At 69.3% G+C, this 96,010-nt stretch carries 84 protein-coding genes, 2 pseudogenes and 1 riboswitch; of the genes and pseudogenes, 54 read left to right on the top strand and 32 right to left on the bottom strand.

Features of this window, described 5'->3' with window-relative positions; translation table 11 throughout:
- The first annotated feature begins 416 nt into the window (after nt 1–416).
- The 16 genes from ABZ412_RS31405 (at nt 417) to ileS (ending at nt 21,366) form a co-directional block, all read left to right on the top strand.
- Nucleotides 417–2,174, top strand: a complete 1,758-nt coding sequence (locus tag ABZ412_RS31405; protein ID WP_357287473.1) for a penicillin-binding protein 2 — start codon at nt 417–419, stop codon at nt 2,172–2,174.
- Nucleotides 2,175–2,314: 140 nt separating this feature from the next.
- Entirely contained in the window at nt 2,315–4,000 is a 1,686-nt protein-coding gene (locus ABZ412_RS31400; RefSeq protein ID WP_357287442.1) for a UDP-N-acetylmuramoyl-L-alanyl-D-glutamate--2,6-diaminopimelate ligase, read from the top strand.
- A complete protein-coding gene (gene murF / locus ABZ412_RS31395; RefSeq protein WP_357287440.1) occupies nt 3,997–5,481 on the top strand; it encodes a UDP-N-acetylmuramoyl-tripeptide--D-alanyl-D-alanine ligase in 1,485 nt (494 codons plus the stop codon). Before ABZ412_RS31400 ends, murF begins: the two co-directional genes overlap by 4 nt.
- Nucleotides 5,478–6,554 (top strand): phospho-N-acetylmuramoyl-pentapeptide-transferase, encoded by a 1,077-nt coding sequence (gene mraY, locus ABZ412_RS31390; RefSeq protein ID WP_357287437.1) that lies wholly within the window; start codon nt 5,478–5,480, stop codon nt 6,552–6,554. The genes murF and mraY overlap by 4 nt, the downstream gene beginning before the upstream one ends.
- Nucleotides 6,555–6,603: 49 nt before the next feature.
- Nucleotides 6,604–8,046 carry a UDP-N-acetylmuramoyl-L-alanine--D-glutamate ligase gene (gene murD / locus ABZ412_RS31385; protein ID WP_357287470.1) on the top strand — a complete coding sequence of 481 codons (1,443 nt, stop codon included), beginning with the start codon at nt 6,604–6,606 and terminating at the stop codon, nt 8,044–8,046.
- 68 nt (nt 8,047–8,114) lie between these two features.
- A complete protein-coding gene (gene ftsW / locus ABZ412_RS31380; protein ID WP_357287467.1) occupies nt 8,115–9,614 on the top strand; it encodes a putative lipid II flippase FtsW in 1,500 nt (499 codons plus the stop codon).
- Between the two features lie 77 nt (nt 9,615–9,691).
- Nucleotides 9,692–11,137, top strand: a complete 1,446-nt coding sequence (murC, locus tag ABZ412_RS31375; RefSeq protein ID WP_357287464.1) for a UDP-N-acetylmuramate--L-alanine ligase — start codon at nt 9,692–9,694, stop codon at nt 11,135–11,137.
- 6 nt (nt 11,138–11,143) lie between these two features.
- Nucleotides 11,144–12,007, top strand: a complete 864-nt coding sequence (locus tag ABZ412_RS31370) for an FtsQ-type POTRA domain-containing protein (protein ID WP_357287434.1) — start codon at nt 11,144–11,146, stop codon at nt 12,005–12,007.
- 322 nt (nt 12,008–12,329) lie between these two features.
- Nucleotides 12,330–13,589, top strand: coding sequence for a cell division protein FtsZ (gene ftsZ / locus ABZ412_RS31365; RefSeq protein WP_357287431.1), 1,260 nt, complete (start codon nt 12,330–12,332; stop codon nt 13,587–13,589).
- A 125-nt stretch (nt 13,590–13,714) separates the two neighbouring features.
- Nucleotides 13,715–14,455 (top strand): peptidoglycan editing factor PgeF, encoded by a 741-nt coding sequence (gene pgeF / locus ABZ412_RS31360; protein ID WP_357287428.1) that lies wholly within the window; start codon nt 13,715–13,717, stop codon nt 14,453–14,455.
- Nucleotides 14,452–15,225, top strand: coding sequence for a YggS family pyridoxal phosphate-dependent enzyme (locus tag ABZ412_RS31355; protein ID WP_357287425.1), 774 nt, complete (start codon nt 14,452–14,454; stop codon nt 15,223–15,225). The genes pgeF and ABZ412_RS31355 overlap by 4 nt, the downstream gene beginning before the upstream one ends.
- Nucleotides 15,226–15,329: 104 nt before the next feature.
- On the top strand, nt 15,330–16,124 hold the full coding sequence (sepF, locus tag ABZ412_RS31350) for a cell division protein SepF (RefSeq protein WP_357287422.1): 795 nt from the start codon (nt 15,330–15,332) through the stop codon (nt 16,122–16,124).
- Between the two features lie 227 nt (nt 16,125–16,351).
- The gene (locus tag ABZ412_RS31345) at nt 16,352–16,654 is read left to right on the top strand and encodes a YggT family protein (protein WP_213560475.1); all 303 of its coding nucleotides are present in this window, start codon (nt 16,352–16,354) and stop codon (nt 16,652–16,654) included.
- Nucleotides 16,655–16,726: 72 nt separating this feature from the next.
- Nucleotides 16,727–17,557, top strand: coding sequence for a DivIVA domain-containing protein (locus ABZ412_RS31340; RefSeq protein ID WP_357287420.1), 831 nt, complete (start codon nt 16,727–16,729; stop codon nt 17,555–17,557).
- A gap of 126 nt (nt 17,558–17,683) precedes the next feature.
- Nucleotides 17,684–17,890: a hypothetical protein gene (locus ABZ412_RS31335; RefSeq protein WP_357287461.1), complete on the top strand. Its 207-nt coding sequence runs from the start codon at nt 17,684–17,686 to the stop codon at nt 17,888–17,890.
- A 320-nt stretch (nt 17,891–18,210) separates the two neighbouring features.
- Nucleotides 18,211–21,366, top strand: coding sequence for an isoleucine--tRNA ligase (gene ileS / locus ABZ412_RS31330; RefSeq protein ID WP_357287417.1), 3,156 nt, complete (start codon nt 18,211–18,213; stop codon nt 21,364–21,366).
- Nucleotides 21,367–21,660: 294 nt separating this feature from the next.
- Here the strand turns inward: ileS and ABZ412_RS31325 are convergent, their stop codons facing one another.
- Nucleotides 21,661–22,257, bottom strand: a complete 597-nt coding sequence (locus tag ABZ412_RS31325) for a TetR/AcrR family transcriptional regulator (protein ID WP_357287414.1) — start codon at nt 22,255–22,257, stop codon at nt 21,661–21,663.
- Between the two features lie 114 nt (nt 22,258–22,371).
- Here ABZ412_RS31325 and ABZ412_RS31320 point away from each other — a divergent pair, with 114 nt between their 5' ends.
- Together ABZ412_RS31320 and ABZ412_RS31315 are read left to right on the top strand one after the other, a co-directional pair.
- Nucleotides 22,372–22,635 (top strand): hypothetical protein, encoded by a 264-nt coding sequence (locus ABZ412_RS31320; RefSeq protein ID WP_357287411.1) that lies wholly within the window; start codon nt 22,372–22,374, stop codon nt 22,633–22,635.
- Between the two features lie 318 nt (nt 22,636–22,953).
- A complete protein-coding gene (locus ABZ412_RS31315; protein ID WP_357287458.1) occupies nt 22,954–23,433 on the top strand; it encodes an NlpC/P60 family protein in 480 nt (159 codons plus the stop codon).
- A 6-nt stretch (nt 23,434–23,439) separates the two neighbouring features.
- Here the strand turns inward: ABZ412_RS31315 and ABZ412_RS31310 are convergent, their stop codons facing one another.
- Nucleotides 23,440–23,853, bottom strand: coding sequence for an organic hydroperoxide resistance protein (locus ABZ412_RS31310; RefSeq protein ID WP_357287408.1), 414 nt, complete (start codon nt 23,851–23,853; stop codon nt 23,440–23,442).
- Between the two features lie 112 nt (nt 23,854–23,965).
- Here ABZ412_RS31310 and ABZ412_RS31305 point away from each other — a divergent pair, with 112 nt between their 5' ends.
- A complete protein-coding gene (locus ABZ412_RS31305) occupies nt 23,966–24,505 on the top strand; it encodes a TetR/AcrR family transcriptional regulator (protein WP_357287405.1) in 540 nt (179 codons plus the stop codon).
- On the opposite strand, the gene ABZ412_RS31300 is transcribed toward ABZ412_RS31305, so the two are convergent.
- Nucleotides 24,502–25,536, bottom strand: a complete 1,035-nt coding sequence (locus ABZ412_RS31300; protein ID WP_357287402.1) for a hypothetical protein — start codon at nt 25,534–25,536, stop codon at nt 24,502–24,504. The genes ABZ412_RS31305 and ABZ412_RS31300 overlap by 4 nt on opposite strands.
- A gap of 55 nt (nt 25,537–25,591) precedes the next feature.
- Between ABZ412_RS31300 and ABZ412_RS31295 the strand changes: the two genes are divergently transcribed.
- A complete protein-coding gene (locus ABZ412_RS31295; RefSeq protein WP_357287400.1) occupies nt 25,592–26,038 on the top strand; it encodes a MarR family transcriptional regulator in 447 nt (148 codons plus the stop codon).
- Nucleotides 26,039–26,056: 18 nt separating this feature from the next.
- Here the strand turns inward: ABZ412_RS31295 and ABZ412_RS31290 are convergent, their stop codons facing one another.
- Both ABZ412_RS31290 and ABZ412_RS31285 read right to left on the bottom strand, forming a co-directional pair.
- Complete coding sequence (locus ABZ412_RS31290; protein ID WP_357287397.1) at nt 26,057–27,094, bottom strand: alpha/beta hydrolase family protein; 1,038 nt, start codon at nt 27,092–27,094, stop codon at nt 26,057–26,059.
- A gap of 244 nt (nt 27,095–27,338) precedes the next feature.
- Complete coding sequence (locus ABZ412_RS31285) at nt 27,339–28,217, bottom strand: UTP--glucose-1-phosphate uridylyltransferase (RefSeq protein WP_357287395.1); 879 nt, start codon at nt 28,215–28,217, stop codon at nt 27,339–27,341.
- A gap of 158 nt (nt 28,218–28,375) precedes the next feature.
- On the opposite strand from ABZ412_RS31285, the gene ABZ412_RS31280 reads away from it, so the two are divergent.
- The 3 genes from ABZ412_RS31280 to ABZ412_RS31270 all read left to right on the top strand — a co-directional run bounded on the left by ABZ412_RS31280 (nt 28,376) and on the right by ABZ412_RS31270 (nt 33,841).
- Entirely contained in the window at nt 28,376–29,770 is a 1,395-nt protein-coding gene (locus ABZ412_RS31280; protein WP_357287456.1) for a DNA polymerase IV, read from the top strand.
- Between the two features lie 175 nt (nt 29,771–29,945).
- Entirely contained in the window at nt 29,946–30,446 is a 501-nt protein-coding gene (locus tag ABZ412_RS31275; protein WP_357287392.1) for a hypothetical protein, read from the top strand.
- Between the two features lie 92 nt (nt 30,447–30,538).
- Nucleotides 30,539–33,841, top strand: coding sequence for an arabinosyltransferase domain-containing protein (locus tag ABZ412_RS31270; protein ID WP_357287389.1), 3,303 nt, complete (start codon nt 30,539–30,541; stop codon nt 33,839–33,841).
- Between the two features lie 100 nt (nt 33,842–33,941).
- Here ABZ412_RS31270 and ABZ412_RS31265 read toward each other — a convergent pair whose 3' ends face one another.
- From ABZ412_RS31265 to ABZ412_RS31255, 3 genes and pseudogenes are all read right to left on the bottom strand, one after another.
- Nucleotides 33,942–34,403 (bottom strand): VOC family protein, encoded by a 462-nt coding sequence (locus ABZ412_RS31265; protein WP_357287386.1) that lies wholly within the window; start codon nt 34,401–34,403, stop codon nt 33,942–33,944.
- Between the two features lie 64 nt (nt 34,404–34,467).
- Nucleotides 34,468–35,181 carry a hypothetical protein gene (locus ABZ412_RS31260; protein ID WP_357287383.1) on the bottom strand — a complete coding sequence of 238 codons (714 nt, stop codon included), beginning with the start codon at nt 35,179–35,181 and terminating at the stop codon, nt 34,468–34,470.
- Nucleotides 35,182–35,320: 139 nt separating this feature from the next.
- Nucleotides 35,321–35,377 (bottom strand): annotated as a pseudogene (locus tag ABZ412_RS31255) (hypothetical protein); the annotation flags it as partial.
- 957 nt (nt 35,378–36,334) lie between these two features.
- Between ABZ412_RS31255 and lspA the strand changes: the two are divergent.
- Genes lspA through ABZ412_RS31240 form a run of 3 tightly spaced genes read left to right on the top strand, consistent with a single transcriptional unit; the run spans nt 36,335 to nt 38,616 of the window.
- On the top strand, nt 36,335–36,994 hold the full coding sequence (gene lspA / locus ABZ412_RS31250) for a signal peptidase II (RefSeq protein ID WP_357287380.1): 660 nt from the start codon (nt 36,335–36,337) through the stop codon (nt 36,992–36,994).
- Nucleotides 36,991–37,917 carry an RluA family pseudouridine synthase gene (locus tag ABZ412_RS31245; protein ID WP_357287377.1) on the top strand — a complete coding sequence of 309 codons (927 nt, stop codon included), beginning with the start codon at nt 36,991–36,993 and terminating at the stop codon, nt 37,915–37,917. Before lspA ends, ABZ412_RS31245 begins: the two co-directional genes overlap by 4 nt.
- A 12-nt stretch (nt 37,918–37,929) precedes the next feature.
- Entirely contained in the window at nt 37,930–38,616 is a 687-nt protein-coding gene (locus ABZ412_RS31240; RefSeq protein ID WP_357287374.1) for a hypothetical protein, read from the top strand.
- A 305-nt stretch (nt 38,617–38,921) separates the two neighbouring features.
- Here the strand turns inward: ABZ412_RS31240 and ABZ412_RS31235 are convergent, their stop codons facing one another.
- The 3 genes from ABZ412_RS31235 to ABZ412_RS31225 are packed head-to-tail and all read right to left on the bottom strand — an operon-like array spanning nt 38,922 to nt 40,481.
- Nucleotides 38,922–39,113, bottom strand: a complete 192-nt coding sequence (locus ABZ412_RS31235) for a hypothetical protein (RefSeq protein ID WP_357287371.1) — start codon at nt 39,111–39,113, stop codon at nt 38,922–38,924.
- Entirely contained in the window at nt 39,094–39,687 is a 594-nt protein-coding gene (locus ABZ412_RS31230; protein WP_357287368.1) for a pyridoxamine 5'-phosphate oxidase family protein, read from the bottom strand. Before ABZ412_RS31230 ends, ABZ412_RS31235 begins: the two co-directional genes overlap by 20 nt.
- Nucleotides 39,687–40,481, bottom strand: coding sequence for an acyl-ACP thioesterase domain-containing protein (locus ABZ412_RS31225; RefSeq protein ID WP_357287366.1), 795 nt, complete (start codon nt 40,479–40,481; stop codon nt 39,687–39,689). Before ABZ412_RS31225 ends, ABZ412_RS31230 begins: the two co-directional genes overlap by 1 nt.
- Before the next feature lie 215 nt (nt 40,482–40,696).
- Between ABZ412_RS31225 and ABZ412_RS31220 the strand changes: the two genes are divergently transcribed.
- Nucleotides 40,697–41,608 carry an ADP-ribosylglycohydrolase family protein gene (locus ABZ412_RS31220; RefSeq protein ID WP_357287363.1) on the top strand — a complete coding sequence of 304 codons (912 nt, stop codon included), beginning with the start codon at nt 40,697–40,699 and terminating at the stop codon, nt 41,606–41,608.
- A 153-nt stretch (nt 41,609–41,761) separates the two neighbouring features.
- On the opposite strand, the gene ABZ412_RS31215 is transcribed toward ABZ412_RS31220, so the two are convergent.
- Nucleotides 41,762–42,589 (bottom strand): PhzF family phenazine biosynthesis protein, encoded by an 828-nt coding sequence (locus ABZ412_RS31215; protein WP_357287360.1) that lies wholly within the window; start codon nt 42,587–42,589, stop codon nt 41,762–41,764.
- 138 nt (nt 42,590–42,727) lie between these two features.
- Entirely contained in the window at nt 42,728–45,199 is a 2,472-nt protein-coding gene (locus ABZ412_RS31210) for a cation-translocating P-type ATPase (RefSeq protein ID WP_357287358.1), read from the bottom strand.
- A gap of 331 nt (nt 45,200–45,530) precedes the next feature.
- Between ABZ412_RS31210 and rarD the strand changes: the two genes are divergently transcribed.
- A complete protein-coding gene (gene rarD, locus ABZ412_RS31205; protein WP_357287453.1) occupies nt 45,531–46,457 on the top strand; it encodes an EamA family transporter RarD in 927 nt (308 codons plus the stop codon).
- Nucleotides 46,458–46,511: 54 nt separating this feature from the next.
- Here the strand turns inward: rarD and ABZ412_RS31200 are convergent, their stop codons facing one another.
- Genes ABZ412_RS31200 through ABZ412_RS31190 form a run of 3 tightly spaced genes read right to left on the bottom strand, consistent with a single transcriptional unit; the run spans nt 46,512 to nt 49,317 of the window.
- A complete protein-coding gene (locus ABZ412_RS31200; RefSeq protein WP_357287355.1) occupies nt 46,512–47,558 on the bottom strand; it encodes an ABC transporter substrate-binding protein in 1,047 nt (348 codons plus the stop codon).
- A 3-nt stretch (nt 47,559–47,561) separates the two neighbouring features.
- Nucleotides 47,562–48,449 (bottom strand): ABC transporter permease, encoded by an 888-nt coding sequence (locus tag ABZ412_RS31195; RefSeq protein WP_357287352.1) that lies wholly within the window; start codon nt 48,447–48,449, stop codon nt 47,562–47,564.
- Nucleotides 48,439–49,317, bottom strand: coding sequence for an ABC transporter ATP-binding protein (locus ABZ412_RS31190; RefSeq protein ID WP_357287349.1), 879 nt, complete (start codon nt 49,315–49,317; stop codon nt 48,439–48,441). Before ABZ412_RS31190 ends, ABZ412_RS31195 begins: the two co-directional genes overlap by 11 nt.
- A 158-nt stretch (nt 49,318–49,475) precedes the next feature.
- Here ABZ412_RS31190 and ABZ412_RS31185 point away from each other — a divergent pair, with 158 nt between their 5' ends.
- From ABZ412_RS31185 to ABZ412_RS31175, 3 genes are all read left to right on the top strand, one after another.
- Nucleotides 49,476–51,209, top strand: a complete 1,734-nt coding sequence (locus ABZ412_RS31185) for a sensor histidine kinase (protein WP_357287346.1) — start codon at nt 49,476–49,478, stop codon at nt 51,207–51,209.
- On the top strand, nt 51,191–51,871 hold the full coding sequence (locus ABZ412_RS31180; protein WP_357287343.1) for a response regulator: 681 nt from the start codon (nt 51,191–51,193) through the stop codon (nt 51,869–51,871). The genes ABZ412_RS31185 and ABZ412_RS31180 overlap by 19 nt, the downstream gene beginning before the upstream one ends.
- Before the next feature lie 152 nt (nt 51,872–52,023).
- Entirely contained in the window at nt 52,024–52,428 is a 405-nt protein-coding gene (locus ABZ412_RS31175; RefSeq protein ID WP_357287451.1) for a VOC family protein, read from the top strand.
- 3 nt (nt 52,429–52,431) lie between these two features.
- Here the strand turns inward: ABZ412_RS31175 and ABZ412_RS31170 are convergent, their stop codons facing one another.
- Together ABZ412_RS31170 and ABZ412_RS31165 are read right to left on the bottom strand one after the other, a co-directional pair.
- The gene (locus ABZ412_RS31170) at nt 52,432–53,046 is read right to left on the bottom strand and encodes a class I SAM-dependent methyltransferase (RefSeq protein WP_357287340.1); all 615 of its coding nucleotides are present in this window, start codon (nt 53,044–53,046) and stop codon (nt 52,432–52,434) included.
- Nucleotides 53,047–53,117: 71 nt separating this feature from the next.
- Nucleotides 53,118–54,512 carry an alpha/beta fold hydrolase gene (locus tag ABZ412_RS31165; protein ID WP_357287337.1) on the bottom strand — a complete coding sequence of 465 codons (1,395 nt, stop codon included), beginning with the start codon at nt 54,510–54,512 and terminating at the stop codon, nt 53,118–53,120.
- A 169-nt stretch (nt 54,513–54,681) separates the two neighbouring features.
- Between ABZ412_RS31165 and ABZ412_RS31160 the strand changes: the two genes are divergently transcribed.
- Together ABZ412_RS31160 and dnaE are read left to right on the top strand one after the other, a co-directional pair.
- Nucleotides 54,682–55,926 carry a serine hydrolase domain-containing protein gene (locus tag ABZ412_RS31160; RefSeq protein WP_357287335.1) on the top strand — a complete coding sequence of 415 codons (1,245 nt, stop codon included), beginning with the start codon at nt 54,682–54,684 and terminating at the stop codon, nt 55,924–55,926.
- A 124-nt stretch (nt 55,927–56,050) separates the two neighbouring features.
- Nucleotides 56,051–59,602 carry a DNA polymerase III subunit alpha gene (dnaE, locus tag ABZ412_RS31155; protein WP_357287332.1) on the top strand — a complete coding sequence of 1,184 codons (3,552 nt, stop codon included), beginning with the start codon at nt 56,051–56,053 and terminating at the stop codon, nt 59,600–59,602.
- A 49-nt stretch (nt 59,603–59,651) separates the two neighbouring features.
- Here dnaE and ABZ412_RS31150 read toward each other — a convergent pair whose 3' ends face one another.
- Both ABZ412_RS31150 and ABZ412_RS31145 read right to left on the bottom strand, forming a co-directional pair.
- Nucleotides 59,652–59,891: an MspA family porin gene (locus ABZ412_RS31150; RefSeq protein ID WP_357287329.1), complete on the bottom strand. Its 240-nt coding sequence runs from the start codon at nt 59,889–59,891 to the stop codon at nt 59,652–59,654.
- 167 nt (nt 59,892–60,058) lie between these two features.
- A complete protein-coding gene (locus tag ABZ412_RS31145; RefSeq protein ID WP_357287327.1) occupies nt 60,059–60,280 on the bottom strand; it encodes a hypothetical protein in 222 nt (73 codons plus the stop codon).
- Nucleotides 60,281–60,367: 87 nt separating this feature from the next.
- Between ABZ412_RS31145 and ABZ412_RS31140 the strand changes: the two genes are divergently transcribed.
- Together ABZ412_RS31140 and ilvA are read left to right on the top strand one after the other, a co-directional pair.
- The gene (locus ABZ412_RS31140; protein WP_357287324.1) at nt 60,368–60,805 is read left to right on the top strand and encodes a nitroreductase family deazaflavin-dependent oxidoreductase; all 438 of its coding nucleotides are present in this window, start codon (nt 60,368–60,370) and stop codon (nt 60,803–60,805) included.
- Nucleotides 60,806–60,885: 80 nt separating this feature from the next.
- On the top strand, nt 60,886–62,241 hold the full coding sequence (gene ilvA, locus ABZ412_RS31135) for a threonine ammonia-lyase IlvA (RefSeq protein ID WP_357287322.1): 1,356 nt from the start codon (nt 60,886–60,888) through the stop codon (nt 62,239–62,241).
- 66 nt (nt 62,242–62,307) lie between these two features.
- On the opposite strand, the gene ABZ412_RS31130 is transcribed toward ilvA, so the two are convergent.
- Nucleotides 62,308–62,613, bottom strand: a complete 306-nt coding sequence (locus ABZ412_RS31130) for a hypothetical protein (RefSeq protein ID WP_357287319.1) — start codon at nt 62,611–62,613, stop codon at nt 62,308–62,310.
- Between the two features lie 188 nt (nt 62,614–62,801).
- On the opposite strand from ABZ412_RS31130, the gene ABZ412_RS31125 reads away from it, so the two are divergent.
- Both ABZ412_RS31125 and ABZ412_RS31120 read left to right on the top strand, forming a co-directional pair.
- Nucleotides 62,802–63,986, top strand: a complete 1,185-nt coding sequence (locus ABZ412_RS31125) for a DUF2235 domain-containing protein (protein WP_357287316.1) — start codon at nt 62,802–62,804, stop codon at nt 63,984–63,986.
- A complete protein-coding gene (locus tag ABZ412_RS31120) occupies nt 63,937–64,752 on the top strand; it encodes a protein kinase (RefSeq protein ID WP_357287448.1) in 816 nt (271 codons plus the stop codon). The genes ABZ412_RS31125 and ABZ412_RS31120 overlap by 50 nt, the downstream gene beginning before the upstream one ends.
- Here ABZ412_RS31120 and treY read toward each other — a convergent pair.
- Together treY and glgX are read right to left on the bottom strand one after the other, a co-directional pair.
- Nucleotides 64,673–67,036: a malto-oligosyltrehalose synthase gene (treY, locus tag ABZ412_RS31115; RefSeq protein WP_357287445.1), complete on the bottom strand. Its 2,364-nt coding sequence runs from the start codon at nt 67,034–67,036 to the stop codon at nt 64,673–64,675. The two genes, ABZ412_RS31120 and treY, sit on opposite strands and share 80 nt — an antisense overlap.
- Before the next feature lie 56 nt (nt 67,037–67,092).
- Nucleotides 67,093–69,204, bottom strand: a complete 2,112-nt coding sequence (gene glgX, locus ABZ412_RS31110; RefSeq protein ID WP_357287313.1) for a glycogen debranching protein GlgX — start codon at nt 69,202–69,204, stop codon at nt 67,093–67,095.
- A gap of 91 nt (nt 69,205–69,295) precedes the next feature.
- Between glgX and ABZ412_RS31105 the strand changes: the two genes are divergently transcribed.
- Nucleotides 69,296–70,594 (top strand): adenosylmethionine--8-amino-7-oxononanoate transaminase, encoded by a 1,299-nt coding sequence (locus ABZ412_RS31105; protein ID WP_357287310.1) that lies wholly within the window; start codon nt 69,296–69,298, stop codon nt 70,592–70,594.
- A 29-nt stretch (nt 70,595–70,623) separates the two neighbouring features.
- Here ABZ412_RS31105 and ABZ412_RS31100 read toward each other — a convergent pair whose 3' ends face one another.
- Nucleotides 70,624–70,917: a hypothetical protein gene (locus ABZ412_RS31100; RefSeq protein WP_357095160.1), complete on the bottom strand. Its 294-nt coding sequence runs from the start codon at nt 70,915–70,917 to the stop codon at nt 70,624–70,626.
- Nucleotides 70,918–71,022: 105 nt separating this feature from the next.
- On the opposite strand from ABZ412_RS31100, the gene ABZ412_RS31095 reads away from it, so the two are divergent.
- The 6 genes from ABZ412_RS31095 (at nt 71,023) to ABZ412_RS31070 (ending at nt 77,063) form a co-directional block, all read left to right on the top strand.
- Nucleotides 71,023–72,177 (top strand): 8-amino-7-oxononanoate synthase, encoded by a 1,155-nt coding sequence (locus ABZ412_RS31095; protein ID WP_357287307.1) that lies wholly within the window; start codon nt 71,023–71,025, stop codon nt 72,175–72,177.
- Complete coding sequence (gene bioD, locus ABZ412_RS31090; protein ID WP_357287304.1) at nt 72,174–72,863, top strand: dethiobiotin synthase; 690 nt, start codon at nt 72,174–72,176, stop codon at nt 72,861–72,863. The genes ABZ412_RS31095 and bioD overlap by 4 nt, the downstream gene beginning before the upstream one ends.
- A 321-nt stretch (nt 72,864–73,184) precedes the next feature.
- Nucleotides 73,185–73,865 carry a response regulator transcription factor gene (locus ABZ412_RS31085; RefSeq protein WP_357287302.1) on the top strand — a complete coding sequence of 227 codons (681 nt, stop codon included), beginning with the start codon at nt 73,185–73,187 and terminating at the stop codon, nt 73,863–73,865.
- On the top strand, nt 73,862–75,316 hold the full coding sequence (locus tag ABZ412_RS31080; RefSeq protein WP_357287299.1) for a HAMP domain-containing sensor histidine kinase: 1,455 nt from the start codon (nt 73,862–73,864) through the stop codon (nt 75,314–75,316). The genes ABZ412_RS31085 and ABZ412_RS31080 overlap by 4 nt, the downstream gene beginning before the upstream one ends.
- A gap of 31 nt (nt 75,317–75,347) precedes the next feature.
- The gene (locus ABZ412_RS31075; RefSeq protein ID WP_357287296.1) at nt 75,348–75,815 is read left to right on the top strand and encodes an SRPBCC family protein; all 468 of its coding nucleotides are present in this window, start codon (nt 75,348–75,350) and stop codon (nt 75,813–75,815) included.
- Nucleotides 75,816–75,911: 96 nt separating this feature from the next.
- Nucleotides 75,912–77,063: an alpha/beta hydrolase gene (locus ABZ412_RS31070; RefSeq protein ID WP_357287293.1), complete on the top strand. Its 1,152-nt coding sequence runs from the start codon at nt 75,912–75,914 to the stop codon at nt 77,061–77,063.
- Nucleotides 77,064–77,119: 56 nt separating this feature from the next.
- Here ABZ412_RS31070 and ABZ412_RS31065 read toward each other — a convergent pair whose 3' ends face one another.
- The 4 genes from ABZ412_RS31065 to ABZ412_RS31050 all read right to left on the bottom strand — a co-directional run bounded on the left by ABZ412_RS31065 (nt 77,120) and on the right by ABZ412_RS31050 (nt 81,083).
- Nucleotides 77,120–78,250 (bottom strand): ABC transporter substrate-binding protein, encoded by a 1,131-nt coding sequence (locus tag ABZ412_RS31065; protein WP_357287290.1) that lies wholly within the window; start codon nt 78,248–78,250, stop codon nt 77,120–77,122.
- Entirely contained in the window at nt 78,247–79,056 is an 810-nt protein-coding gene (locus tag ABZ412_RS31060; protein ID WP_357287287.1) for an ABC transporter ATP-binding protein, read from the bottom strand. The genes ABZ412_RS31065 and ABZ412_RS31060 overlap by 4 nt, the downstream gene beginning before the upstream one ends.
- Before the next feature lie 161 nt (nt 79,057–79,217).
- Nucleotides 79,218–80,249: an iron ABC transporter permease gene (locus ABZ412_RS31055; protein ID WP_357287284.1), complete on the bottom strand. Its 1,032-nt coding sequence runs from the start codon at nt 80,247–80,249 to the stop codon at nt 79,218–79,220.
- Nucleotides 80,250–80,282: 33 nt separating this feature from the next.
- Nucleotides 80,283–80,415, bottom strand: a riboswitch (cobalamin riboswitch).
- A gap of 83 nt (nt 80,416–80,498) precedes the next feature.
- Entirely contained in the window at nt 80,499–81,083 is a 585-nt protein-coding gene (locus ABZ412_RS31050; RefSeq protein ID WP_357095181.1) for a TetR/AcrR family transcriptional regulator C-terminal domain-containing protein, read from the bottom strand.
- Nucleotides 81,084–81,193: 110 nt separating this feature from the next.
- Here ABZ412_RS31050 and bioB point away from each other — a divergent pair, with 110 nt between their 5' ends.
- From bioB to ABZ412_RS31035, 3 genes are all read left to right on the top strand, one after another.
- Entirely contained in the window at nt 81,194–82,231 is a 1,038-nt protein-coding gene (gene bioB / locus ABZ412_RS31045) for a biotin synthase BioB (RefSeq protein WP_357287282.1), read from the top strand.
- A gap of 141 nt (nt 82,232–82,372) precedes the next feature.
- Complete coding sequence (locus ABZ412_RS31040; RefSeq protein WP_213561023.1) at nt 82,373–82,588, top strand: hypothetical protein; 216 nt, start codon at nt 82,373–82,375, stop codon at nt 82,586–82,588.
- Nucleotides 82,588–83,298, top strand: a complete 711-nt coding sequence (locus ABZ412_RS31035; protein ID WP_357287279.1) for a DUF2567 domain-containing protein — start codon at nt 82,588–82,590, stop codon at nt 83,296–83,298. Before ABZ412_RS31040 ends, ABZ412_RS31035 begins: the two co-directional genes overlap by 1 nt.
- Nucleotides 83,299–83,319: 21 nt before the next feature.
- Here ABZ412_RS31035 and hypF read toward each other — a convergent pair whose 3' ends face one another.
- Genes hypF through ABZ412_RS31015 form a run of 4 tightly spaced genes read right to left on the bottom strand, consistent with a single transcriptional unit; the run spans nt 83,320 to nt 88,234 of the window.
- The gene (gene hypF / locus ABZ412_RS31030; RefSeq protein WP_357287276.1) at nt 83,320–85,641 is read right to left on the bottom strand and encodes a carbamoyltransferase HypF; all 2,322 of its coding nucleotides are present in this window, start codon (nt 85,639–85,641) and stop codon (nt 83,320–83,322) included.
- Between the two features lie 6 nt (nt 85,642–85,647).
- A complete protein-coding gene (hypE, locus tag ABZ412_RS31025) occupies nt 85,648–86,664 on the bottom strand; it encodes a hydrogenase expression/formation protein HypE (protein ID WP_357287273.1) in 1,017 nt (338 codons plus the stop codon).
- Entirely contained in the window at nt 86,661–87,245 is a 585-nt protein-coding gene (locus ABZ412_RS31020; protein WP_357287270.1) for a cysteine hydrolase, read from the bottom strand. The genes hypE and ABZ412_RS31020 overlap by 4 nt, the downstream gene beginning before the upstream one ends.
- 5 nt (nt 87,246–87,250) lie before the next feature.
- On the bottom strand, nt 87,251–88,234 hold the full coding sequence (locus ABZ412_RS31015) for a ParB/RepB/Spo0J family partition protein (RefSeq protein ID WP_357287267.1): 984 nt from the start codon (nt 88,232–88,234) through the stop codon (nt 87,251–87,253).
- Between the two features lie 466 nt (nt 88,235–88,700).
- Here ABZ412_RS31015 and ABZ412_RS31010 point away from each other — a divergent pair, with 466 nt between their 5' ends.
- The 7 genes and pseudogenes from ABZ412_RS31010 to ABZ412_RS30980 form a co-directional block, all read left to right on the top strand.
- Nucleotides 88,701–89,744, top strand: coding sequence for a hydroxymethylglutaryl-CoA reductase (locus ABZ412_RS31010; protein WP_357287264.1), 1,044 nt, complete (start codon nt 88,701–88,703; stop codon nt 89,742–89,744).
- Nucleotide 89,745: 1 nt separating this feature from the next.
- The gene (locus ABZ412_RS31005) at nt 89,746–90,930 is read left to right on the top strand and encodes a hydroxymethylglutaryl-CoA synthase (protein WP_357287261.1); all 1,185 of its coding nucleotides are present in this window, start codon (nt 89,746–89,748) and stop codon (nt 90,928–90,930) included.
- A gap of 2 nt (nt 90,931–90,932) precedes the next feature.
- Nucleotides 90,933–91,859, top strand: a complete 927-nt coding sequence (gene mvk / locus ABZ412_RS31000; RefSeq protein WP_357287260.1) for a mevalonate kinase — start codon at nt 90,933–90,935, stop codon at nt 91,857–91,859.
- On the top strand, nt 91,856–92,857 hold the full coding sequence (gene mvaD, locus ABZ412_RS30995) for a diphosphomevalonate decarboxylase (protein WP_357287257.1): 1,002 nt from the start codon (nt 91,856–91,858) through the stop codon (nt 92,855–92,857). Before mvk ends, mvaD begins: the two co-directional genes overlap by 4 nt.
- On the top strand, nt 92,854–93,966 hold the full coding sequence (locus ABZ412_RS30990) for a phosphomevalonate kinase (protein WP_357287254.1): 1,113 nt from the start codon (nt 92,854–92,856) through the stop codon (nt 93,964–93,966). The genes mvaD and ABZ412_RS30990 overlap by 4 nt, the downstream gene beginning before the upstream one ends.
- A complete protein-coding gene (fni, locus tag ABZ412_RS30985) occupies nt 93,963–95,051 on the top strand; it encodes a type 2 isopentenyl-diphosphate Delta-isomerase (RefSeq protein WP_357287252.1) in 1,089 nt (362 codons plus the stop codon). Before ABZ412_RS30990 ends, fni begins: the two co-directional genes overlap by 4 nt.
- Before the next feature lie 99 nt (nt 95,052–95,150).
- Nucleotides 95,151–96,010, top strand: a pseudogene (locus ABZ412_RS30980) (Fe-S oxidoreductase); the annotation flags it as partial.

The raw sequence follows: 96,010 nt of genomic DNA, 5'->3' as shown, positions 1-96,010 counted from the left end.
TACCCCCCCCCCCCCCCTAACCCTCTTCCCCCCCCCCCCGACCTCCCTATCCCCCCCGGGCCTCGTCGGCCGGCCGCGCGCCCAGCGCGCGCCGCGGAACGACTCCGGTCGAGTCGGTCCGCGGCGCGGCCGTGTCCGGCCCCGACGGGTACCGGGCCGGTGTGGCCCTGCCCGGAGGTCGCTGGGAGTCGGGCGACGCGAACGATCGGGGCTGGTCGATGAGCCCTACCCGCGCGGGGCGCGGGCGTGAGTCCGGCCGGGGGCGTTCCGATTCCGGCCGGGGGCGCGCCGCCGTCGCACGGGCGAAGTCCGGGTCGGGCCGCGCGGGCTCGGGGCCGGGCCGGCAGTTCAGACCGCGGCCGGCTCCGGGACTGGATTCGAGTACGCGGTTCCGGTTCGGAGTGGGCCGGCTGGTGATGCTGGTGGCGATTGTCGTGGCCGCCATCCAATTGCTGTGGGTACAGAGCATTTCCGCGCCGAAGCTCTCCGCGGAGGCGGCCAGTCAGCGGACCGTGAAGCTGGCCGATCCCGCCACCCGGGGGCCGATCACCGACCGCTACGGGAAGTCGCTGGCGTTCACCATCGCCGCCAAGGCGTTGACCTTCCAGCCGGTGCGGGTCCGCAAGGATCTGGCCGACGAGCGCGAGAAGCAGCCGAAGACCGCTCCGGATCCGGACGACCGGCTCGCCGCCATCGCCAAATACCTGCACGAGAAGCTGGGTAAGGAAGCTCCCCAGAAGGACATCCTGGCCAAGCTGAAGAGCGACGAGCCGTTCGTCTATCTGGTGCGCAATGTGGATCCGCGGATCGCCGCCGACATCACGCTGAAGTTCCCGGAGGTCGGGCTCGAACGCCAGGACATGCGTGAGTACCCGGGTGGCGCGCTGGCCGCCAATGTGATCGGCGCGACCGGCTGGGACGGGCACGGGCAGATCGGCCTGGAGTCCTCGATGGACGCCCTGCTGGCCGGTTCGGACGGCTCGATGACCTACGACCGCGGCTCCGACGGCGCGGTGATCCCTGGGTCCTGGCGTGACCGCCAGCCCGCGGTGAACGGTTTCGGCGTGGAGCTGACCCTGGACTCGGATCTGCAGTACTACGTGCAGCAGCAGGTGCAGCAGGCCAAGGAGTTGTCGGGCGCGGGCGCGGCCTCGGCGGTGGTGCTGGACGTGCACACCGGCCAGGTGCTGGCCATGGCCAATGACAACACCTTCAATCCCGCGATGGGACCGCGCTTCTGGTCCACCACCGATCTGGGCAATCCGTCGGTGCAGGAGGTGTTCGAGCCCGGCTCGGTGAACAAGATCGTCACCGCGGCCTCGGCCATCGAGTACGGCCTCACCAACCCCGATGAGGTGCTCCAGGTTCCGGGCAGCATCTTCATGGGCGGGGTCACCGTGCACGACGCCTGGGAGCACGGCGTCGCCCCCTATACGACCACCGGCGTCTTCGGGAAGTCCTCGAACGTGGGCACGCTGATGCTGGCGCAGCGGGTCGGTGAGGACCGCTACTTCGACATGCTCAAGAAGTTCGGCCTGGGTCAGCGCACCGGCGTCGGTCTGCCCGGCGAGAGCAGCGGCGTGGTGCCCGCGCGTGACCAGTGGTCGGGCTCCACCTTCGCCAACCTGCCCATCGGCCAGGGTCTTTCGATGACGACCCTGCAGATGACCGGCATGTATCAGGCCATCGCCAACAACGGCGTGCGGATTCCGCCGCGCATCGTGAAGGCCAAGATCGCCCCGGACGGCGCGCGCACCGAGGAGGAGCCGCCGGAGGGCGTGAAGGTGGTGAGCCCGCAGACCGCCAAGACCCTGCAGCAGATGTTCCAGGCCGTGGTGCAGAAGGATCCGCGCGGCACCCAGTCCGGCACCGGCGGCCCGGCCTCGATCGAGGGCTATCAGATCGCCGGCAAGACCGGCACCGCGCAGCAGATCGATCCCAAGTGCCGCTGCTACTCCAGCGACCGCTACTGGATCACCTTCGCGGGCATGGCCCCCGCCGACAATCCGCGCTACGTGATCGGCATGATGCTCGACGCGCCCATGCGCAGCTCGGACGGCAGCGGCGGCGGGTCGGCCGCGCCCCTGTTCCACAGCATCGCGTCGTGGCTGCTGCAGCGGGACCGGATCCCGCCGTCACCGCCCGCCAAACAGCTGATTCTGCAGGCGAGTTAGAGCAGGGAACGGATGGTCCTGACGCACGCCGCCGCCGATACCACTACCGGCGGGTGACCGAACTGCGCCGTGCCGATCGCACGGCAATCGAACACAGGTAACCTGACACGTCGATCCGGTCGTCCGGATCTTTTCTACATATGAAACCCGCCCGTGAGAGGAGCTTCGTGCCCGCGCAGTCCAGCCCGCAGGTGTTCCGGCCCGCCGCACCGGCGGCGACCAGCTTGCGCACGGTCTCGGAGCTGACGGGCGCGACGCCCGCCGGGTCCGCGGCAGGTTTGCAGGACATCCAGGTCACGGGTATCGAGCAGCGGTCGAACGCGGTGCTGCCGGGAGATCTGTTCGCCGGTCTGGCCGGTGGGCATTCCCATGGCGCGCGCTACGCCGCCGACGCGGTGGCGCGCGGCGCGGTCGCGGTCCTCACCGATCCGGCGGGCGCGGAGCTGATCGGCGAGATCGCCGTCCCCGTGCTGGTGCACGACGCGCCGCGCACGATTCTCGGCGAGTTGTCCTCGGCCCTTTACGGTGATCCGTCTCGCAAACTGCGCATCATCGGTATCACCGGCACCTCCGGCAAGACCACCACCTCCTATCTGGTGGAGGCCGGGCTCGCCGCGTCGGGGCTGCGCACCGCGCTGATCGGCACCATCGAGACCCGCGTCGGCGGGGTCCGGGTGCCCTCGGCGCTCACCACCCCCGAGGCCCCGCAGCTGCACGCCATGTTCGCGGTCATGGTCGAGCAGGGCGTGGACGCCGTGGTGATGGAGGTGTCGAGCCACGCGCTGGCGCTGGGCCGGGTGGACGGGGTGAGCTTCGCGGTCGGCGCGTTCACCAACCTGTCCCAGGACCATCTCGACTTCCACGCCGACTTCGAGGACTACTTCGCGGCCAAGCGCCGCCTGTTCCTTCCCGACGGCCCGGACACCGCCGCCGCGTCGCGCCCCTCGGTGGCCGCGCGCACCGCGGTGATCTGCGTGGACGACGAGTGGGGGCAGCGCCTGGCGGGCGACGTATCGGACTGCCTGGCAGCCGAATCCGGTGATACCACCGGCCGCTTGCGCACGGTGGCGACCCGCGCGGGCGCGCCCGCCGACTGGACCGCGGGCGCGGCGACCGCCGGGACCGGCGGCACCCAGGAATTCACCGCGTCGGGGCCGGGCGTCGATGTGGATGTGCGGCTGCGGCTTCCGGGCGCGTACAACATCGCCAACGGGCTGCTGGCGGTCGCGGTCTGCGCGGCGGCGGGCGCCGATATCGAGACTTCCGCAGCGGCGCTCGGCGAGGTCGACGTGCCGGGCCGCATGCAGCGGGTGGATAGGGGTCAGGAGTTTCTGGCCGTGGTGGACTACGCGCACAAGCCCGCCGCGATCGAATCGGTCGTGGCCACCCTGCGCACGTGGTTGGCCGACCGCCCCCGCCTCCCCGGGGCTGGGACGGGACGTCTGGCCGTAGTGGTGGGCGCGGGCGGTGATCGCGATGCCGGCAAGCGGCCCCTCATGGGTGCGGCGGCGGCGCGCGGCAGCGACCTGGCCATCATTACCGACGACAATCCGCGCAGCGAGGACCCGGCCGCCATCCGCGCCGCGGTGCTCGCCGGGGCCGAACAGGTGCCGGACGCGGAACGCGGTGAGGTCCGGGAAGTCGGGGACCGGGCGGCCGCGATCCAAGCCGCCGTGAACTGGGCGCGGCCCGGGGACGCGGTGCTGGTCGCGGGCAAGGGACATGAGACAGGGCAGGAGATTGCAGGCGTGAAGCAGCCGTTCGACGACCGTGAGGTACTCGCGGCCGCCCTGTCGGAAAAGACGAGGGACCTGACGCATTCATGATCGAGATGACTTTGCGGGAGATCGCGGAGGTCGTGGGCGGCACGCTGCACGACGTCGCGGATCCCGAGGCGAAGGTCACCGGCTCGGCCGAATTCGACTCGCGCCGAATCGGTTCCGGTGACCTGTTCCTGGCGCTGCCGGGTGAGCGCTCCGACGGCCACGACTTCGCGGCGCGGGCCGTCGCGCAGGGCGCGGTCGCGGTGCTGGCCGCCCGGCCGGTCGGGGTGCCCGCCATCGTGGTGGAGCCCCGCCCCGGGAACACCCGTGCCATCGCACTGGCCCACGACACCGACGGCTCCGGCGCGGCGGTGCTGGACGCGCTGGCCGCGCTGGCCCGCGCCAGCGTGGACCGGCTGGTGCAGGCCGGGAGCCTGACCGTGGTCGGGGTGACCGGCTCGTCCGGCAAGACCTCCACCAAGGATCTGATCGCGGCCGTGCTCGCGCCGCTGGGATCCGTTGTGGCCCCGCCCGGTTCGTTCAACAACGAGCTCGGCCACCCGTGGACGGCGCTGCGCGCCGACGCGCGGACCCGGTTCCTGGTGCTGGAGCTGTCGGCTCGCGGCCCGGGACACATCAAGGCGCTCACCGAGATCGCTCCGCCCGGTGTCGGCGTGGTGCTGAATGTCGGCACCGCGCACCTGGGTGAGTTCGGCAGCCGAGAGGTGATCGCGCAGACCAAGGGCGAACTGGTCGAGGCGCTTCCGGCCTCCGGGCTGGCGGTGCTGAACGCCGACGACCACCTGGTCGCGAAGATGGCCGGCCGCACCGCCGCCCGGGTGGTGACCGTGGGCCTGGCGTCCTCGGCCGACGTGCGCGCCGCCGACGTCGTGCTCGACGAGCAGGCGCGCGCCCGATTCACGCTGCACGCCAACGGCGAATCGGTCGATGTTCAGCTGGCCGTGTCCGGCGAGCACCAGGTCGGCAACGCCCTGTCCGCCGCCGCGGTCGCCCTCGACCAGGGCGCGGATCTCGCGACCGTCGCGGCGGCGCTGGCCGGCGCGGCCGCCGTCTCGGCCCGCCGCATGGACGTGCGCACCCGCGCCGACGGCGTCACCGTCGTCAACGACTCCTACAACGCCAACCCGGATTCGGTCCGTGCCGCGCTCAAGGCGCTGGTCACCATGTCCCGTGCCGGGGCCGAGCCGCGGCCCAGCTGGGCGGTGCTCGGCGAAATGGGTGAACTGGGCGAGGAATCCGTTCTCGAACACGATAAGATCGGCCGCCTGGTGGTGCGCCTGGACGTGGACCGGCTGATCGTGGTCGGTCAGGGTCGTCCGGTGCGCGCCATGTTCCAGGGCGCCGTGCAGGAGGGCTCGTGGGGTGAGGAAGCCATCCACGTGCCCGATATCGACTCGGCCATCGCGCTGCTCGACGAAGAACTCGAGCCGGGCGCGGTGGTGCTGGTGAAGGCATCCAAGTCCGTCGGTCTGTGGACCGTCGCCGAACACCTGATCGGTGCGGAGCAGGAGGCCGCTCGATGACCCAGATTCTCTTGTCGGCCGCGATCGCGCTGGCCGTTTCGATTCTGCTCACCCCCGTGGTGATCCGCTATTTCGCCAAACAGGGCTTCGGCCAGGAGATCCGGGTCGACGGCCCGGAGAGCCACAAGGCCAAGCGCGGCACCCCGACCATGGGTGGCGTCGCCATCATCATCGGCATGTGGGCCGGTTACCTGGGCTCGCACCTGATCTCCATGACCTACGGCGAGCCGGGCCCCTCGGCCTCGGGCCTGCTGGTCATGGGCCTGGCCACCGCGCTGGGTTTCGTCGGCTTCACCGACGACCTGATCAAGCTGCGCAAGCAGCGCAACCTGGGTCTGACCGCCGCCGGGAAGTACATCGGCCAGCTCACCTCGGCGGTGGTGTTCGGTGTCCTGGCCTTGCAGTTCAAGAACATTCACGGCCTGACCCCCGGCGACAAGCGGCTGTCCTACACCCGCGACATCAACACGCTGTCGATGAGCGTGGTGGTGTTCCTGGCGTTCGTCTGCCTCATCGTGGTGGCCTGGTCCAACGCGGTGAACCTGACCGACGGCCTGGACGGTCTGGCCGCGGGCTCGATGAGCCTGGTGCTGGGCGCGTACATGATCATCACCTTCTGGCAGTGGCGTAACTCCTGCTCCGCGCACGCGGTGGCGGGCTGCTACCAGGTGCGTGATCCGCTCGACCTGGCGCTGGTGTGCGCGGCGGGCGGTGCGGCGTGTATCGGCTTCCTGTGGTGGAACGCCGCGCCCGCCAAGATCTTCATGGGCGACACCGGTTCGCTGATGCTGGGCGGCCTGCTCGCGGGCCTGTCCATCACCACCCGCACCGAGCTGCTGATGGTCGTCATCGGCGCGCTGTTCGTGGCCGAGACCACCTCGGTGGTGCTGCAGGTGGCGGTGTTCCGCGCGACCCGCAATCGCCTGTTCAAGATGGCACCGTTCCATCACCATTTCGAGCTGAGCGGGTGGGCCGAGACCTCGGTGATCATCCGGTTCTGGTTGCTGGCCGGTATGGCCTCGGCGATCGGACTGGGCCTGTTCTACAGCGAATACCTCTCTGCGGCAGGGTGAGACAGCAATGGCCGAACATTCTCCGAGGGTCCTGCGGTCGCCGGGGCCCATGCTCGAATTCCTGCGTGGCCGTGAGGTTCTGGTCGCCGGGTGGGGTGTCTCCGGGCGGTCGCTGATCGAACCGCTGCGCGATATCGGTGCGCGGCCGGTAGTCACCGACAGCGGCGCCAAGGCGCTGGCCGAGGCCGCCGAACTGGGTCTGGGCACCGCCACCAGCGCGGATCTGCTGGAACCGGATGCGCTGCGCCGCTTCGCGCTGGTCATCACCAGCCCGGGCTGGCGGCCGGATTCGCCGGTGCTGGCGTCCGCGGTGACCGAGGGCATCCCGGTGTGGGGCGACGTCGAGTTCGCGTGGTGGGTGGATCAGGCCCGGATCTACGGTCCGGTCCGCAAGTGGCTGGTGATCACCGGCACCAACGGCAAGACCACCACCACCCAGATGACGCACTCGATCCTGCGCGCCGCCGGCATCCCGTCGGTGGCCTGCGGCAATATCGGGCTGCCCATCCTGGACGCGCTGCGCCGCAATCCCGGCCCGCAGATCCTGGCCGTGGAACTGTCCTCGTTCCAGCTGCACTGGGCTCCGTCGGTCCGCCCCGAGGCCGGGGTGGTGCTGAATGTGGCCGAGGATCACCTGGATTGGCACGGCGGCCTGGACGCCTACGCCGCCGCCAAGGCGCGCGCGCTGACCGGCCGGGTCGGCGTGGTCGGCCTCGACGATCAGGTGGCCGCGGCGCTGGCCCGGAAGTCCAAGGCGCGCCGCACCGTCGGCTTCCGCATCGGCGTGCCCGCCGACGGCGAGCTGGGCGTGGTGGACGGCAAACTGCTCGACCGCGCCTTCACCAAGGCCGCCATCCTGGCCGAGACCGGCGACATCAGCCCGCAGGGTCCGGCGGGCGTGGCCGACGCGCTGGCCGCGGCCGCGCTCACCCGGTCCATCGACGTGGCCCCGCAGTTCGTCAAGGAGGGCCTGCAGGAGCATCGGGTCGGCCCGCACCGGGCGGCCTTCGTGCGCGAGTTGTCGGGCGTGGAGTTCGTCGACGACTCCAAGGCCACCAACCCGCATGCCGCGCGTTCGTCGATCCTGGCCCACCCCAACGTGATCTGGGTGGCCGGCGGTCAGCTGAAGGGCGCGGGCGTGGAGGACCTCATCGAGGAGTGCCGCGAACACCTGGTCGCGGCCGTGCTGTTCGGGCAGGACGCGGCCGTGATCGCGGCCGCACTCGCGCGACACGCCCCCGATGTCCCGGTGGTGGAGCTGAATTCGGGGGACGATGCTCGAATGGGTGACCCCTTCACCGAGATCGAGCCCGAAGCGGTGATGGCGCGCGCGGTCCGTGTGGCGGCCGGTTTCGCCCATCGCGGCGATACCGTGCTGCTGGCTCCGGCCGCGGCATCCCTGGACATGTTCGCCGACTACACGCACCGCGGTCGCAGTTTCGCGGCCGCCGTGCAGGCCCTGGACGAGAAGGACATCGGGAGAACAGAGTGACAGCGGCGACACCGCGGCGGGCCGCGCCAGGAGGTGAGCGGCGGGTCGGGAACAAGGGCCCACAGCGTCTGCGAACCGGATGGTTCGTTGCGTGGCTGGCCCGCCCGCTGGCGTCGTTCCACCTGGTGGTGGCGATCGCGGTACTGCTCACCGTGCTCGGCCTGGTCATGGTGCTCTCGGCCTCCAGCGTGGAGTCCTACGCCGGTGGCGGCTCGGCCTATTCGCTGTTCTTCACCCAGGCGGTGCTGGCCGCGGTCGGCGCGGTGCTGTTCTATATCGCGCTGCGCATCCCCATGCGGGTGATGCGGCAGCTGTCGTTCCCGGTGTTCGCGCTGTCGGTGGTGATGCTGGTGCTGGTGCTGATTCCCGGCGTCGGCACCAAGGTGCAGGGCTCGCAGCGCTGGTTCGACCTGGGCGTGGTGTCGGTGCAGCCCTCGGAGATCGCGAAAGTGACGCTGGTGGTGTGGGGTTCGCACCTGCTGGCGTCGCGGCAGTCCGAGAAGGCCGGGTACAAGGACATTCTCATGCCGCTGGTGCCGGCCGGACTGCTGGTCTGTCTGCTGGTGGTGCTCGAACCGAACCTGTCCACCACCATCGCGCTGGGCATCGTGCTGACCTCGCTGCTGTGGTTCGGTGGGCTGCCGCTGCGCATGTTCGTCACCATCGCGGTGTCGGGTGTGGTGGCGGCCACCATCCTCGCGCTGTCGGCCGGGTATCGCTCGGACCGCATGCGCGCCTTCTTCAATCCGGGCGACGATCCGCAGGGCATCGGCTACCAGGCCCGCCAGGCCATGTATTCCCTTGCCGACGGCGGCATCTGGGGGCGCGGCCTGGGCCAGTCGCGCGCCAAGTGGAGCTATCTGCCCAACGCGCACAACGACTTCATCTTCGCCATCATCGGCGAGGAACTCGGCTTCCTCGGCTGCGCGCTGGTGCTCGGGCTGTTCGCGCTGTTCGTGTACACGGGCCTGCGGATCGCCTCGCGGTCGGTGGATCCGTTCATCCGGCTGCTGACCGCCTCGGCCACCACCTGGATCACCGGGCAGGCGCTGATCAATGTCGGCTACGTGGTGGGTTTGCTGCCGGTGACCGGTCTGCAGCTGCCGCTGGTCTCCGCGGGCGGCTCCTCGCTGGCGATCACCCTGTTCATGTTCGGCATCATCGCCAATGCCGCCCGGCACGAGCCGGAGGCGGTGGCGGCGCTGCACGCCGGGCAGGACGGCCGGTTCAGCCGTCTGTTGCGGCTGCCCAAACCCGATATCTACTCGCCCGCCCGGGCCGCGCGCGCCCGCGCCAAGTCCAAGGCGACCGGTAAATCCAAGGCGACCGGTAAGCCCAAACCGACCGGTAAGCCCAAAGCGAACGCGAAGGTGAAGTCCGCGCCGCAGAAACGCGCGCTACCCTCGGGGCGGGGCCGGGGCGGCTCGGCGGAATCATCCTCGCGGCGGTCGGTAGATTCGGATTCGGCCCGGCGCACCAGCCGCTCCACGGAATCGTGGCGCAGCACCCGGGCCTGGGAGCCCAACTATCCGATGAAACACGCCAGGGAACGGGGTAATTCGAGGTGACAGTGGAGCGGCCGGACAGTGATGTGGGTACCGCGGAAGCTCACACCGATCTACCCGAGCATCTGCGGCGCGTGCACATGATCGGCATCGGTGGTGCCGGTATGTCCGGTATCGCCCGAATTCTCCTGTCGCGCGGCGGCATGGTGTCCGGTTCCGACGCCAAGGAGAGCCGCGGCGTGCTGGCCCTGCGGGCGCGCGGCGCGCAGGTGCGCATCGGCCACGACGCCTCGGCGCTGGACCTGCTGCCCGGCGGGCCCACCGCGGTGGTGACCACCTACGCCGCCATCCCCAAGACCAATCCCGAGCTGGTGGAAGCCCATAAGCGCGGGGTGCCGGTGCTGCTGCGCCCGGCGGTGCTGGCCTCGCTCATGCAGGGGCACAAGACGCTGCTGGTGTCGGGCACCCACGGCAAGACCTCCACCACCTCCATGCTGGTGGTGGCATTGCAGCACTGCGGACTCGACCCGTCCTTCGCGGTCGGCGGCGAGCTCAACGAGGCGGGCACCAACGCCCACCACGGCACCGGCGGCATCTTTGTGGCCGAGGCCGACGAGAGCGACGGCTCGCTGCTGCAGTACGCCCCCGACGTCGCGGTGGTCACCAATATCGAATCCGACCACCTGGACTACTTCGGCACCGACGAGGCCTACGTGCAGGTCTTCGACGACTTCGTGGACCGGCTCGAACCGGGCGGCCGCCTGGTGGTGTGCCTGGACGATCCGGGTTCGCTCGGCTTGGCGCAGCGCTCGGCGGCCCGGCTGGCCGAGGACCCGCGCGGGATTCAGGTGATCGGTTACGGCTCCGGCGATTTCGCCGAGCTCGGGCTGACGGTCGGCGCGCGGTTGCTCTCGTGGGAGCCGCGCGACGTCGGCGGCGTCGTGGTGTTCCAGCTCTCCGACGAGTCCGCGCCGCGCACCCTGCGGCTGTCGGTGCCGGGCCGGCACATGGCGCTCAACGCGCTCGGCGCGCTGCTGGCCGCCCGTGCCACCGGCGCCGATCTGGGCGAAATCATCCAGGGGCTGGAGGGTTTCGGCGGTGTGCACCGCCGCTTCCAGCTCACCGGGCGCGAGAACGGCGTGCGCGTCTTCGACGACTACGCCCACCACCCGACCGAGGTGCGCGCGGTGCTCTCCGCGGCGGCCGAACTGGTCGCGCAGGAGGCGCGCGACGGCGCGCGGTCGCGGCCGGGGAGGGTGATCGTGGTGTTCCAGCCCCACTTGTACAGCCGCACCGCCACTTTCGCGACCGAGTTCGGGGCGGCGCTGTCGCTGGCCGACGAGGTCGTGGTGCTCGACGTGTACGGCGCGCGGGAGGAGCCGCTGCCGGGTGTGAACGGCGCGCTGGTCGCGAGCGCGGTCACCAAACCCGTGCACTATCAGCCGGATATGTCGCGGGTCGGCAAGCAGGTGGGCGCGCTGGCGCGGCCCGGCGACGTGGTGATCACCATGGGCGCGGGCGATGTGACCATGCTGGGCAGCCAGATTCTGGACGGGCTGCGCGCACGACCCTCGCACGGGCGGTGAGCGCCGATGGGCTCGGGTGGGGGAGAGCTGGAGCGGCCGGTTCCGGCCGTGGACGACGCCTACGACACGGCCGCGGCCGATAGCGGTACGCGCGGTACCGATTCCGCCGAACCGGCCACCGACGACCCCGGGTCCGCCGAACGCGCGGCGGCTCGCCGGGCCCGGCTCAGACGCGGCCGGGAGTCGCGGATCGCCATCGCCTGGCGGTCGCGTGGGGTACGGATCGGGTTACTCGCGGGTGTGGTGGCCCTGATCGCGCTCGGACTGGTCGCCTGGTTCACTCCCATGCTGTCGGTGCGCACGGTCGAGGTCGACGGACTGGCCGCGGTGCCGGAAGAGCAGGTGCGGCAAGCCTTGCAGGTGCCCGACGGCCTGTCCATCCTGCGGCTCGACACCGACACCCTGGCCGAACAGGTGTCCCGGCTGCCCAAGGTCCGCTCGGTCCGGGTGCAGCGGGTATTCCCGTCCACGGTCCGGGTGACGGTCACCGAGCGAACCCCGGTGTTGTATTTCGACAGTCCCGACGGCGCCCATCTGCTCGATTGCGACAGCGTGGAATTCGCCATCGAGCCGCCGGGCCTCGGGGTGCCCAAACTGGTGACCGAGCATCCGGGCGGAACGGACCCGGTGACCAAGGCGGCGGTGGCCGTGATGGCCGCCATTCCGATTCCGCTGCGCGATCAGGTCGGCGTGGGAGCGGTTGTGGCCCGCTCGGTTTCGGATATTGCCCTGGAGTTGCGTGACGGTCGCACGGTGCTGTGGGGCGGAACCGTGGATTCCTCGCGCAAGGCCGCGGTGGTCGGACCCCTGCTTTCCCAGCCGGGCAAGGTATTCGATGTTTCGAGTCCGAATCTGGTCACGGTAAAGTGAGCGATACCCATTGGGCCGCCGAAATTTTCGGTGGTTTGCCGGAAGGGCACCGTCGGTTCCGATCCAGGACCGAAGGGCAACCGTCCACGATACGATGCTCGGGTGGGTCGGACGAGGCGAATCACACAAGATTCTGACTCTCGTTTCGGCGCGCCTGCGCCCGTAACGCGGTGGCTGCGAATACCGTTCGGCACCAGTCGGATACTTGACATAACGCTGAAGCTATGGTTGAGGGTTTATCGGACCGAGACCATTGCGTCGTTATATGTCGAGTAACCGAAGACGACACAAGCTGTTTCAGATCGAAGGAAGGCGAGAGCCCATGACGCCCCCGCACAACTACCTTGCTGTGATCAAGGTCGTCGGTATCGGCGGCGGCGGCGTGAACGCCGTCAACCGGATGATCGAGCAGGGACTCAAGGGAGTCGAGTTCATCGCGGTCAACACCGACGCGCAGGCGTTGTTGATGTCGGACGCCGATGTGAAACTCGATGTCGGCCGTGAACTCACCCGCGGTCTCGGCGCCGGCGCCGATCCGGAGGTCGGCCGCAAGGCCGCCGAGGACCACAAGGACGAGATCGAGGAAGTCCTCAAGGGCGCCGACATGGTCTTCGTGACCGCCGGCGAGGGCGGCGGCACGGGCACCGGCGGCGCGCCCGTGGTGGCCTCCATCGCCCGCAAGCTCGGCGCGCTCACCATCGGTGTCGTCACCCGGCCGTTCTCGTTCGAGGGCAAGCGCCGCAGCAACCAGGCCGAGGCGGGCATCCAGGCCCTGCGCGAGTCCTGCGACACCCTCATCGTCATCCCCAACGACCGCCTGCTGCAGCTCGGCGACGCCGCGGTGAGCCTGATGGACGCGTTCCGCTCCGCGGACGAGGTGCTGCTCAACGGTGTTCAGGGCATCACCGACCTGATCACCACCCCGGGTCTGATCAATGTCGACTTCGCCGACGTCAAGTCGGTCATGTCCGGCGCGGGCTCGGCGCTCATGGGCATCGGCTCCGCGCGCGGCGAGGGCCGCTCGGTGAAGGCGGCCGAGGCGGCGATCAACTCGCCGCTGCTGGAAGCCAGCATGGACGGCGCGCACGGCGTGCTGCTCTCCATCGCGGGCGGTTCGGATCTGGGCCTGTTCGAGATCAACGAGGCGGCCTCGCTGGTGCAGGAGGCCGCGCACATCGAGGCCAACATCATCTTCGGAACGGTGATCGACGACTCGCTCGGCGACGAGGTCCGGGTCACGGTGATCGCCGCGGGCTTCGACGGCAGCGGGCCCGCGCGCCGCATCGAACCCGCGGTCAGCCGGTTCCCCGGCACCCAGTCGAGCACCGCGAGCGCGAGCGCCGGAAGCGTCAGCCGCAGTTCCGAATACACCCCGGCCCGCGCGGTCGAGCCCGCCCCGGCCGCGCGCCCGGAGCCCGCGCCCGTCGCGCAGCCGATCGCCGAACGCGGTCCGGCCCCGTCCTACAGCGCGCCCCGGCCCGTGGTGGACCCGACGGTGGCGAGCAACAACCGCGGCCACATCCAGCCGCCGGACACCGACGAGTACGAGGTCGACGTGCCGGACTTCATGCGCCGCGGCTGACCCCGGCCGCTGTCACGGAACGCGATTCGAACGCGCCCGCCCGAGAGGGTGGGCGCGTTCGTGTTTCCGGCCGCGATAGCTGTCTGATTCCGGGTTGCCCCGCAGTGGCTACTACCCTCGGTGGCATGACTTCAGCGGCACCTGTTTTCCGGACCAGACGGGTTGTGACGACGCGGGCGGGCGGATTCTCGCAAGCGCCCTACGACTCGTTCAATCTGGGCGACCACGTCGGTGATGATCCGGAGGCGGTGCGGCGCAATCGGGTTCGGCTCGCGGAGAGCATCGGGCTGACGCCGGACCGGCTGGTGTGGATGGAGCAGATCCACGGCCGCACTGTCGAGATCGTGGACGGTCCGCGCACCGAGCCGGTGCCCGCCACGGACGCTCTGGTCACCACCCAGCGAAACCTGGCGCTGGTGGTGCTCACCGCCGACTGCGTGCCGATCCTGTTGTCCGACGACGAGGCCGGGGTGATCGCGGCCGTGCACGCGGGCCGGATCGGCGCCCGCATCGGGATCGTGCCGCGGGTGCTCGAGGCCATGGTGTCGGTCGGCGCGAAGCCGGAGCGGATCGGGGCCTTCCTCGGCCCGGCCGCCAGCGGCCGCCAGTACGAGGTGCCCGCGGCCATGCGCGCCGATGTCGAGGCGCATCTGCCGGGCAGCGCGACCACCACCGTCAAGGGCACGCCCGGCCTGGACCTGCGCGCCGGCATCCGGCGGCAGCTCGAGGCCGCCGGCGTCGGCGCCGTCGCGATGGACCCGCGGTGCACCATCGAGGACAAGACCTTGTTCTCCCACCGCCGCGGCGCGCCGACGGGCCGACTCGCCGGTGTGATTTGGATGTCACCCGAGGGGGTTTCAGAATGACCGAAAGTTTCACCGCCGCAGCGGGATCCGATGCGGCGCACGTCACGTCCGGCGGAGGTCGCGTCGCCGAGCTCGACACGGCTCTGTCGGCACTCATCGAGCGAATCGACGCAGCGTGCGCGGCCGCGGGCCGCGAACCCGGGTCGGTGCGGCTGCTACCGGTGACCAAGTTCTTCCCCGCCTCGGATATCGAGATCCTCTATGACCTGGGCCGCCGGGAGTTCGGGGAATCCCGCGAACAGGAGGCCGCGGGCAAGGTGGCGCAGCTCGGACACCTGTCGCAGATACGTTGGGAGTTCATCGGACGGCTCCAGCGCAACAAGGCGAAAGCCGTTGCACGCTGGGCGGATACGGTCTACTCGGTGGACAGCGAGCGGCTCGCGAGCGCACTCGGGGCCGGTGCGCGGGCCGCGCTGGACGAGGGCGCGCGTTCGGCCCCCTTGCGCGTGCTGTTGCAGGTGTCCCTGGACGCCGATCCGGCCCGCGGCGGCGTTCGCGACGACACGCTGCGCGCGCTCGCCGATCAGGTCGCGGCGTCGGAATCGCTGCAGCTCGCGGGCCTGATGGCGATCCCGCCGCTGGATGTGGAGCCCGACGCGGCCTTCGAGCAACTGGCCCGCATCCACTCGGTACTAACGATTGTTCATCCCGATGCGACAGAACTGTCGGCGGGCATGTCCGGCGACTTGGAGTCGGCCATCCGCCATGGCAGTACGTGCGTGCGTGTCGGTACTGCGCTTATGGGCGCGCGACCGATAACCTCGGCGTAGCAAAGAAACCTCACCAGTCACATTTGAAACATATGCTTGGTGACAGACGAGGACTGAGCAGGACAACACCCCAGGCCAACCGGGGCCGAAGGAAGGTCGACCAGATGAGCACGCTGCACAAGTTCAAGGCGTACTTCGGGATGGTTCCGCTCGAGGATTACGAAGACGATTACGTCGACGACCGCGGAGCCGCCCGGAGCGCCGATGAGCGTGGCCAGCGTCGTCCCCGGCCCTACGCCGAACGCGAGCGTGACTACGACCGATACGGCGAGGACCGTTACGACGACGAGCCGGCTTACGAGCCGTCGTACAAGGCCCCCTACAAGCCCGCCTACAGCACCTCCCGTCGCGACGACTACGCCGACGAGCTGCGTGAGCGCGAGCGCGATCACCGCGAGCGGGACCGCTACGACGCCGACGCCCGCTACGACGCCCCGCGTCGCCCCACCCGCATCGACACCGCGCCGTCCAGCCGCACCCGGTCCATGGGCGGCGGTGCGAGCACCCGCGGCGCGCTGGCGATGGACACCGACGCCGAGCGGCGCATCGAGGAGCTGCGGGAGCAGGAGCGCCGCATCGAGGCGGCCCGCCGTCCCCAGATCTTCGAGGACGGAGGCACCTTGTCCAAGATCACCACGCTGCGCCCGCGCACCTACGCCGAGGCCGCCATCATCGGTGAGCGCTTCCGGGACGGCACCCCGGTGATCATGGACCTGGTCGAGATGAGCAACTCCGACGCCCGCCGCCTGGTGGACTTCGCCGCCGGTCTGGCCTTCGCCCTGCGTGGCTCGTTCGACAAGGTGGCCACCAAGGTGTTCCTGCTCTCGCCCGCCGACGTCGACGTCTCCGCCGAGGAACGCCGCCGCATCGCCGAGAACGGCTTCTACAACCAGAAGTAGCCAGCTGCCGCTGCCGTGGGGAACGGCGGCGTCAGCCGGTGCCGGCGCACACCGCGCCGAACACGCACGGCGGCAGCGCAACGCGCCGCGTCCAGGGGGATGCGACCTAGGGTCGCGGGGGAGTCATGGGGGAGAGTCTTGCGGCCATGCCGTGTCAGCGCCGGATGTGACCGGCACGATCCGTGTTTCTGTTTTGCCGATGACGGTTTGTCGGGCAGAGTGGTGCGGTGGCCTTGTTCCAGGTGTTGAACCTCCTGCTGTTCCTCTTCTGGCTGCTGCTGATCAGCCGAGTCATCGTCGAGTTCATCCGCAGCTTCGCGCGCGACTGGCGGCCGACCGGCTTCGTCGTGGTCATCCTCGAGGTGATCTTCACGATCACCGACCCCCCGGTGAAACTTCTGAGGCGTTTGATACCCCCAGTGAATCTTGGGGGAATTCGGCTCGATCTGTCGATTATGGTCTTGCTGTTTATCGTGTTCATCCTCATGTCGATCACGGGCCAGATAGGGCAGTCGGTAGCTCAGGTGTGACAGAATGAGCCGAAAGAATGCTTGCCCAGATCTACCGCTAGATCTCCATACGAAGCGTGAAGGGATCGTTCCATGCCGCTGACCCCCGCCGATGTTCATAACGTCGCGTTCAGCAAACCGCCGATCGGGAAGCGCGGCTACAACGAGGATGAAGTCGACGCCTTCCTCGACCTGGTCGAGCAGGAGCTCTCACGCCTCATCGAGGAGAACGCGGATCTTCGCCAGCGCGTTGCCGAGCTGGACGCGGAACTGTCCGACGCCAAGAAGAACCGCGGCCCCGCGGTCCAGCCGGTGAAGGCCCCGGTCGCGCCGGAGCCCATCAAGGCCGCCCCGCCGGTGCCCCCGGCCCCGATGCCGGCCCCGGTCCCGGTCGCCGCCGTCAAGGCCGAGGCCCCCTCCGCGGACGCGAATCTGCAGGCCGCCAAGGTGCTTTCGCTGGCCCAGGAGATGGCCGACCGCCTCACCTCGGACGCCAAGACCGAGGCCGAGTCGCTGCTGGCCAACGCCCGGGGCAACTCCGAGCGCCTGGTCAGCGATGCTCGCACCCGCTCGGAGGCGATGATCGCCGACGCGCGCCAGAAGGCCGAGGCCATGCTGTCCGACGCGCAGACCCGCTCGGATTCCCAGCTGCGCCAGGCCAAGGAGAAGGCCGACGCCCTGCAGGCCGACGCCGAGCGCAAGCACACCGAGATCATGGCCACCATCACCCAGCAGCGCAGCGTGCTGGAGAGCCGCATCGAGCAGCTCAAGACCTTCGAGCGCGAGTACCGTGTGCGCCTGAAGTCCTACCTGGAATCGCAGCTGGAGGAGCTGGAGAACCGTGGTTCGGCGGTCCCGGTCGACGGTGGCGAATTCGGTCAGGATGCCTCCGGCAACGGCGCACTCCTCAAGGGCAGCAAGTAAAGTCGTAACTACGGCCAGCGTTGCCGGGCCGCTCCGGGTGACCGTCCGGGCGATCCGGCCTCGCCGCCAACCTTTCGAGTCCTCCGATGGCCATCGCCGTCGAAGCCCAACGAGGGGGTGGTGCACTTGCTCGCAGTGACGCTCGGGCTAGCCGCTGTCGGTTTCGGCCTGCTGGTGACCGCACTGACCACCGGTTCGGTGATCTGGGCATGGGGCTGCATCATCGTGTGCGTGATCGGCGCGGTGCTGCTGCTCGTCAGTGCGTTGTCCCTGCGGTCCGATGACGAGGACGCGTCCTCGCCGCCACCGGGCGGACGGCACGCCAGGCATTAGCGGCTCACACGAATCGCTTCGGGGCGGGTCCGGGGAATAACCCCTGGACCCGCCCCGCTAGTATGTAGACAGCAGTACGGCGTCGATCCGGCCATCACCGGGGAGCCTTCGGAAGAACGGCGGGACCTGCTCCGAGCGGGTATCGCTCACTAGAACCGAACGGGTGAGCCCGTCACAGCTCGCAACGAGAGGCTCGGTCTCGCAAGGGTTTTCACAGACCCGCGGTCCGGGCAAGCGGGGTGGTACCGCGGTTACGGCGCGCCGAGCGCCGGGATCGTCCCCGTGCCCACGACGCAGGCACGAGGAGACGAGAGGCCGCCATGGCGGACGACAGCAGCACCCGAAGCGCATACCCCCGCGCGGACCTGAGCCGAACCACCGGGCAGGTCTCCTTCCCCGAGCTGGAGCAGCGGGTCCTGGACTACTGGGCCGCCGACGACACCTTCCGTGCCAGCATCGAGAACCGTTCCGAGGCAGAGGAATTCGTCTTCTACGACGGCCCGCCCTTCGCCAATGGGTTGCCGCACTACGGTCATCTGCTGACCGGATACGTGAAGGATTTGATCCCGCGTTTCCAAACCATGCGCGGTAAGAAGGTCGAACGGCGTTTCGGCTGGGATACTCACGGCCTGCCCGCGGAAATCGAAGCGGAGAAGCAGCTCGGTATCACGGACAAATCACAGATCGATGCCATGGGCCTCGCGGAATTCAATGCCGCGTGTAAATCCTCGGTCTTGCGCTACACGAACGAATGGCGTAACTACGTGACCCGCCAGGCGCGCTGGGTCGACTTCGACAACGACTACAAAACCCTCGACCTCGACTTCATGGAGTCGGTCATGTGGGCGTTCAAGTCGCTGTACGACAAGGGCCTGGTCTATCAGGGCTTCCGGGTGCTGCCCTACAGCTGGTACGAGCAGACCCCGCTGTCCAACCAGGAGGCGCGCCTCGACGACTCCTACCGGATGCGCCAGGACCCGGCGGTCACCGTCGACATGGTGCTGCGGGTTCCGGCCGACCATCCGCTGCACGGCCTGGACGGCGCCAACGCGCTGATCTGGACCACCACGCCGTGGACGCTGCCGTCCAACCTCGCCATCGCCGTGCATCCGGACGTCACCTACGCGCACGTGCAGGGCAAGGACGGCAAGCGGTATGTGGTTGCCGCCGAGCGGGTGTCGCACTACACCCGTGAGTTCGGTGAGGAGCCGCAGGTGCTGTCCGAGCACTCGGGCGCCGCGCTCGAGGGCCTGAACTACCTGCCGCCCTTCGACTTCTTCCTCGGCCACCCGCGCGCGCACCGCGTGCTCAACGCCGACTACGTCACCACCGACTCCGGCACCGGCATCGTGCACCTGGCTCCCGCCTTCGGTGAGGAGGACATGGATGTCGCCTCCGCCAACGGGATCGACATCGTGCAGCCGCTCGACGCGGGCGGCAAGTTCACCTCCATGGTGCCGCCGTACGAGGGCCTGATGGTCTTCGACGCCAACCCGGTCATCATCAAGGACCTCAAGGCTGCCGGAAAGCTGTTGCGGCACGAGACCATCGAGCACTCCTACCCGCACAGCTGGCGCTCGGGCCAGCCGCTGATCTACATGGCGGTGCCGTCCTGGTTCGTGGCGGTCACCAAGTTCCGCGACCGCATGGTGGAGCTCAACAAGGAGATCACCTGGGTCCCGGAGCACATCCGCGACGGCCAGTTCGGCAAGTGGCTGGAGAACGCGCGCGACTGGAACATCAGCCGTAACCGCTACTGGGGCGCGCCGATCCCGGTATGGATCTCCGACGACCCGGCGTACCCGCGCGTGGACGTGTACGGCTCGCTCGACGCGCTCGAGCGGGACTTCGGCGTGCGCCCGGACGACCTGCACCGACCCATGATCGACGAGCTGGTGCGGCCGAATCCCGATGACCCGACCGGGAAGTCGATGATGCGGCGCACCCCCGAGGTCCTCGACTGCTGGTTCGAGTCCGGGTCCATGCCCTACGCCCAGGTGCACTACCCGTTCGAGAACAAGGAGTGGTTCGAGGGCACCTCCGAGGCCTCCCCGCACAGCCCCGGCGACTTCATCGTCGAGTACAACGGCCAGACCCGCGGCTGGTTCTACAACCTGCACGTGCTCTCGACCGCGCTGTTCGACCGCCCCGCGTTCAAGTCGGTTGTGGCGCACGGCATCGTGCTCGGCGACGACGGCCTCAAGATGTCGAAGTCCAAGGGCAACTACCCCGACGTCAACGAGGTCTTCGACCGCGACGGCTCCGACGCCATGCGCTGGTTCCTCATGGCGTCCCCGGTGCTGCGCGGCGGCAACCTGATCGTCACCGAGCGCGGCATCCGCGAGGGCGTCAGCCAGGCGCTGCGCCCGCTGTGGAACGCGTGGACCTTCCTGCAGCTGTACGCCTCGCAGCCCGGCACCTGGCGCACCGACTCGGAGAACGTGCTCGACCGGTACATCCTGGCCAAGCTGGCGGCGACCCGCGACGTCATGACCGACGCGCTCGAGGTCTACGACATCGCCACCGCCTGCGACGAGCTGCGCACCTTCGCCGACGCGCTCACCAATTGGTATGTGCGCCGGTCGCGTTCGCGCTTCTGGGAGGAGGACCGCGACGCCATCGATACCCTGCACACCGTGCTCGAGGTGACGACCCGGCTCGCGGCCCCGCTGCTGCCGCTCATCTCCGAGGTGATCTACCGCGGTCTCACCGGGGAGCGTTCGGTGCACCTGGCCGACTGGCCCGCGGCCGACGTCCTGCCGCACGACGCCGAACTGGTGTCGGCCATGGACGAGGTCCGCACCGCCTGCTCCACGGTGCTGAGCCTGCGCAAGGCCCAGAACCTGCGGGTGCGACTGCCGCTCTCGGAGGTCACCGTGGCCGCCGCCGACGCGGAACGCCTGCGCCCCTTCGTGGATCTGATCGCCGACGAGGTCAATGTCAAGAAGGTCGACCTCACCGCCGACGTGGCCGCCCACGGCCGCTTCGAACTGGTCGTCAACGCCCGCGCCGCCGGTCCGCGCATCGGCAAGGACGTCCAGACGGTGATCAAGGCCGTGAAGGCGGGGGAGTGGACCGAGGCCGCCGACGGCACCGTGACCGCCGCCGGAATCGCCCTGCTCCCCGAGGAATACACCCAGCGCCTGGTCGCCGCCGAGCCCGAATCCACCGCCGCCCTGCCCGGCAATGCCGGTCTGGTGGTGCTGAATTCGCTGGTCACCGAGGAACTCGAGGCCGAGGGCTGGGCCCGCGACCTCATCCGCGACCTCCAGGAAACCCGCAAGTCCCTCGGCCTGGACGTCTCCGACCGCATCACCGTGGTCCTCGACGTCCCGGCGGACCGCCTTGCCTGGGCCGAAACCCACCGCGACCTGATCGCGGGCGAGATCCTCGCCACCACACTGACTTTCGGCGCGACCCCCGCGGACGCGTCCGAGATCGTCGGCGGCGTCAAGGTCTCGATCACCAAGGCCTGACCGAGTTCACCCGATTGCGGCGCGGACCTTCGGGTCCGCGCCGCTGTCGTATCGGTGCGCTGTCGTGTCGCGCCGATCCGCGTCCCGGCGGCGCCCGAATGACCAAACATGGAGGGCGCGAACAGATACCGCCTCGACGATCCGCGGAACCGGCTCGAGGTGATCGTGCGCGCTGTGGCAGCCTCCGGTGAGGAAGCGGTCATCACTGACGGCGGCAGCGCGATGTCGGTCATCATCACGGTCGCCGATGACGGGCGACCGCACGAGCATGCCGACAGGGTTGATGCCCTGCGCCTAATCTCGGGGACGCAGGCCCTCGAGGACGGGCTCGACCAGGGTCGGGACGTCGAGTAGCTCGCCCGCGCCGAGGAGGAAGCGCAGATACACCGGGCCGTAGAGCATGTTGGTCATGGTCAGCAGCGGGAGATCGTCGCGAATCTGCCCGGCGCGCATGGCGGTTTCGAGTCGGCGGCCGGCCATGCGGGCGCGGGGCTCGATGAAGGTCTCACGGACCATCTGGAGGAGCTTCGGGTCGTTCTGGGCCTCGGCGATGACACCGCGGTAGACGCAGCCCGCGTCGCCGGCGAGCATGCGTGACAGGGCGGTGATCTGGGTGGTCAGGTCGGCGGCGATGTCGCCGGTGTCGGGAAAGTCGGTGGCGGAACCGACCTGGTCGTTGATGGCCTCGAGAGCGATCGCGCCCTTGGAGGGCCACCAGCGGTAGATGGTCTGTTTGCCGACGCCCGCGTGGGAGGCGATGGCCTCGATGGTGAGCTTGCCGTAGCCGTTGCGCACGGCGAGTTCGAAGGTGGCGTCGAGGATCGCCTGATGGGACTTGGCGCTGCGCAGTTCCGGGTTGGGCGGCGGGGGCATGGGTCCAGCATACCCCATGAACGAGACGGTACGTCTCGTCTTGACAGGGTCCGGGCGGCGGATTACCTTGCTGAATGAGACGAGACGGACCGTCTCGCCTGAGAATGGGAACACGGTCGCTAGGAGCGAACAATGACCACCATCACCACCCCCGCCGCTGTCACCGCCACCCCCGCCGCCATGCCGTCGGTGCACCGGCGCGCGCTGATCACCTGGCTGGCCGTGTACCCGACCATCACACTCGCGCTGGCCCTGCTCGGCCCTGAGATGGGCGGGCTGCCGGTCTTCGTGAAGACGCTGATCCTGACCGTGATCGTGGTTCCGGTCTCGGCGTACCTGCTGGTTCCGCTGCTGATGAAGGCCAACCAGCGGCTGACGGTGTGGGCGCGGCGCTGACTCGGCCGTGTCGCGGGACTTCAGCAAACATGGAGCGCCTCCCCGATCGGGGAGGCGCTCTTTTTGTTATGTGGGGTCTGAATCGATTGACCAGGAGTTTCTTCGGGAAGAGTGCCTACGGCTCGAGACACGCCAGCCGTGGTTCCCTTGTGGCTGCTGTGGCGGGTGCGATAGAACGGCTATCAGCTAGCTAACCGATCGTCTTCACAGCTGTTCCCGCGGAACCACCGATGAAGGGGCGCCCCTATGGCTCGCAAGCGGCTCGGCAGGCTCAGAACCTTGGCCACGACGGTGGCCGCGATGGCGATGACAGGGGCGATGTGGGCGGGCGCCGCGCACGCCGACACCGGGTCGGGGGGCTCGGGCTCCGCGTCCGGATCCTCCTCCGGCAGCGGGACCGGATCGTTCTCCGGAAGTGCCAGCGGCTCGGCGCAATTGCCGATCGCGAGTCCGCGGGCCATGGCCGCGCTCGCGCTGGCCGGCACCCAGACCGGCAAGCCCTACGAGTGGGGCGGTACCGGTCCGGACGCCTGGGACTGCTCGGGATTGGTGCAGTGGGCCTTCCGCAGCGTCGGCATCAATCTGCCGCGCACCACCTGGCAGCAGGCCGAGGTCGGCCTCGAGGTGCCGTTCGGGGCGCTGCAGCCCGGGGATGTGCTGATTCTCAACGATGACGCCTCCCACGAAGGGATCTACGCGGGCGGCGGCAACGTCTTGAACGCGTACAACTGGGGTGTGCCCGTCGGATTGACGCCCTTGAGCGAGTTCGACATCTACACCATTCGCCGATTCTTCTGAATCGCCTTACTCGACAACCAGTTCCACGGGGATGTTGCCCCGGGTGGCCTTGGAGTACGGGCACACCTGGTGAGCGGCCTCGACCAGCGCGTGGCCCTGCTCGTTCTGGAGGTCCTCGGGCAGTTCCACGTGCAGCACCACGGAGATGCCGAAGCCGGTCTCGTCGTCCTTGTTCAGGGTGATGTCGGCGGTCACCGAGGTGTCGCCGAGCTTCACGCCCTGGTTGCGGGCCACCGCCTGCAGCGCGCCGGCGAAGCAGGCCGAGTAGCCCATGGCGAAGAGCTGCTCGGGGTTGGTGCCGTCACCGCTGCCGCCCGCCTCCTTGGGCTGGGCGAGCTTGAGGTCGAGGTAGCCGTCGGAGCTGACCGAGCGGCCCTCGCGGCCGACGGAGGTGGCGGATGAGGTGAAGAGTGCGGGCATTGATATCTCCTAGACAGACTTGTCTGTTCACGTCCGGGTCCCAGAGTAGACAGATCTGTCTGCTATCGTCAATACATAGCCCCGATCAGGGAGAAGGAGAGCAGGTCAAGCCATGAGCGAAGCCCGCGAGCGCCTGCTGGACACCGCGACCCGGCTGTTCTACGCCGAGGGGATCCACACGGTCGGCATCGACCGGATCATCGCCGAGGCCGGGATCGCGAAGGCCACCTTCTACCGGCACTTCAAGACCAAGGAAGATCTGGTCGTCGCCTATCTGGTCCGCGAATACGGCCGCCAGCGCGAGACCTTGGAGGCCATCCCCGGTTCGGGCGCGGAGTCCATCGTCGGGATCTTCGAGCGGCTCGGCGAGCTCAGCCGCGGCCCGGGGTTCCGGGGCTGCCCGTTTCTCAACGCCGCCGTGGAGTTCCCGAACTCCGACCACGCCGTGCGCAAGATCGTCGACGAATACCGCGCCTGGTTCCGCGACCTGATGGCCCAGCGCCTGCGCGCCGCCGGTCACCCGCAGGTCGAGGACGCCGCCCGCGCCCTGCTGCTGACCCGCGACGGCGTGACCATCAGCGGGGGAGTGGGCGACGCGGAGACGGTCCGGGTGGGCATCCGGACCGCCTTGTCGCAGTGGGGTATTCGCTAGACCCCGACCGCCTCCTCCATCTCCTCCTCGGCGGCTTCCGCCACGGCGGTCTCGGGCGCGGCGTGCTTCGGCGCGGCCTGCCGCTTCTCGGCGAGGCCCGCGACCGCCATGAGCGCCACGCCCGCGGCCAGCCACAGCACCAGGCTCGCCATCCGGCTGCCCAGTCCGATGCCGTCGAAGTAGAGCAGACTGCGCGCGCCCTCCACGAATCCCGCGCCGTTCCAGAACCGGTGCAGCGTGCCGAAGAAGTCGTTCTGCAGCCACGGGCTGTAGACGCCGCCGGAGCTGGTGAAGTTCAGCATCACGAACAGCACCATCATGGCCAGGGTGGTCCAGCGCCTCAGGAAGGTGTGCAGACCGATGCCGATGCTCAGGATGCCCGCCGCGTACAGCCACGACATGCCCCAGATCGCGCCCAGGTCGTGGTCGACGATGTGGAAGACCGGGCCCGCGAGCGCCAGGCCGATCAGGCTCACCAGCAGCGAGGTGATCAGGCCGATGATCCCGCGCTGCCACAATGGCAGGCCCGCGCCCGCGGCGCTGATGGCGGCCACGCTGCCGTAGGAGCCGATACTCAGCGCGACCAGCAGGAAGAAGATGCCCTGCGCGGTGGGGTCGCCGGAGCTGGGGGTGGTGACGTCGGTGACCGTGAGCGGCGTGTTCTGCAGGCCGGCGACCTGCCCGAACACGGCCTCGGCGGCCATGGCGGTGGTGTCGGATCCGGCCTTGGCGACGAGCAGTTCGGGCTTCTCCAGGTCGGGCACGTACGCCCCGGCCAGATCGCGGTGGCGCAACTTGTCGACGGCGTCGTCGCGGGTGGGCACGGTGATCACGTCGAGGGCGTTGCCGCCCTTGTCCTTCAGTGATTGGGCCAGCACCTTGACCTGCGCGTTGTCGCCGACCACGGCCACCGCCAGGTGGTTGGGCTCGGGCTGGTGGAACGCGCCCAGGTAGGCCAGGCCCATGCCGAGGCACATGAGCAGCGGGGTGAGCAGGTGGACGGCGACGTGCCGGATCTGTTGGGTGGCCATGAAGTCTTCTCCAATAGTTGGTAAATACAACCAATCGAGGTTGTAGTCTACAACTATGAAGAGCGAATCCGCATTCCCCGGCCGCGCCGATGCGATCGAGGTCATACAGCGCGAGCTCACCGCCTTCGCCCGCCGCGCCCGCGGCCGGGCCGGTGAACTGCACCCGGAGCTGTCGCTGGTGGCCTCGAGCATCCTGGACCTGGTGATCGAGCGGAACGGCTGCCTGGCCGCCGATCTCGCCGGTCACTTCCACCTCGACAAATCCACGGTCAGCCGCCAGGTGGCCGCCCTCGAACGCGACGGCTACCTGGAACGCGAAGTGGATCCGACGAACCGCCGCAACCTGGTCCTGCACGCCACCGCCGAGGGCCGCCGGGCGGCGGGCGCGGCGGCCCGCAGTCGCGCCGCCGCCTTCACCGAACGCTTCCAGGACTGGGACGACGCCGATGTGGAGCGGCTGGCGGAATACCTGGTGCGCTACAACGCCGCCGACGCGGGCTAGGCCCGGACCCGGCCCGGCTCAGTTGGTTCCGTCGGAGCGCTCGGTCTCGGGCGCCCATTCCTCGTCGGGCAGGTCCATGCCCTTGGCGAGCACCGGCCACGAGGAGCGCAGCGCGTCCTGCCAATAACCCCAGGAGTGCGTGCCCGCCTGGGTGATGTCGAAGGTCGCGGGAATGCTCATGTCCCGCAGCCGCGCCCGCAGGTTCCGCGCGCACCAGTCGCTGGCCGCCTCCAGGATGCCGCCCACCAGGATCTGCTGCGGCAGACCGCCGTCGGCCGGGCCCAGGCTGCGCACATCGGCCACATTGTCGTGCTTGCCGGGCAGGCCGCTGCCGTTGGAGACGTAGATCTCCATGCCGCGCAGGGCCTCCGCGTGCACATACGGATCGTTGGCGGCCCACTCCGGATCGTCCATCGGTCCGTACATGTTCACCGGATTGCCGCCGCCGATGCTGATCACCAGGTTCGCGAACTTCTGCCCGACCGGATCGGAGATCTGCGCGCACCCGCTGTAGGCGGCGACCGCGCGGTACAGGCCCGGCGCGGCGATGGCCAGCTGCAGCACCGAGGTGCCCGACATGGACATGCCCGCGATGGCGTGGGTGCCGTCGGTGTCGAGCGCCGCGTCCACCAGCGGCGGCAGTTCCTCGGTGAGGAAGGTCTTCCACATGGGCTGTCCCAGTTTGGGATCAGCGTTGCGCCAGTCCGTGTAGTAGGTGAACGCGCCGCCGATGGGCATCACCACGTTCACGTTCTTGTCCATGAAGAACTGGGTGGCGTCGGTATTGCGCTTCCAGGTCGCGGTGTCCTGGCCGCCGCCCGCGCCGTTGAGCATGTACAGCACCGGCCGCGGCCGCGAGGGATCGGCGGGCCGCTGCACCTCCACGGTGATGTCGGCGTCCATGGCGGCCGAATGCACCAGCAGGGTGAGGTTGCGCGCGTCGTGGATCTCGAAGCTCTCGATCGTCGATCCGTCCTCGGACACCGTTGTCGCCGCGAGTGCGGCGCCGCTGGTTATCGGGTCGGGAGGGGCGGCGAAGGCCGGGCCCGTGGGCACGACCGTGGTGAACGTAGTGACAAGGGAACAACTTGCCGCCGCGAGCAGTGCTGCCCGAGTGCCCAATCCGCCTAGCAAAACCGACCTTCGATCCACAGGGTGTCCCGACCCATGCGCATGATCGCCGACTCGTGCCCCAATGTTTCAGGTTTCGACAATATCGGGGTCGGCGTGCTTGTGGCACACGGCACTTGTGCGCCGGGCTATGCGGATCCGCTGTGGTTCAGCGTGTGTCGCGGTTCTCCTACTCGGCGACCAGGCCGCGCAGCAGTGGACCGTACTCCGGGTGTGCCAGCGCGGAGGCGAATTGTGCTGTCAGGTAGTCGGCCGGGTTGCCGGTGTCGTACCAGCGACCCCGGATCACCTGGCCGTACACCGGGTTCTCGGCGGCGAAGATATTGATGGCGTCGGTCAGGTACACCTCGCCGGTGCGGTGGGTGTACCAGTGGTCGACCTGGCGGCGCAGCTCGGCGATGATGCCGGGCGTGACCACGTAGCCGCCGATCGCGGCGAACTCGGACGGTGCGTCGGCCGGCTTGGGCTTCTCCTTGAGGCCGCTGATCCGCATCAGGCCGTTGCCCTCGGTCTCCTCGACCACCGGCACGCCGTAGCGCGAGGATTCGGCCGGGTCCATCGGCATCAGGGCCAGCACCGGCGCGTCGGTCTTGGCGTAGGCGTCGACGAGCTGCTGGGCGCGCGGCACCTCGGCGACGAAGACGTCGTCGGGCCACAACACCAGCATGGGCTCGTCGCCCAGGTGGCGGGCGGCGTTCAGCACCGGCGTGCCGTTGCCGTACGGGCCGTGCTGGTCCAAGTAGGTGATGTGGCCGGCCCGGGCCAGCTCGCCGACCTCCTCGACCGCGTCGGCGTAGGCGGTCTTGCCGTCGGCGCGCAGCTGCGCGACCAGCGCCGGATTGGGGCGGAAGTGGTCCTGGATCAACGACTTTCCACCGCTGACCACGATGGTGATGTCGGTGACACCGGAGGCCACGAGTTCGCGGACGGTGTGCTCGATGACCGGCTTGTCGCCCACCGGGAGCATTTCCTTCGGGATCGCCTTGGTCAACGGCAGCAGGCGCGAGCCGATGCCCGCAGCGGGAATCACGGCCTTGCGAATCGTCATGGACGAATTCTCACACAGGTTCCTGCTCGTACCTGTCGGTAGCCGCTTGTAGATTTCCCTCTGTGACCACCTCCGCCGGCCCCGCGAACCCGGGCATCGTGCCTGGTGAGGCCGGTTGTGCTGGGGCGGCTGCGCCGGGCGGCGGGCCGGGGCGGGCCGTGGCGGATTCACGGCAACCCCTCAGCCCCGCCGGAGGCCGGGGCCAGCGGCGCTGGGTGCTGCACATCGATATGGACGCCTTCTTCGCCTCGGTCGAACAGCTCACCCGGCCGACCCTGCGCGGGCGTCCGGTGCTGGTCGGCGGCATGGGCGGGCGCGGCGTGGTGGCCGGGGCCAGTTACGAGGCGCGGGTGTTCGGCGCGCGGTCGGCCATGCCCATGCATCAGGCGCGCCGGCTGGTCGGCGCGCCGGCGGTGGTGATACCACCGCGCGGGGCGGTGTACGGGGAACTCAGCGGGCAGGTGTTCGAGGCATTGCGGTCGCGGATCCCGGTGCTGGAGACGCTGTCGTTCGACGAGGCGTTCGGGGAACCGGCGGAGCTGACGGGGGCGACGCCGGAGCGGGTGCGGGAATTCTGTGAGGAGCTGCGGACGGCGGTACGCGAGCGCACCGGACTGGTGGCCTCGGTCGGGGCGGGCAGCGGCAAGCAGCTCGCCAAGATCGCCTCCGGCCTGGCCAAACCCGATGGGGTGCGGGTGATTCCGGCGGTCGAGCAGGACGGCTTCCTGTCCGCGCTGCCGGTGCGCAAACTGTGGGGGATCGGACCGGTGGCCGAGAGTCGTTTGCGCTCCTTGGGAATCGAGACGGTGGGGGCGCTGGCGGCGCTGCCGGAATCGGAGGCGGCCTCGATCCTGGGCGGCAGCATCGGGGTGGCGCTGCACCGGCTGGCACGCGGGATCGACGACCGTCCGGTGGCCGAGCGGGCCGAGGCGAAGCAGATCAGCGCCGAAACCACCTACGAGACCGACATTCTCACCCTCGCCCAGCTGCGCCCGGCCATCGACGCCATGGCGGCCTCGGCGCACCGGCGGCTGAGCGCGGACGGGCGCGCGGCGCGCACGGTGGTGCTCAAACTGAAGAAGACCGATATGAGCATCGTGACCCGATCCTCCACGCTGCCCTACGCCACCGAGGACCTGGTCACGCTGACCGCGGCCGCGCAGCGCTCGGCCCTGGACCCGGCCGAGATCGGTCCGATTCGTTTGGTGGGCGTGGGTTTCGCCGGGCTGTCGGAGATCCGGCAGGAATCGCTGTTCCCGGAACTGGATCAGACGGTGGACGCCGACGTGGTCGCCGAGGAGCCCACACTGGCCGTGCCCGGCGGCCCGGATCCGCTGGTACCACCCGCAACTCGCTCCTTCGCGATCGGAACCTGGTATCCGGGACTGGATGTCGAGCACCCGGAATTCGGCCACGGCTGGGTGCAGGGCGCGGGGCACGGGGTGGTGACGGTCCGCTTCGAGACCCGTTCCACCGGCCCGGGTCCCACCCGCACCTTTCCCGCCGCGGATCCGGCTCTGACCAGGGCAGATCCGTTGGCCAGCCTGCGCTGACGGCGTTAAGACCCGAATGCGCGAATTATGAGGATTCGGCCTGAAAATGCCGCGCCACCGCCCTCGGAGGCGGTTTCCGCGACCCGGCGTTGGTAGTGTCGCCACTCGGGCAGCGCCGCCGCGGGTGTAGCTGTCACAAGTCGAACGGACCTACTCGAACGCAAAGGACGAGCAGTTGAAGCTTCAGAAGACTGGACGCATCGCGGTCGCCACGCTGGCTGTCGTGACCGTACTCGGGCTGTCGGCGTGTGGCAGCGGTGACAAGAAGGAGACCAAGCCCACCAAGGCCACCACCTCCAAGGTCACCGGCGCGCAGAACAACTACCCGCCGGCCCCGTCCGCGGCGGACCTGAATGCCGAGCTGCAGAAGGCGCTGGATCCGAACATTCCGGATTCGCAGAAGCTGGACATGATGCAGGGCGCGCAGGCCGACCCGGCCCTGCCCGGCCGCCTCACCGAGGCCTACCGGCAGAACAACGCCACCATCACCGTCACCAACGTGACCGACCTCGGCAACGGCACCCTCACCGCCGACGCCCAGTTCGCTGTCAACGGTGGTACGCCGCAGCAGGCGGTCGTGCCGTTCGTGGCCGAGGACGGCAAGTGGAAGGTGCAGAAGGACTGGGTCTGCAACGCCCTCTCGCTGGTCAACCAGACCTCCCCGGCCTGCGGCTAGTCCTCGACGACCGACCCGGCATCCCCTAGTGGAATGCCGGGTTCGTCCTCTTCTTGGCGGTCGATGATGAGGACCGCTTAGGATCTGCGGTCGTGACGGACGTGTTGGAGAAGGCGGGGCCGGATGCCGCCGGGAGTGCTGGTGCCGAACCCGAGAGACGGACTCGAGGAGGCTGGGCGCGCCCTGTCGCCCTGATCGCCGGCCTGATCGCGGTGCTCGCGGCGCTGGCGGTGCCGTTCCTGCCGGTGCGCGTGGACCACACCACCCTGACCTGGCCGCAGGGCAATTCGACGCAGAGCATCGAAGCCCCGCTGATCACCTACGCGCCGCAGAGCTTCGACGCCACCATTCCCTGCGCCGCCGTGGCCCAGCTGGGCGCGAAGGGCGGCACCTTGGCCGCCACCGGGCCCAATGGTGCGCCGGACCTCGAGAAGTACGGATTCGTGGCCCGCGTCACCGCGGCGACCACCACCGCCGACGGTGTCACCACGCCCGGCAAGCTGGAAGCGATCCTGCACCACAAGACGCTGCTCAGCGTCCCCGTCGACCAGCTCGGCGCGGGCTGTGCGCTCACCGTGCACGCCGACTTCACCTCCGCTGGCGCCACCCTGACCGGATCCTCGGTCGAGCCGGTCACCCTCGAGGGCGACTACCGGCCGCAGATGGTCGGGATCTTCAGCGACCTGACCGTCTCCGACGGCGCGAAGGTCACCGCGGAGGTGGACAGCCGCTTCACCTCCACCCCGGGCCCGCTCAAGCGGATCGCCATCTGGACCGCCATAGCCGGCACCCTCGTCGCGCTGGGCGCCCTGTTCGCGCTGGACCGCCTCGACGGCCGCCGCAGCCGCCGCTTCCTGCCCAGGCACTGGTGGACCTTCCAGCCGGTCGACGCCGTGGTGCTGGGCACGCTGGTGCTGTGGCACTTCATCGGCGCCACCACCTCCGACGACGGCTACCAGTTCGGCATGGGTCGCGCGTCCCTGCACGCCGGGTACATGGCCAACTACTTCGGCTACTTCGGCGTTCCCGAAACCCCGGTCGGCACACCGTATTACGATCTGATCGGCCATATGGCGCAGGTCAGTCCGGCGAGCGTGTGGATGCGCCTGCCCGCGCTGGTGGCGGGCGTGCTGATCTGGCTGGTGCTCAGCCGCGAGGTGATCCCGCGCCTGGGCGCGCGGGTGCGCCGCGACCGGATCGCGGTGTGGACCGGGGCGCTGGGCTTCCTGGCCGTGTGGCTGGCCTACAACAACGGCCTGCGGCCGGAACCGCTGGTGGCTCTCGGTGTGCTGCTCACCTGGGTATCGGTGGAGCGGGCCATCGCGACCGGGCGGTTGCTGCCCTACGGCATCGCCGTCACCATCGGCGCGTTCACCTGTACCGTCGGCCCGTCCGGCATCATCTGTTTCGCTCCGCTGCTGGCGGGCATCCGGCCGATCTGGCGGATCCTCAACCGACACGCGACGGAATTGGGTAAGCCGACCCCGCCCGACGCGAGTGCGCTCACCATTCTGAAGGCCCGCTTCGGCGCGTACCTGTCACTGGCTGCTCCGGTGGCGGCGGCCGGCGCCGTGGTGCTGGCGGTCATGTTCTGCGATCAGCCGCTGGCCTCGATGTTCGAGATGAGCCGGGTGCACACCGCGGTCGGCCCGGATGTGCACTGGGACGGCGAATACATTCGCTACCAGTACCTTTTCATGCCCACCATCGACGGTTCGCTGGCCCGGCGCTTCGGCATGTTCGTGTTCTGGATCGGCCTGGCGGTATGCGCGGCGGTGCTGCTGCGCAAGGGCGGCCGGATCCCGTTCACCGCCTCGGGCCCCGCGCGGCGCGTGCTGGGCACGGGTGTCGGCGTCATCCTGCTGATGATGCTGACCCCCACCAAGTGGACCCACCACAACGGCATCTACGCCGGACTGGCCGGGGTCGTCGCGGTGCTCACCGCGGTCGCGGTCGGCCCCAAGGTGATGCGCTCGCCGCGCAACCGGGCGCTGTTCGCCGCGGTGGTGGCGTTCGCGCTGGCCGCGGCGTTCGCCAGCATCAACGGCTGGTGGTACGTGTCGAACTGGTCGATCTCCTGGAACGACAAGCCGGTGGTGCTGGCCGGGTTCCTGGTCTCCAAGATCTTCCTGGGCATCGCGCTGGCGCTGCTCGCGCTCGCCGGCTGGTTCCACGTGCGCGCGCCCGAAAAGCCGGGCCCGCACCGGATCTCGAAGGTGGGCTGGCGTTTCGTCGCCATCCCGCCGCTCACCGTGGCGGCCGCGTTCATGGTCGTGTTCGAGGTGGCCATGCTCGCCAAGGGCGCGGTCGTGCAGTACCCGGCGTACTCGCTGGCCCGCTCGAATATCGATGCGGTGCTGGGCAAGCCCTGCGGCCTGGCTCGCGACGTGCGGGTGGAGGAGCAGCCCAACGCGGGCATGCTGCCGCCGCTGACCGGCGACGCGCACAGCGCCTTCGGCGCCGAGGCCACCGGCTTCTCGCCCCGGGGCGTCGCCACCGATCTGCGCCCCGACGACGACCTCGACACCGGCGGCAGCGTCGCCAGCGCGGTCAGCGGGCGCAGTAGCGGCACGGCCGACGGAACCACCACCGCGCCACTGCCTTTCGGCCTGGACGCGAGCACCCCGGTGCTGGGCAGCTACAACAGCTCCGAGGCGATCTCCACCCTGACCACCGGCTGGTACACGTTGCCCGCGGCCGGGGATCGCTCCGGCATCATCGCGATCGCCGCCGCGGGCCGCATCCGCTCGGTCGACCAGGACGGCATCGTGACCCCCGGCCAGTCGGTCGAGGTCGAATACGGTGTGCCCGGCGCCGACGGTGTGCCCGTCGCGCAGGGCCGGGTGACGCCGATCGATATCGGTCCCGCCCCGACCTGGCGCAACCTGCGGACGCCGCTGAGCGACATCCCGGCCGCCGCCACCGCGATTCGCGTGGTCGCCACCGATCGCGACAGCGACCCCAAGCAGTGGGTGGCGCTCACCCCGCCGCGCATCCCGCACACGGTGACGCTGCAGGAGTACGTCGGCAGCAGCAAGCCGGTACTGCTGGATTGGGAAGTGGGCCTGCAGTTCCCGTGCCAGCGGCCCTTCGATCACCTCGACGGCATCGCCGAGGTGCCCGAGTACCGCATCCTGCCCGACCGCGGCGGCGCGGCCATGACCACGCTGTGGCAGAGCCATGACGGTGGCGGCGCGCTGGGCTGGAGCTCGATGCTGTTGCGCCCGGTCACCCTCGCCACCTTCCTGGACAACGACCCGCGCCGGGACTGGGGCGAGCTGCAGCGGTTCGAGCGCATCGACAGTTCCGCGCAGACCGCCAAGCCGTCGGTGACCGTCGAGAGTCACACGGGAATGTGGAATCCCGGGCCGATCAATGTGACCGGCTGGCAGTAGTTCCGGCCCGCACGCGATGACCGCGAACCGCACCCGCTTCCCGACGGAAGCGGGTGCGGTGTCGTTTTCGGGGGCTCGACCCCGGTGGTGCCGGCGGGGCTCAGCCCTGCATGGCCGCCATGCGCTTGGCCATCTCCTCCGGATCCACGTCCTCGACGTGCAGGGCGAGGGTCCAGCGGTGCCCCCAGGGATCCTCGATGCCGGAGGTGCGGTCGCCGTAGAACTGGTTCTCCGGGGCCTGCAGCTCCCGCGCGCCCGCGGACAGGGCGGCGGCATGGGCGGCGTCCACGTCGTCGACGTAGACATAGAGGTTGACCGGCGTGCCGCCGACCGTGCGGGGATCCAGGAACCCCATGGCCGGGGCCGGGTCGCCGAGCATGATCACCGAAGTGCCGAACTGCATTTCGCAGTGCGCGATGGTGCCGTCCGGGCCGGGCATGCGGAAGCGCTCGTCGGCGCCGAACACGTGCTTGTAGAAATCGATCGCCCGGGCGGCGCCATTGCAGGCGAGCGCGGGACACACGGTGGGATAACCATCGGGAATGGGTGTGACATCGGACATCGGAAACCTCCTGTCGAGGTTGTTGCCGGACGCGTCCAAGCCTATGCCCGGTGACCGGCGACACCTAGGGTCCCGCGGCTCCCCGCAGTTTCCGCACCTGGGCCGCCGTCATGGCGCTGAGCTGCTGTGGATCGGGTTCCTTGGCGTCGGAGTAGGCGATCTGCACGACTGTCGAGCCCACCAGCGTGATGCTCACGTCGGTGTAGAGGGTGAGTCCCTCGCTGGTGGTCCGGACCTGGAACGCGGTCGATCCGTCCCCGGCCTGCGGCTGACTCAGACCACCCAGCCGGAATTCGACCTTGGTGTTGTCGGCATCGGTGCCCGAGTACTTCGTGCATCCGGTCAGCAGCGACTGGGCGGCGGAAAAGGCCTGGGCCGCGCCGCCGTTCGCATAGGACGCCGCGTCGATGTCGACACTGGCGAAGTTCATCCCGCCGAACTGGGCCGCCGCGCGCGCCGCCGCGCCGGGCGCCTGCACCGCGATGGCTTCCAGCACCTTCGCGCACTGCGCGGGATCGGTCTTCGCGCCCGCGCCGCCCGACGCGCCGGGCGGCGGGTCGTCCAGGGCGGTGAACCCCGCGGGCATGGCCGTCAGATCCAGCAGATCCGAGCGCAGCGTGTACTCGTCGAGAACCGGTGCGCCGCCGGGCGACTGCGTCGGCTGCACGGCCGGGCCCAGGCTGGGCAGCGGGCCCCCGGAGTCCTTGCTGTTCCCGCACGCGGTGGCGGTCAGCGCCAGCGCCCCCGCCAGCAATGCCAGCCGTGTCAGGCTCCCCACTGCACCTCCGTGCGCAGCGTCTGGCGCAGGGTCACCGCGCTGCGCGGGTCGCGGTAGGTCTGGTTGCCGCCGACTTCCACCTGGCCGGAAACCGGGAGCGGCAAGCCCAGATCCACGGCGATGGTCCCGGTGCCGTGCATCAGGTAGTCGACGATCTCGAGCTGGCCGGCCTCGTTGGGCAGATGCCACACCGCGGACTTCGGGCTCTGCACCACGTTCAGTTCGATGGTGAGTTCGTTGCCCTCGCGGGCGGTGAGGGTGCAGGTGGTCACCTGCTCGAGCGGGACGCTCCCGGAAACCTGTTGCCGCACGGTCCATACCGCGCCCACGCCGACGGCCTCGGTCGGGAAGGCGATGGACTGGTACACGGCCTGATAGAACGACTGCTCCAGCGCGGCGCGCGCGGCGTCGGAGGTGGCCGGTTTGGGGGCCAGCTTGAGTGCGGTGATCGCGCCCAGCTCGCTCACGTCGAAACCGACGTGGGATCCGTCGGCGTGCGTCAGCGCCTGGGCCAGGGTCGGGTCGGGGGAGGTGACATTGCCGACGGTCAGTTCGACCCCGTCGGCCCCGGCCTGCGCGGTCAGCGGGATGGTGACCGCGGGCGGGGAGATGTCGCGCTGCGCCTGCTGATTGATCTGCTGCTCGATGTGGTGCTCGGTGCTCAGCGTCACCTGCTGGCTGGTGCCCGGTTCGAGGGTGCGGCGCAGCGGCGAGCGGGGTTCGGCGCCCGGGTTGACGACGGTGGTGGTCACGGCCTCGATGGGCATGGTGACCTCTTTGTTGATGCCCACCGGCTCGGTGCCGTCGCCTTCGGCCGTGGTCTCCGACGGGTCGCTGCAGCCGACGCCGAAGGCGGTCAGGGTGACCGCGAGGACCAGCAGTAGCACCCCGGAACGGTGGCCGCGGGCGCTCCCGCGGCGAGGCGGTCGCGGGGGTCCGGAACAGGGTGCGGTGGCGTTCGCCGAGCTGGGGGAGGAAGACAACACCGTCACGTCGAACAGGTTACGACGGGTTCCTGAAAAACAGCTGGGATCCTGTGCGGCCGCCGTTTCGGTTCGCCGGGACGGGCCCCGGCTCGGCCCGCGCGGCGGTTCGGAGCCGCCGGGCCCGGACCGTTCGGAGTCCCCGGGCGCGGATAAGGAATGATGTCAGGGTGAGTACCGACCGGCCGCGCGAAACGGGCGCTGAGGAACCAGACAAGTCGCCAGGGGAGACCGTTCCCGCGATCGATGCCGAGGCTTCCCCCGCCGGCGACGCCGCCGAGTCGGACAGCGCCACCTCCGAGACCGCGTCGCAGCCGCTGCGCCTGCGCAATCTGCTGGTGCTCGCCGCGGTGGTGCTCGGTCTGGATCTGCTGACCAAGACGATCGTGGTCTCCACCATGACCCCCGGCAAGCCGATCTATCTGATCGGCGACTGGGCGCGGCTGTCCCTGGTCCGCAACCCGGGCGCGGCGTTCTCCATGGCCACCGGCATGACCTGGCTGCTGACCCTGATCGCCGCCGCCGTGGTGATCGGCGTGATCCGGATCGGCCGCACCCTGCGTTCGCTGCCGTGGGCCATCGGACTGGGCCTGGTGCTGGGCGGCGCGCTCGGCAATCTCATCGATCGCCTGTTCCGCGCGCCCGGCCCGCTGCAGGGTCACGTGGTGGATTTCGTGGCGGTCGGCTGGTGGCCGGTGTTCAATGTGGCCGATTCGGCGATCGTGTGCGGCGCGATCCTGCTGGTGGCGTTGACGGTGTTCGGTTTCGAACCCGACGGCACCCGCATGCACCGCGCGCCCGCGACGACCGCGGAGGGGAAGGCGGCATGAGGGAGACCCGCAGTATGCCCGTGCCCGACGGCCTGGACGGCATGCGTGTCGACGCCGGGCTGTCGCGGCTGCTGGGCCTGTCCCGCACCGCGGTGGCGGCCATGACCGAGGACGGTTCGGTGCAGCTCGACGGCGTCGCGGCCGGAAAGTCGGATCGGCTCACGGCCGGTGCCTGGCTGGAGGTCGAATTCCCCGAGCCCAAGCGCGAACTCACCGTCGAGGCGACCCCGGTCGAGGGCATGAAGATCCTCTACGCCGACGACGACATCGTGGCCGTGGACAAGCCGGTCGGCGTGGCCGCGCACACCGGTGTCGGCTGGACCGGCCCCACCGTGGTCGGTGGTCTGGCCGCGATGGGCTATCGCATCTCCACCTCGGGCGCCCACGAGCGTCAGGGCATCGTGCACCGCCTCGACGTCGGCACCTCCGGCGTGATGGTGGTCGCGCAGTCCGAGCACGCCTACACCCAGCTCAAGCGCGCCTTCAAGTACCGCACCGTCGAGAAGCGCTATCACGCTCTGGTGCAAGGCCATCCGGATCCGTCGAGCGGCACCATCGACGCCCCCATCGGCCGCGCCCGCGGCAACGACTGGAAGTTCGCGGTCACCGCCGACGGCCGTCCGTCGGTCACCCACTACGACACGGTCGAGGCCTTCCAGGCCGCCAGCCTGCTCGACATCCATCTGGAAACCGGTCGCACCCACCAGATCCGCGTGCACTTCTCGGCCGTGCGTCACCCCTGCTGTGGTGACCTCACCTACGGCGCGGACCCGCGCCTGGCCGAACGCCTGGGCCTGGAGCGGCAGTGGCTGCACGCCCGCCGGCTGGGCTTCAACCATCCCGCCGACGGCCGCTGGGTCGAGATCACCAGCGAATACCCCGCCGACCTGGAACACGCGCTCGACGTCCTGCGTCAGCACTGATCGGAGCTCCGAGTGGATGCACCGCGGCCGCGCGGCGCGGCAGGCCCGACCCTGCGTCGCGCCGGGATCGCCACGGCGGCGGTGCTTCTCGTCGTCCTGATCCTCGTGCTGGGCTGGGCGAACCCGCCTCGGCCGGGGATCATCGCGACCGACCGGCTGGGACCGGAAAGCGGTGAGCCGGTGGCCGATTACCTGACGCGCGCCCGGAAATCCTTGGAGGGCAGCGACTCCGGAGACCACTGGGCCCTGTTGTCCTTCACCGACGGCGTCGCCGCCGACCGGATCCCGGAATTCAGTGCGGGCCTGCGTATCTCGGAGGTCGACTATCACGTGTGGGTGGACCGGGTCGCGACACCCATCATCGCGGTCGGCGTGCCATCGGGTGAGGCCGTCGCGGTCGCCTCGGTGAAATCGGCCGCCGCCCAGATGGAATCGACCCCCACCTTCGATTCCCGCTCCACGCAGGTCAGGGATCTCGTCTCCGCCAGGCTTCGCGCCGGCTGCGCGTGCGTCGTGGGCGTGGTCGTCCACGGCTCCCTCGACCGGCTGCGAACCGTGGCGGGCCGTCCCGGAATCCGCGCCGTCGAGGCGCTACCGGCCGACGCCTCCGCCGCCGTCTTCGCCGTCTCGCCATTGCTGCCCGAGCAACGTGAGGCCGCGGTCCCGGGCCCCGATGACGGCCCAGTCCCCGCCGGCTGACCGGTTCCCGGACGCTCGACTTTGCAGAATCTTCATCAACTAAATCTGCCCGCTCCGTCCAAATCGCTTGGTAGCCAGGAGTATGCTCTTACCCGGCGTCGTTCCACTTGACGTCCTGTTCGGTCAGGTCGATGCGGTAGCTCTCGGCCGGCCCCACTGCGTGTTCCGATCGGGACGCGGCATGTGCTTCACAAGGATTACTACTGAACCGAGGAGCCAATCGGGTGTCGCAGAGCCGATTCGGCCTGCGACGCGATCGCGGTCAAGTCCGCTAGCTCGGCAGCGCAGCCTGGTAGACGCGGACATCACAAAAGCTCGTGGTAAGGAAGCAAAATGTCTAGAAAGATCATGAAAACCGTAGCGGCGACTGTATTTGCGGCGCCCTTGCTGGTCTTGGCCGCACCCGCGGCCGGTGCCGACACCGCCGCTGCGGCGCCGCCGGCGACCTCCGCCACTCCGATCGACGGATCGTTCGGATCAGCTGCGTGGTGTTTCAACCTCGGTAGCGTCGTCTGGTGCATCTGAGTGCTCCTGTGACAACGCCATCCCTCGGTGCGCGAACTGCCAGCGGGTTGCCCCGTGTGGGTCGGTCAGCGCCACCCCGACGGCCGAGTGGATGGTGAAGCGGTACAGGTGCCATGGTGCGGGACCCGCGCTCTGGGCGCTGTAGGGGGCGGTGACCTCGTCCCCCGATCGTTCCGCGGGCCATCCGCCCGCGCGGTAGACAGCGGTGACGCGGTCTAGTTCGGCCGCGTCCGTGACTTGCCGAGCCTCCCCGGAGAGGACCAGGTCCACTCCGGGGAGGCGCAGCGAGAGCGTGCAGTCCGGGTTCGAGGCCAGGTTTCGGGACTTCCTGGTGGCCGGTCCGCTCGTGAAGTAGAGATGGCCGTCGGATTCGACGCAGCCGATTCCCGCGGAGCTGGGCTTGCCGGAAGGGCTTACCGTGCCGAGGAACTCGGCTGTCTCGGGGAGGCCGATGGCCATGTCGAGGGCTTTGCGGACTCGGTCCCAGGGCAGGTCGGCCTGGCCGTAGATGTTGAGGTCCTCGGCGGAGACAGGGGTGGGGAGCATCAGGCGTCCTCCAGGGGGTGGAGTTGGGCGATGGCTCGCGTGGCGTGGTCGACGGTGAACCAGAGCGTGAGGGCTTCGGGGGTGGGGGCGGCGTGGATGTCGAGGGGTTCGCCGAATCGGATGGGCTTGTTGTATTCGAGGATGTAGCGGTGCGGGCCCCGGGTGAGTTCGGGTGTGTCGGCGGCGAATTCGTGGACGGCGTGCCAGTAGGCGGTGTTGGTGATGTGCCGGAAGTGATCGGTGTCGGTGCGGCGCAGGAGGTATCGGGTGCCGTCGGCCGCGGGGGCGGGGGTGTCGAGCCATTGGCGCCAGCGCAGGCGGTGGTCCTCGGTGGTGGTGGCCATGAGGTCGAAGAACTCGTCGGCGACGCGGGACGGGCTCATGGTCCGTTTGTTCATGTGGATCCAGAAGCCCTCGGTGTCGACGAGGCCGCCGGTGTCGGAGTCGATGCGGACGCGCATGGTGCACCAGCGCGGGGAGATGCCGGAGCACCAGCGGCGCACGCGCAGCCGGGTGGGCCAGGTGATCGGGCGCAGCACGTCGATGACGGTGCGCCGCACGATCCAGTGCGGGTGGGATTCGAGGGCGCCGACCTGTATCAGATGGTCGACTCCGGCGTCCTGGAGGTGGCGGGCGATGCCGTCGATGCGCAGATTCTGGCTCTCGTCGATGTCGACGGTGCTCAGGCGACGATGGACGTCGAAGATGTGGCCGGAGCCCGGAACGGGGGCCAGCGGCGCGGACACGGGGTCGGCGGCGGTCTGTGCGGGATGGTCGGCGAGTTGGTTCTTCATCGGCAGAACCTCCGGATCTTGCATCCGAGTGGGGAGGGAGTGCGCGGAACACTGTGGCGGCGACACTGCACCGGACTATTTCCGAGGGTAGTCCAGAACCGTAAAGACCGCGGATGCCCGGGTCGGCGCGGCCTCGGGGTGGGTAACGTCGTGGTGGATCGGATACGCGTGACGGATCGATGCCGACGGCATCGGAGCGGAAGAGGCGAATGCGGATGGAATTGACGCCGGAGCAGGCTGATCGGGCCTTGGGCGTGCTGTTGGGAACCGCGGCGGGGGACGCGCTAGGTGCCGGCTACGAGTTCACCCATCCCGGTCCCGACGTGGAGATCCGGATGAAGGGCGGCGGCGCGTTCCGGTGGGCGCCGGGGGAGTGGACCGACGACACCGCCATGGCGGTCGCGGTGGCGCGTGCGGCGGCCGTGGCAGGGGACCTGTGCAGCCCCGAAGGGCTGGACGCGGTGGCCGCCGAATTCGTGGCGTGGTGGGACGCCGAGCCCGTCGACATCGGGAACCAGACGCGGCAGGTGCTCGAGCATCGCGATCGGACCGGCCGCGCGATGCAGCTGCGGGCGCACGATCTGCCGGGGCTCAAGGCGGGCAACGGGTCGCTCATGCGGACCGCGCCGGTTGCCCTCGCCTATCTCGACGATGCCGAGAAGTGCGGCAAGGCAGCCAAACTGGTGAGCTCGCTGACCCACTACGACATGCAGGCCATGCAAGCGTGCAAACTCTGGACCCTCGCCATCCGCCACGCCGTGCTGTTCGGCACCTACGACGGCCTGCGGGAAGCGCTGTCGCAGGTGGACACCGGCTTCTGGGAACCGTTGCTGGACAAGGCCGAAAGCGGCGTCCCGGCCGACTTCGCCAAGAACGGCTGGGTCGTGCACGCCCTGCAGACCGCGTGGTGGGCGATCACCCATGCCGAAACCCTTCCGGCCGCACTGGAACTGGCGGTCCGCGCGGGCGGCGACACCGACACCACCGCGGCCATCGCGGGCGGACTGCTCGGGGCCCGTTGGGGCGCGTCGGCCGTGCCCGCGGAGTGGCGGGAGATTGTCCACGGCTATCCGAGCTACCGCGCCGACGACCTGGACACGCTCACCCGGCAGATCCTCGCGCACTGACGCGGCTGACCCGTGATGACCGGCAGCCGCCGCCTGGAGGCGCTGGGGCGCGACCGGGGAGGCCCGCCGGAGGGCCCGCAGCCGCCGATGGAACCGCTGACCGTGTGCTGAATCGGCCGGCCGCACGAGGGTATGGCCGGCCGTGCCGGGCTCTCAGTCGGGGATGCGCACGACGCCGTCCAGGTAGCGGCGGCAGCGGCCGGTGAGGCGGACACGGTCGCCGGTGAGGTGGCAGCGCAGGGAGCCGCCGCGGCGGGACAGCTGGCGGGCGGTGAGGCTGGTGCGGCCCAGTTCGCGGCTCCACAGCGGGGTGAGCTGGGCGTGCGCGGAACCGGTGACCGGGTCTTCGGGGATGCCCTGGCCGGGGGCGAAGACGCGGGAGACGAAGTCCACCTCGGTGCCTTCGGCGGTGAGGATGGCGGCGCGTTTCAGGTCGGGGAAGGCGGCGAAGTTCGGGCGGGATTCGCGCACTTCGTGTTCGGCGGTGACGACCAGCACCACGTCGGTGCCCTCGAACGCGCGCAGCGGCCGCACGCCGAGCGCCTCGGCGAGCCGGTGCGGAAGTTCCTCCTGCGCATCGATTTCCACCGATGCCACCGACGGCAGGTCCAGCACCAGGTCGTCGCGGTCGCGGTCGACGCGCAGCCAGCCGCTGCGGGTGTAGAAATGCACCCTGTCCGCGCCGGGGTGCATGTCGTCGAGGATCTGGGCGGCGGTGGCCATGGTGGCGTGTCCGCACAGGTCGACCTCCACGGTGGGGGTGAACCAGCGCAGGTGGAAGGCGGGCGAGTTGTCCGGCGGCACACCCGCTTCCGCGGGTAGGGCGGAGGTGTAGAAGGCGGTCTCGGCGAGGTTGTTCTCCTCGGCCAGCCGCTGCAGCAGTTCGTCGGGCAGCCACGACAGCAGCGGCATGACCGCCGCGGGGTTGCCGGAGAACGGCGCGTCGGCGAATGCGTCGAGCTGATGTAGCAAGACCTCCATGGGGCACAAGGTACCTGCGATTTCGACCGCTGCCCAGGACGGCCGACCACCCGGCGAGCCAAACCATGCGACCAGTTTGGAAGCAGCGAAGCGGCGGCACACCCTGAGGTGCGCCGCCGCTCCGGAACATCGTGCGATTCAGTCGTTTTCGTCCAGGACCGCCGGTGCGTTGTGCGGTGTGTCGCCGAGATACTTGGCGCTGAGCCACCACGCCACCTCGACCAGCACCACGCCGATCGCGCCGCACACGACCGCCGAGGTGGTCAGCGCGACATTCGACGGATCCAGTTTGAAGAAGTGCCGGGTGAACGGCACCGCGAACAGGATCAGGTATCCCGCAACGGAACCCGCGACCAGCAGGATCTTCCACCAGTTCCACGGCCGGGCCACGATGGCCAGCACCCACACCGCGATGATCAGCAGCGTGATCAGCGCCGTCGTGCCGGCCTGCACCTTCGCGGTGTCCCCGGCGTCGGGTCCCCGGTAGGCGATCAGGTAGGAGATGAACGTCATCACGCCGATCACCACGCCGGACGGGATCGCCAAACGCATGACGCGGCCGACGAATCCGGTGCGGGCGCGCTCGTTGTTGGGCGCGAGCGACAGGATGAAGGCCGGGATGCCGATGGTGAACCAGGCGGCGATCGTCACGTGGCGGGGCAGGAACGGGTAGCCGATCGCCTTGTAGTGGAAGATCTGCGACCCGATGCCCGCGATGCCGACCAGGAAGGCCAGCACCACCGAGTAGACGGTCTTGGTGAGGAACAGGTTGGAGACCCGCTCGATATTGCCGATCACCCGGCGGCCCTCGGCCACCACGTACGGCAGGGTCGCGAATTTGTTGTCCAGCAGCACGATCTGCGCCACCGAGCGGGTGGCCGGGCTGCCCGAGCCCATGGCGACGCCGATGTCGGCGTCCTTGAGGGCGAGCACGTCGTTGACGCCGTCGCCGGTCATGGCGACGGTGTGCCCGCGCGATTGCAGGGCTCCGACCATGGCGCGCTTCTGATCCGGGCGGACCCGGCCGAAGACGGTCTTCTCGTCGAGCACGTCGGCGAGTTCGTTCTGGTCGGTCGGCAGCGTGCGCGCGTCGACCGGATCGTCGCCGCCGCTCAGCCCGAGCGAGGACGCGACCGCGCCGACCGACACCGCGTTGTCGCCGGAGATGACCTTGGTCGAAACATGCTGGGAGGCGAAGTATTCGAGGGTGCCCTTGGCGTCGGGCCGCACCTTCTGCTCCAGCACCACCAGCGCCGCCGGGGTGACCTGGCCGGGCGCGTCGGGCGCGTCGACCGGGTGGTCGCTGCGGGCCAGCAGCAGCACGCGCAGGCCCTGGGCCCCGATCTCCTGTGCGGTGGCGGCGATCTCGGTGTCGGGGTCCAGCAGCACGTCCGGCGCGCCCATCAGCCAGTTGCCGTGCTCGCCGTAGGACATGCCGCTCCACTTCTTGGCGGAGGAGAACGGCGCGAGACCGGTGGACTGCCAGCCGGGGGCGTCCGGCAGCGCTTCCTTGATGGCCAGCACGGACGCGTTGGGGCGCGGGTCGTCGGCGGCGAGGGCGGCCAGTACGCGGCGCAACTCTTCGGGGGCCTGGCCGTCGTTCGCCGGGTCCGACGTGCGCCCGCCGTCGTCGACCGGCCGGACCTCGGCCAGCCGCATGCCGTTCTCGGTGAGGGTGCCGGTCTTGTCGGCGCACACCACGTCCACCCGGGCCAAGCCTTCGATGGCGGGCAGCTCCTGCACCAGGCACTTGCGCGCGCCGAGCCGGACCACGCCGACGGCGAAGGCGATGGAGGTCATCAGCACCAGGCCCTCGGGCACCATCGGCACCAGAGCGGCGACCATGCCGTTGACCGCGGGCCGCCAGGATTCCTTGGAGGAGAACAGCTGGTTGTAGATGGACAGCAGGCCCGCCGGAATCAGCAGGTAGGTAATGACTTTCAGGATGGTGTCGATACCGCTGCGCAGCTCGGACTTGACCAGGGTGAACTTGCTGGCCTCGTCGGCGAGTTTGGCGGCGTAGGCGTCCTTGCCGACCTTGGTGGCCCGGTAGGCGCCGCTGCCGGACACCACGAAGCTGCCCGACATGATCTGCGCGCCACGGGTTTTGTCGATCGGGTCGGCCTCACCGGTGAGCAGCGACTCGTCGACCTCGAGGAGTTCGGTCTCGATCACCTCGCCGTCGACGACGATCTGGTCGCCGGGGCCGAGCTCGATGATGTCGTCGAGCACGACCTCCTGCGGCGTGACCGCGGTGGCCTGTCCGTCGCGGCGCACCATCGGTTTGGCCTGACCGACGATGGCCAGCTTGTCGAGGGTGTTCTTGGCCCGGATCTCCTGGATGATGCCCACCGCGCTGTTGGCGATGATCAGCAGGCCGAACATGCCGTCGATGATCGATCCGGTGGCCAGCACCAGGATGAACAGCACGCCGAGGATGGCGTTGATCCGGGTGAAGACGTTCGCCCTGACGATGTCCTTGACCGACCGGCTGGCCCGTTCCGGCACATCGTTGGTCAGCCCGTCCCGCCGCCGCTGCTCCACCTCGGCGGAGGTGAGCCCCAGCGCGGGTGGGCTCGGCGGACTCGCTGCCTGCGCGGTGATCGACATGCCGACCAGGCTAGCCCGTCCGGGCCGTTAACCCAGATGTAGCTGAATTCGGCGGTGTCGAAAATGTGCGCCGTGCCAGGTCACAGGCAAACTCCGACAAATCGGACACCGTGAAGAGGTGTGGGAGAGGGCACAGATTGGGGACGAGGCGGCGCGTGACATCCGGCGGCGTCGAGCTGCGTGGCGGCGCTGGGGCTGTGCGCGGTGGTGGACAAGGCGCGGCGGTATCGCGGCGAAATAGACTTGTTGCGCACGCTAACGTAATTGGGTGGCCGAAGGACATCAGCATCCGAAGTCCGCCGCCCCGCACCCGGCCGCGGGTACCGCGACGGTGACGGCCGAGCGCGGGTGGCGTGGCCGATTCGCGCGGCACGACGGGGAGCGGGACACCGGGATCGCTTTCGGGATCAGCGCGTACTTCCTGTGGGGTCTGTTTCCCGCGTTCTTCGGTTTGCTGTCCTTCGCGAGCGCGGGCGAGGTGCTGGCCGAGCGGATCCTGTGGACCCTGGTCGTCGCCTTGCTGGCGCTGCTGGTCGCCGGGCGGCTCGGGGAGCTGCGGCGGATCGACGCGCGGACCTGGCGGCTGGCGGCGGTGGCCTCGGCCGCCATCTCGCTGAACTGGGGCACCTACGTGTACGGGGTCATCTCGCATCACGTGGTGGAGTGCGCGCTCGGCTATTTCATCAATCCGCTGGTGACGGTGGCGTTCGGCGTCCTCATCTTCCGCGAGAAACTGCGCGCCCCGCAGTGGGTCGCGCTCGGGCTGGGCGCGACCGCGGTGATCGTGCTGACCGTCGACTACGGGCGCCCGCCGTGGATCGCCTTGATCCTGGCGTGCTCGTTCGCCACCTACGGTCTGGTGAAGAAAGTGATCCGGCTGGACGCGCTGCCCGGGCTGGCGGCGGAGGGGCTGGCGGCCGCGCCGTTCGCGTTGATCGCGGTCATCGTCATCGCGCTCACCGGCAACGCGACGTTCGGCTCCGCGGCCGGGCACACCGGACTGCTCATGCTGACCGGTCCGGTGACCCTGGTCCCGCTGGTGCTGTTCGCGCTGGCCGCACCGCGAGTCCCGTTGTCCACCATGGGAATCCTGCAGTATCTGACGCCCGCGCTCCAGCTGACCTGGGGTGTCGCGGTCGGCCACGAACCGATGCCCGCCTCCCGCTGGGCGGGCTTCGCGCTGATCTGGCTGGCGCTGGCCATCTTCACCGCCGACGCCCTGCGCCGCTCCCGCCGCGCCGCGAAGACCTCCGCCTAGCGCGGCACCGCACACCCCCTCATGTGGTGTGCGGTGCCGGGCGGCCGGTCAGGGTCAGCGTGCGCCCTGGGCCTTGCCGACGAACTCGTTGGTGTAGGTGGCGTCCAGGTCGATGCGGTCCCGGACGGGCGCCACATTGCGGGAGTACCGGCCGAGGATGCGCAGGACGTTCTCCGCGCCTTCGCGTTTCATCAGCCCGTCACCGTTGAACATGCTGATCGAGTCGGTGATGGACTTGACGTACAGCTTCGGATCGCCGCCCGCGTATTGGGCGGGCATCTTGGCGGCGATCTCCTCGGGGGAGTGGGATCTGATCCAGCGCAGTGTCTCCACGAACGCGTTCGCGAGCTTCTGCACGATGTCCGGATGCGCCTGCACGGTCTCGCAGCGCATGTACAGCGACGCGGCCGGATACAGCCCGCCCAGCGCCGCCCGGGTGCCCTGTTCGTTGCGCATGTCCACCAGCACCTCGGCGTCCCCGGAGGAGACCATCTTGGCGACGGTCGGATCGGTGGTCATGCCCGCGTCGATGCCGTTGTGGTTCATGCCCGCGATGAAGGTCTGTCCCGCACCGACCTTCACCCGCGTGTAGTCGGAGGTCCCGAGCCCGGCTTGCCCGGCCAGCGCCTGGGTGAGGAAGTCGGTGGACGAACCCAGCGACGTGACACCCAGATTCCGGCCCTTGAAGTCCGCGGGCGACTTGACGGCGGCGGCGTCCTGCTGTGATACCAGCTCGACCTCGCCGGGTACGTCCGCGAACTGCACCACGGTCTTCAGGCACTGGTCCTTGGCCTGCAGGTCGATGGTGTGGTCGTAGAAGCCGACCACGGCCTGCACGTCGCCGGTGAGCAGCGCGGTCTCGGCGTTCGCGCCGGACTGCTCACCCAGCAGGTGCACGTCGAGGTCGTTGGCCTGGAAGAAGCCGAGCCGCTCGGTCAGCATGGCGGGCAGATAGATGACCTTCTCCAGGCCGCCCACCATGATGGTGATCTGCGGCCGCCCGTCAGCGGTCGGAATGGTGCGGGAGTCGCGGCAACCGGTCGCCAGCAGCAGCGAGCCGATGGCGAGCAGGATCACGGCGATATGCTTGCGGTACTTCATGGCTCAGATCCCGTGTCCCGAACCGGCCTGCGACGGCCGCCATTTCAGCAGCCGATTCTCCGCGAGTCCGATCAGCCACTCGGCGACCAGCGCCACCACGGTGATGATGATCATGCCCGCGTAGATGCCCGCCGCGTCGAATGTGCCCTGCGCGTTGCTGATCAGCAGGCCCAAACCCTTGCCGGCGCCCGCGTACTCACCGACCACCGCGCCGATCAGCGCGAAACCGAATGCGGTGTGCAGCGACGACAGAATCCAGGTGGTGGCGCTGGGCAGCACGATCGAGCCCAGCACCTGACGGCGGCTCGCGCCCAGGATGCGGGCATTGTCGATGACATTGCCGTCCACCTCACGCGCGCCGGTGAAGGCGTTGAAGAACACCGCGAAGAACACCAGCACGACCACCGTCGCCACCTTGGACTGCAAGCCCAGGCCGAACCAGATGATGAACAGCGAGGCCAGCACGATGCGCGGGACCGCGTTGAGCGCCTTGATGAACGGGGCCAGCACGTCGGCCCAGTAGCGGGAGCGGCCCAGCAGCACGCCCAGCACGATGCCCGCCACGGTGCCGATGGCGAAGCCCAGCACCGCTTCCTGCACGGTGGTGTACAGCTGCAGCCAGATCGAGCCGAACTGGGTTCCCTCGGTGAACCATTCGACCAGGCGGTCCCAGATCAGCGAGGGCTTGGAGTAGAAGAACGGGTCGATCCAATAGGTGGCGGTGAGCTGCCAGGAACCCAGCCACACGGCCACGATCAGGGCGCGCAGACCCCAGGTGCGGATCTTGTTCCTGCGCGCCTGCGAGCGGACCCGCGCGAGGATCTGCTCCTCGGTCTCCACCTCGAATTCCGGTGCGGTGGTGGCGGTCTTGTCCATAACGTCAAGCGACACGGGTCGCTCCCTTCGTGCGGGCCGCCTCGACCTGATCGCGCAGCGTTTCCCAGATCTCCTTGTAGAGGTCGCGGAACTCCTCGGTGAGCCGCACCTCCTCGACATCGCGCGGGCGGTCCAGGGTGACTCGGAAGTCGCCGCAGACTGTCGCGGGGCTCGCGGTCATGACGACCACCCGATCGGCGAGGGCGATGGCCTCCTCCAGGTCGTGGGTCACGAAAATGACCGCCGCCCGGCCCTTCTCCCGGCCCTCGGAGCCGTCCGAGCCCGACCACACCCGCAGCAGTTCGTCCTGCATGAGCTGGCGGGTCTGCACGTCCAGGGCGCTGAACGGCTCGTCCATGAGGATGATCTCGGGATCGTTGACCAGGGTCTGGGCCAGGGCCACCCGCTTGCGCATGCCGCCGGACAGCTGATGCGGGTAGTAGTTCTCGAACCCGCCGAGCCCGACCGTGCGCACCCAGCGGGCCGCCCGCTCCCGCGCCTCGGACTTGCCGACGCCCCGGAACTTGGGGCCCAGCGCCACGTTCTCGAGCACCGACTTCCACGGCAGCACCGCGTCCTGCTGGAACATGTACCCGACGCCGTCCGGGATGCCACGGACGTCCCTGCCGCGCACCAGGGTTCGGCCGGCCGAGGCCGGTTCCAGGCCCGACACCAGCGACAGGGTGGTGGACTTGCCGCAGCCGGTGGGGCCGACGACGGCGACGAATTCGCCCGCGGCGACGGTGAAGTTCAGGTCGCGCACCGCGGTGTGGATGCCGCCGTTGTTGCCGGGGAACCGCTTGGTCGCGCCGCGCAATTCGATCAGGGGTGCCGGCTCGATCGGTGGCGTCGTGCCACCGCGCTCCGTGGTCGTTGTGCTCATTACCGCTCCGTTCCAGTGCCGCCGCTGCGGCGTCGAAGCGAAGTTACGTGTGCCGGGTCACACTCCACCCGGTTGTGCGCGCAAGTCACACAAGCAGCGATTCGACCGTTTTGCGCATTCTGCTCAGGCGTTTGCGGAGGGTTGTCTACACTGGCGTCGTGGTATCGCCAGGCCCGCGTTCCGTCCGGCTCCGGACGCAGATCCTGCTGTTGCAGATCGCGGTGGTGGGTCTGACCGTCGGCCTGGCCTTCGGCGTCTTCGCGTACGTCAGCGGCGACCGCCTCTCCGGTGAATACGGGCAGCGCGCCCTGGCCATCGCCCGCACCGTCGCTTCCGACCCGCAGGTCCGCGCCGCCGTCGCGCACTACGCGGACAGCCCGCTTCCCGCTGGTCCGGGACTGAGATCGGAACTGGCCGACGGGGAACTCGAGCGGATCGCCGACAGCGCCCGGCTGCGCACGGGTGCGCTGTTCGTCGTGATCACCGACGACGCGGGCATCCGCCTGGCCCACCCCGACCGCGCCCGCCTCGGTGAGATGGTCAGCACCGACCCCTCCCGCGCCCTGGGCGGCGGCGAGGTCGTGATGCGGGAACACGGCACCCTCGGCGAATCGGTCCGGGCGAAAGTGCCCGTCCTGCAACCGGATCCGCAGGCTGGGCGGTCGGGTCCCGGCCGGGTCGTGGGCGAGGTGAGCGTCGGCATCTCGACCGCGGCCGTGCACGAACAACTGCTGCGGGATCTGCGCCGGGCCGGTCTGCTGGTCGGCGGCGCGCTGCTGGCGGGCATTGCCGGATCGGTGTTGCTGGCCCGTCGCTGGCACGGCCTGACCCTCGGTCTCGAACCCGCCGATCTGGCCGACCTCGTCCGTGAGCAGGACGCGGTCCTGCACGGCATCGGCGAGGGTGTGGTCGCCGCCGACGCGAAATCCCGGATCACCGTCGTCAACGACGAGGCCCGCCGCCTGCTCGGCATCGATCCCGCGCCCGGCAGCAGTATCGACTCCATCGGCCTGACTCCCCGTGTCCTGCAAGCCTTCCGCGCCGCCGACGGCAACCCGGTTCAGGCCGCCGTCGGCGATCGCATCGTGGTCGTCACCGCCCGCGCCGTCACCCGCGACACCCGCGCCCTCGGCGCGGTCCTGTCGGTCCGCGACCGCACCGACGTCGAATCCCTCACCCGCCAGCTCGACGCCGTCTCCACCATGAGCACCGTCCTGCGCGCCCAGCGCCACGAGTTCGCCAACCGTCTCCACCTCCTCAACGGCCTCCTTCACACCGGCCGCCCCGACGAGGCCGCCCGCTACGTCGAGGAGTTGCTGGGATCCGGACCCCTCGGCACGACGCTGCCGGGCCTCGACGCCATCAGAGACCCGTACCTGCAAGCGTTCCTGGCCGCCAAGGCCGCCCACGCCCGCGAGCAGGGCGTCCACCTCCGCCTCGGCCCCAACACCTGGGTCGACGCGAATCTCGCCGCGCCCGTGGACGTCACGACGGTGCTCGGCAATCTCGTCGACAACGCCATCGACGCGGCGAGCAGCGCCCCGGCCGCCGGCCGCGAACCCGTGGTGGAGGTCGAGTTGGTGCGCGACGGCGACACCGTGCACCTCGCGGTGGCCGACAGCGGGGCAGGCGTACCGTCCGAGCTCGCGGATTCGATCTTCGCCGAGGGAGTCTCGACCAAAGCCGGCGGCGGACCCGGCGGACGCGGCCTGGGTCTGGCGCTCGCTCGCCAGGTGGCACGCGCCCGCGGTGGCGATGTACTGCTCGGCGACCCCGGTGGGGTACGCGACGATGCGGTGGACGGGGAGCCCCGGCTGCGGGGCGCGGAGTTCATCGCCCGAATGCCGGGCGTACTGACCGAGGAGGAGCCGGCGTGGGCCGAGGAGAACTGACCGTCCTGGTGGTCGACGACGACTTCCGCGTCGCGAACCTGCACGCCGGAATCGTCTCCGCACTACCGGGATTCACGGTCGGAGCGACCGTGAACTCGATCGCCGCCGCACGCACCGCACTGGCCGAGGGCGCGTTCGATCTGGCACTGGTCGACGTCTACCTGCCCGACGGCTCCGGCGTCGACCTCGTCCGCGACCTCACCTGCGACGCCATGATGCTCACCGCCGCAACGGAATCGGCCACGGTCCGGGCGGCGCTGTCGGCCGGCGCCCTGGGTTATCTGGTGAAGCCGTTCGATCACGCGGTGCTCGCCACCCGGCTGGCCGGATACGCGCGCTACCGGCGACTGCTCGCGGGCCCGGAGGTCGCCGCCGCCGATGTCGATGCCGCACTGACGGCCCTGCGCCCCGCGGCGTCCCCGACCAGCGTGTCGACCGGCGCGGCGGCGGCCTCGCCGACGAAAGATCTGGTGCTGCAAGCGGTCCGCGACGCCGACGTCGCGATGTCGGCGGCTCAGGTGGCGGCCGCCATCGGCATTTCCCGCGCCACCGCGCAACGCTATCTGGCGAACCTGGTCGGTGCCGGTGACCTGCGAATGCAGCTGCGCTACGGCAGCACCGGCCGCCCGGAACAGGAGTACTCCGCGCCCCGGCGCGCATGACCGCTCGATCGCGGACCTCTCCTGTGACGGTCGCCACACCGCCCTTGGCGAATTCTCGGGCACCTGGTTACCGTCGAATCAGTGGCGGTGCTCCTGTCGGCCGACTTGTACCGGTCCAGGGTCGGGATCGCCACGAACACAGGAGAATTCCTATCACCATCCAGTTCAACCACACCATTGTCGCGTGCACGGACAATCGGGTTTCCGCCGAATTCTGGGCGGATATCCTCGGGGTGGAGGTGGGCAAGCCGTACGGGCCGTTCATTCCGATTTCCGTCGGGAACGGAGTCACCTTCGACTTCGCCGATCTGCCACCGGGTTTCGAGGGCGAACCGCAGCCGCAGCATTACGCGTTCCTGGTTTCCGAGGACGAGTTCGATGCGGCGTACGCCAAGATCAAGCGGTACGGCATGACGTATTGGGCCGATCCGCGGCAGCAGGGCGTCAACGAGATCAACCACAATGACGGGGGCCGGGGGATCTATTTCCTCGATCCCGTCGGCCACTACCTGGAATTGATCACCGTGCCGTACGGCGGCTGGCCGCAGGCGGAATAGCCGTCACGGGGCGACCGCGGTGCCCAGCGAGAACGCCACCCAGGGCTTGGGGCCCTGCTGGTAGTACCGGTCGATATCGCGGATCTCGAAGCCCGCGGCTTCGACCAGACCGGGGATGTCGCGGTTGAGATGGCAGCCACCGGCGACCGCCTGTTCCAGGCGATCCAGCCGGTGCTGCCATTTCCGGACACCCGGATCCGGCGCCAGTCCGTGCTCGACGAAATGGAATGTGCCGCCGGGCACCAGCACCCGGCGCACCTCGGCGAGCGCGGCGTCGACATCGGGAATCGTGCACAGCGTCCACGTCGACAGCGCGGAATCGAAACTGTCGTCGGCGAACGGCAGCGCCTGCCCGTCCAGGCCGGCGCGTTCCACCGGAACCGTCGCCGCGGCCACCCGTCCGGCGGCCATCCGCCAGCCGAGATCGGCGGGCTCGACCGCGCTCACCGACTTCACCGTCTCCGGATAGAACGGCACATTGCGTCCTGATCCGAAGCCGATCTCGACGACCCGGCCGTGGAGGCCGGCGCAGACCCGCCTGCGTTCGCCGTTCATGTTCTTCGCACCGCAGCACAGGTCGACCAGCCGGGGCACGACTCGATCCTCGTAGAATCCCACGACACCACTCTCGCAATCGGTTGGCTCGTTTGCCACTCTTTCGGTCCATACGGGCGAATCGAGCGGGCGGTTCAGTGGCCGGGCGGGAAGCGCTGGGTCAGCCAGCCGGTCACGGTGGTCAGCACCTGCGGGTCGATGGTGGTCTCGATCCGGGCGTACTCGTCCGGCGTGCCCTTGTCGGCGGGCTGCATCAGGTGATTGAGACCGTCGAACACGGTCACGGTCGCGTCCGGATCCGCGGCCAGCAGCGTCCGCGCCGGACCCTCGTTCTGGGCCGCCGGCACCTGAAGATCCTTGCCGCCGTAGAACGCCAGCACCGGAACCCGCAGCGCCGACAGCGCCGGGGCCGGGTCGTAGCAGACCAGGGCCGCCATGTACGGCGACACCAACTCGTCCATGGCCTCCTCGGAGAGCTGTTCGCCCGCGGGGAGGGTGTCATTGTGCTGGCGCACATAGTCCTTGGCGGCCACCAGATCGCCCTTGCACAGCACCGACGACAGCGTCGAGGTGAACCCGACCTGCTTGCCGACCTGCTCCGGCGTCGCGCCCTGCGCGGCCAGGATCAGCCGATTCTGTTCCAGCAGCACCTCGGAACCGGGCACAGCCGGGCCCGCCATCATGATCACGAAGGCGACCCCGCTGTCGGGCCGCCGCGCGTAGAGCGGCGCGAGGTACCCACCTTCGCTGTGCCCGAGCAGCCCGATCCGGGTGGCGTCGATATCGGAACGCCCGCGCAGGAAGGTCATTCCGGCGGCGATGTCGCCGGCGAGATCGCTGTAGGTCGCGCTGTTCAGACGCCCGCCGGTCTGCCCGACACCGCGTTTGTCGGTACGCAACACCGCGTACCCCGCGCGGGTGAGGGTGTCGGCGAGCAGCAGGAACGGCTTGTGGCCCAGCAGTTCCTCGTCACGGTCGTTGGCCCCGCTGCCGTTGATCAGCAGCACCGCCGGGAACGGTCCGCCCGTCTGCGGCTCGGTCAGCGTCCCCGCGATCGTGATGTCGCCGCTGCGATAACTGACGTCCTCGGATTTGTACGGGTAGGGCGGCTTCGGTTCCTGCGGCCGCGGCGGCCCCTCGACCTTGCCGTGGGTCAGGGTCAGCGGGAACGACTGCCCGGACTGGGTGAACTGTCCCTTGATGCTGTCGGAGCCTTTGTCGTAGACGCCCTGGAACGACGGCTTGCCCGGAATCTTGGTGATCGTCCAGGTCACGGCATCCGCGCCGGTCCGCACCTCGCTCAACGGCCCGTCCACCACCCCCTGTGCCGGAATGTCGATGGTGGCCGTGCCGTCCGCGGCGAAGTCGACTCCCACCGCCAGCGGCTGATCGGGCACTTCGATAGCGCCGTGCCAGTCCCCGGTCAGCGTGACCGGAGGGGCGCTCTCCTGCTTCGACGACGAACATCCGGCGACCAGCGCGGCGATCACGACCAGCGCCGCCGCAACCAGCGACCACGGCTTCCGCATGCGCCTCAGCCTACCGATACACCGTCGTCACCCCGCTGATCTCGGTAAACCCTCATCGGTAACGCCGCGGTCACTACCCGGCCACCCCGGATAACCACTGGGCCAACGACAGTAACTCTCCCGATGTCGTCATTGCCCTCGGTGACTGGTCACTCGTACCGTGGATGGCGTGAGCAATGACGCTACGGGGCTCGTCGACCTGCCCGCTACGGTGGGCGGCTACGCGGCCGCCGAATTCGGCCCGCTGGTACGCACTTTCGCCCGCATGGTCGGCGGTCACCCGGGCGCCGGCGGCGCGCTCACGGTGCACCTGCGCGGGGAGCCGCTGGTGCGGATCTGGACGGGGGACGCCGCGCCGGGCCGGGCCTGGGACGCCGATACCGGGGCCATCGTCTTCTCCGCCACCAAGGGCATCGCGGCCACCGTCATCCACCGGCTCGCCGACCGCGGCCTACTCGACTACGACGCCCCCGTCGCCCACTACTGGCCGGAATTCGCGGCCAATGGCAAGGGCCGAATCACGGTGCGGCAGTTGCTGTCCCACCGCGCCGGACTCTACGGGCTGCCCGAGATCGCCCGCGGCCTCGACGATGTGCTCGACCACCGCATGATGGAAGACCACCTGGCCGCCGCGAAACCCGATCATCTGCTGGGCGTCCCGACCTATCACGCGCTCACCTTCGGCTGGCTGCTCGCCGGGCTGGCCCGCGCCGTCACCGGGCGCGGCATGGCCGAACTGATCCGCACCGAGGTCGCCGAACCGCTGGGCGCGGAAGGCATCCACCTGGGCCTGCCCCCGGCCGGATCGCCGACCAGCGCCGCGGTGCTCAGCGGCAACAAGCTGTCGGCCGTCGGCGCCAACTACGTCTCGCTGGCCCTGGGCCGCGCGTATTCGCTGCCCGGCGCGGTCGGCGCGGCGGCGCGGGCGCTGTTCCTGCCCGGCCTGGATCAACTCCTCGAAGGCGAGGACCCGCCGATCCTGCACACCGAATTGGGCGCGGGCAACGGCGTCTGCACCGCCACCGGACTGGCCACGGTGTACGGGGCGCTCGCCAACGGGGGCATGCACGAGGGCCGCCGGTTCCTGTCGCCGGAGACCATCGCGGCCATGCGGCGCGTGGAGAGCTATCACCTCGACCGCGCGCTGTTCTACATCCCGATGATGTGGCACATGGGCTATCACTCGCTGCCGGTCCCGGGGGCGCGCGCCGGCTTCGGGCACATCGGATTGGGCGGGTCCTTCGGCTGGGCGGAACCCCGGCTGGGCCTGTCGGTCGGATTCGTCCACAACCGGCTCGGCCTCGGGGCCATGGGCCTGGACCAGATCGCGTCGGCATGGGTGCTGCCGCTGGCGGTGCGGGGCGCCAACGCGGCGCGCCGCACCACGACCAACGCCCAGCCCGCTGCCGCCTGAACCCGATGCCCGCGAGCGCCTCCGGGTGACCTCTGCCACGACACGCAGGGCCCGCCACGCCGTTCATCACCGGCGCCCCCGCGTGGCTTCGGAACTCGTCGGTGGGGCCGCATAGTATGTCCGGGTGTCAGCCTCGTCGGGATCATTCGTCCATCTCCACAACCACACCGAGTACTCGATGCTCGACGGCGCGGCGAAGATCACGCCCTTGTTCAAAGAGGCGACACGGCTGGGAATGACCGCCGTCGGCATGTCCGACCACGGCAATATGTACGGCGCCTCGGAGTTCTACAACTCCGCCAAGAAGCAGGGCATCAAGCCGATCATCGGCATCGAGGCCTACATCGCGCCCGAGTCCCGGTTCAACACCAAGCGTGTGCTGTGGGGCGACCCGTCGCAGAAGGGTGACGACGTCTCCGGTTCGGGTTCCTACACCCACATGACCATGGTCGCGGAGAACGCGACCGGTCTGCGCAACCTGTTCAAACTGTCCAGCCTCGCCTCCATCGAGGGCCAGCTGGGCAAGTGGGCGCGCATGGACGCCGACATCATCGCCGAGCACGCCGAGGGCATCATCGCCACCACCGGCTGCCCGTCCGGCGAGGTGCAGACCCGCCTGCGCCTGGGTCACGAGCGCGAGGCCCTCGAGGCCGCCGCCAAGTGGCAGGAGATCTTCGGTCCCGAGAACTTCTTCCTCGAGATCATGGACCACGGCCTGTCCATCGAACGCCGGGTCCGCGAGGGTCTGCTCGATGTCGGCAAGAAGCTGGGCATCCCGCCGCTGGCCACCAACGACTGCCACTACGTGCACGAGCACGACTCGGGCAATCACGAAGCGCTGCTGTGCATTCAGACCGGCAAGACGCTCTCGGACCCGACCCGCTTCAAGTTCGACGGCTCCGGCTACTACCTCAAGTCCGCCGAGGAGATGCGCGCCATCTGGGACGCGGAAGTCCCCGGCGCGTGCGACAACACGGTCCTGATCGGCGAGCGCGTCCAGTCCTACGACGATGTCTGGGCGCACCGCGACCGCATGCCGATCTTCCCGGTGCCCGAGGGCTATACCCAGGCCACCTGGCTCGAGCACGAGGTGATGAAGGGCCTGGACCGCCGTTTCCCGAGCGGGCCGCCGCACGAGTACATCACCCGCGCCCAGTACGAGCTCGGCGTCATCAACGAAATGGGCTTCCCCGCCTACTTCCTCGTCGTCGGTGACCTCATCACCTACGCCCGCTCGGTCGGCATCAATGTCGGCCCGGGCCGTGGTTCGGCGGCCGGCTCGCTGGTCGCCTACGCCATGGGCATCACGAACATCGACCCGATTCCGCACGGTCTGCTGTTCGAGCGCTTCCTCAACCCCGAGCGCGTGTCCATGCCCGATATCGATATCGACTTCGACGATCGCCGCCGCGGTGAGATGGTCCGCTACGCCACCGACAAGTGGGGCAGCGACCGCGTCGCGCAGGTGATCACCTTCGGTACGATTAAAACCAAAGCGGCGCTGAAGGACTCGGCCCGCGTGCAGTTCGGCCAGCCCGGCTTCGCGATCGCCGACCAGATCTCCAAGGCGCTGCCGCCGCCGATCATGGCCAAGGACATTCCGCTCTCGGGCATCATGGACCCGGAGCACGAGCGGTACAAAGAGGCCGCCGAGGTCCGCGAGCTCATCAACACCAACCCGGACGTCAACAAGATCTACGAAACCGCCCGCGGTCTCGAAGGCCTGATCCGCAACGCCGGTGTGCACGCCTGTGCCGTCATCATGTCCAGCGAGCCGCTGACCGACGCGATCCCGGTGTGGAAGCGCGCGCAGGACGGCGCCATCATCACCGGCTGGGACTACCCGTCGTGTGAGGCCATCGGCCTGCTGAAGATGGACTTCCTGGGTCTGCGCAACCTGACGGTCATCGGTGACTGCCTGGTCAACATGAAGGCCAACCGCGGCATCGACCTGGACCTCGACACACTGCCGCTGGAAGACGCCGCCACCTACGAATTGCTCGCGCGCGGTGACACTCTCGGCGTGTTCCAGCTCGATGGTGGCGCCATGCGAGATCTGCTGCGCCGTATGCAGCCCACCGGCTTCGAGGACATCGTCGCCGTGCTCGCGCTCTACCGCCCCGGCCCCATGGGCATGAACGCGCACAACGACTACGCCGACCGCAAGAACGGGCGGCAAGAGGTCAAGCCGATTCACCCCGAATTGGAAGAGCCACTGAAGGACATCCTGCGTGATACCTACGGCCTGATCGTGTATCAGGAGCAGATCATGCAGATCGCGCAGAAGGTCGCCGGGTACTCCCTCGGCCGAGCCGACATTCTGCGCCGCGCGATGGGTAAGAAGAAGGCCGAAGTCCTCGAGGCCGAATTCGAGGGCTTCGAGAAGGGCATGCTGGAGAACGGTTTCACCAAGCCCGCCATCAAGGCGCTGTGGGACACGATTCTCCCGTTCGCCGGTTACGCGTTCAACAAGTCGCACGCCGCGGGATACGGGCTGGTGTCGTTCTGGACCGCGTACCTCAAGGCCAATTACCCCGCCGAGTACATGGCCGGTCTGCTCACCTCCGTCGGTGACGACAAGGACAAGGCCGCCGTCTATCTGGCCGACTGCCGCCGCCTGGGCATCCAGGTGCTGCCGCCCGACGTCAACGAGTCCGAACTCGAATTCGCCTCGGTGGGCAATGACATTCGCTTCGGCATGGGCGCGGTCCGCAATGTCGGCGCGAACGTGGTGGCCTCGATCATCGCGGCGCGCAAGGAGAAGTCGAAGTTCACCGACTTCTCCGACTACCTGAACAAGATCGACGCCATCGCCTGCACCAAGAAGGTCACCGAATCCCTCATCAAGGCAGGCGCTTTCGACTCGCTCGGGCATCCGCGCAAGGGCCTGCTGCTGGTGCACTCCGACGCCATCGACGCGTGCATGTCGACCAAGAAGGCGGAGGCCATCGGCCAGTTCGACCTCTTCGGCGGCCTGGACGAGGGCGACGACTCGATCGCGAGCGTCTTCAATGTGAAGGTCCCCGACGACGAATGGGAGACCAAGCACAAGCTCGCCCTGGAGCGGGAGATGCTGGGCCTCTACGTGTCCGGGCATCCGCTCAACGGCGTCGAGCACGTGCTGACGGCACAGTCGGACACCAATATCCCGGCCATCCTCGAAGGCGACGTCAAAGACGGTTCGCAGGTCACCATTGGCGGCATCTTCGCCAATGTCACCCGCCGCGTGAACAAGAACGGTCTGCCCTGGGCCTCCGCGCAGCTGGAGGATCTGACCGGTGGCATCGAGGTGCTGTTCTTCCCGCAGTCCTACTCGGTCTACGGCATGGACGTCACCGAGGACGCCATCGTGCTGGTGAAGGCCCGCGTCAACGCCCGCGACGACCGGGTCTCGCTGATCGCCAACGACCTTGTGGTGCCGGATCTTTCCGCGATCGGCGTCGACAAGCCGCTACAGGTCGTGATCCCCACCCGCCTGTGCACCCCCGACAAGATCGGCGAACTCAAGCGCGTCCTGTCCCGCCACCCCGGCACCGCGGACGTGCACATCAAACACGTCGGTTCCCGCGATCGCACCACCAAGCTGAAGGTCGCCGACAACCTGCGCGTCTCGCCGTCCTCGGCCCTCATGGGCGACCTCAAAGCCCTGCTCGGCCCGGGCTGCCTCGCCGGCTGAGAGGCCACCGGTCGGCGACTACCCACCCCTGCCCCGTGTGCCCCTCGCGTCAGCGCGGGGCACACGGGATTTTCAGAGCCAGGTCGGGTCGCCGAACCGCGCCGCTGTCATCGGTTTCGGGTGACTTGGCGTACATGTAGGCGTACAGCTGGATCGAGACCGGTCCGGCGCACTGGTTCACGGCGATGTGGAAGTCGCGGACGACGATCTGCACGGTCTTGCCCGGCAGCAGTTCCTTGTCGGCCACGGGGACGTCCTTGACCCCACCCGGGGCCAGATCGACGCTCAACGGCACTTCGATGTTGGGCCGATGATGATCAGTGAGGGATCGACCTGGCTCACGTTCATGGTGGGCACAAAGGCCTGGGGGATCACCCCGATGTTGCCGGGCAGGGTGAATGTGCCGACCAACACGGATGAACGTCCAGTTCGAAACCGGGGGATTCCGGATCGAGATCAGCGCCGAATGGAACCGGCGATCCACCGCAGGGCCGCGATCACGGCCGCGCCGAGCACCGCGGCCTGCGCGGACCCGGTGATCAGGGCGAGGGTCAGGGCGACCACCACACCGGCGAACAAGGCTTCCAGCTTGTAGACCGGCCACGCCGTCCCGGCGATATCCACGGCCGCGATGCGCGCGACCGCGCGTTCGGTGTCCGTAGGGTGAACCACTGCCATATGGTCAGGGTAGACGTCGAACCAAAGTTCGGGCAACCGAAACTTTCTGTCGGGAACAACACATGAGCCCGGGCCGTTGCTGGTCGTATGCCACTTCACGGAGAGTACGAACCCAGCACGTCCGATTGGGCACGCGAGCAGGCCGAGAAGTACGAGAACTCCGGGGGAGCCACGGGCACCACCCTGCAGGGCGTGCCGGTCATCCTGCTGACCACCCGCGGCAACAAGTCCGGCAAGCTGCGCAAGACCCCGCTCATGCGCGTCGAGCACGACGGCGAGTACGCGGTGGTCGCCTCGCTGGGCGGCGCGCCCAAGCATCCGGTCTGGTACTGGAACATCAAGGCCGACCCGCACGTGGAACTGCGCGACCGCGACGTGGTCAAGGACTACGACGCGCGCGAGGTCACCGGCGACGAGAAGGCGGTGTGGTGGAAGCGGGCCGCCGAGGTGTGGCCCGATTACGACGCCTATCAGAAGAAGACGGCCCGAGAGATCCCGCTGTTCGTCCTCACCCCGCGCGCCTGACACGCCGTCCCGATCTCGGAGGCGGCACCGAAATGGGCGCTGCCTCCACCGGGGCGCGTGCACCCGGCTAGCATGTTCGGGTGTCTGATCCGCTTGCTGTAGCAGAGAAAGTGTCCGGTCCGCTGCCCGAATTGACGGCGGACGAGATCGACGCGGCTGCCAAGCGAATTTCGAACATTATCGAGCCGACGCCGCTGCAGCGGATTCCGCGGCTGTCGGCGCTGACCGGCGCGGAGGTCTACCTCAAGCGTGAGGACCTCACCGCGGTCCGGTCCTACAAGCTGCGCGGCGCCTACAACCTGATGGCGCAGCTCACCGACGGCGAGAAGGCCGCCGGCGTGGTCACCGCGAGCGCCGGAAACCACGCCCAGGGCGTGGCTTTCGCGTGCAAGGCGATGGGCGTGCGCGGGCGCATCTACGTGCCGCGCACCACTCCGAAGCAGAAGCGCGACCGGATCCGCGTGCACGGCGCGGAATTCGTGGAACTCATCGCGGTCGGCGACACCTACGACGCGGCCGCCGCGGCCGCCGCCGACGATGTGGCCCGCACCGGGGCCACCATGGTCCCGCCCTTCGACGATCCGCGCACCGCGGCCGGGCAGGGCACCATCGCCGCCGAATTCCTCGAACAGCTCGGCCGCGCACCGGATCTGGTGATCGTGCCGGTGGGTGGCGGCGGCTGCCTGGCCGGGGTCGGTACCTATCTGCGCGAGCGATCGCCGCAGACCGCGATCCTGGGTGTCGAGCCCACCGGCGCGGCGTCGATGACCGCCGCGCTGGTGGCGGGCGGCCCGGTCACGCTTCCCGAGATCGATCCGTTCGTGGACGGCGCGGCCGTGCGCCGGATCGGGGCGGTGCCCTACACCGCGGTGTCGCGCTTCGGTGGCCTGGTTCGTTCGCACGCCTCGCTGCCTTTACTGACCAGCACCGAAACCGAGTCCGGCGCGGGCACTTTCCGCATGATGCATGTGGACGAGGGCGCGATCTGCACGGCCATGCTGGAGCTGTATCAGAACGAGGGCGTGGTGGCCGAGCCGGCGGGCGCGCTGTCGGTGGCGGCGCTGCGTGAGATCGAGATCGAGCCGGGCTCGACGGTGGTGTGCCTGCTGTCGGGCGGCAACAACGACATCTCCCGCTACGGCGAGGTGATCGAGCGCTCGCTGGTGCATCAGGGCGTGAAACACTATTTCCTGGTGGACTTCCCCCAGGAGCCCGGTGCGCTGCGCCGCTTCCTCGACGAGGTGCTCGGCCCCGACGACGACATCACCCTGTTCGAGTACGTCAAGCGCAACAACCGGGAGACCGGGGCGGCGCTGGTCGGCATCGAACTGGGCAGCCCGGACTGCCTGGAGCCGCTGATCGCGCGGCTGGAGGCCTCGCCGATCCAGGGCCAGCGGCTGGACCCGAACTCGCCCGCGTACCGGTACCTGACCTGATCCGGTGACCCGTGTGATCCGACCCCTCGTTCGGATCACACGGGACCGGTTGCCCCCGTGAGGTTCTCAGGCGTGCAGTGGGTATCCCGCCGCCGAGCCGTGGATGATGCGCGGATCGCCCAGTGTGCGGTTCAGCTTCGTGATCACCTCGCCCACGCCGGTCCCGGTGCCGGATTCGCCACAGGCGGTGGCGATGCCGGCCGGGCTGACCAGGGTGCCCGCACGCTCGGCGAGCAGTTCCAGCCCGCAGAACTCGCGCATCGTCCTGCTCGGCAACACGCCGTCGCGGCGGACGCGGCGCCGCAGACGATCGACCACCAGGTCGCCGATGGTGAGCGGGGGCGTCGGCTGGGACCGCCGCGGTGGGGACATGGGCTCACCGTGCCACGCCGATCGTGAACGAGTCATGACCGGTCGCGGGCCGAACCCGGCGTGTCGATGGCGCTGGTGCGGGGATTCCTGGGGCCCGCACGGGGTTAACGGCCGCGCGGCGGGGCCGCGATTATTCGAGTAGTTCGCTACGCAGGAAACCGGACGGTCAGGACGGGAGGCTGGCGTTCATGAAACGACTCGTGGTGTGTTGCGACGGCACCTGGCAGGCCGAATCGAGCTCGGCGGTGTCCAATATCGTGAAGATCGCCGAGACGGTCCGGCTGACCGGGACGGATCAGGACGGGAACCGCGTCGGCCAGCGCATCAACTATGTTCCCGGACCCGGCTCCCGCGGCTTCATGTCCGACAAGCTCCTGGGCGGCGCCTTCGGGCTGGGCCTGGAGGCCAACCTGTCGGCCGCCTACTGGCAGCTGGCCCTGAACTGGGAACCCGGCGACGAGATCTACATCTTCGGCTTCAGCCGCGGCGCGTACACCGCCCGCAGCCTGGCCGGGATGATCAACCGGCTCGGCATCCTGACCTACCCGGCCATGATCGGCGGCCAGTACCCCAAGGCCTTGAGGATCTACCGGACGCGCAAGAAGCACGCCGACGACCCGGACCCGCCCGAATGGGCCGAGTTCCGGGCCCGGAACTCCCACCCCCAGGCCCCGGCCATCAACTTCCTGGGCGTCTTCGACACAGTGGGCGCGATGGGCGTCCCCGGCATCACCGCGCGCGTGCACCGCTTCCACGATGTGCGGCTCTCGCGCATCGTGCGGTGCGCGCGGCAGGCACTGGCCATCGACGAGCGGCGGCGCGCCTTCTCGCCCTGCCTGTGGGAGGTCCCCGACGAGCAGCGCGAGCTCTACGCCGACCGGCCCGACCGGGTGAAGCAGGTCTGGTTCGAGGGCGTGCACTGCGATATCGGCGGCGGCTACGCCGACTGCGGCCTGTCCGACATCACGTTGCGCTGGATGATCGCCGAAGCCGAGGCCGAGGGCCTGGCCTTCGACCACGATCGACTCGACGACCTGTTGCGCGGCTGCCCGTTCGACGCCCCGCACCTGCACGATTCGCTGAGCCCGGGCTTCCGCATCCTCAATGCCGCGCGCATGACCACCACCTGGCGCAGCCCGCGCTTCTACTGGGACTCGTGGCGCAAACTGCTGCAGCCCGGCGACCAGGACAGCTTCCTGGCCTCCACCGTCGGGGATCGAAAAGGCTACCGCCCGGCCAATATTCGGCGCTGGTGCGAGCGCCGCCCCGGTCCCGTCCCGTCGGAGTTGATCGAGTCGATCGACCTGGTTCCGCTGCCCCGGCATCCGGTCAGCATCGACGAGGGGAGCGGATCGGCGGAATCCGCCGCCTGATAATGGGCTGCCGGACGGGCGTGACGGCGCTATCCACCAGGTCGTCCACCGGGACGTCAAGCCCGCCAATATCTTCCGCACCGGCGCCGCGGGCACGGACTGGGTCCTGATCGGCGACTTCGGCATCGCCCGCAGCCTCGCCGCCGAGGAAACCCGGACCGCCACCGGTCGCTGGGCCTTCTCCCAGCCCTACGCCCCACCCGAACAGTGCGCGGGCCGCACCGTCGGCCCGCCCGCCGACGTCCACGCCCTGGCCGTCACCCTCCACCAGCCCACCACCGGCCACCTCCCGCGCGAGATCCCGATCCCCGCAACGGATCCGAGCCTCCCCGGTCTGCTCGGCGTGGTGCTCGCCAAGGCCACCGCCTGGCAACCGGCCGACCGCTACCCCGGCTGCGGCGCCCAAACCTCCGCCGCCATGACCTGGCCCACCACGGCCGGCGACGGCACCCCCCAACCCCCCCTGCCGCGCAGTCGGTATCTGAGAACCAGAGCGGGCAAGCGCGCCTCCGCCCATGACGGAGTCGTCGGATCGCAGACCTCGGCCGCCTCGGTATGGCCAATCTCCGCAGGCCGCGACTGTGGTGTGCCCGAGCCGCTCGCCGCGGAGTCGGTTCTCGAGGCTGCGGACCGACGAGCCCGCCGCGGTTCTCGCGGCAGCTGTCTCCGGTTGGGTGGGCCGGGTGTCAGCGCACGAGCAGGGCGACCGGGAGGCGGGCGAAGAGCTTTTCGAGGCGGGCGCGGCCGGAGAAGGTGTGGCCGGTGAGGCGGTCGGTCCAGTGGCCTTGGGGGAGGTCGAGGACCGTGTCGCCCCAGCCGCCGGCCTCGTCGAGGCGAATGCTGTGGCGGGTGACGGCGACGATGATCTCGGGGGTTTCGCCGGTGCGGCCGCGGGCGTAGGAGAGCAGGTGGTGGTCGCGGTCGCCGGAGGCGAACAGGGGCGTGTAGGTGCCGCCGACGAAGCAGTCGGGGCGTTCGCGGCGCAGCCACAGCGCGTAGGCGGCGATCCACATCTTGACCGCGCCGGTGGGGTCGAGATCGGGCGTGCCGGTGAGGGATTGGAGCAGCAGGGAGCGGTGGGTGAAGTCGACCGGGCGGCGGTTGTCGGGGTCGACGAGCGAGTCCTCCCACAGTTCGCAGCCCTGGTAGATGTCGGGGATGCCGGGGCCGCACAGCTGCAGCAGCTTCTGGGCCAGGGAGTCGGTCCAGGCGTGGATGGCGAGATCGTTGACGAATTCCCCGAGTTCCGAGCCGACCGGTCCGTCGAGGACGGCGTCGATCCAGCGGTGCACCGCCGTCTCGAACTCGATATCGGGTTCCTCCCACGAGGATTGGGTGCCCGCCTCGCGGACCGCCTTCTCCGCGAACCGGTGCAGCCGTTCCCGCAGCCCGGGCACGCTCGCGGCGGGCCGTCCGTCGGCGGGCCACACCCCGAACATGTTCTGCAGCAGGAACAGTGTGGTCGCGCCGTCGGGCCCGGGCGCGATCTCCTCCCAGGTGCTGACCGACCGCGCCCAGATGTCGGGCACCTGCGACAGCATGCCGATGCGGGCGCGCACGTCCTCGCCGCGCTTGGTGTCGTGGGTGGACAGGGCGGTCATGGTCGCCGGCCAGCGGGCGGCGCGCTCGGCGTTGGCGAGATGGAATTCGATGGGGGAGCACCCGAACCGGGCCGGGTCCGCGCCCATCTCCTGCAGCGACACCAGCCGGGCGGCACGGTAGAACATGGTGTCCTCCACCGCTTTCGCGCTCATCGCCCCGCCCACCTGGTGGAAGCGGGTGACGGCCTCGCCACCCACGGCGAGCGCGGTCACCAGCACCTGCAGCGGCGCGGTGAGTTCGGCATTGCGGCGCGCCACCTCCGCGACCACCGCGCCGACCATCCCGGCCAGCGGCGCGTAGTCGGTGCGGTACACCGGCATGAACGACAGCACCTCGATGACGGCGTTGGTGAGCGCCATGGTGTCGAACACGTCGGCGCGGGCGTCGCGTTTGACCGCCGCCACCAGCCGCCGCACCTCCGGCACCAGCATGGTCTCGGCGACCGCGCGGCGAATCCGATGCTCCTGCTCGGTGAACCAGGCCCGGTCGCTGCCGTGCCCGGTGAACTGCCGCGACAGATCGGTGAGCTGCTTCTCCCCGTCCGGGTCGATGAGCACCCCGCCGATGTCGGCGAGCGCGTCGTAGCCGGTGGTGCCGTCGATCGGCAGCGTGGCGTCGAGGGGCTCACGGTTGGAGAGCACCTTCTCGACCAGCAGCAGCCGCTGCGGCCCGATCAGCCGCCGCAGCCGCCGCAGGTATTGCGCAGGTTCGGCCAGCCCGTCGGGATGGTCCACGCGCACACCGTCGATGAGGTCGTGCTCGCACCAGGCGGCCAGTTCGCGGTGGGTGGCCTCGAAGACCGCCGGGTCCTCCTGGCGCAGCGCGGCCAGCCCGCCGACGGTGAAGTAGCGCCGGTACCCGCACAGCCCGGATTTCCAGTTGACCAGCCGATAGTGCTGTTTGTCGTGGATGCGCAGCGCGTTCTCGCCGTCGGTGCCCGGGGCGATGGGGAAGCGCATATCGTGCAGCGCCAGCATGGGTTCGGGCCCGGACCGGTCCACGGTCAGCGCGGCCGGATCGTTCTCCCCGGCCAGCACCGGCAGCGCGATCCGCCCGCCCGCGCCGTTGCCGGAGGTCCAGTCGATGTCGAACCAGGTGGCGTAGGGCGAGTCCTTGCCGTCCCGCAGCACCTCCCACCACCACTGGTTCTGCCGCGGATCGGCCACCGACACGTGGTTGGGCACCAGGTCGACGATGAGCCCCATACCGCGGCTGCGCACCTCGTCGGCGAGGGCCTTGAGCCCGGTCGGCCCGCCCAGCCCCGCCGACACCGTGGTCGGGTCGATGACGTCGTAGCCGTGGGTGGAGCCGCGGGCCGCACTCATGACGGGCGACAGGTACAGGTGCGAAATGCCCAGCTGTTGCAGGTATTCGGCGATACCGCGCGCGTCGGCGAAGGTGAGCGCGTCGGGCCGCAGCTGCAGGCGGTAGGTGCTGCGCACGGGCATCTGGCGGGCGATGGGGCCGGTGGTGTGTTCGGGCGAGCTGGTCATGTCGCTACCGATCATGCCGTACGGCGCAGTACGACGAGACAGCGTGCGGGCACTTGCACCGTGGCCGACGCGCCGTGAGGGTCGCTGCCTGCCGGTTCGCCGGTCGGGGTGGAGCAGTCCAGTGTCACGGTCCAGCTGTCGCCGTGCCGGGCGTCGGGCAGGGTGAAGTCGAGGGCCTCGTCGTGGGCGTTGAAGCACAGCAGGAACGAGTCGTCGGTGACGCGCTGCCCGCGCGGGCCCGGTTCGCCGATGCCGTCGCCGTTGAGGAACACCGCGAGCGAGCGCGCGAAACCGGTCTCCCAGTGGGCGTCGGTCATGGCCGCGCCGCCGGGGGTGAACCAGGCGATGTCACCGAGCCCGTCCGGCGCGGGCGCGGGATCGAAGAAGCGCCGCCGCCGGAACACCGGGTGCGCGGCGCGCAGGGCGACGGTGCGCCTGGTGAATTCGAGCAGCTCGGCCTCGGTGTCCATGCGGGTCCAGTCCATCCACGACAGCGGCGAATCCTGACAGTAGACATTGTTGTTGCCGTGCTGGGTGCGGCCGAACTCGTCGCCGTGCAACAACATCGGGGTGCCCTGGGAGAGCATCAGGGTGGCGAGCAGGTTGCGGCGCTGCCGGGCCCGCAGGGCCAGGATCTCCGGGTCGTCGGTGGGGCCTTCGACGCCGCAGTTCCAGGAGCGATTGTAGGTTTCGCCGTCCTGGTTGCCCTCGCCGTTGGCGTCATTGTGTTTCTCGTTGTAGGACACCAGGTCCGCGAGGGTGAACCCGTCGTGCGCGGTGACGAAGTTGATGCTGGCGCTGGGCCGGCGGCCGGTCGCCTCGTACAGGTCCGAGGAGCCGGTGAGCCGGGACGCGAACTCGCCGAGGGTGGCCGGTTGCCCGCGCCAGTAATCCCGCACGGTGTCACGGTATTTGCCGTTCCATTCGGTCCAGGCGACCGGGAAGTTGCCGACCTGATAGCCGCCTTCCCCGACATCCCAGGGTTCGGCGATCAGCTTGACCTGACTCACCACCGGATCCTGATGCACCAGGTCGAAGAAGGTGGAAAGGCGGTCCACGTCGTGTAATTCGCGGGCCAGGGTGGCGGCCAGGTCGAAACGGAAGCCGTCCACGCGCATGTCGAGCACCCAGTACCGCAGCGAATCCATGATCAGCTGCAAGGCGTGCGGATGCCGCATGTTGAAGCTGTTGCCGGTGCCGGTGTAGTCCATGTAGTGCTGTGGATCGTCGTCCACCAGTCGGTAGTACGCGGCATTGTCGAGGCCGCGGAAGCTGAGGGTCGGCCCGAACTCGTTGCCCTCGGCGGTGTGGTTGTAGACCACGTCGAGGATCACCTCGATGCCCGCGGCGTGGAAGGCGCGCACCATGGCCTTGAATTCGGTGACCGCGGCGGCGGGGGAGGCTCCGGCGGCGTAGCCCCGGTGCGGCGCGAAGTAGCCGAAACTGTTGTAGCCCCAGTAGTTCCGCAGTCCCCGGTCCAGCAGGATGCGGTCGTCGAGGAACTGGTGCACCGGCATGAGTTCCACCGCGGTGACGCCGAGCCCGCGCAGGTGGTCGATGATCGCGGGGTGCGCCATGCCCGCGAAGGTGCCGCGCAGCTCCGGCGGCACCTCGGGGTGGGTGACGGTCATGCCCTTCACGTGCGCCTCGTAGATGACCGTCTCGTGGTACGGCCGTTTCGGCGCGCGGTCGTCGGCCCAGTCGAACCAGGGGTTGATGACCACCCCGGTCATGGTGTGCCCGAGCGAGTTCTGCCCGTAGTTGTAGGGCGCGATGGCCGTACCGAAGTCGCCCTCGAACGCCTTGCCGTACGGGTCGAGCAGCAGTTTGCTCGGATCGCAGCGCAGGCCCTCGGCCGGCTCGAAGGGGCCGTGCACCCGGAATCCGTAGCGCTGCCCGGGGCCGATCCCGGGCAGGTAGGCGTGCCAGACGTACCCGTCGACCTCCTCGAGCTCGATCCGGGTCTCCCGGTGCTCGGCGTCGATGAGACACAGCTCCACCCGCCGGGCCACCTCGGAGAAAACGGAGAAGTTCGTTCCGGCGCCGTCGTAGGTCGCGCCCAGGGGGTAGGCGGTCCCCGGCCAGACACCGAGCCCGGTGGTGCCGGGAGTCGCGGGAGCCATACCGGGAACCCTATCGGCCCGCGCTTGCCGGGTCGTACGGCGGTTCTGGTAACTTGAACGCCGTTCAAGCCCGCTCCTCGAAGGACCACCTGTGGCATTGACCGACCCCCTGACGGCATCGGCCGCGCTGTCGTCCGCCGAGATCACCGCCCTCGACGCCGCGCACGTGTGGCATCCCTACGGCGGCTTCCCGGCCGGCACCGAACCCCTGGTGGTGGCCTCGGCGTCGGGCACCCGGCTCACCCTGGCCGACGGCCGGGAACTGGTGGACGGCATGAGTTCCTGGTGGGCGGCCGTGCACGGGTATCAGCACCCGGTGCTGGACGCGGCGCTGCTGGCGCAGTCGCGCAAGATGAGTCACGTCATGTTCGGCGGGCTCACCCACGAACCCGCCGTGCGGCTCTCGCGACTGCTGGTCGAGCTCACCCCCGAGGGCCTGGACAAGGTGTTCCTCTGCGACTCCGGCTCGGTGTCGGTCGAGGTCGCGGTGAAGATGTGCCTGCAGTACCAGCGCGCGGTGGGCCGGCCCGGGAAGCATCGGCTGATGACCTGGCGCGGCGGCTACCACGGCGACACGTTCACCCCCATGAGCGTGTGCGACCCGGAGGGCGGCATGCACTCGCTGTGGTCGGACGTGCTGGTCCCGCAGATCTTCGCGAGCGCGCCCCCCGCCGACTTCCGGCCGGAGTACGTCGCCGAACTGGAACGGACCATCGCCGAGCACGCCCACGAATTGGCCGCCGTCATCGTGGAACCCGTGGTGCAGGGCGCGGGCGGCATGCGTTTCCACGACCCGCGCTACCTGACCGAACTGCGCCGCCTCTGCGACGAACACGACGTCCTGCTGGTCTTCGACGAGATCGCCACCGGATTCGGCCGCACCGGAACACTTTTCGCCGCCGACCAGGCCGGCGTCCGCCCCGACGTGATGTGCGTCGGCAAGGCCATCACCGGCGGCTACCTGACCCTGGCCGCCGCCCTGACCACCACGGAGATCGCCCAGGCCATCAGCCGCTCACACGGCGGTCTCATGCACGGCCCGACCTTCATGGGCAACCCCCTCGCCTGCGCGGTGGCGGTCGCCTCGATCGAACTGCTGCTCTCGCGCGACTGGCGGGGCGAGGTCACCCGGATCGAGGCCGAGCTGAACTCCGGTCTGGCCCCGGCGCGGGACCTGCCCGGCGTCGCCGACGTGCGGGTGCGCGGTGCCATCGGGGTGATCGAGCTCGATCACCCGGTGGACATGCGCGCGGCGACGCACGCCGCCGTCGATGCGGGAGCCTGGCTGCGGCCCTTCCGCAACCTGGTCTATGCCATGCCCCCGTTCATCAGCACCTCGGAGGACGTCCGCCGGATCACCGCCGCCATGCTCGCGGCTGCCGCGGCCTGATCCTGAACTACCGCCGGGATGCCGAATTCCTAGCGGTTGGCCCGTTTCTCGCGTGCTTTGTCTGCATTGTCGCTGTCTGACAGGACTTCCCAGACCTTGAACACGCAGTGATAGTCATCGGACCAGCCACGTGCGATCAGCATGAAGGTGTCGCCGTCGCGCAGAATCGTGCGGCGGCTGATCAACTTCGGATGATCGGGAATGAATTTCGAGACGAGGTCAGGGACCTTCGCGAGAGCTTGTTCGCGGGTTCCCACCACCTCGGTGAGGATCTTCGGACTCCAGGTCTTGGAGTCGCCGAAGCCGGTCGTCTGCTCGACCACTATTGCCCATCGTGGCATCGCGCAGCCTCCTTACGATCCTCCAGCATAGCGCCGTCCACCGACACCCATGGCCTCCTGAACGGCGTTCAAGTATGCTTCCGAGCTGTGACTGCCGATCCCTTGAGCTGGCTCGACACCCGCGCCGCCGAACGCGTGGACGCGGGGCTGCGCCGTGAACTGCGACCCCGCACCTCCGACGCGGCGAGCATCGACCTGGCCTCCAACGACTACCTCGGGCTCGTCCGCCACCCCGAGGTCGTCGAGGGCTCGGTCGCCTCGGTGCGGTACTGGGGCACCGGCTCCACCGGTTCGCGACTGGTCACCGGGACCACCGTCGAACACGAGCAGCTCGAGCGGGAACTCGCCGAATTCGTGGGCGCGGAAGCCGGATTGGTGTTCGCCTCCGGCTACGCCGCCAACCTCGGCGTGGTCACCGCGCTGGCCGGACGTGGGGCGCTGGTGGTTTCGGACGAGGGCAGTCACGCCTCCCTGGTGGACGCCTGCCGGTTGTCGCGGGCGCGGGTGGAGATCGCGGCGCACAAGGATCCCGCAGCGGTGGATCGGCTGCTGTCGCGGCGCACCGAGGAACGCGCGCTGGTGCTCACCGATTCGGTGTTCAGTGCCGACGGCGACCTGGCGCCGCTGACCGAACTGCATCGCGTCACCCGGGCCAACGGCGCGGTCCTGATCGTGGACGAGGCGCACGGACTGGGTGTGCGCGGCGACGGCGGCCGTGGTCTGGTGCACGAGTGCGGGCTGGCCGGGGAACCGGACCTGATCATCACCGCGACCCTCTCCAAAGCCTTTGCCGCACAAGGCGGCGTGGTGCTGGCGAGCGAGCGGGTGCGCGCGCATCTGATCGACGCGGCCCGCACCTTCATCTTCGACACCGGCCTGGCTCCGGCCGCCGTCGGCGCGGCCCGCGCGGCGCTGGGGCTGCTGCGCCGCGAGCCCGAGATGGCCCAGCGGGTCCTCGACCGCGCCGCCGACCTGGCCCGCATCGCCGGTGTCGGGCACCCGGAGTCGGCGGTCGTCTCCGTCGTACTCGGCGAGGCGCAGATCGCCTACGACGCCGCCCAGGCCTGCCGGGCGCGCGGCCTCAGCGTCGGCTGCTTCCGCCCGCCGTCGGTGCCCGAGGGCACCTCGCGCCTGCGCCTGACCGCGCGCGCCGATCTCACCGAGGCCGAATTGGCCACCATCGCCACCGTTCTCGGCGAGGTACTGGCCGAAGCCCGTGGGCGGGAGGCCGTTTCGGTATGACCGCGACACTGCTGTTCGTCACCGGCACCTCGACCGATGTCGGCAAGACCATCGTGACCGCCGCGCTGGCGGCGACCGCCCGCGCCGCCGGGACCGAGGTCGCGGTGGTCAAGCCCGCGCAGACCGGCATGGCCCCCGGCGAACCCGGCGACCTGGCCGACATCACCCGGCTCAGCGGTGTGACCCGCACCCTCGAATTCGCGCGCTACCCCGACCCGCTGGCCCCCGACACCGCCGCGCGCCGCTGTGGTCAGCCGCTGCTCACCCTGGCCGAGACGGTCGCCGGGATCGAGTCCTGCGCCGACGCCGACCTGATCCTGGTCGAGGGCGCCGGCGGGCTGTTGGTGCGTATGGGCGAGTTCACCCTGCTGGACCTGGCCCAGAAGATGAGCGCCCCCGTCCTGCTGGTGGCCGCCGCCGGGCTGGGCACCCTCAACCACAGCGAGCTGACCACCCGCACGCTGGCCGCGGCGGGCGTCGACTGCGCGGGCCTGGTCATCGGATCCTGGCCCGCCGCACCCGATCTCGCCGCCGAATGCAATCGCACCGATCTGCCCGCCGTCACGGGCGTCGACCTGGTCGGTTCGCTGCCCGCCGGAAGCGGGGCCCGGGACCGACGCGAGTTCACCGCGGCCGCGCCCGGCTGGTTCGACGCGGACTGGACCGATCGGTATCTGCGCCCCTGACCGGTAGCCGCGGCCCACGAATTCCTCACGGACGTCCTGCGACAGTGGCGGCATGAGGAGAGCCGATGGTGGCGAGCATGCCACCACGCACCGCCTGCGCGCCGATGGCCGGGCGGCCGGGATCGGGGCCCTCGCGAAGGTCGCGGGGATGTCCGGGGGACAACGCCGCGGGGCGTCCGGTGGGGGTCGGTCCCTGACCGAGGCGCACCGCCGCAGGCGTGGACGGCGGCCTGGGTGGTGGTTGGCCGGCCCGCATGTGGCGAGCAGGTGCTGCCCTGTACTTCCGTTGCCGAGGCTGTCGGTCATGGCCGGATGACCGGTATGGATGCTGTAATTACGCAGGTGCGGGTACTCGTGGTCGAGGACGACGGCAACCTGGGCGACGAGGTCGCGGGGGGCCTGCGGGCGGCGGGATTCGCGGTGGATCTGGCCCGCGACTACGCCGACGCCGACCTGAAGATCGAGGTCAACAGCTACGACTGCCTGGTCATCGACCGGGGACTGCCCGACGGGGACGGGCTCGACCTGGTGCGCGCGCAACGCGAGGCCGGGCGGCGCACCCCGGTCGTCATGCTCACCGCCCGCGACGCGCTCGCCGACCGGCTCGACGGGTTCGCCCACGGCGCGGACGACTACGTCGTGAAGCCTTTCGCCATGGACGAGCTCGCCGCCCGCGTGGGCGCGCTGTGCCGCCGCCGCGAACTGCCCGCGCCGACCCGCACGGTCGTCGGCACCCTGCTCGTGGATCGCCCGCGCCGCCGCGTCCACCGCGCGGGCACGCTGCTCACCTTGACGCCCAAGGAATTCGGTGTGCTCGAACTGCTCGCCGCCCGCGCCGGATCGGTGGTCACCCGCACCGAACTCATCGAATGCTGCTGGGACGAAATGGCCGAGCCCGCCTCCAATGTCGTCGATGTCGTGATCGCCCAGCTGCGCCGCAAACTCGGCGCGCCACCGCTCATCGAAACCGTGCGCGGCGCCGGTTTCACCATCGCGCCGTGACCATCCGGCGGCGACTCGCGTCCTGGCGTGAGCGGCGCATGATCGCCGAATTCGCTGCGCCCCACCAGGATTCCGGTCCAGGGGGCGCGACGCCGCCGAGCGCGCGCGGGCGGATGGGGCACGGCCCGGGGACGGCGGAAAGCGCCGGGCGGCCGCCGGGGCTGCTCGGGCGGTTTCGGCGCGGGCCGGGAACACCGACCTCGCCGGGCCGGTTGCGGCGGACCCGCTGGCTGCTGACCGGGCTGTTCACCGCATTGACCGCGCTGTGCCTGGTCGTACTCGCGTCGATCGCGGCCTCCATCGACGCGCACTCCCGCGAACACGACCTCGACGCCGGGGTCGATCGGGTCGTGACCGGTGTGGTGCGGGAGGTGTACTGGAACGAGGACGGCAGCGTCGATCTGGAGACGGTGCGCGGGGACGAGGATCTGGTCGGGGGCGTCAATGCCGTCACGATCCTGGTCCGGCAGCCCGACGACAGCTGGCGGGAACTGTTCGTGCACAAGCGATCCGGGTTGCCCGCGGAGCTGACCGGACTGGCGCGGCGGGCCGCCGACGCCGAGGCGACGCAGTGGCACACCACCACCGATCGCGACGGAGAGCCGGTGCGGCTGGCGGTGGCTCCCGCCTGGGACACCGACGCCACCGTCGGGGCCGTCGTCGTCGCGGGCGGTGATCCGGAGCCCGGCTCCCGCGATCACCGCAGGCTGGTGGTGGCGTTGTGGAGCGGCGGACTCGCCCTGGTGGCGCTCGCGGCGCTGGCCGGGCACCTGCTGTCGGGGGTGAGCATGCGCCCGGCGGTGCGGATGCTCGACGAGCAGGAACGGTTCCTGTCGGAGGCGTCGCACGAATTGCGCACGCCCCTCGCAACCCTGCGCCTCTATCTCGACGCCGCGCTGCGGGATCCGGCCGACGCCCGCCGCGCCGTCACCGACGCGCGCTCGCTCACCGATCGCATGGGCCGCATGGTCGCCGGGCTGCTGGCCCGCACCCGCGCGGAAACCGGTGCGGGCGAACTGGATCGGCAGCGGCTGTTCCTGGATCAGCTGGTGGAGGGCGTGGTCGCCGACTGCGGCGGCGAGATCGAGCTGAGCGCCGAACCCACCGCGGTGTGGGCGGACCCGGAGTTACTGGCTCTGGCCGTGCGCAATCTCGTCGACAACGCGCTGGTGCACGGCGGCCCGCCGGTGCGGGTCCGGGTCGCTGCGGGGCAGGTGATCGTGCGCGATCACGGGCGCGGGCTGGATCCGGCGCTCACCGACCCGTTCCGGCGCGGCGCGGTCGGCGCGGGCGGGCGGCACGGCATCGGACTGTCACTGGTGCAGTGGGTGGCCGCGGTCCATTCCGGTTCGGTGACACTGGTTCCCGCGCCCGGCGGCGGCACCCTGGCCGCCCTCACCCTGCCGGTCGCGCCGGACGACGCGGGCACCGATGCGCCGGGGCTGTCGTGATCTTGGTCACATCGGGCGTAGGGTGGCGCCCGTGCCTTCCACTCGAGTCGAGAAGTTCGTCGGCGCTCCGCGTCCCAGCGTTTTCCGCGCCCTCCTGGACGCGCATTCGGTGCGGACCTGGATGGTGCCCGACGGAATGACCAGCCGCGTCCACGAATTCGATGCCCGCGTCGGCGGGCGGTTCCGCATCTCGCTGACCTACGACCTGCCCACCGAGGCCGGCAAGACGAGCCCGCACACCGACACCTTCCACGGGGTCTTCGCCCGCGTCGTCCCCGACCGCGAGGTGGTGCAGACCATCGAGTTCGAGACCGACAATCCGGAACTGACCGGCGAGATGACGGTCACCTACACCCTCGACGACGCGCCCGGCGGCACCCGCGTCACCGCCCGGCACGACAATCTGCCGCCGGGGCTGTCCCCGGAGGACAACGAGGTCGGCTTCCGCACGGCCCTGCACAATCTCGCCGCCCTCGCCGAACGCGCCGAGGGACACTGATCCACGCCGCGGCACGCGCAGGTGAAGCCTGCGATATCAGCAGATGACACCCAGCACAAGCCTGGATGACGAGCCGGAAATTCGTACAGTGGATTGATGGCCCTGCCGGGGTTCCCGCATCCGTCCGGCGCCGCCGACTACGACGATCGGCGACGGCGCGCCCGGCTGCGATCCACCCGGCTCGGCGCGCGCTGGGGACGCTTCCGCCGGGCCCGGCTGCTGGCCCTGCGACTGGGCCTGGTTCCGCTGGTCGCGCTGGGCGCGTTCGTCGAGTACATCGGCCTGGACGTGCTGCCCGAACAGGATCGGCTGGCCCGCACCGAACCGTCGGTGCTGCCCATCGCCGCGCCCGCGGAACTACAGGCCACCGACACCGCCGTCTTCGATCTGGTCGGGCTGGGCGTGCTCGACGCCGGGGACACCGCGCGGGCGCTGCCGTCACTGTCGCGGCTGGGATCGGTGTGGGCGGTCCGCTACGACAACACCGGTATCGACACCAAGGTGATCGCGGATCTCATCGTGAAGGTCACCGACGCCGCCAAGGTGCCGAACGTGGTGCTGGCCGGGCACAGCATGGGCGGGGTCATCGCGCTCGAGATCGCCAAGCACCTGCACGAGGACAGCGGAGGCGCCCGGGTGCGGGCGGTGATCCTGGACTGCACGCCGGTGGATCTGAACGCGGTGCGGCCCGAGAGCCGCGACCAGGGCGAGGAGATGCTGCGCTGGATGGGCTGGGTGCCCGGGGCGCGGGAGAGCCGGATGCTGCGGCTGGTCGTGGAAGTGTATGCGCGCCATGACCGTTTCGTCGGCGGGCGCTACGTGATCCGCGGCGGCGAGTTCCGGCGCGCGGTCGACGACGTGCTGCGGTCCAAGATCCTCAATACCGACGCCGCCAGCAACGGGCTGATCGAGGCGCAGTTCAAGGCCATCGTGGCGGGCGGTGCGGTCGACGACCTGCGGGCGCTGGCCAAACCCGCGGCGGGCAAACCTCGCCCGGCCATCGTGTTCATCCGGCCGCACGACCCGTACGACGATCCGGTGGTGAACGTCGAGTACTCGCACCAGGTGCTCATCGACCGGGTCGGCGGGGTGCGCGGGACCCTGCTGGTGGTGACCACTCGAACCACCGGGCACGCCAACCCGATCGAGCGGCCACAGGAATACAACACCGTCATCGAACAGCAGGTGGTGCCGTTCGTGCGGCAGTTGTGGCGGGACCAGTCCGGAGCCGCCGCGGTCGGCCACTGAACGGGGGTCCGGGCCGGTGGCTCGGTGTGGCCCGCTCAGCGCTCGGTGTGGCCCGCCTAGCGCACCGCGTCGTCGGCGGCCGGACGAATCCCCGAAGCGGGCACCAGGTTCCAGCGTTCCAGCTGCGCCCGCACCTGCTCGGCGGCGTCGATGTTCAACGGCCCGCTGGTCCACAGCGCGTACGGCAGGTTCAGGAACCGGCCCTGTGTGACCGCCCGCAGATTCTGGATGCCCGGCTTGCCGCGCAGCAGATCCACCTTCTGCTGGAAGGTCTGCGGCGGATAGTCGACGAACACGATGGCGTCCGGGTCGGCCGCCGCCAGCCGCTCCCACGACACCGCCGTCCAGGTGTCGGCCACATCCGCGAGAGCATTGCGCGCGCCCGCCGCCTCCAGGATCGCCTGCGGTGCACCGTATTGCCCGCTGGAGAAGACGGTGTCGGAGGCGCTGTCGAACAGGAACACCGTCGGCCGCCGCTCCGGCTGCGGCGCGGCCAGCAGCGACGACAGTCGGCGATCCAGATCCCCGGTGACCCGCGCCGCCTGGTCCGCGCGCCCGGTGATCGCGCCCAGCGCGGTCAGATCCGTGCGCAGCGCGGTCCAGGCGTCCACCACGCCCCGCTCGCCACCGGGCCGGCGGCAGCTCTCGGTGAGCACGTACGGCGCGACCCCGGCCGCCCGCAACGATTCCGGCGTCAGATTCGCCGACTCCGAGTACCCGTAGTTCCAGCCCGCCACCATCATGTCCGGTCGCTGCGCGAGCACCGTCTCCCGCGAGGGATAGTCCGGCGCAACCGAATTCAGCCGGTCCACTCCGTCCCCGTAATGCTTGCGCAGCGTGTCGGCGTCCCGCTTCAGGCTCGACACCGCGACGGTCTGCTCCGCCGCCCCCAGCGCCAGAACCATCGAGATCAGATTCCCGTCATTGACGAACATCCGCTGCGCGGGCGACGGAAACTTCTGGTCGACGCCGCAATTGCGCACTGTCAGATTGCCGGTCGCGGCCTGCGGTGACCCACACGCGCCGAGCACCCCGGCGACTGCCGCCACCGCGAGCGCTCGCCGGGCGCCGCGGGCGACGGCGGCCGCGGAGGTCCCGCGCCGGCCGCCGCCCGCCCCGTCGTGACGAACCCGTCGCGCCACGCGTGCCGCGTCGGTCCGGATGGTGCGTGCCGGGATCTTGTTCACGAGTTCGCCTTTCGTCCGGTGATCACGAGGTGCGTGCCGCCCGAGTCCGGGTCGGGCACCCGGCGTGCCAGGACGCCGAACACCTCGGCGAGTACTTCGGGGCGCAGCGCCGCGCCGGGAGGTTCCAGGGGGCGCGCCCGGCCCGCGTCCAGCACCAGCACCCGATCGCAGAACCGGTCCGCGAGGGTGAGATCGTGCAGGCTCATCACCACGGTCCGCGCCAATTCCCTGGTCAGCGCCAGCAATTCGAGCTGATGGGTGACGTCCAGATGATTGGTCGGCTCGTCCAGCAGCAGCACCGGCGTGTCCTGGGCCAGCGCCCGCGCCAGCAGCACCCGCTGCCGTTCCCCGCCCGACAACCGCCGCACCGCGCGGCCCTCGAACCCGGCCAGATCCACCTGGCGCAATGCCCGTTCGACGGCTGCCCGTTCGCCCGGGCCGCCCGCCCCCCACGGCGGCAGATACGGCGTCCGGCCCAGTGCCACCAGCTCACCGACCAGCAGATCGGTGGGCGGCGCTTCGTCCTGCCCGACCAGACCCACCAGCCGCGCCCGCTCCCGCGCCGAAACCTGGTGCACCGGACGGCCATCCACCGTGACCTCGCCCGCGGCGGGCGTGATCAAACCCGCCAGCGTTCGCAACAGGGTGGTCTTTCCCGCACCGTTCGGTCCGACGATTCCCACCGTTTCGCCCGGTGACACCGTGAAGTCGACGTCCGTGACAACCGTGCGGCGCCCCGCCCCGCAGGCCAGCGCTGCCACCTGGAGCACGCCGGGGCTCTCCGCGGCCGTGTGGTGTCGCCGCATCGCGCTGTTCCGCCACCCACGCCGGCGCCGTCGTGGCGCCAGGCCATTCGGGGCCGGGAGGTCGCGGCTGCTCGGCCCGCTCGTCGTGAGCGCGTCGCGGTGGTCCGCTGCGGCGATGGCCTCGGAGGTCTCCGGAGCGGCGTCGTGCGGGTGGCCGGGCCTCATGCGGTGCCGAATCGGTAGGTGCGGCGGCCCATGAGGAGCAGGAAGGCGGGGGCTCCGATGAGTCCGGTGAGGACGCCGACCGGGATCTCGGTGGGGCGGACCAGGACTCGGGTGGCGGCGTCGGCGACGACCAGGAAGGTGGCGCCGCACAGGGCGCTCGCGGGCAGCAGGACGCGGTGGCGCGGCCCGACCAGCAGGCGGGCGGCGTGCGGGACCACCAGGCCGACGAAGCCGATGCCGCCGGAGACCGCCACCAGGACTCCGACCAGGACCGCGAGCAGGACGAAGAGGGCGATCCGCAACTCGCGCACCGGAACTCCGATGGACGCGGCCGTGTCCGGGCCCAGGTTCAGCGCGTCGAGCCAGTTGGCGGCGAGCAGCAGGGCCGCCAGGCAGGCCGCGACCACGCAGCCGGGCAACAGGATTCGGGTCCAGTCCGCGCCGGAGAGGCTGCCCAGCAGCCAGAACAGCACCGACTGGGCGGCGGACGGGTCACTGCTGCGGAAGATCAGATAGCTGCTGAAGGCGGCGAAGGCCGAGCCCAGCACCGTGCCGGTGAGCACGAGCCGCAGTGGCGTGAGGCCGCCTTGGGCCAGGGCGATGAGAAAGACCGCGGCCGCGGCGGCGAAGGCCCCGGCGAGCGCGCCCGCCGAGAGCGCCCAGAGTCCGGCTCCGGCGAACACCCCGGAGGTGATGACCGCCGCCGCGCCGACGCCCGCGCCGGAGGAGACGCCCAGCAGGTAGGGGTCGGCGAGGGGGTTGCGGACCAGGGTCTGCATGGCCGCCCCGGCGACCGCCAGGCCCGCGCCGACGATGGCGGCGAGAACGGTTCGCGGCACCCGCAATTGCCACACGATGGTGTCGAGCCCCAGATCGGCGTGCGCGGTGCCGGTCAGCCGGTCGCGCAGGACCGCGAGCACCTCGCGCACCGGGATCGTCTCCGCGCCGAAGCCCGTCGCGACGATCATGGCCACGACCAGCAGCGCCCCCATGACGGGCAGGGCGAGCGAGGTCCGCGCGCGGCTCATCGCGGTAGCTCCTCGGGCATGACGCGGCCTCTCCAGAGTGTTGCGCGGCGGGGGAGGTCTGACTCGCACCGGGATCCGGTGCTCACAGTGGCGCGACCGCTCCGGATTCCCACCGGATTCCCGCACCCGCCTATCGACGAGGGGAACCCTACCGTCCGGAATCTTCGCCGGTTCCGACTGGTCGGTAGATCCCGATGTCCGGCCCCGATCAGCCCGTGCCGGAGCTCGATTCGCGGTCGTTCGCGCGGATCAGCGGATTCGCGAACCGAGCAGATGTCGCACGCCGCTCACGAACAGCTGCAACCCGAAGTCGAATCGCGCGGTGGCGTCGGGCATGTCGTACAGCGGCGAGTTCTCCTCGGTGAGCGCGCCCGCGGAATCCATCTGGATGCGCGACTGCTCGTCCACCGTCTGCCCGAGCACGTAGTACAGCAGCGTGTAGGCGGCCAGTTCGGCCTCCTCGCGCGTCATGCCCGCGCGAATCGCGGCGCTGGCCAGTCGTTCCCGGCCCTTGCTGGTGGTGAGGCGGGACGCGTAGGTGGCCGAGACCAGTTCGGCCCCGTCGCGGTAGGCGAGCAGGCTCTCGCGCAGCCGGTGCGCGAGTTCGGTCATCTGCTTGGACCATTCCTCGGCCCGGACCGGTTCGTCCATGGGCGCGAGAATGCGGTCGGCGACCGCGCCGAGCAGCGCCTGTTTGTTGGGGAAGTGCCAGTACAGCGCACCGGGTTGGACGTGCAGTGAGGTGGCCAGGCGGCGCATGGTGAGATCCGCCAGCCCGTACTGGTCGAGGATGGCGATGGCCCCGTCGACCACGTCCGTGCGATGGAGTTGCACTGAAGATTCCGACCCTCTCGTGTTCCGGCTCACGTTCCGGGCTGCTAGCCTACCCTGAACACCGTTCAAGTTGCTCGGCCACGCGGCCGGACGAAGGGATTCCCGCGGACATGACCCAGGTAGCCGTCACCACCGACGCCGGTACCAACGCTGGCGATGACATCCTCGCCATCGCTCGCGAGCAGGTGCTCGAGCGCGGCGTCGGCCTGACCCAGGAGCAGACCCTCGCGGTCCTGCGGCTCGGCGACGAGCGGCTCGAGGAGCTGCTCGGCCTGGCGCACGACGTCCGCATGAAGTGGTGCGGCCCCGAGGTCGAGGTCGAGGGCATCATCTCGCTCAAGACCGGTGGTTGCCCCGAGGACTGCCACTTCTGTTCGCAGTCCGGCCTTTTCCAGTCGCCCGTGCGCGCCGCCTGGCTCGACATCCCCTCGCTGGTGGAGGCGGCCAAGCAGACCGCCAAGACCGGCGCCACCGAGTTCTGCATCGTGGCCGCGGTGCGCGGTCCGGACGAGCGCCTGATGGCGCAGGTCGCCGCCGGCGTCGAGGCCATCCGCAACGAGGTCGACATCCAGGTCGCCTGCTCGCTGGGCATGCTGAACCAGGAGCAGGTGGACCAGCTGGCCGCCATGGGCGTGCACCGCTACAACCACAACCTGGAGACCGCGCGCTCGCACTTCCCGAACGTGGTCACCACCCACACCTACGACGAGCGCTGGGAGACCCTGCGCATGGTGCGCGAGGCCGGTATGGAGGTCTGCTGCGGCGGCATCCTCGGCATGGGCGAATCCCTGGAGCAGCGTGCGGAATTCGCGGCCGACCTGGCCTCGCTGGAGCCCGACGAGGTGCCGCTGAACTTCCTCAACCCGCGCCCGGGCACCCCCTTCGGTGACCTCGAGGTGCTCCCGGCCGCCGACGCGCTGCGCGCCGTCGCCGCCTTCCGCCTCGCCATGCCGCGCACAATCCTGCGTTTCGCCGGCGGCCGCGAGATCACCCTCGGCGACCTGGGCGCCAAGCAGGGCATCCTGGGCGGCATCAACGCCGTCATCGTCGGCAACTACCTGACCACCCTGGGTCGCCCGGCCGAGTCCGACATCGATCTGCTCGGCGAGCTGAAGATGCCGATCAAGGCGCTCAACGAAACCCTCTGAGCGAAAACCACTGAGATAAAAAAGGGGGTTCGGGGCATCGGCCCCGAACCCGTCTCGTACGGTAGGGGTACGGGGGCCGACTGTCCCCTGGACCTGATCTACCCGCCGAGTTCGATACGCGAAGGATCCATCGAGGTGGTCGTGGACATCGAGGAGCGCTACAACCCTTTCACGGGCAAGCGAGTCGTGCCGGGGCTGGACGATCCGGTACCCCCCGCTGCGGCCCTGGGCCTGGAGCCGCCGCGCTTCTGTGAACAATGCGGTCGCCGCATGATCGTGCAGGTCAGCCCCGACGGCTGGTGGGCCAAGTGCTCGCGCCACGGGGTGCTCGACTCCACGAGCCTGGAACACCGCTAGTGGCAGCCACATTCGCCGCCGAGCCGGGCGGACTACGCGTCGAGGTATTGATGCGGGAAGTGCGTGCGGCGGCGGCGGTGTGTGCCGCGCTCGCCGCGGTGAGCGCCCTGGCCGGGGTGGCCTGGGCGTATCTCGCTCCGGCGGAACAACTGCTGGTGGTCGAACCCGACCGCGGCACCGCCCTGACCGGTGAGAGCCTGCACCGGTTCGACGCGCTCGCCATCTACGTGCTGATCGGCATCGTGCTCGGCGTGCTCGGCACGGTCGCGGCCTGGCGCTGGCGGCGGGTGCGGGGCCCGGTCCTGCTGACCGGCATCATCCTCGGTTCCGCGGTCGGCGCGTTCCTCACCAAGGTGGTCGGCGAGGCGGTGGCCGAACAGCGTCACGTCCGCCCGACCCACCCGCCCATTCACACCATCGTGGAATTCGCTCCCTCCGTGGAGGGTTGGGCAGCCCTCATCGCCCAGCCGCTCGCCGCCGCCGTCGTGATCCTCCTGCTGGCCGCCTTGAGCACCTCCGACGATCTGGGCACCGGCGAATATCTACCCTTCGGCGGCCCGCGTCCCGAGCCGGCCGTCATCGCCCCGCCCCCATACGGTTCCGCCATCCTCTACGGCCCGTACCCCGGCAATTCCGCTGCGCCCCAGCCCCTCGCGCCCCGCGGCCCGGTCGTCCCCTTCGAAGCCCCCGAACCCGACGCCCCCCGCTGACCACGTACTGCGGTGCCTGAATTACCCCGGGCGGCCGTTTCCGGTGGTGTGCTGGTAGTCGGCGACCAGCAGTTGGCCCAGGGCCAGACCGCCGTCGTTCGGGGGGACCTGGCGGTGGGTGTGGACCTCGAAGTCGTCGAGGGTGAGCGTTGTCAGGCAGTTGATCTGGAGGAATTCGTTGAGGAAGACGCCGCCGGAGAGCACTACCCGGCGGATGCCGGTTCGGCGGGAGATGTCGTGGCACCGGCGGCGGACCATGGTGACGACACTCGAGTGGAATCGGCGGCTGATCTCGGGGAGGGGTAGGTCGGCGGCGAGGTCTTCGGCGATGGCGCGGATGACAGGTCTGAAGTCGACTTCGGTTGCGGTGTAGTCGAATTCGTATCCATCGGCCATGTCGAGGTTGCGCTCGAGCAGGCCCTCCAACTCGATCGGGCCCTGGGCTTCGTACTCGGCGTATGCGCAGATATCCAGGAGGGCGGCCACTCCGTCGAAGAGTCGGCCCATGCTCGACACTTCGGGGGAGTTGATGCCTCGCGCCCACATTGTCGAATACACCTCCCGACGCTCCTGCTCGAGCCGGCCGAGCGCCGGGAAGGCCTTGACGGCGGTATCGATATCGCCGAACGTGTCCAAGGCGACCGATACCGCGGTCCGGATCGGTTCGTGGACCGCGCGGTCGCCGCCGATCAGTGCCAGACGCCGCAGATGGGTTGCCCGCTCGACCTTGTCGAAACCGCCCACCAGGAATTCCCCGCCCCAGATGGCGCCGTCGGTGCCGTAGCCGGCCCCGTCGAACACCACACCGATGGCCTGCCCGGTGAGCCGATTCTCCGCCATACACGCGGCCATATGGGCATGATGGTGCTGGACGAACACGGGATCGCCTGGCTCACCGATGCCTTCGTGGGAACTGCTGGTGCGGAACTGCGGGTGCATGTCGTAAACGCCTGCGGCGGGCCGCAGATCGTAGAGCGATGCCAGGTGCGCCGCCGTCTTGCGGTGCGAGGCAAAGGTTTCGTCGTTCTTCAGGTCGCCGATGTGCTGGCTGAGGAAGACCCGGGAACCGGCGGACAGGGCCACCGTCGTCTTGAGTTCGGCGCCGTAGGCGACCAGTGGCGTCAGCGGCCGCCCGACCTCCACCGGGTACGGCGCGTAACCGCGCGCCCTGCGCAGGAACGTCAGCAGGGGGCCGTCCAACTCGGGATGCGCGGACAACCGGACCACGGAATCGTCGACCCTGATCTCGATTTCACGGTCGTGGTAGAGGATCACATCGGCGATCTCGAAGAGCTGTCCGAGGGCGTCCTGGTTGCGATACGCGATCGGATAGCCGGAGAGGTTCCCGCTCGTCATGACCACCGTGTCCAGGCCTGATTCGTCCAGGAGCAGGTGATGATGCGGCGCCGAGGGCAGCATCAGACCCAGATTCGGGTTCCTCGGGGCGACGTTCTCGGGCACCGCGCCGGAACGCTTGCGCGCGAGCAGAATCGGCCGTGCGGGCGAGCTCAGCACCGCTTCCTCGGCCGCGGACAACTCCACGATCCGATGAGCGGTGGCCAGATCCCGGACCATGACGGCGAAGGGTTTCGAATCCCTGCGCTTACGCTCGCGCAGCAACGCCACCGACTCGGCGTTGCGCGCATCCACGGCGAGGTGGAAACCGCCGACGCTCTTGATCGCCGCGACCCGTCCCGCCGTCAATTCCCTTGCGCATCCGCGCAATGCATCCTCGCCCTCGATGACCGTCCCATGCCGGTCGGCGAGGAACAGGCGAGGCCCGCACTCCGCACAGGCATTGGGCTGAGCGTGGAAGCGCCGGCTCATGGGATCCCGATACTCGCGGTCGCATCGCTCGCACATGACGAAGGAGTGCATCGTGGTCTGCGACCGGTCGTAGGGCAGTGCGCGAATGATCGAATACCGGGGACCGCAGTTCGTGCAGTTGATGAACGGGTAGCGATAGCGGTGGTCGGCCGGATCGCGCAGCTCGGCCAGGCAGTCGGCGCACACGTGCGTATCGGCCGGTACCAGAGCCGCTTTCGCCCCGGTGTGCTCGCTGTGCACGATGTCGAAGCCGGTGGCCTCCGACCGTCCGGCCGACCTGCCGAGGGTGACCACGCTGTCGACCCTCGCCAGTTCCGGAGCCTTGCTCGCCAATTCCTCGCTGAACAGCCGCAGCACGGACTCGAATCCGCTCGCCTCTATGAGCACGCCCTCGGGATCATTGCGAACCCATCCGGCCAGTTGCCGTTCACGGGCGAGCTTGTAGACGAACGGGCGATAGCCCACGCCCTGAACGACACCGGTGACCCTGATCTGCCAGGTTGCTTGTTCGGTCATGACGACTCAGCACAACCGGGGCAGCTCTGCGCCGAGCAGCGGTTGGAGCGCCGATTCGCGACCCGCGGAATCCCTCAGCAGCACCGAAGCGCCCTCTCGCGCAGTCACTTCACCGATTGCCACGGCGTGCCGTCCGTACTCGTGCCCGTGCAGTGCGGCCAGGACCGCATCGGTCGTCGCGGGATCGATGAAGATCGCCACGCAACCCTCGTTGGCGCAGTGCAGCGGATTGATCCCCAGCATGTCCGCCGCCATCGCGGTCTCGTGCTGGATGGGCAGGGCCGGAGCCTCGACCACGATGGCCTTGTCCAGCTTGCCCGCGTACTCGTGCAGCACCGCGGAGAGTCCGCCCCGGGTGACATCGCGCATCGAGTGAATCGACCCGGCGGGCACGGTGGCGAACAATCGGTCGATCATGGTGTTGAGCGGCGCACAGTCGCTGAGGACCCGGCTTTCGAAGCCCAGACCTTCCCGAATCGACAGCAGATGGACGGTGTGATTACCGATCGGGCCGGACAGGATGACCGCGTCCCCGGGGCGCACGGAGTCCATCCGCAGGGGCTCGCGAGCGAAGAAGCCGACCCCGCTGGTGTTGAGGTACAGCTGGTCCGCTTCCCCGGCGCGCACCACCTTGGTATCGCCGCACACGATCTGCACGCCGGCTTCGCGCGCGGTCTCCCGAATGGAGGTCAGCACGCGGAACAGGCGATCGAACGGCAGTCCCGTCTCGAGGATCAATCCGAGCGTGAGATAGCGCGCGGTGGCCCCCGAGACCGCGAGATCGTTGACGGTCCCGCAGACCGCGATCTTCCCGATATCGCCATTGCCGAAGAACGGCGGATCGACCACGAAACTGTCCGTGGTCATCGCGATCCGGCTGCCCTCGACGGGGAGGACGGCGCTGTCCTCCATCTCGCCGATGTAGACGTCGCCCAACGTTTCCGCGATGAATGCCACGAGTTCGCCCGACAAGGTCGCACCCGTGCCGTGGTCGAGTTGAATCTGCTGGGTCGCGAGAGTCACGGTGTCTTGGTTTCCTTCCGGGGCAGTCCGCCGTTCTCATCCAGCGTCCGAATGATCTCCTCGGAATCGGCAACGGTGGCGCAGTACCCCTCGAGCCATTCGAGCGCCCGCAGCCGGTCGGCTTCGACGGCGGAGAAAACGCAGTCGCTCGGCACCCCGACGATGTATCCGCGAAAGAACGCGTCGGCCGCCGTCGTCTGAATACAGATCTGGGTTTGCAGGCCGATGAGAATCAGGGTCTCGACCCCGATCGCCTGGAGTCGCTCGTGCAGATCGGTCTCGTAGAAACCGCTGTCCTTGCTCCGCTCCTGAATGATGTCGTCGGAGTCGAGGAACTCGCGAATCACATCGGCGCCCTCCGTGCCTCGAAGCGCGGGGATGCGCCCGTCGTACCGCTCGGCGAGGGGATCGTCGGGCTCGTTGAGAAGCTGCAGGTGGAAGACGGGGTAACCGCGTTTCCGCATGGCGGACAAGAATCCCGTCACATGGGGAGTCGCCGCGGCTATGGCAGCCTGACGCTCCGGATTCTTTCCGACGATGTCGTACTGCATGCCGCTCGTGAGAATGGCGATCTTTGACATTTCGATTACTCCAGTGATTCGTTGTTCTGCGCTGCGTCCGAGCGACCTTGCAGATCCCGTGCGATATTCGACCAATTGACCGCGCATTGGTACGCGAATTCGATGATGTGGTCCCGTGTATGGGGGAGAATGGCGTCGGCGATCTGCTCGAGATCGCTGCTCTTCACCGCGCGCTGATGCATCCACCGCAGGAGGTCGCGGCCGCTGGCACTCATACGTAGTGCGGGGTCCCTTGACAACACGCCCAGCAGGGCGCCGAGATCGGCGGGCCTCTCGGGATTGAGCGGGGAGTTGAGCCGATCGAGAGTGTCCGAGAGTTTGCTCTCTGGCTCGGATGGTGCAGTGAGACTACGGTTGTCATTCGTGTGGAGGAGGGGGTCCTCCCCGCGTTTGAGTCGGGTGCGCACATCTCGAACGGTCGAGGGGGACAACCCGACCTCTTGGGCGATGCTGCGCAGGGAGGCGTCGGGCCGGGCCATGATCAGCTCGGCGGCGGTCCGCCGCGCCGACTTGGTGTCGACCGGTCGCAGGCGGCCGTCGCTGCCCAGGCGATGGCTGGACCGTGAATCGTCGTGGATGCGGCCCCGGATCGATGCGACGGTCTTCGCCGACAGTCCCGCGGTGGTCGCGATCGAACGATCCGACCAATGCGGATGCGTCCGCATGATCCGTTCCGCGGCGGTCCGCCGATCGGTGAGTGACAGTGGCAGGCCGTGGGTTGTGTTCTCGCGGACCCCGACTATGAATGCGAGTTCCTCGGAACCGTCCACCAGATATGCATCAATATGTGTGAATCCCTTCAGTCGCGCGGCGGAGGTGCGGTGAAATCCGTCGATAACCCGCATTGTGGGCCGATGAACGAGAATTGGCGGCAACGGCCATTCGGCCTCGACCAACCGTTCGATGTGGGAATGATCCTCACCCTCGGATCTGGGGGATCCGGCGGTGACCAGCGATACAATCTCTAGGGATGTCTTGACGCGATTCACGTTCTAGAAATGCTCCAAATGCGTTGTGCCCCTGGGCCTGATCGAAAATTACCGCAGGTGCATCATTCCGGCAAGGGTGCTCGGGATTGCGAACACAGCCGTTGTGATCGTCCCCCCGCCCTCTACCATGCCAGGCGGTGCCGATTCGCGCCCGGCGGCGCCCGACCCGGGGCTGTGCAACTGTGTGAAAGCCGCAGTTGCACACCGTGATTCGATGCATTGCCGCAGGTGACCGCCCGGCACGGGGTGAGCGTTCACGCAATTGTGACGGCTCACACCCACGGCGTCTCTCCCGGTGAGATCGGCAACTCGCGTTCGGCCCTTGTCGTGACGATCGACATGTGCGGTAATACCGTGGCCGACTTCGGTTGCGGTACATGTAAATCGCAATCACAGAGATTTGCTCGTCGGCTGACAGCTCACCCGATCGCTTGTTCGGGACCTTCTATTTTCGACAGTGGGTGAAATGGACGCGGCAATCGTCCCGCTCCGATGGGTGGGGCCGGTCAAGATCACCGGTAATGTGGTGGACGAGCCGGTCGAAATCCCGTTGGCCACATACGAATCGCCACTGTGGCCATCGGTGGCGCGCGGCGCCAAGATCACCAGGCGCTGCGCGCGCGGCATCGTGGCCACGCTCGTCGACGAGCGGATGACCCGGTCGGTGCTGCTCGAGGCCGACGACGCCGGCACCGCGCTGGCGGCGGCGCGCAGTCTCGCGGACTCGATGGGTGAGCTGCGCCGGATCGTGTCCGAATGCAGCCGCTACGCCGAACTGCTGGAGGTCCGCCACCAGATCGCCGGCAATCTGCTGTTCCTGCGATTCGAGTTCTCCACCGGCGACGCGTCCGGCCACAATATGGCGACCCTGGCCGCCGATGCCCTCCTCGCGTACGTCGTGCGAATGTTCCCGGGCCTGCGCTACGAATCCGTGTCGGGGAACTTCTGCACCGACAAGAAGGCGTCCGCGGTCAACGGCATCCTGGGCCGCGGGAAGAACGTGGTGACCGAGTTGCTGATCCCTCGTGCCGTGGTGGAGAACGATCTGCATACGACCGCGCGGCGGGTGGCGGCGCTCAATGTCCGGAAGAACCTGATCGGAACGAACCTGGCGGGCGGAATCCGTTCCGCGAACGCGCATTACGCGAACATGTTGCTGGCCGTCTACCTGGCCACCGGCCAGGACGCGGCGAATATCGTCGAAGGCTCGCAGGGCATCACGCACGCCGAGAACCGTGACGGTGATCTCTATTTCTCGTGCACGCTGCCGAACCTCATCGTCGGAACCGTCGGCAACGGAAAGGGTCTCGATTTCGCCGCCGCGAATCTGGCCAGGCTGGGATGCCGTGACGACCGTCCGACGGGGGAGAACTCCCGGCGTCTCGCCGTGGTGACCGCGGCGGCGGTCCTGTGCGGCGAACTGTCGCTGATGGCGGCCCAGACGAACTCGGGGGAATTGATGCGGACACATCTGAATTTCGAACGCTCACCATCGGATGGAGGGAATTGACGTGGCATTGACCGTCGGAATTCACGATATCGCCTTGGCGACCGGGCATTACGCGCTGAGCCTCGAGGACCTGGCGGAGCAACACGGCGTCGATCCCGGCAAGTACACCGTCGGCCTGGGGCAGACCACGCAGACCGTACCGGCGACGGACGAGGACATCGTCACCATGGCCGCCGCGGCGGCGAAGCAGATCATCGCCGAGCACGACGCGGGGGACATTCGCACCGTCCTGCTCGCCACCGAAACCGGGATCGACCAGTCCAAAGCGGCCGCGGTCTACGTGCAGGATCTGCTGGGATTGTCGTCCTCGACCCGGGCGGTGGAATTGAAGCAGGCGTGTTACGGCGGCACCTCGGCGCTGCAGTTCGCGGCCGGGCTCGTGCATCGCGACCCCGAGCACCGGGTATTGGTGCTCGCCAGCGATATCGCGAAATACGATGTCGATTCCGCGGGCGAGGCCACGCAGGGTGCGGCCGCCGTCGCCATGCTGGTGTCGGCGGATCCGGCCGTCGCCGTCCTGGAACCCACCTCGGGCCTGTACACCGCCAATGTGCAGGATTTCTGGCGGCCGAATTACCGTTCGACACCGATGGTCGACGGCAAGCTGTCGGTCTCGTTGTATCTCGAAGCGGCGGAACAGGCGTGGAAGGACTACGAGGCCCGTGGCGGTCGTGCGATCGAGGATTTCGCGGCCTTCTGCTATCACCAGCCCTTCACGAAAATGGCCTACAAGGCCCACGCGCGGCTGCTCGAGATCCACGGTATCGACGCCCATATGGCTCGGCTGGACGCGGATCTCGCACACACCACCAGCTACAACCGCCTGATCGGCAACAGCTATACGGCCTCGCTGTATGTGGCCCTGTTGTCGTTGCTCGACCACACCGAGGATTTGAGTGGCCGCTCGGTCGGGATGCTGAGTTACGGGTCGGGATGTGTCGCGGAGTTCTTCGGATTGTCGATGGTGCCGGGATACCGGCAGCGGCTGCGGACCTCGTCCAATCAGGACGCCATCGCGCGACGGGAGTCGATCTCCTACGAAAGGTATCGTGCGATAAGGGATTTCGAATTGCCCGAAGACGGTTCGTCGACGGTGCTGGAGGTGGACGGCGCAGGAGGGTTCCGTTTGCGAGCCGTCACCGAGCATTCGCGAATGTACGAGGCATGTCACCCGATTCAGGCATGAGGATGGATGCGAAACCCTCGGATTGCGGCACGCTCGGCAAGGGCCGGGCGGCCGCCAAACTGATTCTGCTCGGTGAACACGTGGTGCTGTACGGCCGTCCGGCGATCTCGCTGCCGGTGCCGCAGATCGGGGTCAGGGCCACGGCCTATCGCTCCAGGGGAACGGCCGCGCGGCTGGGCGACACGGCGGTGTCGCGGCAGGCGATGGCGGCGGTCTGCGCGCATCTCGGGGTTCCGGAGGACGGACTGGCCGTCGCAGTGGACAGCGATATCCCCAGCGAGCGCGGATTGGGTTCCAGCGCGGCCGTCGCCGCGGCCGTCATCGCGGCGGTGGCCGATCTGTGGGATCGGAAGCTCTCCGGCGAAACCCTTTTCGCGCTGATTCAGGAGTCGGAGACGTTGGCGCACGGAAACGCCAGCGGTGTCGACGCGCGCACGGTGATCGGCGCGGGCGGGCCGCTGTGGTTCCAGGACGGGGTGGCGAGGTCACTTCCGGTGGCGGACAGCGCCGATCGCGCGGTCCTGGTGGTGGCCGATACCGGGATAGCCGGGAGTACTCGGCAGGCGGTGGCGACCGTGCGCGGGCGACTCCGCGAGCTCGGCGCGGTGGGTGCGGAGTTGCTCGAGCAGGCCGGGGACCTCACCCTCGGTGCTGCCGAGGATCTGCGACTCGGGCGCTTGGCCGAGCTGGGTCGTGCCATGACCGCGACACAACGGATTCTGGTGCGGTTGGGCGTCAGCTGTCCGGCCGTGGACGACCTGGTGGCCGCCGCACCGGCCGGGGGCGCGCTGGGCGCGAAACTCTCGGGCGGCGGACTCGGCGGCTGCGTCATCGCACTGACCACCGATGCTCCGGCTACCCGCGCGGCACTGCTCGCCGCGGGCGCGCATCGGTGTTTCGAGGTTCCGCTGAGACCGGTGCGCGCATGAATTCTGTGGCAGCGGTCGCGCATCCGAACATCGCCTTGATCAAGTACTGGGGCAAGCGAGACGAGGTCCTGCACCTGCCCATGACCACCAGCGTGTCGCTGACCCTGCGGGAATTCCCCACCACGACCACGGTCACGGTGGGGCCGGACCTCGCCGCCGACCGGGTGACATTCGCCGGAGCGCCGGCGCCCGAGGCGTTCGCGCAGCGGGTCTCGCGGTTTCTGGATCTGGTGCGTGAGCTGTCGCGCGACCGTCGGCATACCGCGGTGGATACCGTGAACACGGTGCCGACCGGAGCCGGGTTGGCCTCCTCCGCGGCGGGTTTCGCCGCACTGGCGCTGGCCGCCGCGACCGCCTACGGGCTGGATCCCGATCCTTGCGCGCTGTCCCGGCTCGCGCGGCGCGGGTCCGGCAGTGCGTCGCGATCGATCTTCGGCGGCTTCGCGGTGTGGTGGCGCGGTGCGGGTGACGGCGAGTCCGGTGATCTGAGCAGTTTCGCCGAGCCGATCGACGCGCCGCTGCTGAACCCGGCGCTGGTGGTCGCGCTGGTCGACACCCGCGAAAAGGCGGTTCCCAGTAGGGAAGCCATGCGGCGGACCGTCGCCACCTCGCCGTTCTACCCGCCGTGGGTGGAGGAATCCGCCCGGGACCTGGATCGCATGCGGAGGGCGCTGAGTGAGGGCGACCTGGCGACCGTCGGGGAAATCGCCGAGGCGAACGCCCTCGGGATGCATGCGACCATGCTGGGCGCTCGGCCGGCCGTGCGGTATTTCGCCCCCGGCACATTCCGGGTGCTGGACCGGGTGCTGGAGTTGCGTGCCGCGGGGATCGGCGCGTGGGCCACGATGGACGCGGGTCCGAACGTGAAGGTGCTGTGCGATTCCCGCGACAGTGCCGCCGTGGCGGCCGCCGTCGCCGAGGTGGCCGGGGGAGCGGAGCGGGTCGTGGTCACCACAGCCGGGCCGGGCGCCGCCCTCTCCGGCAGCGGACATCGATGATCACGGTCGCCGTTCCCGGCAAGCTGTACATCGCGGGCGAATACGCGGTCCTGGAGCCGGGCAGCGCGGCGGTGCTGACCGCCGTCGATCGCTATGTGCGTGTGCGCCTGACTCCGACGCGGTCGATCGGCCCGGCGGTCCGGACGATCACCACCGATCATGCCCGGGGACGTTCCATCGAATTCGTCCACCGGGGAGCGGGTTTCGAGCCTGTCTCGGCGGCGGAGGCCGATACGGCCGGGCTGTCCCATGTACTGGCAGCCTTGGCCATGGTCGATCGCTACGCCGCCGGGTCGGGGCAGGGGCCGATCGCCTTCGCCCTGGAAATCGATTCCCAGCTGGACGATGCCGAGACCGGACGCAAATATGGGCTGGGCTCCTCCGGGGCGGTGACCGTCGCGGCCGTGCGGGCCGCCGCCCGGGCCTACGGGTTGCCGTTGGATGCCAGCACCGAACTGAGACTGGCTCTGCTGTCGGTCTTTTCGGTAGATCCGCACTGCTCCGGAGGCGATGTCGCAGCCTCGGCGCGGGGCGGCTGGGTGTACTACCGGACCCCGGATCGCGCGGCACTGATCAGCGCACTGGCGCGGCGCGACCTCGACCTCGGGGCGCTGCTGCGGCAACCGTGGAAACACCTGGCGGCACGGTCATTGCCGTCGCCCCGGGAACTGTCGCTGCAGGTGGGCTGGGTCGGACGACCGGCGAGTTCGAGCGCCCTGGTCGCGGCGATGAAACAAGCCGCCCGACAGCATGGTTCGGTGTATCGGCAGTTCGTCGCCGCCAGCGATCGGTGTGTCGAACAACTCGCGACGGCGTGCCGAGCGGGAGACGATCGCGCGATCGAACTCGCGCTGAGCGCGGCGGGACGATTGCTCCGCGATCTGGCCGCCGCCTCCGGCGTGGCCATCGAAAGCCGCGAACTGTCTCGATTGCGGTGTCTGGCCGAGGAACTCGGCGCGGTGGCGAAGAGCTCCGGTGCGGGCGGCGGCGACTGCGGGATCGCCCTGATCGATCCCGCCCGAGTGCCGGCCCTGCGGCAACGGTGGCGAGCCGGCGGAATCGAACCGCTGAATCTCCGGGTACCCGAGAGGAAAGAGAGCATCAGATGAGCTATGCCACCCGCAAGGACGATCATGTCCGCCTGGCCGTCGCGCAGCATCGGGAGTCGTTGGCCGGGCAGCGCCCCTCCCCGTTCGAGGATGTCGCCTTCGTTCACCACGCCGTGCGGGGCACCGCGGAGCAGGCCGTCTCGCTGGCCACCGAGGTGGGCGGCGCGACGTGGCCGGTGCCGCTGTACATCAACGCCATGACTGGCGGCAGCGCCCGTACCGGCGAGGTGAATCGCGGGCTGGCGATCGCCGCGCGGGAGACCGGCCTGGCGATCGCGTCGGGCTCGATGAGCGCGTATCTGGCGGACAGCTCGGTGGCCGGGACCTATCGCGTGCTGCGCGAGCAGAATCCGGACGGCTACGTCATCGCCAATGTCAATGCCAATGCCACACCGGAGATGGCGGCACGCGCCGTGGAGCTGTTGCGGGCCGACGCGCTCCAGGTGCACGTCAACGCGATCCAGGAGATCGTGATGCCCGAGGGGGATCGGGACTTCTCGGCCTGGCCGCGCAATATCGCCCGCCTCACCGAATCACTCGGCGTTCCGGTGATCGTGAAGGAGGTCGGATTCGGGATCAGCGCCGATACGGTCACGCAACTGGCAGACCTCGGCGTGCGGATCGTTGACGTATCAGGCAACGGCGGAACGAATTTCGCGCTCATCGAGAACGCCAGGAGGCGTCGAGCCGACTTCGGCCTGCTCGCCGACTGGGGCCTGTCCACCCCGGCGTGCCTGGTCGATGGGGCCGAAGTGGCCGCGCTGCGCGGGGTCACAGTGCTCGCCTCCGGCGGGGTGCGAACTCCGCTCGACGTCGTCCGCGCCCTGGCGCTCGGCGCGCGGGCGGTGGGGGTCTCGGGACACTTCCTGTCGATCCTCGAGGCGGCGGGCATCGACGCGCTGATCGAGGCCATCGACGCGTGGATCGCTCAGATCCGGCAGCTCATGGTGGTGCTAGGCGCGGAAACCGTGCGCGCACTGGCGAATGCGGACGTGCTGTTGGCCGGTGGGCTCGCCGAGCTTTGCAGACTGCGCGGTATCGACCCGGCCGCCTACGCGCGGCGCAGTCGGCCTACTCGCGAGTAGCGGTAATCGCGTGTTGTTACCCGCGAGTAACTTAGAGCGTGTTATGGTGCGTCGACCGACGAACGACATTGCGTCCCTTCGTAAGTGAAAGGCCACTGCATGAGCCCCCTGCAAATAACACTGGGCATCATCTCCGTACTGATCGGTGTCCCAGCGTGGGCTGGGTTTGTCTTGGCGATACGCAAGATGGTGCGCACCATCCGGCTGGGGCAGCCGGCCCCCGACCGGTTCGGGCCGTTCCTGCCGCGATTCGCCACCATGGTCAAGGAATTCGCCGCGCACACGCGCATGGTGAAGTTCCGGACCGTCGGGTGGGCGCACTGGCTCGTCATGGTCGGCTTCCTGATCGGGTTCGTCACGGTCTTCCAGGCGCAGGGGCAGATCTTCAGCCCCACGTTCACGTGGCCGTGGGTCGGTGACACCCTCGCCTACCACCTCCTCGACGAGCTGCTCGGCCTCGGGACCATCGTCGGCGGGCTGACGCTGGTGATCATTCGGCAGTTGAACCACCCGCGCCGGCCCGAGCGGCTGTCCCGGTTCTCCGGCTCGAACTTCCTGGCGGCGTATTTCGTCGAGTTCATCGTGGTCGCCGAGGGCATCAGCATGGTCGGCGTCAAGGCGTTCGTCATCAGCTACACCGGGGAATCGCACGCCGCCAGCGACTTCGTCAGCATGAATATCGCCAGAGTGCTGCCGTCGAGCGCCGGGGCGGTCTCGGTCTTCGCGTTCTGCAAGCTGATGGCGGCGCTGGTGTGGGTGGTCGTGGTCAGCCGCAATATCGACTGGGGTGTGGCGTGGCATCGGTTCGCGGCGTTCTTCAATATCTATTTCAAGCGTGAGGACGACGGCGACGTCGCCCTCGGTGCGGCCAAGCCGATGATGTCCAACGGCAAGGCGATCGAGATGGAGACCGCCGATCCGGACAACGACACCTTCGGTGTCGGCAAGTTCGAGGACTT

The sequence above is a fragment of the Nocardia sp. NPDC005746 genome, assembly GCF_040630785.1.
Taxonomy (GTDB): Bacteria; Actinomycetota; Actinomycetes; order Mycobacteriales; family Mycobacteriaceae; genus Nocardia.
Note: the sequence above shows the minus strand (reverse complement) of the source record. Positions and strands in the feature narration are given on the sequence as shown.

What these genes read in the sequence shown, in the direction of transcription:
- bioD (WP_357287304.1), top strand. Translation starts at nt 72,174, where the DNA reads ATGACCGCGACACTGCTGTTCGTCACCGGCACCTCGACCGATGTCGGC.
- ABZ412_RS31060 (WP_357287287.1), bottom strand. Translation starts at nt 79,056, where the DNA reads ATGCGGCGACACCACACGGCCGCGGAGAGCCCCGGCGTGCTCCAGGTG.
- ABZ412_RS31340 (WP_357287420.1), top strand. Translation starts at nt 16,727, where the DNA reads ATGCCGCTGACCCCCGCCGATGTTCATAACGTCGCGTTCAGCAAACCG.
- ABZ412_RS31305 (WP_357287405.1), top strand. Translation starts at nt 23,966, where the DNA reads ATGAGCGAAGCCCGCGAGCGCCTGCTGGACACCGCGACCCGGCTGTTC.
- glgX (WP_357287313.1), bottom strand. Translation starts at nt 69,204, where the DNA reads ATGGCTCCCGCGACTCCCGGCACCACCGGGCTCGGTGTCTGGCCGGGG.
- pgeF (WP_357287428.1), top strand. Translation starts at nt 13,715, where the DNA reads ATGACTTCAGCGGCACCTGTTTTCCGGACCAGACGGGTTGTGACGACG.
- ABZ412_RS31215 (WP_357287360.1), bottom strand. Translation starts at nt 42,589, where the DNA reads ATGGAGGTCTTGCTACATCAGCTCGACGCATTCGCCGACGCGCCGTTC.
- ABZ412_RS31325 (WP_357287414.1), bottom strand. Translation starts at nt 22,257, where the DNA reads ATGGGGTATGCTGGACCCATGCCCCCGCCGCCCAACCCGGAACTGCGC.
- ABZ412_RS31400 (WP_357287442.1), top strand. Translation starts at nt 2,315, where the DNA reads ATGAAACCCGCCCGTGAGAGGAGCTTCGTGCCCGCGCAGTCCAGCCCG.
- ABZ412_RS31190 (WP_357287349.1), bottom strand. Translation starts at nt 49,317, where the DNA reads ATGAGCACAACGACCACGGAGCGCGGTGGCACGACGCCACCGATCGAG.
- ABZ412_RS31265 (WP_357287386.1), bottom strand. Translation starts at nt 34,403, where the DNA reads ATGTCCGATGTCACACCCATTCCCGATGGTTATCCCACCGTGTGTCCC.
- treY (WP_357287445.1), bottom strand. Translation starts at nt 67,036, where the DNA reads ATGCCCGTGCGCAGCACCTACCGCCTGCAGCTGCGGCCCGACGCGCTC.
- ABZ412_RS31315 (WP_357287458.1), top strand. Translation starts at nt 22,954, where the DNA reads ATGTGGGCGGGCGCCGCGCACGCCGACACCGGGTCGGGGGGCTCGGGC.
- ABZ412_RS31310 (WP_357287408.1), bottom strand. Translation starts at nt 23,853, where the DNA reads ATGCCCGCACTCTTCACCTCATCCGCCACCTCCGTCGGCCGCGAGGGC.
- ABZ412_RS31230 (WP_357287368.1), bottom strand. Translation starts at nt 39,687, where the DNA reads ATGCTCCCCACCCCTGTCTCCGCCGAGGACCTCAACATCTACGGCCAG.
- ABZ412_RS31245 (WP_357287377.1), top strand. Translation starts at nt 36,991, where the DNA reads ATGAGGGAGACCCGCAGTATGCCCGTGCCCGACGGCCTGGACGGCATG.
- ABZ412_RS31145 (WP_357287327.1), bottom strand. Translation starts at nt 60,280, where the DNA reads ATGGCAGTGGTTCACCCTACGGACACCGAACGCGCGGTCGCGCGCATC.
- sepF (WP_357287422.1), top strand. Translation starts at nt 15,330, where the DNA reads ATGAGCACGCTGCACAAGTTCAAGGCGTACTTCGGGATGGTTCCGCTC.
- ABZ412_RS31140 (WP_357287324.1), top strand. Translation starts at nt 60,368, where the DNA reads ATGCCACTTCACGGAGAGTACGAACCCAGCACGTCCGATTGGGCACGC.
- ABZ412_RS31070 (WP_357287293.1), top strand. Translation starts at nt 75,912, where the DNA reads ATGGCCCTGCCGGGGTTCCCGCATCCGTCCGGCGCCGCCGACTACGAC.
- murF (WP_357287440.1), top strand. Translation starts at nt 3,997, where the DNA reads ATGATCGAGATGACTTTGCGGGAGATCGCGGAGGTCGTGGGCGGCACG.
- ABZ412_RS31130 (WP_357287319.1), bottom strand. Translation starts at nt 62,613, where the DNA reads ATGTCCCCACCGCGGCGGTCCCAGCCGACGCCCCCGCTCACCATCGGC.
- ABZ412_RS31320 (WP_357287411.1), top strand. Translation starts at nt 22,372, where the DNA reads ATGACCACCATCACCACCCCCGCCGCTGTCACCGCCACCCCCGCCGCC.
- mvk (WP_357287260.1), top strand. Translation starts at nt 90,933, where the DNA reads ATGGATGCGAAACCCTCGGATTGCGGCACGCTCGGCAAGGGCCGGGCG.
- ABZ412_RS31405 (WP_357287473.1), top strand. Translation starts at nt 417, where the DNA reads ATGCTGGTGGCGATTGTCGTGGCCGCCATCCAATTGCTGTGGGTACAG.
- mraY (WP_357287437.1), top strand. Translation starts at nt 5,478, where the DNA reads ATGACCCAGATTCTCTTGTCGGCCGCGATCGCGCTGGCCGTTTCGATT.
- ABZ412_RS31010 (WP_357287264.1), top strand. Translation starts at nt 88,701, where the DNA reads ATGGACGCGGCAATCGTCCCGCTCCGATGGGTGGGGCCGGTCAAGATC.
- ABZ412_RS31295 (WP_357287400.1), top strand. Translation starts at nt 25,592, where the DNA reads ATGAAGAGCGAATCCGCATTCCCCGGCCGCGCCGATGCGATCGAGGTC.
- ABZ412_RS31220 (WP_357287363.1), top strand. Translation starts at nt 40,697, where the DNA reads ATGGAATTGACGCCGGAGCAGGCTGATCGGGCCTTGGGCGTGCTGTTG.
- ABZ412_RS31055 (WP_357287284.1), bottom strand. Translation starts at nt 80,249, where the DNA reads ATGAGCCGCGCGCGGACCTCGCTCGCCCTGCCCGTCATGGGGGCGCTG.
- murC (WP_357287464.1), top strand. Translation starts at nt 9,692, where the DNA reads ATGATCGGCATCGGTGGTGCCGGTATGTCCGGTATCGCCCGAATTCTC.
- ABZ412_RS31370 (WP_357287434.1), top strand. Translation starts at nt 11,144, where the DNA reads ATGGGCTCGGGTGGGGGAGAGCTGGAGCGGCCGGTTCCGGCCGTGGAC.
- ABZ412_RS31125 (WP_357287316.1), top strand. Translation starts at nt 62,802, where the DNA reads ATGAAACGACTCGTGGTGTGTTGCGACGGCACCTGGCAGGCCGAATCG.
- ftsZ (WP_357287431.1), top strand. Translation starts at nt 12,330, where the DNA reads ATGACGCCCCCGCACAACTACCTTGCTGTGATCAAGGTCGTCGGTATC.
- fni (WP_357287252.1), top strand. Translation starts at nt 93,963, where the DNA reads ATGAGCTATGCCACCCGCAAGGACGATCATGTCCGCCTGGCCGTCGCG.
- ABZ412_RS30990 (WP_357287254.1), top strand. Translation starts at nt 92,854, where the DNA reads ATGATCACGGTCGCCGTTCCCGGCAAGCTGTACATCGCGGGCGAATAC.
- ABZ412_RS31225 (WP_357287366.1), bottom strand. Translation starts at nt 40,481, where the DNA reads ATGAAGAACCAACTCGCCGACCATCCCGCACAGACCGCCGCCGACCCC.
- ABZ412_RS31355 (WP_357287425.1), top strand. Translation starts at nt 14,452, where the DNA reads ATGACCGAAAGTTTCACCGCCGCAGCGGGATCCGATGCGGCGCACGTC.
- ileS (WP_357287417.1), top strand. Translation starts at nt 18,211, where the DNA reads ATGGCGGACGACAGCAGCACCCGAAGCGCATACCCCCGCGCGGACCTG.
- bioB (WP_357287282.1), top strand. Translation starts at nt 81,194, where the DNA reads ATGACCCAGGTAGCCGTCACCACCGACGCCGGTACCAACGCTGGCGAT.
- ABZ412_RS31200 (WP_357287355.1), bottom strand. Translation starts at nt 47,558, where the DNA reads ATGAAGTACCGCAAGCATATCGCCGTGATCCTGCTCGCCATCGGCTCG.
- mvaD (WP_357287257.1), top strand. Translation starts at nt 91,856, where the DNA reads ATGAATTCTGTGGCAGCGGTCGCGCATCCGAACATCGCCTTGATCAAG.
- hypF (WP_357287276.1), bottom strand. Translation starts at nt 85,641, where the DNA reads ATGACCGAACAAGCAACCTGGCAGATCAGGGTCACCGGTGTCGTTCAG.
- ABZ412_RS31300 (WP_357287402.1), bottom strand. Translation starts at nt 25,536, where the DNA reads ATGGCCACCCAACAGATCCGGCACGTCGCCGTCCACCTGCTCACCCCG.
- ABZ412_RS31020 (WP_357287270.1), bottom strand. Translation starts at nt 87,245, where the DNA reads ATGTCAAAGATCGCCATTCTCACGAGCGGCATGCAGTACGACATCGTC.
- ABZ412_RS31085 (WP_357287302.1), top strand. Translation starts at nt 73,185, where the DNA reads ATGGATGCTGTAATTACGCAGGTGCGGGTACTCGTGGTCGAGGACGAC.
- ABZ412_RS31285 (WP_357287395.1), bottom strand. Translation starts at nt 28,217, where the DNA reads ATGACGATTCGCAAGGCCGTGATTCCCGCTGCGGGCATCGGCTCGCGC.
- murD (WP_357287470.1), top strand. Translation starts at nt 6,604, where the DNA reads ATGCTCGAATTCCTGCGTGGCCGTGAGGTTCTGGTCGCCGGGTGGGGT.
- ABZ412_RS31210 (WP_357287358.1), bottom strand. Translation starts at nt 45,199, where the DNA reads ATGTCGATCACCGCGCAGGCAGCGAGTCCGCCGAGCCCACCCGCGCTG.
- ABZ412_RS31165 (WP_357287337.1), bottom strand. Translation starts at nt 54,512, where the DNA reads ATGCGGAAGCCGTGGTCGCTGGTTGCGGCGGCGCTGGTCGTGATCGCC.